The 112,131-nt window shown below is 67.0% G+C and carries 110 protein-coding genes, 1 tRNA gene and 1 pseudogene (1 of these 112 only partly in view); 54 read left to right on the top strand and 58 right to left on the bottom strand.

Annotated features, from left to right (window positions below; all coding sequences use genetic code 11):
* Nucleotides 1-223: the 5' portion of a protein meaA gene (locus ATO3_RS11590; protein ID WP_088650028.1), read on the bottom strand. Its footprint begins 1,745 nt before the window's first position; only the first 223 of its 1,968 coding nucleotides appear in the window; its start codon is at nt 221-223; its stop codon lies beyond the left edge, outside the window.
* A 332-nt stretch (nt 224-555) separates the two neighbouring features.
* Here ATO3_RS11590 and ccrA point away from each other — a divergent pair, with 332 nt between their 5' ends.
* The 6 genes from ccrA to ATO3_RS11565 all read left to right on the top strand — a co-directional run bounded on the left by ccrA (nt 556) and on the right by ATO3_RS11565 (nt 6,017).
* The gene (gene ccrA, locus ATO3_RS11585) at nt 556-1,845 is read left to right on the top strand and encodes a crotonyl-CoA carboxylase/reductase (RefSeq protein WP_088650027.1); all 1,290 of its coding nucleotides are present in this window, start codon (nt 556-558) and stop codon (nt 1,843-1,845) included.
* A gap of 198 nt (nt 1,846-2,043) precedes the next feature.
* Complete coding sequence (locus ATO3_RS28815; RefSeq protein ID WP_158217951.1) at nt 2,044-2,268, top strand: hypothetical protein; 225 nt, start codon at nt 2,044-2,046, stop codon at nt 2,266-2,268.
* The gene (locus tag ATO3_RS11580) at nt 2,186-2,926 is read left to right on the top strand and encodes a helix-turn-helix transcriptional regulator (RefSeq protein WP_198963262.1); all 741 of its coding nucleotides are present in this window, start codon (nt 2,186-2,188) and stop codon (nt 2,924-2,926) included. The genes ATO3_RS28815 and ATO3_RS11580 overlap by 83 nt, the downstream gene beginning before the upstream one ends.
* A gap of 152 nt (nt 2,927-3,078) precedes the next feature.
* Complete coding sequence (locus ATO3_RS11575) at nt 3,079-3,717, top strand: acyl-homoserine-lactone synthase (RefSeq protein ID WP_088650026.1); 639 nt, start codon at nt 3,079-3,081, stop codon at nt 3,715-3,717.
* Between the two features lie 42 nt (nt 3,718-3,759).
* Nucleotides 3,760-5,292 carry an AAA family ATPase gene (locus tag ATO3_RS11570; protein ID WP_088650025.1) on the top strand — a complete coding sequence of 511 codons (1,533 nt, stop codon included), beginning with the start codon at nt 3,760-3,762 and terminating at the stop codon, nt 5,290-5,292.
* A complete protein-coding gene (locus tag ATO3_RS11565) occupies nt 5,289-6,017 on the top strand; it encodes an SDR family oxidoreductase (protein WP_088650024.1) in 729 nt (242 codons plus the stop codon). Before ATO3_RS11570 ends, ATO3_RS11565 begins: the two co-directional genes overlap by 4 nt.
* Before the next feature lie 656 nt (nt 6,018-6,673).
* Here ATO3_RS11565 and ATO3_RS11560 read toward each other — a convergent pair.
* The 12 genes from ATO3_RS11560 to trpS all read right to left on the bottom strand — a co-directional run bounded on the left by ATO3_RS11560 (nt 6,674) and on the right by trpS (nt 17,867).
* Nucleotides 6,674-7,435: a TIGR02186 family protein gene (locus ATO3_RS11560; protein WP_088650023.1), complete on the bottom strand. Its 762-nt coding sequence runs from the start codon at nt 7,433-7,435 to the stop codon at nt 6,674-6,676.
* Nucleotides 7,435-8,355, bottom strand: coding sequence for a sulfite exporter TauE/SafE family protein (locus tag ATO3_RS11555; RefSeq protein ID WP_088650022.1), 921 nt, complete (start codon nt 8,353-8,355; stop codon nt 7,435-7,437). The genes ATO3_RS11560 and ATO3_RS11555 overlap by 1 nt, the downstream gene beginning before the upstream one ends.
* Before the next feature lie 92 nt (nt 8,356-8,447).
* Nucleotides 8,448-9,413: an ABC transporter permease gene (locus ATO3_RS11550; protein WP_088650021.1), complete on the bottom strand. Its 966-nt coding sequence runs from the start codon at nt 9,411-9,413 to the stop codon at nt 8,448-8,450.
* A complete protein-coding gene (locus ATO3_RS11545) occupies nt 9,413-10,507 on the bottom strand; it encodes an ABC transporter permease (protein ID WP_088650020.1) in 1,095 nt (364 codons plus the stop codon). The genes ATO3_RS11550 and ATO3_RS11545 overlap by 1 nt, the downstream gene beginning before the upstream one ends.
* Before the next feature lie 96 nt (nt 10,508-10,603).
* The gene (locus ATO3_RS11540; protein ID WP_088650019.1) at nt 10,604-12,136 is read right to left on the bottom strand and encodes an ABC transporter ATP-binding protein; all 1,533 of its coding nucleotides are present in this window, start codon (nt 12,134-12,136) and stop codon (nt 10,604-10,606) included.
* A gap of 115 nt (nt 12,137-12,251) precedes the next feature.
* On the bottom strand, nt 12,252-13,247 hold the full coding sequence (locus tag ATO3_RS11535; RefSeq protein ID WP_088650018.1) for a BMP family lipoprotein: 996 nt from the start codon (nt 13,245-13,247) through the stop codon (nt 12,252-12,254).
* A 150-nt stretch (nt 13,248-13,397) separates the two neighbouring features.
* Complete coding sequence (locus ATO3_RS11530; protein ID WP_332888695.1) at nt 13,398-13,823, bottom strand: GNAT family N-acetyltransferase; 426 nt, start codon at nt 13,821-13,823, stop codon at nt 13,398-13,400.
* Nucleotides 13,820-14,503 (bottom strand): tRNA (adenosine(37)-N6)-threonylcarbamoyltransferase complex dimerization subunit type 1 TsaB, encoded by a 684-nt coding sequence (gene tsaB, locus ATO3_RS11525; RefSeq protein ID WP_088650017.1) that lies wholly within the window; start codon nt 14,501-14,503, stop codon nt 13,820-13,822. Before tsaB ends, ATO3_RS11530 begins: the two co-directional genes overlap by 4 nt.
* Complete coding sequence (locus tag ATO3_RS11520) at nt 14,496-15,059, bottom strand: NifU family protein (RefSeq protein WP_088650016.1); 564 nt, start codon at nt 15,057-15,059, stop codon at nt 14,496-14,498. Before ATO3_RS11520 ends, tsaB begins: the two co-directional genes overlap by 8 nt.
* Before the next feature lie 160 nt (nt 15,060-15,219).
* Nucleotides 15,220-15,675, bottom strand: coding sequence for a universal stress protein (locus tag ATO3_RS11515; protein ID WP_088650015.1), 456 nt, complete (start codon nt 15,673-15,675; stop codon nt 15,220-15,222).
* 99 nt (nt 15,676-15,774) lie between these two features.
* Nucleotides 15,775-16,635, bottom strand: coding sequence for a branched-chain amino acid aminotransferase (locus ATO3_RS11510; RefSeq protein WP_088650014.1), 861 nt, complete (start codon nt 16,633-16,635; stop codon nt 15,775-15,777).
* Between the two features lie 191 nt (nt 16,636-16,826).
* Nucleotides 16,827-17,867, bottom strand: coding sequence for a tryptophan--tRNA ligase (gene trpS, locus ATO3_RS11505; RefSeq protein ID WP_088650013.1), 1,041 nt, complete (start codon nt 17,865-17,867; stop codon nt 16,827-16,829).
* 98 nt (nt 17,868-17,965) lie between these two features.
* On the opposite strand from trpS, the gene ATO3_RS11500 reads away from it, so the two are divergent.
* Complete coding sequence (locus tag ATO3_RS11500) at nt 17,966-18,652, top strand: rhomboid family intramembrane serine protease (protein ID WP_233152117.1); 687 nt, start codon at nt 17,966-17,968, stop codon at nt 18,650-18,652.
* A gap of 226 nt (nt 18,653-18,878) precedes the next feature.
* Here ATO3_RS11500 and murJ read toward each other — a convergent pair whose 3' ends face one another.
* From murJ to ATO3_RS11485, 3 genes are all read right to left on the bottom strand, one after another.
* The gene (gene murJ / locus ATO3_RS11495; RefSeq protein ID WP_088650012.1) at nt 18,879-20,420 is read right to left on the bottom strand and encodes a murein biosynthesis integral membrane protein MurJ; all 1,542 of its coding nucleotides are present in this window, start codon (nt 20,418-20,420) and stop codon (nt 18,879-18,881) included.
* Nucleotides 20,417-23,251, bottom strand: coding sequence for a [protein-PII] uridylyltransferase (locus ATO3_RS11490; protein ID WP_088650428.1), 2,835 nt, complete (start codon nt 23,249-23,251; stop codon nt 20,417-20,419). Before ATO3_RS11490 ends, murJ begins: the two co-directional genes overlap by 4 nt.
* A 78-nt stretch (nt 23,252-23,329) precedes the next feature.
* Nucleotides 23,330-24,496: a penicillin-binding protein activator gene (locus ATO3_RS11485; protein ID WP_088650427.1), complete on the bottom strand. Its 1,167-nt coding sequence runs from the start codon at nt 24,494-24,496 to the stop codon at nt 23,330-23,332.
* Nucleotides 24,497-24,586: 90 nt separating this feature from the next.
* On the opposite strand from ATO3_RS11485, the gene rsmI reads away from it, so the two are divergent.
* The 3 genes from rsmI to gshB all read left to right on the top strand — a co-directional run bounded on the left by rsmI (nt 24,587) and on the right by gshB (nt 26,834).
* The gene (gene rsmI / locus ATO3_RS11480) at nt 24,587-25,450 is read left to right on the top strand and encodes a 16S rRNA (cytidine(1402)-2'-O)-methyltransferase (protein WP_088650011.1); all 864 of its coding nucleotides are present in this window, start codon (nt 24,587-24,589) and stop codon (nt 25,448-25,450) included.
* Entirely contained in the window at nt 25,450-25,827 is a 378-nt protein-coding gene (locus ATO3_RS11475) for a YraN family protein (RefSeq protein WP_088650010.1), read from the top strand. The genes rsmI and ATO3_RS11475 overlap by 1 nt, the downstream gene beginning before the upstream one ends.
* Before the next feature lie 71 nt (nt 25,828-25,898).
* A complete protein-coding gene (gshB, locus tag ATO3_RS11470) occupies nt 25,899-26,834 on the top strand; it encodes a glutathione synthase (protein WP_088650009.1) in 936 nt (311 codons plus the stop codon).
* A gap of 91 nt (nt 26,835-26,925) precedes the next feature.
* Here gshB and ATO3_RS11465 read toward each other — a convergent pair whose 3' ends face one another.
* From ATO3_RS11465 to cobU, 4 genes are all read right to left on the bottom strand, one after another.
* Complete coding sequence (locus tag ATO3_RS11465; protein WP_088650008.1) at nt 26,926-28,440, bottom strand: YifB family Mg chelatase-like AAA ATPase; 1,515 nt, start codon at nt 28,438-28,440, stop codon at nt 26,926-26,928.
* Between the two features lie 110 nt (nt 28,441-28,550).
* On the bottom strand, nt 28,551-29,234 hold the full coding sequence (locus tag ATO3_RS11460; protein WP_088650007.1) for a glutathione S-transferase: 684 nt from the start codon (nt 29,232-29,234) through the stop codon (nt 28,551-28,553).
* A gap of 215 nt (nt 29,235-29,449) precedes the next feature.
* Nucleotides 29,450-30,028, bottom strand: coding sequence for a histidine phosphatase family protein (locus ATO3_RS11455; protein ID WP_088650006.1), 579 nt, complete (start codon nt 30,026-30,028; stop codon nt 29,450-29,452).
* Entirely contained in the window at nt 30,025-30,540 is a 516-nt protein-coding gene (gene cobU, locus ATO3_RS11450) for a bifunctional adenosylcobinamide kinase/adenosylcobinamide-phosphate guanylyltransferase (RefSeq protein ID WP_088650005.1), read from the bottom strand. Before cobU ends, ATO3_RS11455 begins: the two co-directional genes overlap by 4 nt.
* A 105-nt stretch (nt 30,541-30,645) precedes the next feature.
* Between cobU and ATO3_RS11445 the strand changes: the two genes are divergently transcribed.
* From ATO3_RS11445 to dut, 4 genes are all read left to right on the top strand, one after another.
* Entirely contained in the window at nt 30,646-31,524 is an 879-nt protein-coding gene (locus ATO3_RS11445; protein ID WP_088650004.1) for an RNA polymerase factor sigma-32, read from the top strand.
* Nucleotides 31,525-31,604: 80 nt separating this feature from the next.
* The gene (locus tag ATO3_RS11440) at nt 31,605-32,342 is read left to right on the top strand and encodes a ChaN family lipoprotein (protein WP_233152115.1); all 738 of its coding nucleotides are present in this window, start codon (nt 31,605-31,607) and stop codon (nt 32,340-32,342) included.
* 182 nt (nt 32,343-32,524) lie between these two features.
* Nucleotides 32,525-33,724 (top strand): bifunctional phosphopantothenoylcysteine decarboxylase/phosphopantothenate--cysteine ligase CoaBC, encoded by a 1,200-nt coding sequence (coaBC, locus tag ATO3_RS11435; RefSeq protein WP_088650002.1) that lies wholly within the window; start codon nt 32,525-32,527, stop codon nt 33,722-33,724.
* 215 nt (nt 33,725-33,939) lie between these two features.
* On the top strand, nt 33,940-34,389 hold the full coding sequence (gene dut, locus ATO3_RS11430; protein ID WP_088650001.1) for a dUTP diphosphatase: 450 nt from the start codon (nt 33,940-33,942) through the stop codon (nt 34,387-34,389).
* 157 nt (nt 34,390-34,546) lie between these two features.
* Here dut and ATO3_RS11425 read toward each other — a convergent pair whose 3' ends face one another.
* From ATO3_RS11425 to ATO3_RS11405, 5 genes are all read right to left on the bottom strand, one after another.
* Nucleotides 34,547-35,020: a 6,7-dimethyl-8-ribityllumazine synthase gene (locus ATO3_RS11425; protein WP_088650000.1), complete on the bottom strand. Its 474-nt coding sequence runs from the start codon at nt 35,018-35,020 to the stop codon at nt 34,547-34,549.
* Nucleotides 35,021-35,037: 17 nt separating this feature from the next.
* A complete protein-coding gene (locus tag ATO3_RS11420; RefSeq protein WP_088649999.1) occupies nt 35,038-35,982 on the bottom strand; it encodes a 3-hydroxyacyl-CoA dehydrogenase in 945 nt (314 codons plus the stop codon).
* Nucleotides 35,983-36,138: 156 nt separating this feature from the next.
* Complete coding sequence (locus tag ATO3_RS11415) at nt 36,139-36,450, bottom strand: DUF4387 domain-containing protein (protein WP_088649998.1); 312 nt, start codon at nt 36,448-36,450, stop codon at nt 36,139-36,141.
* Nucleotides 36,451-36,453: 3 nt separating this feature from the next.
* Entirely contained in the window at nt 36,454-37,818 is a 1,365-nt protein-coding gene (locus ATO3_RS11410) for an acyclic terpene utilization AtuA family protein (RefSeq protein WP_198963261.1), read from the bottom strand.
* Between the two features lie 59 nt (nt 37,819-37,877).
* Nucleotides 37,878-39,224 carry an LLM class flavin-dependent oxidoreductase gene (locus ATO3_RS11405; RefSeq protein ID WP_088649996.1) on the bottom strand — a complete coding sequence of 449 codons (1,347 nt, stop codon included), beginning with the start codon at nt 39,222-39,224 and terminating at the stop codon, nt 37,878-37,880.
* A gap of 246 nt (nt 39,225-39,470) precedes the next feature.
* On the opposite strand from ATO3_RS11405, the gene ATO3_RS11400 reads away from it, so the two are divergent.
* Nucleotides 39,471-40,490 carry a LacI family DNA-binding transcriptional regulator gene (locus ATO3_RS11400; protein ID WP_088649995.1) on the top strand — a complete coding sequence of 340 codons (1,020 nt, stop codon included), beginning with the start codon at nt 39,471-39,473 and terminating at the stop codon, nt 40,488-40,490.
* 45 nt (nt 40,491-40,535) lie between these two features.
* Here the strand turns inward: ATO3_RS11400 and ATO3_RS11395 are convergent, their stop codons facing one another.
* The 3 genes from ATO3_RS11395 to ATO3_RS11385 all read right to left on the bottom strand — a co-directional run bounded on the left by ATO3_RS11395 (nt 40,536) and on the right by ATO3_RS11385 (nt 43,475).
* The gene (locus ATO3_RS11395; RefSeq protein WP_088649994.1) at nt 40,536-41,819 is read right to left on the bottom strand and encodes a TRAP transporter large permease; all 1,284 of its coding nucleotides are present in this window, start codon (nt 41,817-41,819) and stop codon (nt 40,536-40,538) included.
* A gap of 1 nt (nt 41,820) precedes the next feature.
* Nucleotides 41,821-42,375 carry a TRAP transporter small permease gene (locus ATO3_RS11390; protein ID WP_088649993.1) on the bottom strand — a complete coding sequence of 185 codons (555 nt, stop codon included), beginning with the start codon at nt 42,373-42,375 and terminating at the stop codon, nt 41,821-41,823.
* Between the two features lie 110 nt (nt 42,376-42,485).
* Nucleotides 42,486-43,475, bottom strand: a complete 990-nt coding sequence (locus ATO3_RS11385) for a TRAP transporter substrate-binding protein (RefSeq protein ID WP_088649992.1) — start codon at nt 43,473-43,475, stop codon at nt 42,486-42,488.
* A gap of 595 nt (nt 43,476-44,070) precedes the next feature.
* On the opposite strand from ATO3_RS11385, the gene ATO3_RS11380 reads away from it, so the two are divergent.
* From ATO3_RS11380 to ATO3_RS11370, 3 genes are all read left to right on the top strand, one after another.
* Entirely contained in the window at nt 44,071-45,129 is a 1,059-nt protein-coding gene (locus tag ATO3_RS11380) for a HesA/MoeB/ThiF family protein (RefSeq protein ID WP_088649991.1), read from the top strand.
* 75 nt (nt 45,130-45,204) lie between these two features.
* The gene (locus tag ATO3_RS11375; protein WP_088649990.1) at nt 45,205-47,223 is read left to right on the top strand and encodes a M3 family metallopeptidase; all 2,019 of its coding nucleotides are present in this window, start codon (nt 45,205-45,207) and stop codon (nt 47,221-47,223) included.
* Nucleotides 47,220-47,576, top strand: coding sequence for an MmcQ/YjbR family DNA-binding protein (locus ATO3_RS11370; protein WP_088649989.1), 357 nt, complete (start codon nt 47,220-47,222; stop codon nt 47,574-47,576). The genes ATO3_RS11375 and ATO3_RS11370 overlap by 4 nt, the downstream gene beginning before the upstream one ends.
* Nucleotides 47,577-47,679: 103 nt before the next feature.
* Here ATO3_RS11370 and ATO3_RS11365 read toward each other — a convergent pair whose 3' ends face one another.
* The 8 genes from ATO3_RS11365 to ATO3_RS11330 form a co-directional block, all read right to left on the bottom strand.
* Nucleotides 47,680-48,606 carry a 2-hydroxyacid dehydrogenase gene (locus ATO3_RS11365; RefSeq protein WP_088649988.1) on the bottom strand — a complete coding sequence of 309 codons (927 nt, stop codon included), beginning with the start codon at nt 48,604-48,606 and terminating at the stop codon, nt 47,680-47,682.
* A complete protein-coding gene (gene rodA / locus ATO3_RS11360) occupies nt 48,606-49,745 on the bottom strand; it encodes a rod shape-determining protein RodA (RefSeq protein ID WP_088649987.1) in 1,140 nt (379 codons plus the stop codon). The genes ATO3_RS11365 and rodA overlap by 1 nt, the downstream gene beginning before the upstream one ends.
* Nucleotides 49,742-51,685, bottom strand: a complete 1,944-nt coding sequence (gene mrdA / locus ATO3_RS11355; RefSeq protein ID WP_088649986.1) for a penicillin-binding protein 2 — start codon at nt 51,683-51,685, stop codon at nt 49,742-49,744. The genes rodA and mrdA overlap by 4 nt, the downstream gene beginning before the upstream one ends.
* Nucleotides 51,682-52,209: a rod shape-determining protein MreD gene (locus ATO3_RS11350; protein WP_088649985.1), complete on the bottom strand. Its 528-nt coding sequence runs from the start codon at nt 52,207-52,209 to the stop codon at nt 51,682-51,684. The genes mrdA and ATO3_RS11350 overlap by 4 nt, the downstream gene beginning before the upstream one ends.
* The gene (gene mreC, locus ATO3_RS11345) at nt 52,209-53,111 is read right to left on the bottom strand and encodes a rod shape-determining protein MreC (protein ID WP_088649984.1); all 903 of its coding nucleotides are present in this window, start codon (nt 53,109-53,111) and stop codon (nt 52,209-52,211) included. Before mreC ends, ATO3_RS11350 begins: the two co-directional genes overlap by 1 nt.
* 53 nt (nt 53,112-53,164) lie before the next feature.
* Nucleotides 53,165-54,211, bottom strand: a complete 1,047-nt coding sequence (locus tag ATO3_RS11340) for a rod shape-determining protein (protein WP_088649983.1) — start codon at nt 54,209-54,211, stop codon at nt 53,165-53,167.
* Nucleotides 54,212-54,481: 270 nt separating this feature from the next.
* Nucleotides 54,482-55,255, bottom strand: coding sequence for a hypothetical protein (locus tag ATO3_RS11335; RefSeq protein WP_088649982.1), 774 nt, complete (start codon nt 55,253-55,255; stop codon nt 54,482-54,484).
* A gap of 238 nt (nt 55,256-55,493) precedes the next feature.
* A complete protein-coding gene (locus tag ATO3_RS11330) occupies nt 55,494-57,068 on the bottom strand; it encodes a 2-isopropylmalate synthase (protein ID WP_088649981.1) in 1,575 nt (524 codons plus the stop codon).
* Between the two features lie 369 nt (nt 57,069-57,437).
* Between ATO3_RS11330 and ATO3_RS11325 the strand changes: the two genes are divergently transcribed.
* Together ATO3_RS11325 and ATO3_RS11320 are read left to right on the top strand one after the other, a co-directional pair.
* Nucleotides 57,438-58,127 carry an SDR family NAD(P)-dependent oxidoreductase gene (locus ATO3_RS11325; protein ID WP_088649980.1) on the top strand — a complete coding sequence of 230 codons (690 nt, stop codon included), beginning with the start codon at nt 57,438-57,440 and terminating at the stop codon, nt 58,125-58,127.
* Nucleotides 58,124-59,659: a cryptochrome/photolyase family protein gene (locus tag ATO3_RS11320; protein WP_088649979.1), complete on the top strand. Its 1,536-nt coding sequence runs from the start codon at nt 58,124-58,126 to the stop codon at nt 59,657-59,659. The genes ATO3_RS11325 and ATO3_RS11320 overlap by 4 nt, the downstream gene beginning before the upstream one ends.
* A 4-nt stretch (nt 59,660-59,663) precedes the next feature.
* On the opposite strand, the gene ATO3_RS11315 is transcribed toward ATO3_RS11320, so the two are convergent.
* Nucleotides 59,664-60,092 (bottom strand): GNAT family N-acetyltransferase, encoded by a 429-nt coding sequence (locus tag ATO3_RS11315; RefSeq protein ID WP_233152114.1) that lies wholly within the window; start codon nt 60,090-60,092, stop codon nt 59,664-59,666.
* Between the two features lie 224 nt (nt 60,093-60,316).
* Complete coding sequence (locus ATO3_RS11310; RefSeq protein WP_233152135.1) at nt 60,317-61,684, bottom strand: MORN repeat-containing protein; 1,368 nt, start codon at nt 61,682-61,684, stop codon at nt 60,317-60,319.
* A 205-nt stretch (nt 61,685-61,889) separates the two neighbouring features.
* Here ATO3_RS11310 and ATO3_RS11305 point away from each other — a divergent pair, with 205 nt between their 5' ends.
* Nucleotides 61,890-63,548 carry an NAD+ synthase gene (locus tag ATO3_RS11305; protein ID WP_088649976.1) on the top strand — a complete coding sequence of 553 codons (1,659 nt, stop codon included), beginning with the start codon at nt 61,890-61,892 and terminating at the stop codon, nt 63,546-63,548.
* Between the two features lie 121 nt (nt 63,549-63,669).
* On the opposite strand, the gene ATO3_RS11300 is transcribed toward ATO3_RS11305, so the two are convergent.
* The gene (locus ATO3_RS11300) at nt 63,670-64,440 is read right to left on the bottom strand and encodes a CPBP family intramembrane glutamic endopeptidase (RefSeq protein WP_088649975.1); all 771 of its coding nucleotides are present in this window, start codon (nt 64,438-64,440) and stop codon (nt 63,670-63,672) included.
* A gap of 463 nt (nt 64,441-64,903) precedes the next feature.
* Here ATO3_RS11300 and ATO3_RS11295 point away from each other — a divergent pair, with 463 nt between their 5' ends.
* Entirely contained in the window at nt 64,904-65,293 is a 390-nt protein-coding gene (locus ATO3_RS11295; protein WP_088649974.1) for a cupin domain-containing protein, read from the top strand.
* A gap of 231 nt (nt 65,294-65,524) precedes the next feature.
* On the opposite strand, the gene ATO3_RS11290 is transcribed toward ATO3_RS11295, so the two are convergent.
* On the bottom strand, nt 65,525-66,487 hold the full coding sequence (locus tag ATO3_RS11290; RefSeq protein ID WP_088649973.1) for a 1-phosphofructokinase family hexose kinase: 963 nt from the start codon (nt 66,485-66,487) through the stop codon (nt 65,525-65,527).
* 273 nt (nt 66,488-66,760) lie between these two features.
* Entirely contained in the window at nt 66,761-67,150 is a 390-nt protein-coding gene (locus ATO3_RS11285) for a metallopeptidase family protein (RefSeq protein ID WP_088649972.1), read from the bottom strand.
* 77 nt (nt 67,151-67,227) lie between these two features.
* Between ATO3_RS11285 and ATO3_RS11280 the strand changes: the two genes are divergently transcribed.
* Nucleotides 67,228-68,559, top strand: coding sequence for an NAD(P)/FAD-dependent oxidoreductase (locus ATO3_RS11280; RefSeq protein ID WP_088649971.1), 1,332 nt, complete (start codon nt 67,228-67,230; stop codon nt 68,557-68,559).
* A gap of 75 nt (nt 68,560-68,634) precedes the next feature.
* Here ATO3_RS11280 and ATO3_RS11275 read toward each other — a convergent pair whose 3' ends face one another.
* Nucleotides 68,635-69,567, bottom strand: a complete 933-nt coding sequence (locus ATO3_RS11275; RefSeq protein ID WP_088649970.1) for an MBL fold metallo-hydrolase — start codon at nt 69,565-69,567, stop codon at nt 68,635-68,637.
* 204 nt (nt 69,568-69,771) lie between these two features.
* On the opposite strand from ATO3_RS11275, the gene gltX reads away from it, so the two are divergent.
* The gene (gltX, locus tag ATO3_RS11270; protein ID WP_088649969.1) at nt 69,772-71,097 is read left to right on the top strand and encodes a glutamate--tRNA ligase; all 1,326 of its coding nucleotides are present in this window, start codon (nt 69,772-69,774) and stop codon (nt 71,095-71,097) included.
* Between the two features lie 164 nt (nt 71,098-71,261).
* Here gltX and ATO3_RS11265 read toward each other — a convergent pair whose 3' ends face one another.
* The 3 genes from ATO3_RS11265 to ATO3_RS11255 are packed head-to-tail and all read right to left on the bottom strand — an operon-like array spanning nt 71,262 to nt 75,074.
* Nucleotides 71,262-71,828, bottom strand: coding sequence for a gamma-glutamylcyclotransferase family protein (locus tag ATO3_RS11265; RefSeq protein WP_088649968.1), 567 nt, complete (start codon nt 71,826-71,828; stop codon nt 71,262-71,264).
* Between the two features lie 34 nt (nt 71,829-71,862).
* Nucleotides 71,863-74,391 (bottom strand): ABC transporter permease, encoded by a 2,529-nt coding sequence (locus tag ATO3_RS11260; RefSeq protein ID WP_088649967.1) that lies wholly within the window; start codon nt 74,389-74,391, stop codon nt 71,863-71,865.
* Entirely contained in the window at nt 74,388-75,074 is a 687-nt protein-coding gene (locus ATO3_RS11255; protein ID WP_088649966.1) for an ABC transporter ATP-binding protein, read from the bottom strand. Before ATO3_RS11255 ends, ATO3_RS11260 begins: the two co-directional genes overlap by 4 nt.
* Before the next feature lie 110 nt (nt 75,075-75,184).
* Here ATO3_RS11255 and ATO3_RS11250 point away from each other — a divergent pair, with 110 nt between their 5' ends.
* Nucleotides 75,185-75,826, top strand: a complete 642-nt coding sequence (locus ATO3_RS11250) for an arylesterase (RefSeq protein WP_233152113.1) — start codon at nt 75,185-75,187, stop codon at nt 75,824-75,826.
* A 3-nt stretch (nt 75,827-75,829) separates the two neighbouring features.
* A complete protein-coding gene (locus tag ATO3_RS11245) occupies nt 75,830-76,459 on the top strand; it encodes an SOS response-associated peptidase (protein WP_088649964.1) in 630 nt (209 codons plus the stop codon).
* A gap of 75 nt (nt 76,460-76,534) precedes the next feature.
* On the opposite strand, the gene ATO3_RS11240 is transcribed toward ATO3_RS11245, so the two are convergent.
* From ATO3_RS11240 to ATO3_RS11225, 4 genes are all read right to left on the bottom strand, one after another.
* Nucleotides 76,535-77,089: a L,D-transpeptidase gene (locus ATO3_RS11240; RefSeq protein ID WP_088649963.1), complete on the bottom strand. Its 555-nt coding sequence runs from the start codon at nt 77,087-77,089 to the stop codon at nt 76,535-76,537.
* A gap of 383 nt (nt 77,090-77,472) precedes the next feature.
* Entirely contained in the window at nt 77,473-77,679 is a 207-nt protein-coding gene (locus ATO3_RS11235) for a cold-shock protein (protein WP_088649962.1), read from the bottom strand.
* 599 nt (nt 77,680-78,278) lie between these two features.
* Nucleotides 78,279-78,485: a cold-shock protein gene (locus tag ATO3_RS11230; RefSeq protein WP_088649961.1), complete on the bottom strand. Its 207-nt coding sequence runs from the start codon at nt 78,483-78,485 to the stop codon at nt 78,279-78,281.
* A 220-nt stretch (nt 78,486-78,705) separates the two neighbouring features.
* Nucleotides 78,706-78,864, bottom strand: a complete 159-nt coding sequence (locus ATO3_RS11225; RefSeq protein WP_088649960.1) for a DUF3309 domain-containing protein — start codon at nt 78,862-78,864, stop codon at nt 78,706-78,708.
* Between the two features lie 303 nt (nt 78,865-79,167).
* Between ATO3_RS11225 and ATO3_RS11220 the strand changes: the two genes are divergently transcribed.
* Complete coding sequence (locus ATO3_RS11220) at nt 79,168-79,755, top strand: REP-associated tyrosine transposase (RefSeq protein WP_088649959.1); 588 nt, start codon at nt 79,168-79,170, stop codon at nt 79,753-79,755.
* Nucleotides 79,756-79,887: 132 nt separating this feature from the next.
* Here ATO3_RS11220 and ettA read toward each other — a convergent pair whose 3' ends face one another.
* A complete protein-coding gene (gene ettA / locus ATO3_RS11215; protein ID WP_088649958.1) occupies nt 79,888-81,543 on the bottom strand; it encodes an energy-dependent translational throttle protein EttA in 1,656 nt (551 codons plus the stop codon).
* Between the two features lie 267 nt (nt 81,544-81,810).
* Between ettA and ATO3_RS11210 the strand changes: the two genes are divergently transcribed.
* Together ATO3_RS11210 and dacB are read left to right on the top strand one after the other, a co-directional pair.
* Complete coding sequence (locus ATO3_RS11210; protein WP_088649957.1) at nt 81,811-82,413, top strand: nicotinate-nucleotide adenylyltransferase; 603 nt, start codon at nt 81,811-81,813, stop codon at nt 82,411-82,413.
* A gap of 218 nt (nt 82,414-82,631) precedes the next feature.
* Entirely contained in the window at nt 82,632-84,128 is a 1,497-nt protein-coding gene (gene dacB / locus ATO3_RS11205) for a D-alanyl-D-alanine carboxypeptidase/D-alanyl-D-alanine endopeptidase (protein WP_088649956.1), read from the top strand.
* 99 nt (nt 84,129-84,227) lie between these two features.
* Here dacB and ATO3_RS11200 read toward each other — a convergent pair whose 3' ends face one another.
* Nucleotides 84,228-84,653 (bottom strand): tellurite resistance TerB family protein, encoded by a 426-nt coding sequence (locus ATO3_RS11200; RefSeq protein WP_088650426.1) that lies wholly within the window; start codon nt 84,651-84,653, stop codon nt 84,228-84,230.
* Between the two features lie 134 nt (nt 84,654-84,787).
* Between ATO3_RS11200 and ATO3_RS11195 the strand changes: the two genes are divergently transcribed.
* The 3 genes from ATO3_RS11195 (at nt 84,788) to ATO3_RS11185 (ending at nt 87,803) form a co-directional block, all read left to right on the top strand.
* Entirely contained in the window at nt 84,788-86,362 is a 1,575-nt protein-coding gene (locus ATO3_RS11195) for a lysine--tRNA ligase (RefSeq protein ID WP_088649955.1), read from the top strand.
* A gap of 156 nt (nt 86,363-86,518) precedes the next feature.
* Nucleotides 86,519-87,247: a DUF4336 domain-containing protein gene (locus tag ATO3_RS11190; protein ID WP_088649954.1), complete on the top strand. Its 729-nt coding sequence runs from the start codon at nt 86,519-86,521 to the stop codon at nt 87,245-87,247.
* Between the two features lie 133 nt (nt 87,248-87,380).
* Nucleotides 87,381-87,803: a DUF4864 domain-containing protein gene (locus ATO3_RS11185; RefSeq protein WP_332888694.1), complete on the top strand. Its 423-nt coding sequence runs from the start codon at nt 87,381-87,383 to the stop codon at nt 87,801-87,803.
* Between the two features lie 195 nt (nt 87,804-87,998).
* On the opposite strand, the gene ATO3_RS11180 is transcribed toward ATO3_RS11185, so the two are convergent.
* Complete coding sequence (locus ATO3_RS11180; protein WP_088649952.1) at nt 87,999-88,496, bottom strand: HugZ family pyridoxamine 5'-phosphate oxidase; 498 nt, start codon at nt 88,494-88,496, stop codon at nt 87,999-88,001.
* 83 nt (nt 88,497-88,579) lie between these two features.
* Entirely contained in the window at nt 88,580-89,260 is a 681-nt protein-coding gene (locus ATO3_RS11175) for a hypothetical protein (protein WP_088649951.1), read from the bottom strand.
* 121 nt (nt 89,261-89,381) lie between these two features.
* Between ATO3_RS11175 and parA the strand changes: the two genes are divergently transcribed.
* From parA to ATO3_RS11160, 3 genes are all read left to right on the top strand, one after another.
* Entirely contained in the window at nt 89,382-90,026 is a 645-nt protein-coding gene (gene parA, locus ATO3_RS11170) for a ParA family partition ATPase (RefSeq protein WP_088649950.1), read from the top strand.
* Between the two features lie 67 nt (nt 90,027-90,093).
* Entirely contained in the window at nt 90,094-90,423 is a 330-nt protein-coding gene (locus tag ATO3_RS11165; protein WP_088649949.1) for a TFIIB-type zinc ribbon-containing protein, read from the top strand.
* A gap of 3 nt (nt 90,424-90,426) precedes the next feature.
* Nucleotides 90,427-90,993 carry a hemerythrin domain-containing protein gene (locus ATO3_RS11160; protein ID WP_088649948.1) on the top strand — a complete coding sequence of 189 codons (567 nt, stop codon included), beginning with the start codon at nt 90,427-90,429 and terminating at the stop codon, nt 90,991-90,993.
* A gap of 115 nt (nt 90,994-91,108) precedes the next feature.
* Here ATO3_RS11160 and ATO3_RS11155 read toward each other — a convergent pair whose 3' ends face one another.
* Nucleotides 91,109-91,636 (bottom strand): hypothetical protein, encoded by a 528-nt coding sequence (locus ATO3_RS11155; RefSeq protein ID WP_088649947.1) that lies wholly within the window; start codon nt 91,634-91,636, stop codon nt 91,109-91,111.
* A gap of 293 nt (nt 91,637-91,929) precedes the next feature.
* The gene (locus ATO3_RS11150) at nt 91,930-92,304 is read right to left on the bottom strand and encodes a glycine zipper family protein (RefSeq protein ID WP_088649946.1); all 375 of its coding nucleotides are present in this window, start codon (nt 92,302-92,304) and stop codon (nt 91,930-91,932) included.
* A 345-nt stretch (nt 92,305-92,649) separates the two neighbouring features.
* On the opposite strand from ATO3_RS11150, the gene ATO3_RS11145 reads away from it, so the two are divergent.
* Together ATO3_RS11145 and ATO3_RS11140 are read left to right on the top strand one after the other, a co-directional pair.
* Nucleotides 92,650-93,201 (top strand): 2OG-Fe(II) oxygenase, encoded by a 552-nt coding sequence (locus ATO3_RS11145; protein ID WP_088649945.1) that lies wholly within the window; start codon nt 92,650-92,652, stop codon nt 93,199-93,201.
* A gap of 124 nt (nt 93,202-93,325) precedes the next feature.
* Nucleotides 93,326-93,697, top strand: a complete 372-nt coding sequence (locus ATO3_RS11140; RefSeq protein ID WP_088649944.1) for a hypothetical protein — start codon at nt 93,326-93,328, stop codon at nt 93,695-93,697.
* 3 nt (nt 93,698-93,700) lie between these two features.
* Here the strand turns inward: ATO3_RS11140 and uvrB are convergent, their stop codons facing one another.
* A complete protein-coding gene (gene uvrB / locus ATO3_RS11135) occupies nt 93,701-95,887 on the bottom strand; it encodes an excinuclease ABC subunit UvrB (protein ID WP_088649943.1) in 2,187 nt (728 codons plus the stop codon).
* A gap of 423 nt (nt 95,888-96,310) precedes the next feature.
* Here uvrB and ATO3_RS11130 point away from each other — a divergent pair, with 423 nt between their 5' ends.
* From ATO3_RS11130 to ATO3_RS11120, 3 genes are all read left to right on the top strand, one after another.
* Entirely contained in the window at nt 96,311-96,622 is a 312-nt protein-coding gene (locus tag ATO3_RS11130) for an ETC complex I subunit (protein ID WP_088649942.1), read from the top strand.
* A gap of 135 nt (nt 96,623-96,757) precedes the next feature.
* Complete coding sequence (locus ATO3_RS11125) at nt 96,758-96,940, top strand: DNA gyrase inhibitor YacG (protein WP_088649941.1); 183 nt, start codon at nt 96,758-96,760, stop codon at nt 96,938-96,940.
* Nucleotides 96,941-97,020: 80 nt separating this feature from the next.
* Nucleotides 97,021-97,095, top strand: a tRNA-Phe gene (locus ATO3_RS11120).
* Between the two features lie 801 nt (nt 97,096-97,896).
* Here ATO3_RS11120 and ATO3_RS28490 read toward each other — a convergent pair.
* On the bottom strand, nt 97,897-98,112 hold the full coding sequence (locus ATO3_RS28490) for a hypothetical protein (RefSeq protein ID WP_143747263.1): 216 nt from the start codon (nt 98,110-98,112) through the stop codon (nt 97,897-97,899).
* Between the two features lie 153 nt (nt 98,113-98,265).
* On the opposite strand from ATO3_RS28490, the gene ATO3_RS11115 reads away from it, so the two are divergent.
* From ATO3_RS11115 to ATO3_RS11085, 7 genes are all read left to right on the top strand, one after another.
* Entirely contained in the window at nt 98,266-98,907 is a 642-nt protein-coding gene (locus ATO3_RS11115) for a response regulator transcription factor (protein ID WP_088649940.1), read from the top strand.
* Between the two features lie 89 nt (nt 98,908-98,996).
* On the top strand, nt 98,997-99,368 hold the full coding sequence (locus ATO3_RS11110) for a response regulator transcription factor (protein WP_088649939.1): 372 nt from the start codon (nt 98,997-98,999) through the stop codon (nt 99,366-99,368).
* A 22-nt stretch (nt 99,369-99,390) separates the two neighbouring features.
* Nucleotides 99,391-100,638 carry a PAS domain-containing sensor histidine kinase gene (locus tag ATO3_RS11105; protein ID WP_088649938.1) on the top strand — a complete coding sequence of 416 codons (1,248 nt, stop codon included), beginning with the start codon at nt 99,391-99,393 and terminating at the stop codon, nt 100,636-100,638.
* A gap of 97 nt (nt 100,639-100,735) precedes the next feature.
* Nucleotides 100,736-101,362, top strand: coding sequence for an isochorismatase family cysteine hydrolase (locus ATO3_RS11100; protein ID WP_088649937.1), 627 nt, complete (start codon nt 100,736-100,738; stop codon nt 101,360-101,362).
* A gap of 15 nt (nt 101,363-101,377) precedes the next feature.
* Nucleotides 101,378-102,247 (top strand): alpha/beta fold hydrolase, encoded by an 870-nt coding sequence (locus ATO3_RS11095; protein ID WP_088649936.1) that lies wholly within the window; start codon nt 101,378-101,380, stop codon nt 102,245-102,247.
* Nucleotides 102,248-102,258: 11 nt separating this feature from the next.
* Nucleotides 102,259-103,101, top strand: a complete 843-nt coding sequence (locus ATO3_RS11090) for an alpha/beta fold hydrolase (protein WP_088649935.1) — start codon at nt 102,259-102,261, stop codon at nt 103,099-103,101.
* A 97-nt stretch (nt 103,102-103,198) separates the two neighbouring features.
* Nucleotides 103,199-104,050, top strand: a complete 852-nt coding sequence (locus ATO3_RS11085; RefSeq protein WP_158217950.1) for an alpha/beta hydrolase — start codon at nt 103,199-103,201, stop codon at nt 104,048-104,050.
* 234 nt (nt 104,051-104,284) lie between these two features.
* On the opposite strand, the gene ATO3_RS11080 is transcribed toward ATO3_RS11085, so the two are convergent.
* The gene (locus ATO3_RS11080) at nt 104,285-105,208 is read right to left on the bottom strand and encodes a LysR family transcriptional regulator (protein ID WP_088649933.1); all 924 of its coding nucleotides are present in this window, start codon (nt 105,206-105,208) and stop codon (nt 104,285-104,287) included.
* Nucleotides 105,209-105,323: 115 nt separating this feature from the next.
* Here ATO3_RS11080 and ATO3_RS11075 point away from each other — a divergent pair, with 115 nt between their 5' ends.
* The 7 genes and pseudogenes from ATO3_RS11075 to ATO3_RS11045 all read left to right on the top strand — a co-directional run.
* Entirely contained in the window at nt 105,324-106,256 is a 933-nt protein-coding gene (locus tag ATO3_RS11075; protein ID WP_088649932.1) for a VOC family protein, read from the top strand.
* 5 nt (nt 106,257-106,261) lie between these two features.
* On the top strand, nt 106,262-106,864 hold the full coding sequence (locus ATO3_RS11070) for an alpha/beta hydrolase (RefSeq protein ID WP_088649931.1): 603 nt from the start codon (nt 106,262-106,264) through the stop codon (nt 106,862-106,864).
* Between the two features lie 116 nt (nt 106,865-106,980).
* Complete coding sequence (locus tag ATO3_RS11065; protein ID WP_088649930.1) at nt 106,981-107,673, top strand: hydrolase; 693 nt, start codon at nt 106,981-106,983, stop codon at nt 107,671-107,673.
* A 57-nt stretch (nt 107,674-107,730) separates the two neighbouring features.
* On the top strand, nt 107,731-109,701 hold the full coding sequence (locus tag ATO3_RS11060; protein WP_233152112.1) for an amidohydrolase: 1,971 nt from the start codon (nt 107,731-107,733) through the stop codon (nt 109,699-109,701).
* Between the two features lie 12 nt (nt 109,702-109,713).
* Entirely contained in the window at nt 109,714-110,013 is a 300-nt protein-coding gene (locus ATO3_RS11055) for a GNAT family N-acetyltransferase (RefSeq protein ID WP_088649929.1), read from the top strand.
* Nucleotides 109,997-111,592: an MFS transporter gene (locus ATO3_RS11050; protein WP_088649928.1), complete on the top strand. Its 1,596-nt coding sequence runs from the start codon at nt 109,997-109,999 to the stop codon at nt 111,590-111,592. The genes ATO3_RS11055 and ATO3_RS11050 overlap by 17 nt, the downstream gene beginning before the upstream one ends.
* Nucleotides 111,593-111,655: 63 nt before the next feature.
* A pseudogene (locus ATO3_RS11045) lies at nt 111,656-112,131 on the top strand (alpha/beta hydrolase); the annotation flags it as partial.

The raw sequence follows: 112,131 nt of genomic DNA, 5'->3' as shown, positions 1-112,131 counted from the left end.
TGTCGCCCAGGTGGCAGACCGGCACGCCGACCTTGCCGACTTCGCCACGGGCCAGCACGTGATCGCTGTCGTATCCCGTCTGGGTCGGCAGATCGAAGGCCACCGACAGGCCGGTCTGCCCCTTGGCCAGGTTGCTTCGGTAAAGCGCGTTCGATGCCTGGGCGGTGGAATGGCCCGCATAGGTGCGGATCAGCCAGGGGCGGTCTTTTGGGGTCTCGGTCATGACAGGGTCCCTCAGGTCAAATGGGGAAATAATCTTGCGTTTCGTCCGTCTAAACCGAAAGTATCAGTCCTTGTCAATTCGCTGCAATGCGGCGTCGGCGGATTGGCGTCGGTGTGGCGTTCACAACCGTCCTCTTGACCCCAATCCGACGCATCTCAGGGCATATCCGGGCGGATGCCGCAGGCGCGAAGGCTTTTTCTGCACCTGCTGGGTCATAAAATTACAAAACAGATAGATTTGGTGTTGCAATATTGCGCGGATATTTCTAGGTCACGTTCTGACCAGCGCCTTCTGCGGCGCGGCACGACATGGCTGAGGATCAGGAGGCTCTAATGGCATTGGATACCGAAAGCGGCATTGCCCAATACGAGGCGCCGGAGAAGGACCTGTACGAGATGGGGGAGATGCCCCCGATGGGCTTCGTGCCCAAGAAGATGTACGCATGGGCGATCCGCAAGGAGCGCCACGGCGAACCGGACACGGCCATGATGGAAGAGGTCGTCGACGTGCCCGAGCTCGACAGCCACGACGTGCTGGTCCTCGTGATGGCGGCCGGGATCAATTACAACGGTGTCTGGGCCGCGCTTGGTCAGCCGATCTCGCCCTTTGACGGACATGGCGCGCCCTATCATGTCGCGGGCTCCGATGCGTCGGGCATCGTCTGGGCCGTCGGTTCAAACGTGAAGACCTGGAAGGTCGGGGATGAGGTCGTCATCCACTGCAACCAGGACGACGGCGATGACGAGGAATGCAACGGCGGCGACCCGATGTATTCACCCAGCCAGCGGATCTGGGGCTATGAAACCCCGGACGGGTCCTTCAGCCAGTTCACCCGCGTCCAGGCGCAGCAGCTCATGCCACGGCCCAAGCACCTGACCTGGGAAGAGGCCGCCTGCTATACGCTGACACTGGCCACCGCCTACCGGATGCTCTTCGGCCACCCGCCGCACGAGCTGAAGCCGGGCATGAATGTGCTGGTCTGGGGCGCCTCGGGGGGCCTTGGCTCCTATGCGATCCAGCTGGTGAACACTGCGGGGGCGAATGCGATCGGCGTGATCTCGGACGAGACAAAGCGCGACTTCGTCATGAGCCTGGGCGCCAAGGGCGTGCTGAACCGCAAGGATTTCGACTGCTGGGGCCAGCTGCCCACCGTGAACACGCCGGAATACGCGACGTGGTTCAAGGAGGCGCGCAGCTTCGGCAAGGCGATCTGGGACATCACCGGCAAGGGCAACAACGTCGACATCGTCTTCGAACACCCCGGTGAATCGACCTTCCCGGTCTCCACCTTCGTGGTGAAGAAGGGCGGCATGGTTGTCATCTGCGCCGGCACCACCGGCTTCAACTGCACCTTCGATGTCCGCTATCTCTGGATGCACCAGAAGAGGGTGCAGGGGTCGCATTTCGCCCATCTCAAGCAGGCGGCCGCGGCCAACAAGCTGATGCTGGAACGCCGGCTGGACCCCTGCATGTCCGAGGTCTTCGAGTGGAAGGAGCTTCCGGCCGCCCACATGAAGATGCGACGCAACGAGCATCTGCCGGGCAACATGTCGGTCCTGGTTCAGGCGCCGCGGACCGGACTGCGCACCTTCGAGGACGCGCTGGAAGCCGGCCGCCGCTGACCCGGCCCTGTGGATAACTGCCCGAATCGCCCGCTCGACAGAGCGGGCGGTTTGCGTTTCAAAGCACGGTCGCCGCATTTCAAGACCTTGGCCCGGCCCCCCCTCACCAGATCTGGGGAGAAAAAACCCGCGAATGTCCTAACACAAGGGCGCATGCTATGGTTGTGTTAAGCACTCATTAACTCTCTAGGAGCGAGCATGACCATGCAGAACGATTGGATACTGGACGTTCTCGCCGACCTGAAATCCTTTGCCACGGCCAACGGAATGACAAACCTGGCCGAGCAACTGGATGATGCCACTCTCATCGCGGCGGCCGAGATTGCGTCCCAGGCGGAGAATGCGCGTGGACGGCTCCAAGATAACGCGACAGGACGACCTGAACAGGATTCTCGAGGCGCTGGACGACACCAGCGAGCTTGAGGGACTTCAACGGGCCACCGAGGAGATCCGCGATCTCTACGGGATCAATCACGTGGTCTATCACTGGGTCGACAGCGCCGGCGAACAATATGGCTGCGGCACCTATGCGAACGCCTGGCGTGAGCGATACCTGCAGCAGAATTACATCCGCATCGATCCGGTGATCATCGGCTGCTACCAGCGGTTTCACCCGGTGGACTGGAAGCGGCTGGACTGGACGGGCAAGGCGGCGCGCGCCTTCCTGCAGGAGGCGCGGGCATACGGGGTCGGCAACCAGGGGTTTTCCGTGCCGATCCGGGGGCCGAACGGGCAATTCGCGCTCTTCACCGTCAGCCACGATTGCGACGATGATGTCTGGTCCGCCTTCACCGCCGCCCACAGCCGCGATCTGATCCTGATCGCCCACTACTTCAACCGGAAGGCTCTGGAATTCGAACCCAACCGGCAGCCCGAGGCGGCCCAGACCCTGTCGCCCCGCGAGGTCGATGCGATGACCCTGCTGGCCATGGGCTACAGCCGCGCGCAGACCGCCGAGACTCTGTCGATCTCGGAACACACGCTGCGGGTCTATATCGAAAGCGCCCGGTTCAAGCTGGGTGCGATGAACACCACCCATGCCGTCGCCCGGGCGCTGGCCCGGGGGCTGATCATGGTCTGACCCGCCCCCTGTCCCCGGGGACCGAGACCGCCTGCCAGGGCGGGCGAGGGGGTGTTGCGCCCGAAACAGTTAACACCAAGACCGCCGGTCCGAGGCGATCTTAACCAAGATCAACGCAGGCTTTCCCCATCGCACGACGAAGGGGACATCCAATGCTGCGCTACATCTATGCTCACGACCTTCACAAGCATCCCGCACTCGCCCGCTCCATGTTCCGCGACCGCACCTGCCAGTTCCGCGATCGCCTGGGCTGGCCTGTCCAGGTGAACGACGCGGGCGAGGAACGCGACGCATATGACGCGCTCGATCCGCTCTACGTTATCTGGCAGAACGACGACGGCAGCCATGGCGGCTCCATGCGTTTCCTGCCCACCACCGGCCCCACCATGGTCAACGATGTCTTCAGCGACATCATGGGCGGGGGCGCCGTCGTCTCGCCATTGATCTGGGAATGCACCCGCTTCTGCCTGTCCAAGGACGCGAAATCCAATGTCGCCGCGGCCCTCATGCTCGGCGGCGGAGAGGTCATGACCGGCTTCGGCATCCGCCATTTCGTCGGTGTCTTCGACGCCCGCATGCGCCGCATCTACCGCGCCATCGGCTCCTGCCCCGAAATCCTCGGCAGCCGGGGCGAAGGCCGGGACGAAATCTCGGTCGGGCTCTGGGAATTCTCCGAAGCGGCGCAATCGAAGGTCGCGGTCCGCGCCCGGGTCTCGCCCACGATGTCGCGCCGCTGGTTCGATCGCGATTTCGGCGGCCCTGTCCGCCCGATGTTCGCCAAAACCGCCTGAGCCCATCTGGCGCCCGTGCAGGCGCGGCCTTATGGTCGCGCCATGACGGTCCCCGCGCTTACCTTTTCCGACGACCAGGCCACGGCTTACGACAGCGTCACCGAGATGCTGCGCAAGGCCGGCGTCAACCTCGACGATGGCCTGCTGATCCCGCCCAGATCCGACGGCGCCGGCGTCGCCGCCGTGATCGGCAAGGCCGGATCGGGCAAGACCCTCCTTCTGGCTGAACTCTACAAGGCCCTGGCCGAGGCGGGGGTCGAGGTCGTCTCCGGCGATTACGAAAGCCGCCGCAAGTCCGACCGCCGCACGCTGGCGATCCTGGCGCCCACCAACAAGGCGGCCTCGGTCCTGCGCCTGCGCGGGGTGCCGGCCACCACGATCCACCGCATCCTCTACACGCCCGTCTATGATCCGGAATACGAAAAGCTCGCCGACTGGCTGGCCGGCAGCGTCGAGGAGCGCCCCGTGATCGAGGACCTCTCGGACGAAACGCTCGACCGCGCCGCCGCGCTTTACAAGGCGAACAAGTCCATCCCCGGCACGCTGGCCGCGATCGGGCTGCGCGGGTCCGATTTCATCACCGGCTGGAAGCGGCGCGAAGGCCCGCTGGACATCGGATTCGTCGATGAAAGTTCGATGCTCGACGACCGCCAGTTCGAGGATCTGAAAGAGATCTTCCCGACCCTCCTCCTGTTCGGCGATCCCGCGCAGCTGGCCCCGGTGAACCAGTCCGGCTCCATGGTCTTTGACGCGCTGCCCGAGCCGCGCAAGCTGATGCTCTCGCGCATTCACCGGCAGGAGGCCGACAACCCGATCCTCGACCTCGCCCATGCGCTGGCCGACCCGGACCTGCGCTTCGAGGATTTCGAACGCATGGTCGAGGAGAAATCCCGCCAGGACGACCGCGTCGTCTGGGGCCAGCGGGTGGAGGTCGACCTGATGGCGCGCTCGCCCGTGCTGGTCTGGCGCAATGTCACCCGGATCCGCCTGATCAACGCCTTCCGCACGGTCTATGGCGCGCCCGAGGATGCGCTCCTGCCCGGCGAGCCGCTGATCTGCGACGGGATCGAACTGCCCCTGAAACACCGCAAGCGCCGGTTGGATCTCGAGGCGCGGGGCCTGATCAAGGGGGCGCAGGTGGTCTATCTTGGTCCCGGGCGCAAGCCGGGGTTTTCGCGGCTGCACGTGATCGGCGCCGAGGATCCGCAGGTCTCTGCCGCGTCGATCGTGAAGATCGAGAAGCCGGAAGAGGAAGAGCCCTTCATCCCCTTCGCCGCCCGCATGGGCGCGACCTTCCTGCACGGCGCGGCGGTGACGATCCACAAGGCGCAGGGCTCGCAATGGGACACCGTTCAGGTCTTCGCCCCCGACCTTTTTGCCGCCGCGCGGACAGGGCGGGTGGAGGCGGGGCAGCCGCTGTGGAAACGGCTGGCCTATGTCGCGATCACCCGCGCACAGGAGCGGCTGATCTGGGTGGTCCGCAACCGGCTGGCAAAACCGACGATGCCACTGAGCACCGAAGACCTGCGCGCCGCGCCTGCAGCGGCACTTGAACTGGAAGGGGAGGAACCATGAGCACCATCATCATCACCGGGGCAAGCTCCGGCATCGGCGAGGCCACCGCGCGCGCCTTTCTCGATGCGGGCTGGACCGTCGGCCTGATCGCCCGCCGTGCCGACCGGCTCGAGGCGGTGGCGCAGGGCCAGGACCGCGCCGTCGTCCTGCCCTGCGACGTGACCGATCCTGACGCGGTGGAACAGGCCTTCGACGGTTTCGTCGAACAGACCGGGCGGCTGGACATGCTGTTCAACAATGCGGGCATGTTCGGCCATGCCGGCCCGATCGACGAGGTGCCGGTGGAGAGCTGGCTGCAGGTGGTGAACGTGAACCTCACCGGCATGTTCCTCTGCGCGCGGCAGGCCTTCAAACACATGCGGCGGCAGGATCCGCAGGGCGGGCGCATCGTGAACAACGGCTCGATCTCGGCCCATGTGCCGCGCGACGGGTCGGTCAGCTATACCGCGACCAAGCATGCCGTCACCGGGCTGACCCGGACGCTGAGCCTTGACGGGCGGCCGTTCGACATCGCCTGCGGGCAGATCGACATCGGCAACGCCCGCACCGACATGGTGGCCGAGCAGCACGAGCGGGCCATTGCCGCGGGGCAGGAGCCGGATCCGTCGATGGACGTGAAGAACGTCACCGACGCGCTTCTTTACATGGCGGGCCTGCCGCTGGAGGCGAATGTCCAGTTCATGACCGTCATGGCGACAAAGATGCCCTATATCGGCCGGGGCTGATCCCGGGGCGCCTTCTTCTGTTCTGACGGCGCCAGGCTGGGGCCGGGGAATGAGGTATTTGGGCAAAGATGAAGCAGGGGACGGCGCGCGAAGGGTCCGGCCGTGGTGCGGCTGCGGGCATGGCGTCCCTGATCGGTTCGTGGCGCCGGGGGAGAGTGCGGACGCCTCCGGCGGGAGGTATTTGGGACCAAGAAGAAGACAGGGCGTGGAGCGTGTCCCACGCGTGGGACACTTGGCCGCCCTTTGGAAATCAAGGGGTTACAGCGGCGTTTTAACGGTGCGTTAGGGATTTGCGCGCCACGCCCCTGGTTTCACCTTTGGAAAAATACTCCGGCGCAGCCTCTCCGCCCGCGCGACTTTCGCAGCAGGGCGACCCCGGCGGGCGCGCCCCATTCCGCCGCCACCGCGAAGAACGGCGAGGGCAGGGCGCAGACCATCGGCGGCCCCGCCTGCGCTACTTTCGCAGCTGAGCGACCCCGGCGGTCGCGCCCCATCCCGCCGCGACCGCGATGAACGGCGAGGGCAGGGCGGAGACCATCGGCCGCCCCGCCCGCGCTACCGTCGCAGCAGGGCGAACCCGGCGGACGCGCCCCATCCCGCCGCGACCGCGATGAACGGCGAGGGCAGGGCGGAGACCATCGGCCGCCCCGCCCGCGTTACCGTCGCAGCAGGGCGAACCCGGCGGACGCGCCCCATCCCGCCGCCACCGCGATGAACAGCGAGAGCAGGCCGTAGACCATCGGCTGTTCGCGCGAGAGCTCGAATATCCAGCGTTCCAGCCCGACCTTCTGCACGTCGATCAGCGTCTCGTATTGCGAGACCACGTTGCCGCTGCGGGTCAGGAAGATCCGCGTGACATAGGACCCTTCGGTCAGGTTCGCGGGCATCGAGATCGAGGTGCGGAACAGCGTGTGTTCGTCCACCGCCACCGCGCCTTCCAGCCGTTGATAGAGGTCCGAGCGGGTGCGGATCCGCACCAGCGCCTCGGTGAAGTTGTAGGCGTCGGTGATGCTGGGCGGGGCGCCGACCAGGCGGATCGCGCGGTTGATCGTCACGTTGTGGCGCAGGTTCTCGGTCGCGCTCAGCACCTCGTCGAGAGGGCCGGAGGAGGCGACGGCGTAGAAGCTGGGCGCGAGATCGACCTCGACCGCGTCGGTGTTGACCCAGATGCCCGCACGCCGGTCCTTGCGCCGGACCATCACCGGCTCGAACGGGCCCGAGACTGTGATCACCACTTCGATCGGCGGATCCTCGACGATGGGGGCCTCGCGCTTGACCGCGCCGAAGATCAGCAGGTCGGAGCCGTCGAAACTGGTGGTGATCGAGACCTTGTCGCTCGACAGGCCCAGCACGACCTCTTCGGCCCGGGTGGACAGGGGCACAAGCAGCAGCAGCGGGATCAGCGCCAGCCAGCGCATCAGTTCAGCACCGGGTTCAGCGAGTAGATCTCCGCCGGTTTCAGAAGCAGGTCCAGCGCGAGCTTGCCGCAGACCGCAAGAACGAGGCTGGCCAGTAGGATGCGCAGTTGTTCGGCCTTGAGCCGCAGGCCGATCTGGGTGCCGAACTGCGCGCCGACCACGCCGCCGACCAGCAGCAGCAGGGCCAGAACCGCATCGACGGTGTAGTTCGTCGTGGCATGCAGCATCGTGGTGAAGGCGGCGACGAAGGTGATCTGGAAGAGCGAGGTGCCCACCACCACCTTGGTCGGCATGTTCAGCAGGTAGATCATCGCCGGCACCATGACAAAGCCGCCGCCGACCCCCATGATCGCCGAGAGCACGCCCACCAGCCCGCCGACCAGCAGCGGCGGGATCACCGAGATGTAGAGCCCGGACGTGCGGAACCGCATCTTGACCGGCATCGCGTAGATCCAGCTTTTGTGCCGGCGGTCGCGGCGCGGCTGGGGCCCGACCTTTTTCGCGCGGCGGATCGCGTTCAGGCTTTCGACGAACATCAGCGCGCCGACGATGCCAAGGAAGACCACATAGGAGAGCTGTACCAGCAGGTCCACCTGGCCCAGGCTTTTCATGTAGTTGAAGATGTAGATGCCGGAGCCGGACCCGACGAGTCCGCCCACCAGCAGCACGGTGCCCATCCGGAAATCCACCGTGCGTCTTCGGAAATGTGCAAGCAGCCCCGAGACGGAGGAGGCGACGATCTGATTCGCCTGTGTCGCCACCGCGACCGCCGGGGGGATGCCGATGAAGAACAGCATCGGCGTGGCGAGAAACCCGCCACCGACCCCGAACATGCCCGAAAGGACGCCCACCAGCCCGCCAAGGCCGAGGATCAGGAACGCGTTGACCGAGACCTCGGCGATGGGGAGATAGACTTGCATGACCCTACAATAAATCCCCCCCGCAAGGAGGGGCAAGCGGGTATGGCGCGCAAGGCGCGCCATCGGGTTTCACATCGGCGGGAAGAGCCTGGTCAGCGTTCCTTGACATAGGGTTCGCCACCCGCGCGCGGCGGGATCGCCTTGCCGACGAAGCCGGCCAGGATCACGACCGTCAGGATGTAGGGCAGGGCATCCATCACCTGCACCGGGATCACGATCCCGCCCAGGTCGATGTTCTGGAAGCGCAGCGCCACCGCCTGGAGCAGGCCGAACAGCAGGCAGGACCAGAGCGCGTGCCAGGGCCGCCACTTGGCGAAGATCAGGGCGGCCAGCGCGATGTAGCCGCGCCCCGCGGTCATGTCCTTGACGAAGCCGGCCTGCAGCGCCGTGGACAGGTAGGCGCCGGCGATGCCGCAGAGCACGCCGCAGATCAGCACGGCGGCATAGCGCAGCCCGGTGACCGAGATCCCGGCGGTGTCGACCGCGGCGGGGTTTTCGCCCACGGCGCGCAGGCGCAGGCCGAAGCGGGTGCGGAACAGGATCCACCAGGTCAGCGGCACCATGGCGAAGGCCAGGTAGACCAGGATCGAATGGCCCGAGATGAGCTCGGCATAGATCGGGCCGATGACCGGGACGGGTTCAAGCGCGTCGGCGAAGGGCAGGGTGATGCCGGTGAAGCGGCCTGCGCCGGTCAGCGAGGGCGTGCGGCCGCCCTGCTGGAACCAGTCCTGGGCGACCAGAACGGTGAAGCCCTGGGCCAGCATGGTGACCGCGAGGCCCGAGATCAGCTGATTGCCCCGGAAGGTGATCGAGGCGAGGCCATGCAGCGCCGAAAGCAGCACCGAGGCGGCGATGCCCGCCAGCAGGCCCAGCCAGACCGAGCCCGAGACATAGGCGATGGCCGCCGACAGGAAGGCCGAGGCCAGCATCTTGCCCTCCAGCCCGATGTCGAAGATGCCGGCGCGTTCGGAATAGAGCCCGGCGAGGCAGGCCAGCAGAAGCGGCGTGGTCAGGCGGATCGTGGAATCCAGGACCTGGATGAGGGTGATAAAATCCATCAGGCCCGTCCCTTGCGCATCGACAGGAAAAGTTTTTCAAGCGGCATCCGCACCATGTTGTCCAGCGCGCCGGTCAGCATGATCACCAGCGCCTGGATCACCACGATCAGCTCACGCGGGATGTTCGTCCAGAGCGCCAGTTCCGCGCCGCCCTGGTAGAGGAAGCCGAAGAGGATCGCGGCGAGGAAGACGCCGAAGGGATGGCTGCGGCCCATGAGCGCCACGGCGATGCCGATGAAACCCGCGCCCTCGGTGGCGTTGAGGACCAGGCGCTCGGCCTCGCCCATGACGTTGTTGATCGCCATCATGCCGGCCAGCCCGCCGGAGATTAGCATGGAGATCATGATGATCTTGAAGGGCGAGATCCCGGCATAGAGCGCGCCGGGTTCCGAATGGCCGTAGGCGCGGATCTCGTAGCCCAGGCGGGTGCGCCAGATCAGGACCCAGACCAGGATGCAGGCGAGAATGGCGATGACGAGGCTGAAGTTGACCGGCGCGGCCTTGGAGAACTGGATGCCGAAGGGCAGCAGCATCTCGTGCAGGGTGGGCAGGTTGACGGCCTCGGGGAAGCGTTCGGTGGCCGGGTCCATGGAGCCGGCGGGGCGCATCACGTTGACCAGCATGTAGTTCAGGAAGGCGGAGGCGATGAAGTTGAACATGATCGTGGTGATCACGATGTGGCTGCCGCGCGCGGCCTGCAGGTAGGCGGGGATCATCGCCCAGAGCGCGCCGAAGGCGGCGGAGGCGGCGATGGCGAAGACCAGCGCGATGGTCCAGTGCGGCCAGGGGACGTAGAGGCAGACCAGCGCGACGCCGAGCCCGCCGAGCATGGCCTGCCCCTCGCCGCCGATGTTGAACATGCGGGCGTGGAAGGCGACGGCCACGGCGAGGCCGGTGAACATGAAATTGGTCGCGTAATAAAGCGTGTAGCCCCAGCCGTAGGTGGAGCCGAGCGAGCCCTGGACCATGAGTTGCAGCGCTTCGACCGGGTTCTCGCCGATGGCCAGGATGACCAGCGCCGACAGGAACGCGGCCAGGATCAGCGAGATCAGCGGAATCAGGATGACGTCGGCCCAGTGGGGCATCTTGTCCATGTCAGGCGGTCTCCAGGTTGGTCGTGCCCGGGTGCGGCACGGGGGCCGCGACGGTCAGGGACAGGCAGGCGGCTCCGGCGCGCGGGCAGAGGCGGGTCATGCCGTGGCCTCGCGGGGCCCGGAGACACCGGCCATCAGCAGGCCCAGCTCTTTCTCGTCGGTCTGGTCGGGCAGGCGTTCGCCCATGACGTGGCCGTCGAACATCACCGCGATCCGGTCGGAGAGCGAAAAGATCTCCTCCAGCTCGACCGAGACCAGCAGCACGGCCTTGCCGGCGTCGCGCAGGGCGACGATCTGCTTGTGGATGAACTCGATCGCGCCGATGTCGACGCCCCGGGTGGGCTGACCGACAAGCAGCAGGTCGGGATTGCGCTCGATCTCGCGGGCGACGACGATCTTCTGCTGGTTCCCGCCCGAGAAGTTCTTGGCCGAGAGCCAGCCATCGGCGGGGCGGATATCGAACTTTTCGATCTTGCGTTCGGTGTCGGCGCGCAGTGCGGCGTTGTCCATCAGCAGGCCGCGGTTGTAGGCGGGGTCGTGATGATAGCCGAAGGCCACGTTTTCCCAGGCGTGGAAATCCATGATCAGCCCTTCGCGCTGGCGGTCCTCGGGCACGTGGGCGATGCCCTTGTCGCGGATCGCGCGGCCGTTGGCGCCGACCAGTTCGACCGGCTGGCCGTTCAGCAGGACCTCTCCGGTGCCGGGGCGCATGCCGCCCAGAACCTCGAGAAGCTCGGATTGGCCGTTGCCGGCGACCCCGGCGATGCCCAGGATTTCCCCGGCGCGGACCGAGAGGTTGATGCCCTTGACCCGTTCCACGCCCTTCTCGTCGCGGACATGCAGGTTGCGGATCTCCAGCACCTTGCCGCCGGGCTGGGCCGGGGCCTTGTCGACGCGCAGCAGCACCTTGCGGCCGACCATCAGCTCGGCCAGCTCCTCGGGCGTGGTCTGCGAGGTCGTGCGGGTCGCCACCATCTCGCCGCGCCGCATGACAGAGACTTCGTCGGTCGCCTCCATGATCTCGCGCAGCTTGTGGGTGATGAGGATGATCGTCTTGCCCTCTTCGCGCAGCCTGTGAAGGATCCGGAAGAGCTGATCGGCCTCGGCGGGCGTGAGCACGCCGGTGGGCTCGTCCAGGATCAGGATCTGCGCCTCGCGGTAGAGCGCCTTGAGGATCTCGACACGCTGCTGCATGCCGACGCCGATCTCGTCGATACGGGCGTCGGGATCGACGTTCAGCCCGTATTCCTGCGCGAGGTTCAGAAGCGACTTGCGGGCGCGGGCCAGCGAGGGCTTCAGCAGCCCGCTGTCCTCGGCGCCGAGGATCACGTTTTCAAGGACGGTGAAATTCTCGACCAGCTTGAAATGCTGGAACACCATGCCGATGCCGGCGGCGATGGCGGCCTGGCTGTCGGGGATCTGGGTTTCATTGCCGTTGATCCAGATCTCGCCCGAGTCGGCCTTGTAGAAGCCGTAGAGGATCGACATCAGGGTGGATTTCCCCGCGCCGTTCTCGCCGATGATACCGTGGATCGTGCCCGGCCGGACGCGGATCGAGATGTCCTTGTTGGCCTGGACGGGGCCGAAGGACTTGGAAATGCCCTTCAGTTCGATGGCGGGGGCGGTCATGCGGGCACTCTTTTGTCGGAGGGGCGCTCGTCGGGCCTGACGGCCCGCCTCGCCGGGGACGGATCCCTGACGAGGCGCGCCTGCAAGGGCGCGACGAGTGCCCCGTCCAGTCTTATCAGAAGGAGACGGCCGGGCAGCTTTCGTCCGACATGTAGTCGTGCACCACCATCTCGCCCGAGGCGATCTTGGCCGAGGCTTCGTCGACGGCGGCCTTCATCTCTTCGGTGATGAGCTCTTCGTTGTACTCGTCCAGCGCATAGCCCACGCCGCCGTTCGCCAGGCCCATCACGTAGATCCCGGTTTCCAGGTCGGTGCCGTCCGAGAACGCCTCGTACACGGCGTTGTCGACGCGTTTCATCATCGAGGTCAGGACCTGGCCCGGGTGCAGGTAGTTCTGGTTGCTGTCCACGCCGATCGACAGGATGCCTTCGTCGGCGGCGGTCTGCAGCACGCCCACGCCGGTGCCGCCGGCCGCGGCATAGACCACGTCGGCGCCCTGGCTGATCTGGGCGTTGGTCAGTTCCGATCCGCGCACCGGGTCGTTCCAGGCGGCCGGGGTGGTGCCGGTCATGTTGGCGATGACGGTGGCGTCGGGCGACACGGCCTTCACGCCCTGGGCATAGCCACAGGCGAATTTCCGGATCAGCGGAATGTCCATGCCGCCGATGAAGCCGACGGTGTCGGTCTCGGAGGCCATCGCGGCCAGCATGCCGACCAGGTAGGACCCTTCATGTTCGTTGAAGACCACCGAGCGCACGTTGGGCTGTTCGACCACCATGTCGACGATGGCGAACTTGGTGTCCGGGTAATCCGGCGCGACTTGGTTCAGCACGTCGCCGAAGGCAAAGCCGGTCATCACGATCGGGTTGGCCCCGGATTCGGCGAAGCGGCGCAGCGCCTGTTCGCGCTGGGCCTCGGATTGCATTTCGGTTTCCAGGAAGGACCCGCCGGTCTCGTCCGCCCAACGCTTGGCGCCGCCGAAGGCCGCCTCGTTGAAGGATTTGTCGAACTTGCCGCCAAGGTCGAAGATCAGCGCGGGCTCTGCCATCGCGGCGCCGGTGCCCAGGGCAACGGCGGCTGCGGCGCCAAGAAGTTTGGTCATCGCGGTCATGTGGAATACTCCCGGTTGGTTCGTCTTTTGGGGCGCGTGACGCGGCACCGCCCGTGTTGTTCGGATCGGGTTTGATCGGACCAATCAAAGACAAGCCCCGTGCAGGGGGTCAACCGCTTTCTGCCGCGGCGGCAGAGGTTTCCGGAACGTCTAGTTGCTCAGGTCCCGGGACATGGTCAGAGCGTCGGCAGACGTTGCGCCGGGGCGCTGGTAATAGTTCTTTCGCCGTCCGACCTCGGTATAGCCGCAGGCGTGATAAAGCCGCAGCGCGGCCAGGTTGTCGGCGGCCACCTCGAGAAAGGCGCGCGTGGCACCGCGGGCGATGGCTTCGCGCTGCCAGACCGTCATCATCGACCGGGCCAGCCCCATACGGCGGCGCGAGGGATGGGTCGCGATGGTCAGAAGCTCGGCCTCGTCGGCGATGACGCGGGCCACCGCGAAGGCCTCGGCATGGCCGACGGCGTAGGTGCCGGTGGTGCCCAGAAGGTCGCGGAATTCGGCCTCGGACCAGGGCCGCGCGGGAGAGCGGGCGAAGGCCAGGGCATGCAGCGCCGCCATGTTCGCGGGAGAGATCAATCCAGCAGCACCGGCGGCACGTCCCGCGACGGCGCGGCGTCGGCGGGGCGGATGTAAAGCGGCGCGGGCCGGGGCAGGGCGGGATCGGTGCAGCGCCGGGCGGCGATGCGGGCGATCGCCTCGACCTGGCCATGGGCGGCGCGGGGTCCGGGCAGGTCGAAGGACGGCAGCGGCATTTCGGGACCGAAGCGGCGGGCGACATGGTCGAGGCCGGTGCCGTCTTCGTCCGCCGGCATCAGGTCGGGTGTGCCGGGCGTGGTGCCGTCGAAAAGCTGGAAGAAGGCGCCGTCGCGGGCCGCGGCCGCCGTGGCCACCACCGGGCGGGGCGCGTCGAGCGCGGCGGCCTCCAGCGTGCTGACGCCCACCGCCGGGATGCCCAGCCCCAGGGCCAGGCCGCGCGCTGTGGCGACGCAGATGCGGATGCCGGTGAAATTGCCGGGCCCGATGCCGACACCGATGGCGTCAAGCTGGTCCCAGCCAATGCCGGCCCCGGCCATAAGCTCTTGAAGCGCGGGAACGAGGCGTTCGGCCTGACCGCGTGTCATGGGCTCGTGGCATTCCGCAACGACATCGCCGCCCCGAAGCAGGGCGGCGCTGACATGCGGTCCGGAGGTATCGAAGGCAAGCAGCAGCGGCCCGTCGGTCGGGGCGCTGCCGCCGGGGGCAGCCGGATCAGACAAGAACCGGGCGCACCTCGGTCACTTCCGGAATGTAGTGACGCAGCAGGTTCTCGATCCCCATCTTCAGCGTCAGCGTGGACGAGGGGCAGCCGGCGCAGGCGCCCTGCATGTGCAGGTAGACGACGCCGCGGTCGAAGCCGTGGAAGGTGATGTCGCCGCCGTCCTGGGCCACCGCCGGACGCACGCGGCTGTCCAGCAACTCCTTGATCTGGCCGACGATTTCGCCGTCTTCGCCGGTATGCTCGGCATGGGCCGGGGCGATTTCCTCGCCGCCGTCCATCACCGGCAGGCCGGATTGGTAATGTTCCATCACCGCGCCGAGGATGGCGGGCTTGATATGGTCCCAATCGGTCGCGTCGGCCTTGGTGACCGTCACGAAGTCACTGCCGAAGAACACGCCGGTCACGCCGTCCACCGCGAAGATGCGGGTGGCGAGCGGCGACTTCGATGCGGCCTCGGCCGAGGGGAAATCGGCGGTGCCGGCTTCCAGCACGGTCTGGCCGGGCAGGAATTTCAACGTTGCGGGATTCGGGGTCGATTCCGTCTGGATGAACATGCGCACCTCCGTTTGCTTGCCAAGGATATGCGGTCTGGGGCCGCTCAAGTCAACGTTTAGAACAGTTTTAAACTGGACGCCAGTGCGTGACATCCCCGTGATCCACCCAGGTGAGCCCGGCCCGTACGGGACAAACCCGACCTGGCCCGGCTGCGCGCGGTCAGGTGATGGCTTCGAGCTTTTCCTTGCTCAGGTCGCCCGGCACGATGGTGATCGGCACCGGCAGCGAGCCGGCCGAGCGCGTCAGCTGGCTGACCAGGGGGCCCGGCCCCTTCTTGTCGGCCCCGGCGCCCAGCACCAGAACGCCGATTTCGGGATCGTCCTCGATCTGCTGGATGATTTCGTCGACGGTGTCGCCCTCGCGGATCACCAGCTCGGGCTCAACCCCCTGACGGTCGCGCATCCACTTGGCGAAGACCTCGAAATGCGCCTCGATCCGCTCGCGGGCTTCTTCACGCATGATGTCGCCCACGCCGATCCAGTGGTTGAACTCATCCGGGGGGATGACCGACAGGATCTGCACGCCGCCACGCGTGTTGGCGGCCCGCATGGCGGCGAACCGCATGGCGTTCAGGCATTCTCGGCTGTCGTCCAAAACGACGAGGAACTTGCGCATCCCAACTCTCCCGTGGCGCGGATCATGGCGCAAGCGACGGGGCGGTGCAACCGATTGCCGGCGGGCGCCGCTCGCCCGCCCTGACAGGCGGTCTCGCGCTCAGGCGGAGGCGGCCCAGTCCCAGTAGAGATCGCGCGCGCGGCGGGTGATCGGACCGATCTGGTAGCGGGTGTCGTCGAAGGCGCTGACCGGGGTGACCTTCTGCAGGTTGCCCGACAGGAAGATCTCGTCCGCGTCGTGGAAATCCTCGAAGCTCAGCACGCCTTCGTGCACCGTCACGCCGTCGGCGCGCAGGTTCTCGATATGCCGCGCCCGGGTGATTCCGGCGAGAAAGGTGCCGTTGGGGATGGGGGTGAACACCTCTCCGTCCTTGGCCATGAAGACATTGGCGGTGGCGGTTTCGGCCACGTTGCCCATGGCATCGGCGACCAGCGCGTTGCCGAAGCCCTTGGATTTCGCCTCGGCCAGCATCCGCGCGTTGTTGGGATACAGCGCGCCGGCCTTGGCATTGACCACCGCGTTTTCCAGCACGGGCCGGCGGAACCGGGTCCGGGTCAGCGTGGTCGCCGCGGTTTCGGGCGCCATCGGGATCTCTTCGAGGCAGATGGCAAAGCCCGTCTCGCCCGGGTCCGGGACGATCGCGCTGGGATCCCCGTCGATCCCCCAGTACATCGGACGGATGTAGATCGGCGTTTCTTTGGCATAGGCCGAAAGGCCCTCGTGCACGATCTCGACCATCTGTTCGGTGGTGACGGTGGGGCGCAGCATCAGCGCCTTGGCCGAGGCATTGACCCGCGCGCAATGCTTGTCGAGATCCGGCACCAGCCCGTTCACGGCCCGCGCCCCGTCAAAGACGGTGGAGCCGAGCCAGGCCCCGTGATCGGCGGCGCGCATGATGGGCGTGTCGCCCTCGTGCCATTTTCCCTCGAAATATGTGCGGATATTGGTGCCAACGGCCATGGTAGTCTCCTTTCGCGCAGACCCTATGCCCGGGGGGCGGGAGGGTCCAGCCGCAGGCGGGGACCTGCGGCGTCCTTTTCGGTCTGGCTGGCCGGGCGCCTGCCGGATGGGCGCCTGCCAGATGGGCGCGGCAGGTGGTGCGGGCCGGTCATATGGCCGGGCGCGGGGCCGGCCGGATGTGTCGGGTCGGATCAGGCCGGCGGGGGCACCATGCCGACGATATCGTAGGTCTTGCGCAGGATCGGCGCGGTGATCTCACGCGCGCGCAGGGCGCCGGCGGCGAGAATGCGGTCGATCTCGGCCGGGTCGTCCATCAGCCGCGCCATCTCGGTCGAGATCGGCGCCAGCTTTTCGACGGCCAGATCCACCAGGGCCGGTTTGAACTGGCCGAACTGCTGGCCGGCATGGTCGGCGATCACCTGCTCGGCGCTCATGTCGGCAAGGGCGGCGTAGATGTTCACCAGGTTGCGCGCCTCGGGGCGGTCGTCGAGCCCCTTGAGCGTGTCGGGCAGCGGCTCGGGGTCGGTCTTGGCCTTGCGGATCTTCTTGGCGATAGCGTCGGCATCGTCGGTCATGTTGATCCGGCTCATGTCCGAGGGATCGGATTTCGACATCTTCTTCGACCCGTCGCGCAGCGACATGACGCGGGTGGCCGCGCCCTCGATCACCGGCTCGGTGATTGGGAAGAAATCGACGCCGTAATCGTGGTTGAACTTGGTCGCGATGTCGCGCGTCAGCTCAAGGTGCTGTTTCTGGTCCTCGCCCACGGGCACATGGGTGGCGTGGTAGATCAGGATGTCGGCGGCCATCAGCGCCGGGTAGGCGAAAAGGCCCAGCGAGGCGGCCTCGGCATTCTTGCCGGCCTTGTCCTTCCACTGGGTCATGCGCCCCATCCAGCCCATCCGTGCGACGCAGTTGAAGATCCAGGCCAGCTGCGCATGTTCGGGCACCTGGGACTGGTTGATCAGGATCGACTGGGTCGGGTCGATGCCCGCGGCGATGAAGCCGGCACACAGCTCGCGCGTGTTGCGGGTCAGGTCCGCGGGATCCTGCCAGACGGTGATGGCGTGCAGGTCGACCATGCAATAGATCGTCTCGAACGCGGCGCCCTGCATGTCGACAAAGCGCTTGATGGCGCCCAGGTAATTGCCGAGCGTCAGCCCACCCGACGGCTGGATGCCGGAAAAGACGCGCGGGGTGAAGCCGGCGATACCGGCCGCTGCCTCTGACATGTGATCTCTCCCGTCTGGAAATTGCTGCGCGTTGCGCTTACCCATGGGGTCCGGTGCCGTCAAGAAGCCCCAACCCGGCCCGCAGCAGGAGAGACCCCTTGTCCAATGGCAAACCAGAACCGGCGGTGAACCCGCTGCCGCCCGTTGTCGTCGCGCTGTTCATCGCGATCGTGGTGCCAGAGGCGATCTTTTCGCTGGGGGCCTCCGGCGTGATCGGCGGGCCCGGGGCGGTGGGCTGGCGCCAGGCCGGGATCCAGACCTACGCGTTTTCGAGTGACATCTTTGACTGGATGATGGCCAATGGCGTCTGGCCAGGCGAGCACCTGATCCGCTTCGTGTCCTACCCGTTCGTGCATTTCTCGCTGACCCATGCGGCGATCGCGGGGGTCTTCGTGCTGGCGCTGGGCAAGATGGTGGCCGAGAAGTTCGGGCAGTGGCAGATGCTGGCGATCTTCGTGCTGTCGGGCGCCTTCGGGGCGCTGGTCTATGGGCTGGTGCTGAACGATCCCTACCCGCTGGGCGGGGCGTTTCCGCCGGATTACGGGCTGGTCGGCGCCTTCACCTACCTGCTCTGGCGCGGCCTTGGCGCGGTGGGCGAAAACCAGGCCCGGGCCTTCACGCTGATCGGCGCGCTGCTGGGGATCCAGCTGCTGTTCGGGCTGATCTTCGGCGGCTCGGGCGACTGGGTGGCCGACCTGGCCGGCTTTGTCGCGGGCTTCGGGCTGAGCTTTTTCCTGGCACCGGGGGGCTGGGCTTCGATCCGGGCGAAGATCCGGCACGATTGAGCCCTTGCCCGCGCGGCGCGCTGTTTGGCGGGCCGGTCGCGGGAGTATTTTCATCCAAGAAGAAGCAGGGGGACGATGCTGTGTCCCACGCGTGGGACATCTTTCCGCCCTTTGAAAATCAAGGGATTGCAGGTGCGTTTTAGGATTTCGTTAACGATCCGGAGTACCACGCCCTGGCTTCTTCTTGGCCCAAATACCTCACTCTAACCTCTCGGTCAGCGCAGCGTCAGGACCTTTTGAACGCGCGTTTGAACTCGGACAGGCGCAGCGCTCCGATCATGTGGGCGATGGCGAAATACGAGACCATGCCGGCGCCGACCAGGCCGGCCAGCGCCAGGTAGCGGATGCCTTGCGTGTAGAGCGCGGCCGCCATCAGCTGCGCGAGGGCCCAGCAGATTACGCCCATTGCCAGAGAGGCGGCGACGATGCGCCAGATGCGCCTGTGGAATCGGGGGTCGAACTGCGCGACCTCTCCCATCGGTCTTGCGCCTCGGACCAGCAGGACCACCATGGCCCAGCCCGCGATCGTCGCGGCCCAGGCCGGTGCCGTCCAGCCGACGACGGGCGCCAGGCCCAGGGCGATCACCGCGTTCACCGCCATTGCCGCAAGGGCGTAGCGGAAGGGCGAGCGGGTGTCCTCGCGCGCGAAGAACAGCGGCTGGTAGATCTTCTGCAGCACGAAGGCCGGCAGGCCGAGGCCGTAGATCGCCACCGCCTGGGCGATGCTGGCGCTGTCAGCGGCGGTGGTGGCGCCGCGCTCGAAGAGCACGGAGACCAGCGGCAGCGGGATCACCACCAGCGCCACGGCGCAGGGGATCGTCAGCCCAAGCGATACCTCGCCGGCGCGGGAGAGCGCATCGCGCGAGCCGGTGTGATCCTCCGCCGCGAGGCGGCGCGAGAGATCGGGCAGCAGGACAACGCCGATGGCGATGCCCACGACCCCCAGCGGCAGCTGGTAGAGCCGGTCGGCGGCGTAGAGCCAGCCGACCGCCGTGTCGAAATGCGAGGCCACCTGCTGGCCAACCAGCAGGTTGATCTGCACCACGCCGCCGGCCATGGCCGCCGGAACCGCGATCCGGACCAGCCGCTTCAGCTCGGGCGTCAGCCGGGGCAGGCGGGGGCGCAGGGCGAAGCCCGCGCGCGACGCCGCGACCCAGACCAGTGCCATCTGCGCGACACCGGCGACCGGGATCGCCCAGATCAGCGCGCGCGCCACGTCGCCGCCCAGAAGATGCGCGCCCACCATGGCGCCCACCAGCAGCACGTTCAGCAGCACCGGCGCGGCAGCGGCGGCCGCGAAGCGGCCCGTTGCGTTCAGCACGCCCGAGAGCAGCGCGGCCAGCGAGATGAACAGGATATAGGGGAAGGCGATGCGGCCGAATTCGACCGAGAGCGCGAATTCCGGCTTGCCCGCGAAGCCGGAGGCGAGCGCCAGGATCAGCCAGGGCATCGCCAGCTGCGCCAGCAGGGTCAGCACGATCAGGATCGAGGCCAGGCCCGACAGGGCGTCTTCGGCGAAGGCGCGGGCATCGTCATCATTTTCAAGCTTCTTCGAGAACATCGGCACGAAGGCCATGTTGAAGGCGCCCTCGGCGAAGAACCGGCGGAACATGTTGGGCAGCCGGAACGCCACGACATAGGCCTGGTACACCGGCCCGGTGCCCAGGAAAGCCAGGATCATCGCGTCGCGGACAAAGCCCAGCACGCGGCTCATCAGCGTCCAGCCCCCTACCGTGAGGAAGCCGGACATCAACCGGATCGGCTTCATCGCGCGGCGCGTTCCGCGCCGTCGGCCACGGCCTTGATCAGCCGCTCCTCCAGGCGTTTCTGTTTCGAGGGCGTCTGGAATTTCAGCCCGAACATGTCCTTGACGTAGAAGGTATCCACCGCCTGTTCCCCGTAGGTCGCGACCACGGCGCTCGCGACGTAGATATTCGCCTCGGCCATGGCGCGGGCCAGGTCATAGAGCAGACCGGGCCGGTCGCGCGTGTCGACCTCGATGATCGTGTAGATGTCGGACCCGTCGTTGTCGAAGATGACCCGCGTCGGCACCTTGAAGGCCTGTTCGCGCGGCTTGATCTTGTCGCGCGACTTCAGCGCCTCGCGGGCGACGACCTCGCCCTTGAGGGTGCGGTGGATCATCTGGGTCAGGCGCGGCAGGCGCGAGACCTCGAACGGGTTGCCGTCGTGGTCCTGGATCCAGAAGGTCGCGGTGACATAGCCGTCCTTGGTCGTGTAGGTGCGCGCATCGCAGATGTTGGCGCCGACCAGGGCCAGCGCGCCGGCGAGCCGGGCGAAGATGCCCGGGTGATCGACCATGGCGAAACAGGCGCGGGTGACGTCCATGTCCTCTTCGGGATGCAGGTCGATGCAGATCTCGGCCGGATCGCCGGTGGCCACCAGGTCGCGCAGCAGCCGGGCAAAGACCATGTGCGCGGTGATGTGCAGCCCCTGCCAGTAGGGCGGGTAATGGCGCGCGATCTCGGATTCGAGCTGGCGTGCGGGCCAGTCGCGCAGGGCGTTGCGCAGGTTGGCGATGGCCTCGGTCTCGCGGGTTTCGCGGGTCAGCTGATCGGTGCCGGTTTCCAGCGCGCGCGCGGTCTGGCGGTAGAGCGCGCGGATCAGCGAGGCCTTCCAGTTGTTCCAGATGTCGGGGCCCACGCCGCGGATGTCGCAGACCGTCAGGATCAGCAGCAGGTCAAGCCGCTTGCGGGTTTCCACGGCGCCGGCGAAATCGGCCACAGTGCGGGGATCGGCGATGTCGCGTTTCTGCGCCATGTCGGACATCAGCAGGTGGTTGCGCACCAGCCATTCGACGGCGTCGCATTCATCCAGCGTCAGGCCGAGGCGGCGGCAGACCACATGCGCGATCTCGGCGCCCAGGATGGAATGATCCTCGGGCCGGCCCTTGCCGATGTCATGCAGGAGCAGCGCGATGTAAAGCACCTTGCGGTTCACGCCGTTGTGGATCGCGCGGGTGGAGACGGGCAGATCGGCCTCCAGCGCTCCGCGTTCGAGGCGGGCCAGCTGGCCGATGCACTGGATCGTGTGTTCGTCCACCGTGTAGGCGTGGTACATGTTGAACTGCATCATCGCGACGATGGGTTCGAATTCCGGCATGAAGGCCGCCAGAACGCCCAGTTCGTTCATCCGGCGCAGGGCGCGTTCGGGGTTGCCGTGGTTCAGCAGCATGCCGATGAAAAGCTGCGCCGCCTCGTCGTCGTTGCGCATCTCGTCGTCGATCAGGTGCAGGTTGGCGGCGACCAGGCGCATGGCGTCGGGATGGATCAGCAGGTCGGTGCGCAGCCCTTCCTCGAACAGGCGCAGAAGGTTCAGCTTGTCGGCCAGGAAGGTTTTCGGGTCTTCGATCGCCAGGCGGTTGTGCTGCAGCACGTAGCCGGGCGACAGACGGGGCTTGCGCCGCAGCAGCCGATCGATCAGGGGGCCCGAGCCGCCGGCATGGGTCGCCTCGAGCTTGGTCAGGAAGATGCGGGTCAGGTCGCCGACGCGGGTGGCGTGGCGGAAGTAATCCTGCATGAAGACCTCGACCGCGCGGCGCCCGGCCTTGTCGGTGTAGCCCAGGCGTTGCGCGACCTCGACCTGCATGTCGAAGGTCAGCCGTTCGTTGGGCCGGCCGGCCAGCAGGTGCAGATGAGAGCGCACGGCCCAGAGGAAGCTTTCGGCATCGGCGAAGCTTTCGAATTCCTCGGGGCGGAAGACGCCCAGCGGCACCAGCTCGGCGGCATTGTCGACATTGTGCAGGTACTTGGCGATCCAGAACAGCGATTGCAGGTCGCGCAGGCCGCCCTTGCCTTCCTTGACGTTGGGCTCGACCATGTAGCGGGCGCCCTGGCGCTTGTGCCGGCGCTCGCGCTCGTCGAGCTTGGCCTCGATGAAATCGCGGTTGCCGCTGGAGAAGAGATCGGCGCGAAGCCGTTCGTCCAGCTCTTCGGCCAGGGGGACATCGCCGGTCAGGAAGCGGTGTTCGAGGAAGGTCGTGCGGATGGTGAAATCCTCGCGCCCGAGGCGGAGGCAATCCTTGATCGTGCGGCTGGCGTGGCCGACCTTCAGCTTCAGGTCCCACAGCATGTAGAGCATCGTTTCAATGACGCTCTCGGCCCAGGCGGTGATCTTGTAGGGGGTCAGGAACAGCAGGTCGACATCCGAGAACGGGGCCATTTCGCCCCGTCCGTAGCCGCCGACGGCGACGGCGGCGATGCGCTCGGACGAGGTCGGGTTGGGCAGCGGATGGATGTAGCGGGTCGCGGTGTGGAAGGCGGCGGCGACCAGCCCGTCGGTCAGATAGGCATAGGACCGCGTGAGCGGCCGCGCGGCAAAGGGATCCTCGGCGAAGGCTGCGGCGATCGCGTCGCGCCCGCGGGTCGTGGCCTCGCGCAGGATGGCGACGACCTCCGATTGCAGCCGGGCCGGTTCGGGCTTGTCCGCGGCCAGCGCGTCGATGCGGGCAAAGATGTCCCCGGCGTCGAAGATCGCTTCGGCCGGGCAGATCAGGGTGCCCAGCGGAACGGGGCGTCCATTGGATCCGGCCGCCGCGCGGGAGGCGGCGGCCAGGTCTTGTCCGGTGTCTCCGGGGGTCATGTCGGTCGTGTCGTCGGGCATGTGCGGTCTCGGATTCCCGGGTTCGTATCGGCGGTCAGGCAGCGATGCGGGACGGCGTCAGAAGCCGATGCCGCCAAAGCTGCGCGGTGCTGCGTCGATCACGGTCACCTGTTGGTTCTGGATCGTGGCGATTGCAAGCGCGCGTTCGTTGCTGCCGTTGGACAGGAAGCGGAAAGCGCCGAAGACGCCCTGAAAGCCCGCGCCCTGGGTCAGCGACTGGGCGTTCAGCGGCCGCCCGGAGGAGGCCAGCGCGCCCACCGCGGCGATCCCGTCATAGCCGAGCCCCGCGATCGGGTGCGGCGGGCCACCGTAGGCGGCGGCGTAGCGCTGCGAGAACTGCTGCGAGGTCGTGGGATCGGGCAGAGCGAACCATCCGCCCTGCACGCCGGGCAGGGCCAGCGTCTGTGTCGGGATGTCCCAGCGGGTCAGGCCGACGTATTGCACAACACCCGGCCCCGCGCCCGCATCGGGCAGCAGCTGCGAGAACAGCGGCAGCGCGCCGGCGGTGGTCGAGGTCAAAAACAGCATGTCGGCATTGTTGCCGGTCACGGCCGAGGCGACCTGCGGCACGGCGGCGATCACGCTTTGCTGCGACAGGTCGTAGGGCACGGAGGCCACGACCGAGGCCGAGGTGCCGGACACCGCCTGCTGGATCGCGTTGCGGCCGAGCTGGCCGGAGACATCGGTGCTGTGCACCACGACGACGCGGCGCTTGCCCTGCTTGGCGGCATAGGAGGCAAGGCGGTTCGCGGTGTTCTCGAAGGTGTTGCCGAGGACGAAGACGTTGCCGCCGGCGATCGAGGCGTTGTTCGAGAAGGACAGGACGTTGACGCCCTGGCCGGCCACGGCGAGGCCCGCGGCGTTGGCGGCATCGGCGCGCAGCGGGCCGAGGATGATCTGGGCCCCCTCGCTCACGGCCTGCTGGGCGGCGGCGGCGGCGGTGGCCGAATTTCCGGCGGTGTCGTAGACGCGCAGGTCGATCTGGGCGCCCTGCAGGTCGGCCATGGCCAGGCGGGCGGCGTTTTCCAGGCTGGCGGCCAGGACACCGTCGCCCTGGGTGGGCGAGCTTTTGGGGACCAGCAGCGCGACGGTCACGGGACCGGAGGAGTTCGCCGACGGCCCGCCACCGATCGGTCCGGGTTCACAGGCGGCCAGCGCGAGGGCGGCCACGACGGCGGCGCCCCGGAGCACCGCCTTGCGGGCAGGGGCGAAAAAGGCAAGCATGGACAAAGGACACTCCAACTGTTGCGGGCGGCGTGCCGCCGCCTTTGTTGTCACCCTAAATCATAAAGATCCGTGAAGGAGGGTCTACCATTGAATTTCCGCACCGAGCCGCTGGCGCCGGGACTTTATTTCGTCGGCACCCCGATCGGGACGGCGCGCGACATCACGCTGAGGGCGCTGGACGTGCTGGCCTCGGCCGACGTGCTGGCCGCCGAGGATACCCGCAGCCTGCGGCGGCTGATGGAAATTCACGGGGTTCCGATGAACGGGCGCACGGTGCTGAGCTATCACGATCACAGCGGCGACGGGGCCCGCGCGCGGCTGATGGCGGCGCTGGCGGATGGGCAATCCGTCGCCTATGCCTCGGAAGCGGGCATGCCGTTGATCGCCGATCCGGGCTATGCGCTCAGCCGTGCGGCGGCCGAGGCGGGGCATCGCGTGACCTCGGCCCCCGGGCCGTCGGCGCTGTTGACGGCGCTGACGCTGGCCGGGCTGCCCACGGATGCCTTTTTCTTCGACGGGTTCCTGCCGTCGGCCAAGGGCGCCCGCCGCAGCCGGCTGGAGGCGCTGCGCGCCATCCCCGGCACGCTGATCTTCTACGAAAGCCCCAAGCGCATCGCCCAGGCCCTGGAAGACGCCGCCGAGGTGCTGGGGCCGGACCGGCCGGCGGTGGTGGCGCGGGAGCTGACCAAGAAATTCGAGGAGCTGCGGCGCGGCTCGCTGCAAGAGCTTGCCGAAAACCTGGCGGAAAATCCCGTGAAGGGCGAGATCGTGCTCCTGGTGGACCGGGGATCTTCAGAGTCTGTTAATCAGGGTGACATAGAGTCGGACCTGCGCGAGGCGTTGACGACGATGACCCTGAGGGATGCGGCGGATCTGGTCTCGCGCGCTCATGGCCTGCCGCGACGGAAGGTCTATCAGACGGCGCTGAAGCTGGAAAAGGACGGGACGTGATGACCGACAGGGACAGGGTTGCGCGAGGACGAAGCGAATATCATGCCGGGCTCGCCGCAGAAGAGCGGATCGCGCAGGATTACGAGCGCCGGGGCATCCCGGTGGCCCGGCGCCGCTGGCGCGGGCAGGGCGGCGAAATCGACCTGATCGCCCGGGACGGCGAGGCGCTGATCTTCATCGAAGTGAAGAAAAGCCGCGATTTCGATCGGGCCGCCGAACGGCTGGGTCGCCGGCAGATGGCCCGGCTGTGCCAGACGGCCGAGGAATTCCTGGCCGGGGAACCGCGCGGATTGCTGACCGAAATGCGCTTTGACGTGGCGCTGGTCGATGCACAGGGGCGGCACATGATCCTGGAAAACGCCTTCGGCGCGGTCTGAGCGCCCCGCCTCCCATTGATCCTGCCGGCGCCCTGCGCCATGAAAGGCGGGCCCAATCGGAGTGACGCGGAATGAAGATCGCCTTTCAGATGGACCCGATCAGCGGGGTCGACATCAACGCGGACAGCAGCTTCCGCCTGGCCGAAGAGGCCCAGGCGAGGGGTCACGAGCTGTTCTACTACGCGCCTGACGACCTGGCCTTCGAGGCCGGCCGCGTGACGGCCATCGGCCACGACATGACGATCCAGCGCGTGGCGGAAAAGCCGGCGATTCTGGGCGAGCGGCGCAAGGTGGACCTGGGCGAATACGACGTGGTCTGGCTGCGCCAGGATCCGCCGTTCGACATGCATTACATCACGACGACGCATCTGCTGGACATGCTGCCCGACAGCACGCTGGTGACGAACGATCCGTTCTGGGTGAGGAACTACCCGGAAAAGCTTTTGGTTCTGAAGTTCCCCGAGCTGACGCCGCCGACGGCGATCGCCCGCAACCTGGACACGATCAAGGCGTTTCGGGATGAACATGGCGACGTGATTCTGAAACCGCTGTACGGCAACGGCGGCGCCGGGGTGTTCAAGCTGGCGCGCGACGACCGGAACCTGACCTCGCTCTTCGAGCTGTTCACCGGCTTCTCGCGGGAGCCGCTGATCGTGCAGAAGTTCCTGCCGGATGTCAGCGCGGGCGACAAGCGGGTGATCCTGGTGGATGGCGAATGCGTGGGCGCGATCAACCGGGTGCCGGCGGCGGGTGAGACGCGGTCGAACATGCATGTCGGCGGGCGGCCCGAGAAGGTCGAGCTGACGGACCGGGATCGCGAGATCTGTGCCGCGATCGGGCCGCTGCTGAAGGAAAAGGGCCAGATCTTTGTCGGGATCGACGTGATCGGCCGTTACCTGACCGAAATCAACGTGACCTCGCCGACGGGCATCCAGGAGCTGGAGCGGTTCGACGGGATCAACGTCGCCGGCAAGATCTGGGAGGCGATCGAGGCGCGGAAGGGCTGACGCCTTTCGGGTCTGAAGGTCCTATTCAAATCAATGGCATGGAAAGCCCCGCCCGGTTGCGGAACCGGCGGGGCTTTTCTTTCGCGCGGGTTCAGGGGGAGACCGTATGGGCCAGGCGAAAGCTGAGGGCCTCGGCGACATGGGGGCGGCGGACCTCGCCGGAGGCGTCGAGATCGGCGATGGTGCGTGCGACGCGCAGGATGCGGTGGTAGCCGCGCGCGGAGAGGCCCGTTCGGTCGGCCATCTTGTGCAAAAGCCTGCGGCCCTCGTCGTCGGGCGTGGCGATGTCTTCGAGCGCGCGTCCCGAGGCGTCGGCGTTCTGGAACAGGCCCGGGGCGTCCTCGAAGCGGGCGGCCTGCAGGGCGCGGGCGTCGGCGACACGGGCCGCGACCGTGGCGGAGCTTTCGCCGGAGGCGGGCAGATCCAGGTCCATGTAGTCGACCGGCGGAACCTCGACCCGCAGGTCGAGGCGGTCCATCAGGGGCCCGGAGATGCGGCCGAGATATTCCTCGCCGCAATCGGGCACGCGGGCGCAGGCGCGGGAGGCGTCGGAGAGGTAGCCGCAGCGGCAGGGGTTGGCCGCGGCGACCAGCATGAACCGGCAGGGGTAGGTGACATGGGCATTGGCGCGGGCGACCATGACCTCTCCGGTTTCCAGGGGCTGGCGCAGGGTGTCGAGCACCTTGCGCGAGAATTCCGGCAATTCGTCGAGGAAGAGCACGCCGTTGTGGGCGAGGCTGATTTCGCCCGGCCGGGCGGTGCGGCCGCCGCCGATGATCGCCGCGGGAGAGGCGGTGTGATGCGGTTCGCGGAAGGGGCGGGTGCGGTTGATGCCGCCCTGGTCGATCAGCCCGTAAAGCGAATGGATCATCGAGGTTTCAAGGGCTTCGGCTGCCGTCAGCGGCGGCAGGATCCCGGGCAGGCAGGAGGCGAGCATGGATTTGCCCGAGCCGGGCGTGCCCACGTAGACCAGGTGGTGCCGCCCGGCAGCGGCGATTTCCATGGCGCGCTTGGCGCGTTCCTGGCCCTTGACCTCGACCAGGTCGCGGCCACCGGGATCGGTGGCGACCTCGCCCGGGCGCGCGGCCTCGATCGGGGCCTGGCCGGTGAAATGGCGCACCACGTCCGACAGCGTGCGCGCGCCCAGCACATGGGCATCGCCGACCCAGGCGGCCTCGGCCCCCGAGGCATGGGGGCAGAGCAGCTGGCGATCTTCCTCGGCCGCCGTCAGGGCGGCGGGCAGGGCGCCGATGACCGGCCGGATCGCGCCGTCGAGCGACAGCTCTCCCAGGGCCATGGTGCGTTCGACCGCCTCGTTGGGGATGATTTCCAGCGCCGAGAGCAGGGCGAGCGCGATGGGCAGATCGAGATGAGAGCCTTCCTTGGGCAGGTCGGCGGGCGAAAGATTGATCGTGATCCGCTTCGAGGGCAGCGCGACGGACATCGCGATCAGGGCGCTGCGGACGCGGTCGCGGGCCTCGGAGACGGCCTTGTCTGGCAGGCCGACGATGGAGAAGGCCGGCAGGCCTGCCGAGATCGCGCATTGCACCTCGACCGGGCGGGCGCGGACGCCTTCGAAGGCCACCGTATAGGTGCGCGCGACCATGCTGCCTCTCCCGTCCGGACTACCCGGACATGGCTAGCCCCGGCATGGTTGAGGAAGGGTTAACGCGCGGAAGGGAACCTTACCACGCGGGGGGCGCCCGGCGCGGAGGATCAGGCGATCGGCCAGGGATCGGAGGGCAGGTCGCGGGGATAGGGTTCGGGGTCGTAGGCGATCCGGGCGGCCTCGCGGCGCCAGTCGCGGACGGGATCGGTGGCCAGCAGCGCCTCGCAATAGGCGCGGGCGCCGGGCGAGACGGGGAGGTCGTAGCCAATGATCCGTGCGGCGACGGGGGTGTAGAACACATCCGCCAGGCTGTAGACGCCGAAGAGCCAGCCGGTGTCGGCCCCGGAGACTGCGCGGGCGTGGGACCAGAGGGTTTCAATCCGGTCGAGATCGGCGCGCAGGGCGCCGGAGACGGGCGTGCCGCGATAGATCCTCTGGAACTGCATCGGGCAGTCGCCGCGCAGGGTGGAGAAGCCGGCGACCATTTCCGCACAGAGCCAGCGGGCGGTGGCGCGGTTGCCTGGGTCCGAGGGCCAGAGGCCGGCGTCGGGGTGACGTTCGGCCAGGGTTTCGGCGATGGCGAGGCTTTCGCCGATCACCGTGCCGTCGGGGGTGCGCAGCACCGGCACCAGGCGGGCCGGGGCGAGCGGGGCGAGGTCGGCCGCCATGGTGCCGGTGTAGAGGCCGACGAAATGGGGGCGGACAGGCAGGCCGAACGCCGCGCAGCAGAGCCAGCCGCGCAGGGACCAGCTGGAATACATGCGGTCGCCGAGGAAGAGGTCATATGTCATGGCAGGCAGTTAATGCCGGGTCGGCGCGCTGGTCCAATGCCGTTTCGTGCGCCGGGTCATCACGGCTGGTGAGGTCGGGCGCAGGGACCGCCCCTGCAGAGCGCCCGCCCACCCACCCCGCTCTGCAGGGGCGGTCCGGGAGAGGGAGGGGCCGGTGCCACGCATCGGGCGGAAGGGCAGGGTTGATCGGTTGGATCGGTATGCCCGCTTGCGGGTCAGGGGCGGTGGTTGACCTGGCCCACGCGCCAGCCGGCGGGATGATGTTCCAGCTCGGTCACCGAGAGGTTGTCGATCTTTTGCGCGAAGACCTCGGTCGTAGGCACGCCGAGCGCGCGTTCGAGCTGCCCCAGGATCATGCCGAAATGGGCGACGATCACCAGGGTCTCACCGGCATGTGCCGCCAGCAGGCGGTCGACGGCGGCATCGGTGCGCGCGCGCATGTCGTGCCAGCTTTCGCCGCCCGGCGGTCGGACCGGACCGGGTTCCCGCCAGAAGGCGGTGATGTGGTCGGGATCCTCGGCCTCGATCTCGTCGAAGCGGCGAAGTTCCCAGTCGCCGAAGTGGATTTCGCGCAGACCGTGGTCGTGGGGCAGGCGCCGACGGTCGCCCTGCAGCGCGTCGGCTGTGGCCACGCAGCGGGTCAGGTCCGAAGAGATCACCAGCGCGTCGTCGGGCAGGTGCGCCGAAAGCCGGTCAAGCGCGGGCGTGTCGGCCAGGTCGGCGGGGAGATCGGTCCAGCCCACCATGCCCTTGGCATGGGTGGGCGCGTGGCGGACAAGGAACAGACGGGTCACAGCTGCCCCTTCAGGATGTTGGGCAGCCCGGCGATGACCTGCGCCACCGTGTCGGCCCGGGCGGCCAGCGCCACGTTCAGCCGGCCCTGCGCCTCGCGGAACCGCCGGCCGAGGACGTTGTCGGGAACCAGGCCCTGCCCGACCTCGTTGCTGACCACGAAGACCGGCAGGGGCGAGGTGGAGATCGCCGCCAGCAGAGCCGCCTGTGCCGCGTCGAGATCCTGTTCGGCCAGGAGGAGGTTCGACAGCCAGAGCGTCACGCAATCCACCAGCACGGTTCCCTCCGTGCAGCCCTTGATCGCCGCGGGCAGGTCCAGCGGGGCCTCGACGGTCTGCCAGCCGGTGCCGCGCCGTCCCCTGTGACGGTCGATTTTCGCTGTCATTTCAGCGTCGAAGGCCTGTGCGGTCGCGATGTAGACCCAGGGCTGCGGCATGGTGCAAACCCGGGCCTCGGCAAGGGCGGATTTCCCTGACGCCGCGCCTCCTAACAGAAAAGTGAACGGTGAAGCCAAGCTTTTTGCGCCTTGCAGATGATCTTTTTGGGCCGCTCGTGCGTAACCCCTGTGAGACCGCGGCACAAGACGACTGCGGCTTGCAAGTTAAGACAGGGGATCGACATGGCACTGGATACACCCCGGGACATGCAGTTGTCCCGTCAGGCAATGAAAGCGGAACTGCTTGATGCGGAGACGGAACTGGAACTGGCATACGCCTGGCGCGACCGACGGGACGAGCAGGCGCTGCACAGGCTGATTACCGCGTATATGCGGCTGGCGATATCCATGGCCTCGAAATTCCGGCGCTACGGGGCGCCGATGAACGACCTGATCCAGGAGGCCGGGCTGGGCCTGATGAAGGCCGCCGACAAGTTCGATCCGGATCGGGGCGTGCGCTTTTCGACCTACGCGGTCTGGTGGATCCGGGCCTCGGTCCAGGATTACGTGATGCGGAACTGGTCGATGGTGCGGACGGGGTCGACCTCGGCTCAGAAATCGCTGTTCTTCAACATGCGCCGGGTCCAGGCGCGGCTGGAACGCGAGGCGGCCTCGGCCGGGGAGCACCTTGACCGGGACCAGCTGCACCAGTTGATCGCGACCGAGATCGGCGTGCCGCTGCATGATGTCGAGATGATGGGCGGCCGGCTGTCGGGTTCGGATTTCTCGCTGAACGCGCCGCAATCGACCGATGAAGAGGGCCGCGAGTGGATCGAGGCGCTTGAAGATGACGGCGTGCAGGCGGCCGAGGTCGTGGAGGACAGTCACGACCGCGCGCATCTGCGCGGCTGGCTGGCCGAGGCGCTGGGCGGGCTGAACGACCGGGAACGGTTCATCGTCAAGGAGCGCAAGCTGCGCGAGGATCCGCGGACGCTGGAAAGCCTCGGGACCGAGCTGGGCCTGTCGAAGGAACGTGTCCGACAGCTGGAGGCGGCGGCGTTCCAGAAGATGCGGAAAGCGCTTGAGACCCGGTCCGGCGAGGTGCAACACTTCCTTGCATGAAACATATGGTCCTTGCCATCGCCCTCTGCGCGTCGCCGGCCCCCGACATTGTCTTGGCCAGTACCGCGACAGAGGATCTGATGCGGGGTCTGGACGGGGCCGATGTGCTGTTCATCGGCGAGATACACGACAATTCCGAACACCATGAACGGCAGGCCGAGGTGACGGCCTCGGTCGCGCCCAGAGCGATCGTTTTCGAGATGCTGACGCCGGAGCAGGCCGAAGCGGCCGTGCCCGAGATCATGGGCGACAAGGCGGCGCTGGAAGAGGCGCTGGGCTGGTCCGGGAGCGGCTGGCCGGATTTCGCCATGTATCATCCGATCTTTGCCGCAGCACCCGGGGCGCGCGTCTTTGGTGCGGGCGTGCCGCGAGAGGCGGCGCGGGCGGCGATGGACGGCGGCGTGGCCGGCTGGTTCGGCGCGGCGGACGCGGCGCGCTTCGGGCTGGACCAGCCGCTGCCCGAGGCACAGCAGGCGGAGCGGGAGGCGATGCAGATGGCCGCCCATTGCGACGCGCTGCCCGAGGAGATGCTGCCGGTGATGGTAGATATCCAGCGGCTTCGCGACGCGGCGCTGGCGCGCGCGGCCGCGCAGGCCCTGGAAGAGACCGGCGGCCCCTTGGTGGTGATCGCCGGCAACGGCCATACGCGGTCAGATATCGGGGCGCCGGTCTACCTGGCCCGGGCGCTGCCCGACATCGAGATCCGAACCCTTGGCCAGTCCGAAGACGGCGCGTTGGGCGGGGCGTTCGACGTGAGGGCCGACAGCCCCGCCGTCGAACGTGAGGATCCCTGCGCGGCCTTCGCCAGCGACGGATAAGGCGGAGCGCGCTGGCGCGCGAGGGGGCCCGCCGCTGACGCGGCGGCCGGGCGCGCCTTCGGCGCGGGGCAGGGCGCTTCGCGCCGGTTTGTCATGCGATTGCGGTGATAGGGCCGAGGGCTCTGGCCCCTGCCGTGCCGCTTGCCTATGGTCGGGGCGATCAGCCCTGCAGGAGCACGACCATGCTGGCCGGAAAGCGCATCCTTCTCATCATCGGCGGCGGGATCGCGGCGTATAAATGCCTCGACCTGATCCGCCGCCTGTCGGAACGCGGCGCGAGCGTCACCCCGGTGATGACCGCCGCGGCGGCGGAATTCGTGACGCCGCTGTCGGTGTCTGCCCTGGCCGGAGAGAAGGTGTTCACCGCGCTTTTTGACCTGACGGCCGAGGCCGAGATGGGCCATATCGAGCTGTCGCGCTCGGCCGATCTGGTGGTGGTGGCACCGGCGACGGCGGACCTGATGGGCAAGATGGCGCATGGTCGGGCGGATGACCTGGCCTCGACCCTGCTGATGGCGACGGACACGCCGGTGCTGATCGCGCCGGCGATGAACGTGCGTATGTGGGAACACGCGGCAACACAGCGGAACCTGAAGACGCTGAAGGAAGACGGCATCCGCGTGGTGGGCCCGAACGAGGGCGGCATGGCCTGCGGCGAATACGGGCCGGGGCGGATGGCCGAACCGATGGAGATCGTCGAGGCGATTGCCGGCGCCCTGGGTGAGGGGCCGCTGAAGGGACGCCGCATCCTCGTGACCTCGGGGCCCACGCATGAGCCGATCGACCCGGTGCGCTACATCGCAAACCGCTCGTCGGGCGCGCAGGGCACGGCAATCGGCGCGGCGCTGGCGGCGCTGGGGGCAGAGGTGATCTTTGTCACCGGTCCCGCGGACGTGCCGCCGCCCGAGGGCGTGCAGGTGGTGCGCGTGGAAAGCGCGCGCGAGATGGAAGCCGCGGTACAGGCGGCGCTGCCGGTGGATGCCGGGGTCTTTGCCGCGGCCGTGGCGGACTGGCGGGTGGCGCAGGCCTCGGACCGGAAGCTGAAGAAGACGCGCGAGGGGCTGCCGGTGTTCGAACTGGCGGAGAACCCGGATATCCTGGCCGGTGTCTCGCAGATGGGCGAGGGGCGGCCGGGGCTTGTGGTGGGCTTTGCCGCCGAGACTGATGACGTGATCCCCCACGCCACGGCGAAGCGCGCGCGCAAGGGCTGCGACTGGATCGTGGCCAATGACGTGTCGCCGGCGACGGGGATCATGGGCGGGACGGAGAATGCCGTCGTTCTGATCACCGGCGAGGGCGCAGAAAGCTGGCCGCGGATGGGCAAGGCGGATGTCGCCCGCGCGCTGGCGGCGCGGATCGCGGCGGAGCTGGAGACGTCGTGAGGGTGGCGGCGGTGCTTTGGAGTATTTGGCCAAGAAGAAGCAGGGGGACGGCACGCGGGTCCGGGCTGTGTTCGGGCTGAGGCGTCGCGCCGGGCTATGTCGGCAAAGGTGCAGACGCGGGATGGCACCTGGGGGCGGTACGGGTGCTTGTGCCGCATGAAGCCGGGATGCCGGCGCGGCGGCGGATGCCATGATGACCAAAGGGAAAAAGGCGGATGACCGAGATCAAGTTCAAGCGCGTCGAAGGCAACCGGGATCTGCCTGTGCCGGCCTATGCCACGGATGGTGCGGCGGGGATGGATCTTCGGGCCTTTCTGCCGGACGGCCCGGTTACCTTCGAGCACGGAGATCTGGAGATCATTTCGACCGGCTTTTGCGTCGAACTGCCGCCGGGCACCGAGATGCAGGTGCGGCCCCGGTCCGGCCTTGCCCTCAAGACCGGGTTCATCATTCCGAACAGTCCGGGAACGGTTGACGAGGATTTCCGGGGCTGCGTGATGGTGGGGCTCTATTACCTTGGGCGAGACCCCTACACGATCCGTCACGGGGACCGGATTGCCCAGGCCGTGATCGCCGAGGTCCGGCGATATCCCACCGTGGTCGTGGAGGAGCTCTCTGGCACCGAGCGCGGGTCAGGTGGGTTCGGGTCGACGGGACGGAATTGATCGTCTGAAGGTCATTTGGGGCGGGTCCTTGTCGGGCGGTCCGGGGGAAAGTCGCTACAGAGGTCTCGGGCTGTCGCTCAGCTGAGCCAAATGTGTGCCCCGGCAGGCTTCGGGGCCGTCTGGCAGGCTGGTCAGCCTGCTTCGCTTAAGTGCGGGCTCAGCCGGTGGCCCGTGCCGGGGCCAGAGCGTGTGCGGCATAGCCTGGGGCTGCAACGGCGAGCGCGGCCTCGGCGGCCTCGCGTCCCTTCGTCAGGAAATGATCGGAGAAGAAGGCGACATGGTCGTCGGTCGGCTGGAAATGATGCGGCGTGAGCGAGATGGAGAGGATCGGAACATCGGTCTCCAACTGCGCCTGCATAAGGCCGGACACGACGCTTTGGGCAACGAAATCATGCCTGTAGATGCCGCCGTCGACGACCAGGGCGGCGGCCGCGATGGCGTCGAACCGGTGGCTGCGGGCCAGGCGCTGCGCGGCGAGAGGCAGTTCGAAGGCGCCGGGCACGTCGAAGACCTCGACCGTGACGGGGCCGGGATGCCGGGCCAGGCGGTCCTGAAAGCCGGTCAGCGCCCGCGTCACGATTTCGCTGTGCCAGTTGGCCTTGATGAAGGCGAAGCATAGGGGTGCAGTCATCTGAAGCTCCTGAAGTGTCACTCCGGTTGCGTTTTCTTGTGTGCGGCGAAGGCCATCAGGCGCTGGTCGCGCCAGACGCAGCGGTCGGCGAGCTTGTCGAGCGGAAGGCTGGCGCGCCGTTCGGCATCGGCACGGGCGATCAGATCGGCGCTCCACGGGGCATGTTCGCTGCGTTCGGCGGCGATATCGCGGTAGAGCGCGCCCAGGCGATGGGCATAATCGGCAATGCCGCCGGGCGCGTTGAGATCGATGGTTTCGAAGGGGCCCATGAAGGCCCACCTGGGGCCCAGGCCCTTCGAGATCGTCGCGTCGATGTCGTCGAGGCTGCAATAGCCTTCCTCGTAGAGCGCCCATGCTTCGCGCGGGAGCACGCCCTGCAGGCGGTTGAGCACGAAGCCGCGCAGCTCGCGCGCGATGCGGATCGGGTGCTGACCGACCGCCTGCATCAGGGCATGAACGCTGTCGACTGCCTCGGGCAGGGTCCATTCGGCGGGCACCAGCTCTACCACCGAAAGCAGGTAGGGCGGGTTCACCGGATGGGCGACAAGGCAGCGCGGGGCAATGGACAGCCCGGCGGTGAATTCCGACGAGGGAATGCCGGAGGAGGACGAGCCAACATGCGCGTCGGGCGCGAGAAGTGGCGCCATTTCGGCATAAAGCGCCCGTTTCACATCGACCCGTTCGAGGATGGATTCCTGCACGTAGACCGCGCCGCGCAGCGCCTCTGCCAGCGAGCCGGCAATGGTGATGCGCGCGGCGATCGGGGCGGGATCCCCGATCAGGCCATGGTCGGCGAGATCGGCGAGCGCGGTCTCCAGCCGGTCGGGCAGGTCGGCCAGCAGGTCGGCGCTGGCGTCGTGGACCTGCACCTTGCGGCCGGCGCGGGCAAAGACGATGGCCCAGCCCATGCCGACCAGTCCGGCGCCGATGATTGCGATAGGCCTGTCGCCGGAATTCTCCATGGCGGGCTCCTTTTGAACGGTTTGGTCTTTGCGCGGCCGGCGCGGCATCCGCCGGCGGCCTGTGCGCCCGTGACGGTCCGGACGACCCGGGCATACCCGCCGCGCCGAGAGATCGGCGGGTATGGCCATGGGCTTGTCTTTGTCTGGCCTGCCGGTTCAGAGCGGGATGTCGACGTCCAGCAGCGGCGCGTGCTGCTGGCAGCCGTAGACATCGGTGTCGCCGAAATCCCCGGCGGGCACGGCGCGGGGAAAGGTGACCTTGAAGGCCGCCGCCGCGTCGTAGGGGGTGAAGAGGATATCCGCCTCGTCCACGCCGTAGAGCGTCGAGAACAGCGCCGGGGTCAGGACGCCGGTCGCCTTGACCGCGCGATAGACCTCGTGATCCTCGAACAGCACGTCGACGGTGACGTTGAAGGGACCGGCATTCTTGCTCTTGCAGATCTGGGCGATGTCTTTGATGCGTGCCATGTCTCAGCCTACCTTTTCATATTCGATCGGGAACATCGCGCAGGGATCCGTGACCGCGACGGTGTGGAACACGCTGAACCGGTACATCGGCCCCATGGGGATGTCGGAGGGGCTGAACGGGAAGGCCATGTTGCCTTCCTTGCAGAGCCGGCCGGCGAAATCCGCGTGCAGCATCGAGGTCCGCGCCATGGCCAGCACCGCGTCGGCGATGTCCTGGGTCTTGCCCACGACCTCGATGACGAAGCCCAGTTCGTGCGCGGCGGTCTCCTTGACGGGTTCCCACGGACCCATGACGCCGTTGCGCCCGTAGGTGCGCACGATCAGGCGGTAATCGTCGCGGGGGACGCCGAAGGATTCCGCCTTCATCGCCACCTTTTCGCGATGGGTTTCGAGGTAGCTATCGATCTGGGAGATCAGGACCGGATCGCGGGTGCCGCAGATGGTGATCGTGCGGTATCCGGCCTTTTCCACGCCTTCCAGCTTGATCGTGTACTGGTCCGCCGGAGTCCAGGTCATGCCGTCGATCTTGACGGCGCGGTCGGACACGGCGGTGAAGGTGCAGGCGCTGGTATCCAGAAGGCCGCCGGGCTCCACGTGGTGGATCGGGCTCGAATTCTCGTGCAGGGCAAAGTTCGACACGGCCAGGGGGGTCGAGCGGCGGATCGGGTTGGGCGGCTCGCAGATCACGTGATCGTCGAAGACGCGAAGGAAGATGCAATCGGGCTCCTTGGGGACCGAGGGTTCGGCCCCGCATTCCAGCATCTTTCCGGCATACCAGGACGGGGCAGGGGCCATGCCGGCCCGGATGGCGGGCGCGGCCCATTGCGCGGGGTCGCTGCTGCGGCCGGTCAGGATCACCTGGGCACCGCCGTCAAGCGCCTTTGCGATGGGCTCGGGCCCCATCATGCCCACGACCCGTTCGGCCCGGCGCGCGGTGTCGGCGTCCAGAGGCGCCATCTTGACCAGCGGCTTGGTCAGCCCGGCGTCGATCCAGCTGATCAGGTCGTCCGCGCCCTGTTCGGAATGGATCAGCGCCATCTTGAAGGACAGGTTGTCTTCCTTCGCGATCTCGCGCACCAGGGCGGCGGTATCCTGCAGATGCGGCTCGCCGCCGGCGCCGCCGGCCGTGCCGACGATGCATGGGATGCCCGCCGCCGTCGCGGCCTGAAGCATCAGCCGCAGGTCCCGCTTGACCGACAGGCGCGAGCAGAAGGATTTGCCGGCGCCAAGGTAATAGGGCCCGGGATCGGTGCTGCCGCCGTCGCAGCCGATGACGTGGGGATCCCAGCTCATCCCGATCTTCAGCGATTCCTCGGCATAGCCGTAGCCGAGGATGCCGCTGGTCGAGAGCATGCGATATTCTTGCAAGATGTCCTCCTCTTCCGGCCGGGCCGGACAATGGTCGAACCCGATGCGCCGGGCCGGTGTCAGGGGTTGGTCAGGGCGGGCAGGCCGAGGTTCTCGCGCAGGGTCGTCCCCGCGTAATCTTCCTGGTAGAGACCGCGCCGCTGGAGTTCGGGCACCACGAAACGCGTGAAATCCTCGAAGGCGCCGGGCGTATGGGTGGCCGCCAGTACAAAGCCGTCGCAGGCGCCCGATGTGAACCAATCTTCCATCTGGTCGGCGACCTGGGTCGGCGTGCCGCAGAAGATGGGGAATTCGCCGATCGTGCCGCGCTTGGAATATTCGACGAAATCGCCCACCGTCGGACGGTCCTTGCCCGAGAGCGCCACGACCCGTTCGCGGAACCCGGTCCACGAGATCTTCTCCAGCTCCTCGTCGGTGAATTCATCGTCGAGAGACTTGCTGCCGAAGTCGAAGTTCAGCGCCTCGGACAGCAGGACAAGCGCGTCGATGGGCTTGGCCAGGTTCATGATGTAATCGCGCTTTTCCTTCGCGATGTCCTCGGTTTCGCCGACGCAGACATAGCAGGCCGGGCAGATTGCCACCTCATCGGGGTTGCGGCCGGAGGCCTTCACCTCGTCCTTGACCGCGGCGTATTGCTTGAGGCCGATTTCCTTGGTCGGGTAGACGACGAAGATCAGGTTGCCCCAGCGTCCCGCGAATTGGCGGCCCCGGCCGCTTTGGCCGGCCTGGATCAGTACCGGCTGTCCCTGGGGCGAACGCGGCACCGGCAGCGGACCCTTGACGTTGAAGTACGTGCCCCTGTGGTCGAGCTTGTGGACCTTTTCGGGGTCGGCAAAGTCGCCGGTGGTCTTGTCGAGGGTGATGGCGTCGTCTTCCCAGCTGTTCCACAGCCCGGTCACGACTTCGAGGAATTCATCCGCCCGGTCGTATCGCTGGGCATGCGGCAGATGACCGTCGCGGCCGAAATTCGCGGCCTCGGAATCGTTCAGCGAGGTGACGACGTTCCAGGCGGCGCGGCCCTTGGTCATCAGGTCGAGCGTGGCGAAGAGCCGGGCGACGTGGAAGGGCTCGTAATAGGTCGTGGAATAGGTGATCCCCAGACCGATCCTGCTGGTCGCCATGCCGATCGCGGTGATGATCGACACCGGGTCCATCTTGACCACGCGCACGCCGTTGGCGACGGCTTCCTTGTGGTCGTCCTGGTAGATGTCCGGCATGGCGAGCCGGTCGTCGAAGAACGCGAGGTGGAACTTGCCGTCTTCGAGGATGCGGCCGATGCGCTGGAAATACTCCGGCCCCAGGAAGTCCGTGGCCCCGGCCGGGTGCCGCCAGGACCCCGGCGCGATGGAACAGTTCTGAGCCTGGAGAAAGCCCACCATTTTGATCTGTCGCTTGCGCGCAGTCATGTTTCACGCCTCCCATTTCATGCTTGCCCGAACGTCTCGGGAGCGGTTCGAAGTAGTGCGCAAACGTGTGCGCAATGATGGTCAATGAAGCGCCGGCGTGTATGAATGTCAAGCGTCGGATCGGCCTGTCGTTCAAAATGGCGGTTGATCGGCCCGGCAGGGCTGATGCAGGAGACCTGGGGATGAAGGGCATGAAACGTTTTCACGCGCGGCGGACCGCTGCGAATCGCAAGGGGAGGGGAGCGGATGACTGACGAACCCGATCAGCCGAAGCCGCGCCGGCCCACCGTGGTCACCTTGTCCCAGCGCGCGGGGGTCGCTCCGTCCACCGTGACGCGGGCGCTGAGGGGAGACACGCGTATCTCCAAGAAGACGCGCGACCGCATCCTCGGCCTGGCGCGTGAACTCGGCTATACGCCCAACATCCTGGCGCGCACATTGTCGTCGGGGCGCAACGGGCTTTATGGCCTGGTTCTGGGGCCGGTTACCAACCCGTTCTACACGCAGCTCATGTACGCGGCGACGGCGCTGGCCGAGGAGCTTGGGTTCCGGCTGCTGATCATCCACGCCGGCGAAGGCCCGATCGAGGAACGGACGGCCCAGGCGCTTCTGAACTACCAGGTGAACGGCTGCATCATTTCCTCGGCGGTGATGTCGTCCCAGGCGGACAAGATCTGCGCGGCGAACCGGGTGCCTCTGGTGATGGTGAACCGGGTCGCCTATTCGCAGGGATGCGCCGTGACCTGTGACAACCGCGCCGGCGGGGCGGAACTGGCGCGTCTTCTGCTGTCCAAAGGGCGCCGCCGGTTCGGCATCATCCGGACGACCAACTTCAGTTCGACCTCCAAGGATCGCGAGGAAGGCTTCGTTGCCGAAATCAATGCCGCAGGCCTGGACGTGGCTCTGCGGGTGGATGGGCAATCCAGCTATGACGGGGGGTTTGCCGCGGCTGCGGAGATCGCCGCATTGCCGGACGACACGCGACCCGACGCGCTGTTCGCGCTCAGTGACATCATGGCGATGGGGGTCATGGACGGGCTGCGGCTGAAGGGGCTGCGCGTGCCGGAGGATACGGCGGTCGTGGGCTTCGACGGGCTGCCGGAGACGGGCCGCGAGATCTATGGCCTGACGACGATCGAGCAACCGTTGACGCTGATGCTCAAGCGGGCCTTCGAGATGGTCGAGGCCCGCGTGGCCAATCACGACATGCCCGACGAGGCGGTGTCGTTGCGCGGTCGCCTGATCCTTCGCGGATCAAGTGGCTGAGGCAATAAGGAGCGTCGGCCGGACGGGCGCCCGGCCGACGCGCGGTCACCCGAAGAACGGGATGTAGAGAACGATCATCGGGAAGGCGTAGATCAATGCGACCATGGCCATCATGATCACCGCGTAGGGAATGACGCCGTAGATCACCTCGCTCAGGTCGGATTTCGCCACGGACTGGATCACGAAGAGGTTCATGCCCACCGGTGGCGTGATCAGGGCCAGTTCGATCATCAGCACGAAGAAGATGCCGAACCACACCGGGTCGATCCCGTGCACGCCCAGCGCCGGCAGCAGCACGGGCAGCACGATCAGGATCATCGCGATCCCTTCGAGGAAGAGCCCAAGCACCACCAGCAGTAGCACGACGACAAGGATGAAGACGCCCGCGCTGGCGATGTTGTCGGTGATCCAGGTCGAGATTTCGAACGGGATCCGGTAGAGCAGGATCGCCTTGCCGAAGACATTGGCCCCGCCGATGATCAGCAGCAGGTTGGCCGTTGTCGCGCCGGACTGGAAAACCGCGCCCCTCAGCTCGGCAAAGCCGAAGCTGTCCCGGAAGGTGAACACGTAGACCAGCGTCATGATCAGGCCCACGGCGGCGGATTCGGTCGGGGTGAAGATCCCGGCATAGATGCCGCCGATCATCGTGATGGCGATCAGCATCGTCGGAAACGCCTTGAGCGAGACCCGAAGAAGCGATTTCCGCTGCTCCGTCTCGTCGCCCGTCTCGGTGACGGGGGCGCCGCCAAGGAAGGACTTCACCACGCAATAGGCCACGAAGGCCGCGATCAGCAGCAGGCCCGGGCCGACACCCGCCAGGAACATCGACGCGGTGGATTGCTCTGTCACCGAGGCATAGACGATCAGCGGGATCGACGGCGGGATCAGGATGCCCAGCGTCGCGCCGGCTGCCAGCGTGCCCATCACGAACCTCTGGTCATAGCCGCGTCGCGTCATCTCGGGGATGGCGACGGTGCCGATCATGGCGGCCACCGCCACGGACGAGCCGGAGATCGCCGCGAAGATCCCGCAGGACAGGATGGTCGAGACGGCGACGCCGCCCCGGATCGAACCGACCCAGCGTTGCACGGCGTCGAACAGGTCCTTGGCCACGCCGGCACGCAGCAGGATGTTCGAGGTCAGCAGGAAGATCGGCACGGCCAGCAGGATGAAGCTGTTGAAAGAGCCCAGGAAGTCTTCGGGAATACCGGCCAGCGGGATGCCCTTGAACAGGAACAGCAGGGTGCCGACGGCCGTCAGCGACAGGCCGACCGGTATTCCGCAGAACAGCAGCAGGAACAGGGCGGACAGGATCAGGACGGAGTCCACGTCAAATCTCCTCTTGTCCGAAGCCACCTCTGGGCCGTGTCCCTGTCACGGCCATCACGATGATGTCCGTCAGCGCCTGAAGCAGGAGCAGGGCAAAGCCGATGATGATGGCGAGGTAGAACACCCAGTAGGGCATGGACATGACAGTATTGGTCCGCCGATTGACGGAAATGGTCTGCATCATGGACTCCAGGGCGTACCAGGCGATGACCGCGGCAAGCACGGCGACCAGCGTGAAGGTGATGACTTCCTGGACAAAGCGGGCCCGCGGGCCGAGCCTGTCGAGCAGCACGGTGATCGTGATCATCTGACGCCGGTTCAGGCAGGTTGCCAGGGCCAGGAACGTGCCCCACACCATGCCAAGCCGCGACACTTCCTCGACCCAGTGGGTCGGATTGTTGAAGCCGTAGCGGACGACGACCTCGTATGCGACGCAGCCGCCGACGACAAAAAAGATCCATGAACCGATATGGCCGGACGTCAGGACGATCCGGTCCGTGACGGACAGCAGCCAGTGCCGCTGGCGCGGACCGGCCGGTGGGGTCTCAGCAGACATTGTTCACCTTTGGGTAGGAAGATGGGAAAGGCATTTCGGGGGGCATTCGGGGCCGGCAGGGATGCGGCGCATCATCCTGCCGGCCCCGGAGGCCGGACGGGACGGGGAGCTTACTGGATCTTCTCCGCTTCGTCGAAGACGGTCCTGGCGACGTCATTGGCATTGGCCAGGAAGTCTTCGGCAACCGGCCTGGTCGCGTCCTTCCAGGCAAGCTTTTCGTCCTCGGTCAGTTCGATGATCTCCATCTTGCCTTCAAGCTCGTCCTTGGCGTCCTGAGCAAGCTGGATCACGCCGTCCAGAAGCTCGGCCTCGAGTTCCTTGCCGACTGACTGGAACACCTCCTGCACCTCGGGCGACAGGCTTTCCCACATGGTCTGGCTCATCAGGGCGAAGTGGGTTTCGTACATATGGTCCGTCGCCACGACGTAGTCGGCCACGTCGTAAAGCCTGCGCCCGGTGACCGAACTCCAGCCGGTCATGCCGCCGTCGACGATACCGCGCTGCAGGGCCAGGAACTGTTCGCCGCCACTTGTCACGACCGGCGCCGCGCCGACCGTCTCGATGAACTGGCTGACCGTCGCGCCGAAGCTGCGGATCTTGAGGCCTTCCATTTCGGACGGCAGGCGCACCGGCTTGTCCCGCATCACCATCGTGATGGAGCCGAACGGGATCCAGAAGGCGGCGTTGAGGCCGGTCTTGCGGATCTCGGCATCCAGCGTGTCGCGGATCGGGGTGCCGACGGTGACCGAATTGTCGAGCTTCTCGCGCGTGTCGAAATAGAAGGGCACGGCGAAGATGTTCAGCGCCGGAATGGTCCCCGCGAGGATCGACGCCGACCCGACGCCGATATCAACGACGCCGCTTGCGACGGCCTGGTCCATCTGTTGGTCGGTCACGAGCGACTGGGCCGGGTAGATGTCGAAGGTGACCTGTCCATCGGTGCGTTCGGTCACGCGATCCGCGAATTCGGCAATGCTGAGGGTCAGGTAATGGTCCTGTGGCACGCTGGTGGCGATCCGAAGGCTGCGATCCTGCGCCGCGGCTGCACCGGCCGAGAGTGTGACGGCAGCGGCCAGCACGCTGCTGAGCAGATGTTTCATGGATGGTCCTCCTCTATCTCTTGCCGCCCGATCCGTCGGGCTGGGCGAAGATCTCTGTCCTTTGGCGCGCCGCCCTCAGTCCCTGCGGTGCGCAAATTTGAATGCGCAACCGTTTGCGCAACATTTGGGGATCAGATGAAAGTTTCGGCCATCCGTCAACCGAAAATCCCTGGCCGGGCGAAGAAGGCTTAGTCCATGATAAGGAGGCTGAAAAAATTTCACGGATGACATTTGCCATGGCTGCAACCAGGTCCCGGCACCGCACCGTTTTCCGTGAATCGTGTTCCTGTGCTGAAATCACCGGGGCCTGTCCCCAGCTCATGACGGAAAGACCAATCGCGTTAAGGTCGCCCTTCAAACGGCAGCAAGCATGCCTTCCAAACGGTTCGGCCTGCGCTTAGAAGAGAAAAATGACGAAATTGCATATAGACAAAGGGTCGCCGGACGCATGTGGCACGGGCCCAGTCCGAGGGATCGGCAGTGGGTCTTTCGTAGCCGGCCGTGACGACCCGATCGCGCAGACGGTGCTCGCGCCAGAGTTTCAGGCCCGCCTTGCCCCGGCCCGGGGCGGCGTCGGCCCGGACGGGGCAAGCTGATGCTGCTGGTCCTGGTCTTCGCGGGCGCGCTCTGGGCATTGGGCGCGGCGATGGGCGTGCCGGCGCGGGCGCGCTGGCAGGCGATCGGGCTTGTCTGGCTGGGGGCGCTTGCGATCAACGTGGTGCTGCCGGCGGGCCATCCGCTGCGCCAGGTCACGGGGCGCGAGCCGGAGCTGTGGCTGCTGATCGGGGCCTTCGCGGCGATGGTGATGCTGTACCGGACAGGGCTGAAGTGGCTGAAGGCGCGGGCGCCGCAGGCCGAGGAGACGCCCGAGGTGAAACCGGGGCGGTTTTCCCAGACCGAGCTGGAGCGCTACGCGCGGCATATCGTGCTGCGCGAGCTGGGCGGGCCGGGGCAGAAACGGCTGAAAGACGCAAAGGTGCTGGCGATCGGCGCCGGGGGGCTGGGCGCGCCGGCGCTGCAATACCTGGCCGCCGCCGGGGTCGGCACGATCGGGGTGATCGACGACGACGTGGTCGAGAACGCGAACCTGCAGCGCCAGGTGATCCATACCGACGACCGCATCGGCATGCCCAAGGTGTTCTCGGCCGAGATGGCGATGCGCGCGCAGAACCCCTTTGTCACCGTACGGCCCTATCACCGGCGGCTGGAGCCCGACATGGCCGAGGCGCTGTTCGCCGATTATGACCTGATCCTCGACGGGACCGACAATTTCGACACCCGCTATCTGGCCAACCGCACCGCGGTGGATCTGGGCAAGCCGCTGATCTCGGGCGCGTTGTCGCAATGGGAGGGGCAGCTGTCGGTCTTCGATCCGTCCTGGGGCGGGCCCTGCTACCAGTGCATCTTCCCCGAGCCGCCGGCGCCGGGGCTGGCGCCCTCCTGCGCCGAGGCGGGGGTGGTCGGCCCGCTGCCCGGCGTGGTGGGCGCGATGATGGCGGTCGAGGCGGTGAAGCTGATCTCGGACGCGGGCATGCCGCTTCGGGGGCAGATGCTGATCTACGACGCGCTTTACGGCGAGACGCGCACGATCACGCTGAAGCCACGGGCGGATTGCCCGGTCTGCCATGGCAAGGGCGCGCACAAGGCCGCCTGAGGTCCGACGTCATGCAGCGCCTCTCTGGACCTTGGCCGTGGTCGTGCCTAGCTTCTGGGTCAAAGGAGATACCACATGTCAAACCCCATCCTGGCCACCTGGACGACCCCGTTCGAGCTGGCCCCTTTCGACGCGATCTCCGACGAGGATTTCGCCCCGGCGCTGGACGAGGCGCTGGCCTTGCATAATGCCGAGATCGCGGCCATCGCCGATGACCCGGCCGCGCCCGATTTCGACAACACGATCGGCGCGCTGGAAGCGGCCGGCGCGGCGCTGGACAAGGTGCTGTCGGTCTTCTTCACCGTGGCCGGCGCCGACAGCAACCCCAAGCGCGAAGAGCTGCAGCGGGCGTTTTCGCCCAAGCTCTCGGCGCATTTCTCGGCCATCACATCGAATGCTAAGCTTTTCAGTCGGATCGACGCCGTTTGGCAGGGCCGTCATGGCGCGGGCCTGACAGAGGAGCAGGAGCGGGTGCTGATGCTGACCCACCGCAACTTCGTGCGCGCCGGCGCCGCGCTGCAAGGGGCCGAGGCCGAGCGGCTCACGCAGGTGAAATCGCGGCTGGCCGAGCTGGGCACGCAGTTCACCCAGAACCTGCTGGCCGATGAACGCAGCTGGTACATGGAGCTGTCGGAGGACGACCTCGAGGGGCTGCCCGCATTTGTCGTCGCCTCGGCCCGTGCGGCGGGCGAGGAAAACGGCGCGGGCGGCCCGGTGGTGACGACCTCACGCTCGCTGATCACCCCGTTCCTGCAGTTTTCGCCCCGCCGCGACCTGCGGAAACAGGCCTATGCCGCCTGGGCCGCGCGCGGCGCCAAGGGGGGCGAGACCGACAACCGCGCCATCGCCGCCGAGATCCTGAAGCTGCGCGAGGAGCGCGCCAAGCTGCTGGGCTACGACAATTTCGCGCAATACAAGCTGGAAACCGAGATGGCGCGCAGCCCCGACAAGGTGCGCGAGCTGCTGACGAACGTCTGGACCCCGGCGCGCGCGGCGGCCGAGCGCGATGCCCAGGTGCTGGAGCGGATGCTGGCCGAGGATGGCGTGAACGGCCCGCTCGAACCCTGGGACTGGCATTACTACACCGAAAAACGGCGCAAGGCGGAGCATGACCTGGATGAGACGGCCCTGAAGCCGTATTTCCAGCTGGAGAACATGATCGCGGCCAGTTTCGATTGCGCCAACCGGCTGTTCGGACTGGAGTTCAAGCCTCTGGACGTGCAGCTTTACCACCCCGATTGCCGGGCGTGGGAAGTGACGCGCAACGGCAAGCATGTGGCGGTCTTCATCGGCGACTATTTCGCGCGCGGCTCGAAACGCTCGGGCGCCTGGTGTTCGGCGATGCGCAGCCAGGCGAAGTTCCCGAAAGAGCAGGCGCCGGTGGTGATCAACGTCTGCAACTTCGCCAAGGGCGATCCGGCGCTGCTGTCCTTCGACGACGCGCGCACGCTGTTCCACGAATTCGGCCATGCTTTGCACCAGATGCTGTCGGACGTGACCTATGAAAGCATCTCGGGCACGTCCGTTGCGCGCGACTTCGTGGAACTGCCCAGCCAGCTCTACGAACACTGGCTGACCGTGCCGGAAGTGCTGGAAACCTTCGCCACCCATGCCGAGACCGGCGCGCCGATGCCGAAGGCCATGCTGGAACGCCTGCTGGCGGCGGAAACCTTCGACATGGGCTTCCAGACGGTGGAGTACGTGGCCTCGGCGCTGGTTGACCTGGAATTCCACGACGGCCCGGCCCCGGCCGACCCGATGGTGAAACAATCCGAGGTGCTCGAGGCGCTTGGCATGCCCCACGCCATCGGCATGCGCCACGCGACGCCGCATTTCGCCCATATATTCTCCGGCGACGGCTATTCCTCGGGCTACTACAGCTACATGTGGTCCGAGGTCATGGACGCCGACGCCTTCGCCGCCTTCGAAGAAACCGGCGACCCCTTCGATCCGCACAGGGCCGAGGCGCTGGAGGACAACATCCTGTCGACCGGCGGGTCGGTCGAGGCAGAAGAGCTCTATATCGCGTTCCGTGGCCGCCTGCCGGGGGTCGAGGCCCTGCTGGCCGGGCGGGGCCTGATCGCAGCGGAATGACACGGGAGGAGTTCAACAGCTTCTGCGCCGGGCTGCCCGGCACAACCCACGTTGTGCAATGGGGCAACGCGGATGTCTGGAAAGTCGGTGGCAAGGTCTTTGCCATCGGCGGCTGGGCCGAGGGACGCGATGCCTTCACCTTCAAGGTGTCCGACCTGGGGTTCGAGATCCTCTCCGAGATGCCCGGCCTGCGCCCCGCGCCCTACATGGCCTCGCGCGGGCTGAAATGGGTGCAGCAGTTCGAAGCCCCGGGCCTGCCGGACGCCGAGCTGCGCGACCACCTCACGGCGTCGTACGAGATGATCCTGGCCGGCCTGTCCCGCAAGAAAAGGCAGGAACTCGGCCTGGGCTGAGAGCGCGTCTGCTGCTTCTTCTTGGATCCAAATACTCCAGACCGACCGTGCCGCCAGCGGAACGGTGGGATTGAGGTATTTTTGCCAAGAAGAAGACAGGACGTCAGTATCCCGCGGAGCGGTCGACGAGATGGACGAATGGTTCGCCCGCCTCGCCCCGGCGGACGTTCTCCGCGATCACGCGCGAGGCCGAGGCGGGGCGCGTTTCGCTGGCGATATGCGGCGTGACCGTGACCTTCGGGTGCAGCCAGAAGGGGTGATCGGCGGGCAGGGGCTCGACCCGGAAGACATCAAGCGTGGCATGACCGACCTGGCCGCTGTCGAGCGCGGAGAGCAGGGCGGTGTCGTCGATCAGGGGACCCCGGCCGGGGTTCACGATCATCGCGCCCTTGGGCAGCCGGGCGAGGCGGTCGGCGTTCAGCAGATCCTCGGTGCCCGGGGTGAGGGGCAGGAGCAAAACGAGGATCTCGGCGCGGCGAAGGGCCTCTGCCAGCCCGTCGTCGCCGGTGAAGGTCTCGATCCCGTCGAGGGTCTTGGGGCTGCGGCTCCAGCCCGCGACGTCGAAGTTCAGGGCTTTCAGCGCGCGGGCCGCATCCGCGCCAAGTGCGCCGAGGCCGAGGATGGTGACCTTGCGATCGCGCGCCAGCGGCGGCACGTCCTTGCGCCACTTGCCCTTCAGCCCGCGGATATGAGCATCCATCCCGAGGTGATGGCGCAGCACGTGGCCCGTCACCCATTCGGTCATGCCCTCGGTCAGGCCGGGATCGACCATGCGGGCCAGCGGCACCTGCAGCGTCTCGTTGCCGACGATCTTCTCGACCCCGGCCCATAGGCTGAGCACAGCCTTCAGCGACGTGAAGGGCGTGAAATCCAGCAGGCCCGAGCTGGGCGCGTAGACGACGTAATCCACCGTCTCTGGCGCGGCGTCGGAGACCAGGTCGTAGGCGACGCCGGTCTCGTCGAGGGCGGTGCGCAGGGGCGCCTCCCAAGTGGACCAGTTTTCAGCGGAGAAGAGGATCTTGCAGGGCATCAGCGGGGCCTGTGTATATGGGCGCTTTGCACGAGGCCGAAAGCGCCGAGGAGAACGAGCATCGCGGTGCCGCCATAGGAGACCATGGGCAGCGGCACGCCGACGACGGGGGCAAGCCCCATGACCATCGACATGTTGACCGCGAAGAAGAGGAAGAAGGTCACCGCGATCCCCATCGTGAGAAGCGAGGAATAGCGGTCCTTCGAGGAGAGCGCAGTGACCAGGCAGAAGGCGATGATCAGCACGTAAATCACCAGAAGCGAGACTGCGCCGACAAAGCCGAATTCCTCGGCCAGGGTGGTGAAGATGAAATCGGTGTGTTTCTCGGGCAGGAAGTTCAGCCGCGATTGCGTGCCCTGCATGAAACCGCGCCCCGTCAGCCCGCCGGAGCCGAGCGCGATCTTCGACTGGGTGATGTGGTAACCCGCGCCCAGCGGATCGGTCGAGGGATCGAGGAAGGTGTCGATCCGGCGGTACTGGTAATCCTTCAGCAGCTGCCAGTCGGTGCCCCGGCTTTTGAACACGGCCACCACCAGGCCCACGCCCGCGCCGATCACCACCGCGAAGTAAAGCCAGTGCACGCCCGCCAGGAACAGGATCGCGCCACCGGCGGCGACCAGCAGGATCGCGGTGCCAAGGTCGGGCTGGGTCAGCACCAGGAAGGTCGGCAGAAGGATGATCACCAGCGGCAGCAGCACGTAGAACGGATGCGAGGTGCGTTTCGCGGGCAGCCAGTCGTAATAGGCGGCCAGCAGCATCACCATGGTGATCTTCATCAGCTCCGAGGGTTGCAGCCGCATGAAGCCCAGATCGATCCAGCGCTGCGCGCCCATGCCCACCGTGCCGAAGAATTCCACCGAGATCAGCAGGACGATCGACACCACATAGGCCACCACCGACATGTTCCGCCAGAACCAGATCGGCACCATGGCCACCCCGATCATCAGCACGAAGCCCAGCGCGAAGCGTTCCATCTGCGGCTCCGCCCAGGGGGTAAAGGACCCGCCCGCCACCGAGTAGAGCATCAGGAACCCGGCGCCCGCCACCGTGCAGACCAGCAGCAGCAGCGGCCAGTTCAGGTAGAGCAGCTTGCGCGGCCCCGAGGGGACGGATTTGACCGCGTATTCAAGGTAGCTCATACGCGGTCGCTCCGCTGCTCCTCGGCCTGCTGCAGTTCGCGGCTCAGGCGTTCCTGCTGGGCCTTGACCTTGTCACGGTCGGACGAGGGATAGGCCTCGAGCGGGGGGAAGCCGCCGTAAAGCGCCTGCAGTATCACGTCGCGGGCGATCGGCGCCGCGACGGCTGACCCGCCGCCGCCGTGTTCGACCACGACCGACACCGCGTATTTCGGCGCCACGTAGGGCGCGAAACAGACAAAGAGCGCGTGGTCACGGCGCTCCCAGGGCAGGTCCTCGTTGCGGATCACGCCGCGGGCGCGTTCGTCGGCGGTGATGTTGCGGACCTGGCTGGTGCCGGTCTTGCCGGCCATGCGGAAGGCGTCCTCGTTGATGCGCGCCCGCCAGGCGGTGCCGCGGCGGTCGTTGGATACGGCGTACATCGCCTTGCGCATCTTGCGCAGGTTGTTCTCGTTCAGGCCCATGCTTTCGCCCGCGCCCGAGGGCTGTTCGATCCCGTCGACGGACTTGATCAGCCGCGGCGTGACCTCGCGCCCGGTGGCGATACGCGCCGACATCACCGCCAGCTGCAGCGGCGAAGCCAGCATGAAGCCCTGCCCGATGGAGGCGTTGGCGGTGTCGCCCACCAGCCAGTCCTGTCCGTGGACCCGGGATTTCCAGGCACGATCGGGCGCCAGCCCCTCGGCCACCGCCGACATCGGCAGGTCGTGGCGCTGGCCCAGTCCGAAACGCTGCGCCATGGCCGAGATCTTGTCGATCCCGACCTTCAGCGCGAGATCGTAGTAATAGACGTCGCAGCTGTGCTTCAGCGAATTCTCCAGGTTCACGTGGCCGTGGCCGCCACGCTTCCAGCAATGGAACCGCCGGCCGGCGACCTGCAGGTAACCGGGGCACCAGACCGTGTCGTCCGGCCCGACCAGCCCGGCCTCCAGGGCCGCCATCGCGGTCATCATCTTGAAGGTCGAGCCGGGCGGATAGACGCCTTGCACCGACTTGGAGGCGAGCGGGCGATACGGATCCTCGGTCAGGCCCCGGTAATCCGCGACCGAGATGCCGCGCACGAAGAGGTTGGGGTCGTAGCTGGGCGCCGAGGCGCAGGCCACGAGATCGCCGGTCTCGCAATCGATCACCACGGCGCTGGCGCTTTCGCGGCCCAGGCGCGCCTGCACGTAGCTTTGCAGCTGGGAATCGACGGTCAGCTGGATATCCGCGCCGGGCTGGCCCTCCTGCCGGTCCAGTTCACGCATCACGCGGCCGGCGGCATTGACCTCGACCCGCTTGGACCCGGCCTTTCCGCGCAGCTGCTCTTCCTGCCGGGCCTCAAGCCCGACCTTGCCGATCTGGAACCGGGGGATGCGCAGGACCTGGTCCGGGTCCTCGATCTTGGACAGGTCGTAATCGCTGACCGGGCCGACATAGCCCACCACGTGGGCAAAGGCGTCGCCCTGCGGGTAGACACGTGTCAGGCCGACCTCGGGCGTGATGCCGGGCAGGGCCGGGGCGTTGACCGCCACGCGAGAGATATCGTCCCAGGTCACCTGGTCGGCCAGGGCCACCGGCAGGAACGGGGCCGAGCGGCGCACCGAGACCAGCGCGCGCTCCAGGTCCTCTTCGGGGATATCGACCAGCTTGGTCAGCCGCGCGACCACCTCGTCCACGTCGCCGGCATCCTCGCGAACGATGACGATCCGGTAGGATTGCGAGTTGCGCGCGATGATGACGCCGTTGCGATCATAGATCTCGCCCCGCTTGGGGGGGATCAGGCGGATGTTGATCCGGTTTTCCTCGGCCAACAGGCGGAACTGGTCTGCCTGGTCAACCTGCAGGTGGCGCATCCGCATGGCCAGGGCTCCGGCAAAGCCGGTCATCACGCTGCCAAGCAGGATAGCCCGGCGCGTGGTCCGGGTCTGCAGGCCGGCCAGTTCGCGGGGGTTGCGTCTCATTTGCGGGCTCCCATGGCATTGCTGTCGGCGGGCGTCGGCTTTCGCACCCGCATCGCCGATTGCGAGATGACCACCGCCAGCGGGTAGATGGCGATGGTCAGCAAGAGCTGCGTCAGCGTCAGCGTCAGGGGCGGATCCTGCAGGACAACAAGGCCCAGGGCCGTCCGATACAGCAGCATGACCCCGCTCAGCACGATGGCGACCGTAGCCCATTCGCCGAGAAAGCTCGCCTCGCTCATACCGTTCGCGCGGGATTTGAGGAAGTCGCAGCCCAGCACGACCAGCGCGGCATAAAGCCCCGGTGGCCGCTGCAGCAGCAGATCGACCAGCAGGAAGACCCCGGCCACCAGAACCACGGGCACGTAATCGGGCCGGCGCAGGACCCAGGCGAAGGTGAAGGCCAGCAGCACGTCGGGCGGGGCCCATTGGCGCGGCACCGTCTCAAGCGGGAGCAGGTGAAAGAAGACCACCACCAGGCCCAGGGCGACGAAGGCCAGGCGCATGGGCCAGGTGCGGCGCTGCATCAGCCGTCCTCCGCCCGCCGGGTAAGCTCGTCCAGAGAGGTGATCGCGGGCTGCACGAGATCGCCGTGATCGTGCGGCGCCTCGATCCCGTAGTGGCGCAGCACGCGCAGGAATTCGAGCCGTTCGTATTCCGCCGCCAGCCGCACGCGCAGCCGGCCCTGCGGATCGGCCGCGACCTGCCCGATCAGCAGCCCGGCGGGAAAAACCCCGCCATCGCCGGATGTGATCACGCGGTCACCCGGGCGCACCAGCTCGGGGTTCTCGATGAAACTGACCAGCGGCGCGGCTGAATTGTCCCCGGTGACCAGCGCCCCCTCGCGTGAGGGCTGGATCACCGCCGGAACCGAACTGGTCGCGTCGGTCAGCAGCAGCACCCGCGACGTGTTGCGCCCCACGCCCGAGATTCGGCCCACCAGCCCGATCCCGTCCATCGCGGCCCAGCCGTCGACGATCCCGTCGCGCGCGCCCACGTTGATCAGCACCGATTGCCGGAAGGGCGAGCCGCTGTCGGCCATCACCACGCCGGTCACATAGGTCAGCCGGGGATCGAGCCGCACATTGTTGAGATCCTTGAGCCGCGCGTTCTCCTGCTCAAGCTGGAGCGCGGCCTCTTTCCAGGCCTGCATCTGCCGCAGCTCGCTGCGCAGCTCGCGGTTCTGGTCGGCCAGGGCGCTGTAGCTCTGGAAATCGCGGAACAGCTTGATCGTCGCGGTGACGGGGGCCATCGCCCAGTCCATCGAGGGCACGACGCGGTCGACCACCTGCGCGCGGAAGCGTTCCACGCGCGGGCTGTCTATGCGCCAGAACAGGAAGATCCCCATCAGGCACAGGACAAGGATCCCCACCAGAAGGCGACGCAGCGGGGTCGCGTAATCCTCGCGCTGTTGTCGGTCCCGGGCCATCGGACTCCCTTATGGCGTCGTTGCCTCAAACCGGAGAGGTCAGCGTGCGCCCCTCAGCTGTCGTAGTCAATCGCGTGACGCAGCTGCTTTTCGTATTCCAGAGCTTTTCCAGTGCCAAGCGCGACGCAATTCAAGCTTTCGTCAGCGATCGACACGGCCAGGCCGGTCTGCTCGCGCAGCGCCAGGTCCAGGTCGCCCAGCAGGGCGCCGCCACCGGTCAGCATGACGCCCCGGTCGACGATATCGGCGGCCAGGTCCGGCGGGGTGGTTTCCAGCGCCGTCATCACCGCTTCGCAGATCTGCTGGACCGGTTCGGCCAGAGCCTCGGCCACCTGGGCCTGGCTGACCTCGATTTCCTTCGGCACGCCGTTCAGCAGGTCGCGGCCGCGGATCTGCATCGAGGCGCCGCGCCCGTCGTCGGGCATCCGTGCCGTCCCGATCGAGGTCTTGACCCGCTCGGCCGTCGATTCCCCAATCAGCAGGTTCTGCTGGCGGCGCAGGTAGGAAATGATCGCCTCGTCCATGCGGTCGCCACCGACGCGGACCGACCGCGCATAGACGATATCGCCCAGCGACAGCACGGCGACCTCGGTGGTGCCGCCGCCGATGTCGACGACCATCGAGCCGGTCGGATCGGTGATCGGCATGCCGGCGCCAATGGCGGCGGCGATGGGTTCGGCGATCAGCCCCGCGCGGCGGGCGCCGGCGCTAAGCACCGATTGCCGGATCGCGCGCTTTTCAACCGGCGTCGCACCATGGGGCACGCAGACGATGATCTTCGGCTTGGAGAAGGTCGAGCGTTTGTGCACCTTGCGAATGAAATGCTTGATCATTTCTTCCGCTGTATCGAAATCCGCGATGACGCCTTCGCGCATCGGGCGGATCGCCTCGATCGAGCCGGGCGTCCGGCCCAGCATCAGCTTGGCGTCCTCGCCCACGGCGAGCACCTTCTTCACGCCGTCCTTCACGTGGTACGCAACCACCGAAGGTTCGCTGAGGATCACGCCGCGACCCTTGACGTAGACAAGCGTGTTGGCTGTCCCAAGGTCGATCGCCATGTCCGCCGTGAAAAGGCCACCGAATACGTCGAAAATGCCCATGAAGGTCCTGTCCCGTCCTGCCCCGTGCTGAGTTGCCGCGTGCCTCGCGATTCAGTGGCCGCGGGGTCACTGCCTTATATGCCTCGGCCCCGTGCGGTGAAAGGGGCTATTCCGAGGCTTCTCGCGGCTTTCCGCCATGTCGGATCCGACTGATGAAGTAAACCGCGTTTCCTGCACGGGGCCGCAAAGCGGCAGGGCCCGGCCGGCGGTTCGGGCGCGGCGATGTTTGACCTGCCGAGGTTTTCATCATGACAGATGGCGCACCCCGGGTCAGGCCGTGGGCGCCTCGGCCGGGCGTGGCCGCGTTGAGGTCCAGGCCTGCAGCCAGAGCTGGTCCAGCCGGTCGATCTCGGCCGGGTCGAAGCGGTCGCTTTCTTCCCAGTAACGGCCGTGGCTTACGACGTAGCCAAGCTCGGCCTCGCGCCGGTGCGCAGGCTGCAGGGCGTCGGTGGCGCGGCGGGGCGGGCGGGCTGCCAGCTGGGGCAGCACCTCCGGCAGGCGGTCCGGCGCCAGCCGGGGCATGACCAGCCGGCTGTGCGGCTCTTCGGAAAGGTTGACCGCGTGGCAGCCGGCCTCGGCGGCCAGCAGCGTCAGGCGGGCGCTCTTGGCTTCGAGGTTGCGCAGCGAGATGTCGTCGCGCAGCGGATCGGCCGCGCCGGTGCCGTAGAAATGCGTGCGCCCGGCGCCGGGATAGACCATGTCGCAGCCGAAGAAGGCCAGCACGTCCGGCCGCAGCGCGCCAAGCGCCCAGTAGCCGGCGGTGAAGGCCATGGTGCCGCCGGCATAAAGCACGCCGCCAAAGCGGTTCTGCTCGGGCACGTAATCGTCGGATGTCACCCGCAGCTGACCGGGCGCAAGGCCGGGGGGCAGGCGGTCGGGCGGGAAATCGTCCGGGTATATCAGGTGGGTAAAGTCGTCGCGCAGGGCCCAGGCGTTGTTGATCGCCACGATCGCATCGAATCGCTCACGCGGCCAGGCGCGGCAGGCCGGTGCCGAAGGGGCGCTGCCGAGGATCAGCACGCAGCGCACGTCGGATCGCGTCATGGTCGAACCCTCCCGGGTCAGGAACAGAAATCATCCCGGCCGGTTGTAGCGTATTTCCGCCGTGCCGCCAGCGGGTTGCCGCCCATGCGGACACGGAGTGACATCGCAGTCGAAAGGCTGGGCGAAGGGGCGCGCCTTGACGGGGGCGCGCGGCCTGTCTGTGGGTAGGCCAAAGCATCGGGGGCGCCGCCGATCCCGGCCGCGCCCCCGTCGCAAGGTCGTTGATGGCTAAGGCCGGTCAGCTGACGTCCTTGTAGCTGATCTCGCGCGCGTCGCTGCCCGGGCCGGCCTTGTCGCGCCGCGTCAGAAGACGGTTGAGCGCGTTCACATAGGCCTTGGCCGAGGCGACCACCGTGTCGGTGCTGGCCGACTGGCCGGTCGCGATCATGCCATCCTCTTCCAGCCGCACCGAAACGGTCGCCTGGGCATCGGTTCCTTCCGTCACCGCGTGCACCTGATAAAGCTGCAGATGCGCGTTGTTCGGATGGATCTCGCGGATCGCCTTGAACGAGGCATCCACCGGCCCGTCGCCATGCGCCGTTGCCGTCACCTCCTTGCCGTCGATCTCCATCTCGACCGTGGCTTCGGCCGGGCCGCCGGTGCCGCAGACCACCTTCATGGTCAGGATCTGAAGGCGATCGTTCTCGGAATCCTCGCCCACGCGCATCAGCGCGATGAGGTCCTCGTCATAGACCTCCTTCTTGCGGTCGGCGAGCTCCTTGAAGCGGACGAAGATGTCCTTGAGCTGGTTGTCCCCGACCTCGTAGCCGAGCTGGTTCAGCTTGTCCCGAAGCGCGGCGCGGCCGGAGTGCTTGCCCATCACGAGGTTCGATTCGGTCAGGCCCACGTCCTCGGGGCGCATGATCTCGAAGGTCTCGGCGTTCTTGAGCATGCCGTCCTGGTGGATGCCGCTTTCATGGGCGAAGGCGTTCTTGCCGACGATCGCCTTGTTGAACTGCACCGGGAAGCCCGACACCGTCGCGACGCGGCGCGAAATGTTCATGATCTTCGTGGTGTCCACCCCGGTCGACCAGGGCATGATGTCGTGCCGCACCTTAAGCGCCATGACGATCTCTTCGAGCGCGGTGTTCCCGGCGCGTTCGCCCAGCCCGTTGATCGTGCATTCGATCTGCCGCGCGCCGCCGGCGACAGCGGCCAGCGAGTTCGCCGTCGCCATGCCAAGGTCGTTGTGGCAGTGGGTCGAGAAGATCACGTCCTCGGCGCCCGGCACCTCGGCGATGAGCCGCCGGATCAGGTCCGCGCTTTCCACGGGCGCGGTATAGCCCACGGTATCGGGGATGTTGATCGTGGTGGCGCCGGCCTTGATCGCGATCTCGACCACGCGGGCAAGGTAATCCCATTCGGTCCGCGTCGCGTCCATCGGCGACCATTGCACGTTGTCGCAAAGGTTGCGGGCGTGGGTCACGGTTTCATGGATCCGCGTGGCCATCTCGTCCATGGTAAGGTTCGGAATGGCGCGGTGCAGCGGCGAGGTGCCGATGAAGGTGTGGATCCGGGGCTGCGCGGCGTGGCGCACGGCCTCCCAGCAGCGGTCGATATCGGCGAAATGGGCGCGGGCGAGGCCGCAGATCACCGAGTTGCGGGAATTCTTGGCGATCTCGGCGACCGCGTTGAAATCGCCCTCCGAGGCGATCGGAAAACCCGCCTCGATGATGTCCACGCCCATCTCGTCCAGAAGGCCCGCGATCTCGAGCTTCTCTTCATGGGTCATGGTCGCGCCTGGGCTCTGCTCGCCATCGCGAAGGGTCGTGTCGAAGATCAACACGCGATCGGTATCGGTTGTCTGGGTCATGTCTGTCGTCTTTCGATGTCTAATCCGGTGTGCCGTTTTCCCGTTCCGGCCTGTCGTTGCTGTGACAATGTCCGGTCGGGTATGAAGTCAGGCGCGCACGTTGTCTCCTCTGAGCGGGCGCGCCGAATGGCACGCTCAGAGGCGGATTAGCAGAAGCAGCAGGCCACGCAGGGACGCGCCGGTGGCGGCGGACGTCTCGATGATATGCGCGGTCGTTTTCATGGCGCGAACCATAAACCAGCCTTCGGGGAAAAGGAAAGGGCGAATTGTGTCGCCTTGAAGCGGTCCCGCCCTCCCCTAGGTCAACGCCCATCTGAAAGGCAGGCGCCCGGGATACCCGGGGGACCAACCGTGGCAGAAGGGCAGGGCATGACAACAGGCGAGGCATCGGACGGCGGCCGTGCGCTCATCATCGGTGACAGCGGCGGCATCGGATCGGCCCTGCGCGCGGCGCTGGAGGCGCGGGGCACGCAGGTCACCGGCCTGTCGCGCCGCCGCGACGGCTTTGACATCACCGACGATGCCGGGGTGAAGGCGGCGCTCGACCGGCTCGATCCGCCCTATGACATGGTGCTCGTCACCACCGGCGCGCTGGAAATCGACGGCGCCGGGCCGGAAAAGACCATCCGCGCGATCACCGCCAGGGCCATGCTCGACCAGTTCGCGCTGAACACGGTCGGCCCGGCCCTGATCCTGCGCGAGGCCGGTCGTCTTCTGCCGCGCGAAGGGCGCTCGGTCTTCGCCGTGCTCTCGGCGCGTGTCGGATCCATCGGCGACAATGGCTTGGGCGGCTGGATCTCCTACCGCTCGGCCAAGGCGGCGGTGAACCAGGTGGTGCACACGGGCGCCATCGAACTGGCCCGCAGCCACCGCGAGGCGATCTGCGTGGCCCTGCACCCGGGCACCGTCGCCACGCCCTTCACCGAGGATTACCTTGGCCGCCACCCCGCAGTTCCGCCGGAAGAAGCCGCGCAGAACCTGCTGTCCGTCCTCGCCGGCCTGACCCCGACTGATACCGGCGGTTTCTACGACTGGGCCGGCAAGGAGATCCCCTGGTGAGCGGGGAGGCGCGCCTGATCCTTGTTCTGGGCGACCAGCTGTGGACGGACATCGCCGCGCTGAAGGCCGCAGACAAGGATCGCGACGTGGTGGTCATGGCCGAGGTCGCGGACGAGGCCACCTATGTCGGCCACCACCCGAAAAAGATCGCCTTCTGCTTCGCTGCGATGCGCAAGTTCGCGCAAGCCCTGCGCAAGGCGGGCTGGGAGGTCGCCTATACCGAGCTTGACGACACCGACACCACCGGCTCGATTCCCGGAGAGCTCGCGCGGCGCGCCGAGGACCTCGGCGCGACACGCATCATTGCCACCGAGCCCGGCGAATGGCGCCTGATCCAGGCCCTGCGCGACATGTCGCCCAAGGTCGAGCTGCTGGAAGACGACCGCTTCCTCGCCTCCCATGCCGAATTCGACGACTGGGCCGAGGGCCGCAAATCCCTGCGGATGGAGTATTTCTACCGCGAGATGCGCCGCAAGACCGGCCTGCTGATGCAGGGCGACAAACCCGCCGGCGGCGACTGGAACTACGACAGCGAGAACCGCAAGCCCGCGCCCGACAAGATCACTTTCGACGGTCCCCTGCGCGTGACCCCGGACGACACCACGCAGGAGGTGCTCGATCTCGTCGCCACCCGCTTCAAATCGAACTTCGGCACCCTCGACGACTTCTGGTTCGCCACCGACCGCGACGGCGCGCTCAAGGCGCTCGACCGCTTCATCGCCGATGCCCTGCCGAAGTTCGGTGACTACCAGGACGCGATGCTGGACGACAACCGCTTCCTCTACCACGCGGTCATCTCGATCTACCTCAACGCCGGACTTCTGAACCCGATGGAGGTCTGCCGCGCCGCCGAACGCTCGTATCACGACGGCGCCGCGCCGCTGAACGCCGTCGAAGGCTTCATCCGCCAGATCATCGGCTGGCGCGAATACATCCGCGGCATCTACTACCGCGAAGGCCCCAACTACGTGAAGAGGAACGAACTGGGCCACACCCGCAAGCTGCCCGACGCCTATTGGGGCGGCCCGACCGACATGCGCTGCCTGTCGAAAGCCGTCGAGCAGACCCGGGACGAGGCCTATGCCCACCACATCCAGCGCCTGATGATCACCGGCAACTTCGCCCTGCTGGTGGGGGCCGATCCGCAGCAGGTCCACGAATGGTACCTGGAGGTCTATGCCGATGCCTATGAATGGGTGGAGGCCCCCAACACGATCGGCATGAGCCAGTTCGCCGACGGCGGCATCATCGCGTCAAAGCCCTATGTCTCGTCGGGCGCCTACATCAATCGCATGTCGGATTACTGCAAATCCTGCGCCTACAAGGTGACGAAGAAGACGGGCGAGGGCGCCTGCCCGTTCAACCTGCTCTACTGGCATTTCCTCGACCGGCACCGTCCGCGGTTCAGGGACAACCACCGCATGGGCAACATGTACCGCACCTGGGACCGGATGGACGAAGGCAAGCGCAAGACGATCCTCGACGAGGCGCAGCACCTTCTGAACAAGCTCGACGCCGGCTCCAGTTTCTGAGGCGTCAGCCGCCGGCCTGCCATTCGTATTGCGTATCCAGCGCATCGCGCGCCACCGCCCGGAACCCGAGGCTCTGATAGAACCTGCCCGCCGGGCTCCCGTTCAGCGCCAGCAGCCGCACCGGTATCCCGCGCCGTCGCGCCTCCTCCTGCAACGCGCGCACCACGCGCCCGCCGATCCCTTGGCCCTGGAAGGCCGCGGCCAGGTAGAGATGATCGAGATAAAGGTGATCCCCCCGGTCCCGGACGACAAAGAACCCGGCCAGCTCGCCCTCGGACCGGATCACCTGTGTGTCCCGCGCCACGAAACCGCTCAGGAACCGCTCCCGCGCCCGCACCGGATCGAACCGTCCCGCCGCCTCCAGGCTGGGCCGCATCGCCTCCACCCTCAATGCCGCCAGTCGCCCTGCATCCGCCGGGGTGGCCGGCGTCATGTCAAGACGTCCCGGATGCCCGCCCCCTGCCACAAGCGCCGCCCAAAGCCCCGGCGACCCACGCCCTGCTTCTTCTTGGCCCAAATACCTCACTCCAACGTGCGCATCCCGCGCGACGCCCGCCGACAAGGCGCTGCCCATCTGTTTCACCTTTGGCAAAATACTCCGACGCAACGCCGCCCACCCAGGCGCGCCGCATCAGAAAAGGGCACCGGACCTGGGGATCAGCTGCCGTCCGACAGCGCCCCGTTCTCCCAGTCGCCGGTGGCTTCCTGCCCCGAGGCGTAGGTCATTGTCCCGGCCCCCTGGCGCTTGCCGGACTTGAACTCGCCCTCGTAGATGTCGCCATTGGCGTAATAGGCCGTGCCGGTCCCGGAAATCTCGCCCCGGTTCCATTCGCCGACATAGCGGAACCCGTCCGGCATCACGATCTCGCCCTGGCCGTGGCGCTGGCCGTCCTGGAAGCCGCCGGTATAGACCGTACCGTCCGCGTAGGTCGCCGTGCCCTCGCCGTTGCGCAGCCCGTTCTCCCAGCCGCCTTCGTACCGGTAGCCGTCGGGGTAGGTCATCACGCCCTGGCCGTGGTTCAGCGCGTTCAGGAACTCGCCCTCGTAGACGATCCCGTTGGCAAAGACGGCCCGGCCCTCGCCCTCGATCACCCCGGCGACCCAGTCGCCCTCGTAGCTCGACCCGTCGGGATAGGTGATCTTGCCCTCGCCATCCGACAGATCCGCGCGGAACTGGCCCTCGTAGACGGACCCGTCGGGATAGGCGACCTGGCCCTCGCCCTCGATCTGGCCGGCCACCCAGGAGCCGGTGTAGACATAGCCGTCCGCCCCGGTGAAGGAGCCCTGGCCGTGGCGCCGGTCGTCGAGGAACTGGCCCTCGTAGATGTCGCCGTTGGCATAGGTGACCTTGCCCTCGCCTTCGCGCCGGCCGCCAACCAGCTCGCCTTCGTAGACGTCGCCGTTGGGCTGGGTCAGCGTGCCTGTCCCGTCGATCTGGCCGTCCTTCCAGGTGCCGACATATTCCAGCCCGTCCGGCAGGGTCAGCGTGCCTTCGCCCTCGCGCTTGCCGGCCAGGATCTGGCCCTCGTAGACCGCGCCGTCGGGATAGGTGATGGTGCCCATCCCCTCCTTGCGGCCCTCGACCCAGTCGCCCTTGTATTCATATCCGCCGGGGCTTTGCATCGTGCCGGTGCCATGGTGTTTGGCGTTCAGGAACTGCCCCTCATAGCGCACGCCGTTGGCATAGATCGCAATGCCCTGGCCGTTGATCACACCGTCGACCCATTCGCCTTCGTAGGTGCCGCCGTCGGAAAAGGTGATCCGGCCCACGCCGTTCGGCTTGCCCTTGGAAAACTCGCCCTCGTAGACGGACCCGTTGGGAAAACGCGCCGTGCCGATGCCCTTGATCTCGCCGTCTTCCCACTGACCGGTATATTCGTAGCCGTTGGGCAGCGTATACGTGCCCTCGCCATGCTGAAGCCCGCCGCGGAAGCTGCCGATATAGACCCCGCCGTCATCGTATTGCTTGGTCTGGACCTGGCTGTCCTGTGCCATCAGGGGCACGGCAGCGATCCCCGCGGCCATCGCGATCGCCAGGGCGGGAAGAAGTGCATTCCGTCGATAAGCCATTGGGAAGTGTCAGGCCTTTCATAGCTGCACAGCAAATGCGTGGGTGCGCCAAATCTAGGCGAGAGGACCCAGCGGAGCAACGTCTTTTGCGCCGCCCCGCCTTTCACCCCGCTGCGCATCCCGCTATGGAGCGGAGAGGAGCACAAGGGACCCTGACCGCATGGCCGACCGTTTTCGCGTGACACTGGCGCAGCTCAACCCGGTTGTCGGAGATATCCCCGGCAATGCCGCCAAGGCCCGCGCCGCCTGGGAGCAGGGCCGCGAGGCCGGCGCCGACATGGTGGCGCTGCCCGAGATGTTCATCACCGGCTACAATTGCCGCGATCTCATCATGAAACCGGCCTTTCACACCGCCGCGATGGAGGCGGTGAAGGAGCTGGCCGCGCAATGCGCCGACGGCCCGACGCTGGCCATCGGGGCGCCGTGGACGGAAGGCACCGGGCTCTACAATGCCTACCTGATCTGCCGGGGCGGCAAGATCGCGACCGCCGTGCTGAAGCACAACCTGCCCAACGAACTGGTCTTCGACGAGGTCCGCATCTTCGACAGCGGCCCGCTTGGCGGGCCCTATTCGGTCGGCAACACCCGCGTCGGCTCGCCCATTTGTGAAGATGCCTGGCACCCCGAAGTGCCCGAAACCCTGGCCGAGACCGGGGCCGAGTTCCTGATCGTGCCCAACGGCTCGCCCTATTACCGCAACAAGTTCGAGGTGCGGCTGAACATGATGGTCGCCCGTGTGGTCGAGACCGGGCTGCCTCTGATCTACCTCAACATGGTGGGCGGCCAGGACGACCAAGTCTTCGACGGGGGCAGTTTCGGGCTGAACCCCGGGGGCGCGCTGGCCTTCCAGATGCCGGTCTTCGACGAGGGCATCGCCCATGTCGACCTGACGCGCACCGACGACGGCTGGCGGATCGAGACCGGAGAGATCGTGGCCCATCCCGATCCGTGGGAGCAGGATTACCGCGTCATGGTCGACGCCCTGCGCGACTACATGGGCAAGAGCGGGTTCAGGAAGGTTCTTCTTGGCATGTCCGGCGGTGTCGACAGCGCGCTGGTCGCCACCATCGCCACCGACGCGCTGGGACCCGAGAACGTGCGCTGCGTGATGCTGCCCTCGGAATACACCTCGGCCGACAGCCTCGAGGATGCCGAGGCCGCCGCCAAGCTGCTGGGCGTGCATTACGATTACGTGCCGATCACCAAAGGTCGGGACGCGATCACCGAAACGCTGGCGCCGCATTTCGACGGGATGGAGCCGGGCCTGGCCGAGGAAAACATCCAGTCCCGCCTGCGCGGCCTGCTGCTGATGGCGATGTCCAACAAGTTCGGAGAAATGCTTCTGACCACCGGCAACAAGTCCGAGGTCGCGGTGGGCTATGCCACGATCTACGGCGACATGGCCGGCGGCTACAACCCGATCAAGGATCTCTACAAGACCCGCGTGTTCGAAACCTGCCGCTGGCGCAATGCCAATCACCGGCCGTGGATGATGGGCCCGGAGGGCGCGGTGATCCCCGAGCGGATCATCTCGAAGCCGCCCTCGGCAGAGCTGCGCCCGGATCAGAAGGACAGCGACAGCCTGCCGGATTACCCCGAACTCGACGCGCTGCTGGACATCCTCGTGGATCAGGACGGATCCATCGCCGATTGCGTGGCCGCGGGGTTTGACCGCGAGGTGGCGCAGAAGGTCGAGAAGCTGATCTACATCAGCGAATACAAGCGGTTCCAGTCCGCCCCCGGCGCGCGGCTGACCAAACGGGCCTTCTGGCTGGATCGCCGTTATCCCATCGTGAACCGCTGGCGCGACCCGTCCTGACGCCGGGCGCCCGGCGCCCCCCGGGCTCTTGCAGAGCCGGGGCCCATCCCCTGCGAAAGCTTTTCAACCGGCGCTTGAGACCTGTGGCACCGGTCAGCCGCCACAGACGCCGGGCCGTCGGCTAGGATCTTCTCGAAAGACGGTCGCGTCGCGTCCGGTGATCCTGCACCAGCACGATGGCGACCATGCCCATGGATACCCCGTAGACCATGTTCTGCAGCACCGTGGTCCCCGGCAGCCTGTTCCCGCCCGAGGCGGCCTGCGCCACGGGGAACAGATCCCAGCCCGCGTGGACCAGAATGGGCGCGATCAGCCCCCCGTTCAGCCGGCGCACGAGGTACAGGCCCGTGCCCATCATGAATGCCACGACCGCCTGCACCAACACCGAGCGCATCTCGTATACAAAGGCCCTGGTGGGCAGCTGCACCAGCACGAAGAGCAAGGTCGAGATTGGCCAGACCCAGGTTTCGGCCAGCCGCGAGCCGCGCAGGCCCACGATGATGACACCGCGCGTCAGGACCTCCTCGCTGACTCCCATCAGCAAAGCGGCGAATGCCAGCAGCCCCAGGTGCAGGGGCGCCAGCGCCGACCACTGGACTCCGATCGCGTTCAGCAGCATCGCCGCAATCATCAGGGCCAGCAGAATCGGAAGCATCCAGCGCGGATGGCCGCGTCGGCGCTCGGTCAGGATCGGTGCCCACCAGACCAGCTGAGTGACGGCCGAGGCCAGGAACAGCGCGCCGATCAGCTGCGGCAGCACGATCTGGTCGTAGGCCATCCCCACGTCGGCGGGCTTGCCGTTATCGAGGTCGATCGCAAGCCGTATGCTTAAAATCAGCCCGGCGTAGGCACAATAAATGCCCAGCGCGGTCTTCCAGTTCGGTGGTGTCACGCCTGACTTCCCGGTCGTCCGCTCGGCTTGAACTTGTTATTCGTACACATTCTAACACAAAACCAGCGCCATGCCGGACAATATTCACGCATGGGTTGCGCAGCCGGCCAAACCCCAACCAGGGGGCGCAGTCGGCGACATGCCTGGGCGCTTAGCCTGATCAAGACTCTGGCAAGACTGCGGCGGCCAGTGGGTAAAAAATGGGCAGTGGTGGGAGGCTTCGGGGCCGCGGCTGGCGGACAGCGGCCGGTCGTGGCCGCTGGCTGTCGCCTCGGGGGGCATCGGAAAAGCGTCGGCTTGGCGCCTGGAGCACGAATGGCTGGAGCGACGCTGATCCGGTCGGCGTCATGCGCTGGCGGACGGCGGGGAGATGATCGGGGACGATGGACAGGGACGGGCGGGTCGGCCACTCTGCCGTCCGTGGCCCGGCCACGCGGATCCGGTCCCGCAAGGAGGCAAAGACATGACCCGCAAGGATTTTGATCCCGGAAGCGTACAACCTGACGGGCGTGCCCCGGCGAAACGGACGCTCTTTACCGCCGACGGCACCACGCCCTGGCGCGGCAACGTGCCGGGCGCGGAGCTGGGCGGCGAGGTGACGGTGCTGACCTATGGCACCGACGAGATCGGTGCGGGGCCGCGGCTGCACGTGCATCCCTATGACGAGACCTTTGTCGTGGTGGCCGGGCGGGCCCGGTTCTTCGTGGGCGACGCGGTGATCGAGGCCACGGAGGGCGAGGTGGTCTTTGGGCCCAAGGGCCTGCCGCACCGGTTCGAGAACATCGGCCCGGGGCGGTTGCAGACGGTCGACATCCACCATTCGCCGCGCTGGATCCAGACGGACCTGGACTAGCGTCGGCAGCCCCGACCGCTCCCGCCCACCCACCCCGCGCTCGGGGGCTGCCCTGCGGCGGAGACGGGCGGTGGGCGTCTGGTGACGGCCTGTGGTTGGGCTGGGGTGCTGTTCGGGTCGCCGCCGGTGCGGTAGGCCGCTGCGTTGTGGGACAGGCATGTGGTGGATGAGGCCGTGGTGAGCGGCTCGGACGCCAGAGCCGGGGCCGCTCGTGACCTTCGCGGGGGTAAATCAGAGCCGGGTGATGGCGCAGGCGGACAGCAGGGCTTCGGTCGCTTCGCGGTCGCAGAGCCGCGTCGCTTCGGTCGCACAGGCGGCGGAGGCGGCGGCGACGCCGTAGCGGAGGGCGTCGTCGAGCGTGGCGTCGCGGGCGCGGGCCAGGGCGTAGCCGCCGACAAAGCTGTCGCCCGCGCCGACCTTGCTGATCACCTCGACCTCGGCGCCCGCGCAGTGCCAGCTGGCCTCGTGCGTCGACAGGACCGATCCGTCGGGGCCGCGCGCCACGATGACCTGCCGGGCCACGCCCCTGGCCGCCAGGGCGCGGGCGAAGGCGGCGCTGTCCTCGCGCAGGGGCAGCGGGCGGCCGGCGAGCTCCTCGGCCTCGGCGTCGTCCATCCGGAGCGTGTCGATCGCCGCACGGGGCGCGCGGGCCAGGGCGTGCAGGGCCGGGCCGGAGGTGTCGACGATCAGCTTCGCGCCGCGATCCGTCACATGCTCGGCCAGAAGCGAGCGGAATTCCTTGGCCACGCCCGGCGGCTGGCTGCCCGACAGGATCACCAGCGTGCCGTCCGTGGCCGACCGGTCGACCGAGCGGAGCGCCTGGGCGACATCGGCGGCGGTCCAGTCGGGGCCGGGCATGACGAAGCGGTACTGGAGGCCCGAGGCGGTCTCGGTCACCGAGAGGCTCTGGCGGGTCTCGCCGGGGCCCTGGAAAGCGACGGTGGGCACGCCTTCGAGCGTCAGGAGCTCCAGCAGCCGCGCGCCGGTGGTGCCGCCGATGGCGAGCAGGGCGGTGGCCTGTCCGCCCAGCAGGCGCACCGCCCGGGCCACGTTGATTCCGCCGCCGCCGGGGTCGACCTGGGGATGGGTGCAGCGCAGCTTGAGCTCGGGCAGGACCTCGGCCGCCGAGGTGGCGAGGTCCACGGCCGGGTTCAGGGTGATGGTCAGGATATCGGTGCGCAGGGGGCTGCTCATGGGGCTGCTCCGGTGAGGTTCATCCACGCTAGAGGCCGGGGCGGAGCGGGTCAAACGGGATGCCGCGGCCCGGGGTGTCCCACGCGTGGGACAGGGGACGGGTCACGCGGAATCAAGGGGTTACAGAGGCGGATTTACCAAGCCTTAAGAAATTGACTCCGCGTCAGCGCGGCCTGGGCGGGCTGGCCCGAAGGGCCGTTTCCGCGGCCCCGAAGGGGCCGCCCCGCCAAACGGTCGGCCGCGCTCCGCAGGGCCGCAGGCCCGCAGGGCGCGTCATTCCCACCAGCGGTCGATGCGGGCGATGTCGTCGTCGGACCAGCCGAAGTGATGGGCGAATTCGTGGATCAGCACATGGCTCACCAGGTCCGCCAGTTCCACATCGCCACGGTCGCGCCATTCCTCGAGGATCGGCTCGCGGAAAAGCCAGATCACGTCCGGCCCGAAAGGCTGGTCGAAGCCGCTTTTCTCGGTCAGCGGAATGCCGTCGTAAAGGCCGGTGAGATCCAGTGGATCCTCGATCTCAAGCTCGCGCAGCATGTCGGCGGGCGGCCAGTCCACCACCTGCACGACCACCTCGCGCGCGGCCGCGCGCAGGGGCGCGGGCAGGGCGGCGCGGGCGGCTTCGGCCAGGGCCTCGAAATCGGGCAGGGTCGGGTCGGTCATGGGCCGGATGTAAGCGCTTCGGCGCGGGCCGGCAATTCCCCCCGTGACACCGCCGGGCCGATGGATATGGTGCCGCCATGCCAGGACCATCCCCCACCCCCGTCGCCTCCGATCCCACCCTGCCGTCCCGCGTCGATGTCGTCGTCATCGGCGGCGGGATCATCGGCACCTCCACCGCGCTTGAGCTGGCCGAACGCGGCCACAGCGTCCTGCTGGCCGAGAAGGGCGAGATCGGCGCCGAGCAGAGCTCGCGCAACTGGGGCTGGGTGCGGCTGTCGCTGCGCGATCCGCGGGAAATCCCCCTGATGATCGAGGCGATCCGCCTGTGGGAGGGGCTGGAAGAGCGCACCGGGCGCAAGCTGGGCTACACGAAATGCGGCATCCTCTTTGCCGCCGCCGGAGAGCGGTCGCGCGCGGGCTACGAGGATTGGGCCAGGCACCTTGAGCCGCACCAGATCGCCTGCAGGGTGGTCGACGGCGACGCGTTCGACGACCTGCTGCCGGGCCACCGGATCAAGACCAGCGGCGCGCTTTACACCCCCGTCGACGGGCGGGCAGAGCCGCAATGGGCCGCCCCCGCCATCGCCGAGGCGGCGCGCGAGAGCGGCGCCCATGTCATGACAAATTGCGCGGTGCGCTCGCTGGATGTCGAGGCCGGCCGCGTCACGGGTGTCTTTACCGAGAAGGGGGGCGTGGCCTGCGACAGCGTCGTGCTGGCCGGTGGGGCGTGGTCACGGCTTTTTGCCGGGAACGCGGGGATCGAGCTGCCGCAGCTGAAGGTGATGAACACGGTGCTGCGCACCGCTCCGGTCGAGGGCGGGCCCGAGACCTCGGCCTGGACCGACGATTTCGCGATCCGCAAGCGCGCCGACGGCGGCTATACGATCGCCACGGGCGAGGGCAACGTGGTCGATATCGTGCCCGACAGCTTCCGGCTGATGCGCCAGTTCCTTCCGGCGCTGCGGGCGGAATGGAGCGCGCTGCAATTCCGCCTGTCGGACCGCTGGTGGACCGAGGCGCGGATGAAGCGGCGTTGGCGCCATGACGAGGTCACGCCCTTCGAGGAGACGCGGATCCTGGACCCGGACCCGCACGAACGCCTGCGCAACCGCAGCTGGGCGGCGGCGCAGAAGGCCTTTCCGGCGCTGAAGGGCGCACAGGTGGAGCAAAGCTGGGCCGGGATGATCGACGTGACACCGGACGCGGTGCCGGTGATCTCGGCCGTGGACGAGGTGCCGGGCTTTTACATCGCCACCGGGTTTTCCGGCCATGGTTTCGGCATCGGGCCTGGGGCCGGCAAGCTGATGGCGGACCTGGTCACCGGGGCCAGCCCGGTGGTGGACCCGCATGCGCTGCGCCTCTCGCGCTTCTCGGACGGCACGCCGATCACGCTGATGGAAGGGTTCTGAGGCCCACCTTTGGGACGGGGCGCCCGCCGGGGCGGGCGCCGCAGCCTGTGTCGGGGCGGAGGCCCCGGGGCGGGCTCAGCCCATCATCTGGTAGCTGACCGGCACGAAACGGAAGCCGTCGCCGCGCGGTTCCACGAAGCCCGCGGCCGGGAACGGCATGTGGTAGCCGATCATCGGCACCTTCTCGGCGGCCAGCATATCGAGCACGCGGCGGCGCGAGGCCGAGGCCATCTCCTTGTCGCTGTCGAAGGAGGTGTGCCAGTCCGGGTTCTGGAACGGCCAGACGTAGTGGTTGGCCAGGTCCGCCGTCAGCACCAGCTGCCGTCCGTTGCTGTCCAGCATATAGGTCATGTGGCCCGGCGTATGGCCGAAGGCGGCCATGGCGGTGATGCCGGACACTACGCTGTCGCCGTCTTCGACAAAGGCCATCTTTTCGGCCAGCGGGTCGACATGGGTGGCCATCTGCTTGGCCGGGCCGCTGTCGGGCAGGGCCTTCCAGCCATCGTATTCCGCGCGTCCGGTGACATAACGGGCATTGGCGAAGGTGGGCGCGCCGTCGGTCATCAGCCCGCCGATATGGTCGCCGTGCATGTGGGTGATCACGACGATGTCGATGTCGTCCGTGGTCTTGCCCGCGTCACCCAGCGCCTTGGCGATGCCGCCCTGGCCCAGCCCGGTGTCGAAGAGCACCAGTTCGGACCCGGTGTCGACGAGGGTGGGGGTGAAGAAGAATTGCGCCATGTCGGCGGGGATGAAATTGGCCTCGGACACCTCTTCGAAGGTCTCCTGGTCGACATTGACGCCGAAGATGTCCTTCACGCCGTCGCGCGGGAAGGTCCCGTCGAGCAGGGTGGTGACGGTCAGATCGCCAAGCGCGAAGCTGCGGGCGTTGGGCATCGGGGTCGCGGTCTCGTGTGCCTCGGCGCGGGCCGGGCTGGCGAGCGCTGCGGCCATCGGAAGCGCCGCGCCCCCCGCGAGGGCGGCACGCCGGGTCAGGGACAGTGTCATGGTACATCCTCCGTGTTGATAGGGCGAAGATAGACCCGGACGGCGGATCGGCAGCGTGACGGGCGGCTCAACTTTCCGTGTGCCGGGAACCTGCGGCATTCCGGGGCGCGGGCCGCGCAGGGCGTCAGGGCCGGTGAAAAGCGCCCCGAACTGGACATTTCACGCGCTCCGTGACAAAGCCCGCACCGGATCCAGGAGACAGACATGACCACCACTCGCTTCGCGCCGTCGCCCACCGGCTATATCCATGTGGGCAACCTGCGAACCGCGCTGATGAACTTTCTCATCGCGCGCAAGGCCGGGGGCACCTTCATCCTGCGCATCGACGACACCGACCCGGAGCGGTCGAAGGAGGAATACGTCGACGCGATCAAGGAAGACCTGGAGTGGCTCGGCCTGCACTGGGACCGGCTGGAGCGGCAGTCCGAGCGGCTGGACCGCTATGCCGAGGCCGCCGACCGCCTGCGCGAGATGGGGCGGTTCTACGAGGCGTGGGAGACCCCGACCGAGCTGGACCTGAAGCGGAAGAAGCAGCTGAACATGGGCCGCCCGCCGGTCTATGACCGGGCGGCGCTGGCGCTGAGCGAAGAGCAGAAAGAGGCGCTGAGGGCCGAGCGCGGGCAGGGCGTCTGGCGGTTCAAGCTGGACCAGGAGCGGATCGAATGGGCCGACGGGATCCTCGGCGACGTGTCGATCGACGCGGCCAGTGTCTCGGACCCGGTGCTGATCCGGGGCGACGGGCAGGTCTTGTATACGATCGCCTCGGTGGTGGACGACACCGAGATGGGCGTGACGGATGTGGTGCGCGGGTCGGATCACGTGACCAACACCGCGACGCAGATCCAGATCATCGAGGCGCTGGGCGGCACCGCGCCGCGGTTCGCGCACCATAGCCTGCTGACCGGGCCGCAGGGCGAGGCGCTGTCGAAGCGGCTGGGCACGCTGGCGCTGCGGGATCTGCGCGAGGCGGGCGTGCAGCCGATGGCGCTGCTGTCGCTGATGGCGCGGCTGGGCTCGGCCGATCCGGTGGAGCTGCGCGGCAGCGTGGACGAGCTGGTCGAGGGGTTCGACATCACGCGCTTCGGCGCGGCGCCGACGAAGTTCGACGTCGACGACCTGTACCCGCTGACCGCGCGCTACCTGCACACGCTGCCGCTGGAGGCGGTGGCCGATGACGTGAAGGCGGCCGGCGTGCCGGACGAGATGGCCGCGCCGTTCTGGGCGGTGATGAAGGACAACATCACCACGCTGAAGGATCTTGGCCCCTGGTGGGACATGCTGCGCGACGGCGCGACGCCGGTGGTCGAGGACGAGGACCGCGATTTCATCGCCTTCGCCTTCGGCCTGCTGCCCGAGCCGCCCTATGACGAGACCACCTGGAGCGCCTGGACCACCGCGGTTAAGGAGCAGTCGGGCCGCAAGGGCAAGGGCCTGTTCATGCCGCTCAGGAAGGCGCTGACCGGGCAGGCGCGGGGGCCTGAGATGGCCGCGCTGATGCCGCTGATGCAGAAGGTCACGCGGACGTTTTGACGAGATGCCCCCGCCGCTGGCGGGGGTTTTCTCTTGCGGGGCCGGGCAGCGGGCTTACCTCCCGCCCGCCCATCCCCGGTGCGCCCGCTACCCTTCGCGCAGGGCGGCAAAATGGGCGCGCAACGGTCAGCGAAACCGGCTGTCAGGCCGGGTGAGCGGGCCGCTCAGCGGGTGACGATGGGCACGTTCAGAGCGGCGAGCTTGTCGTCCACGAAGGCGCGCTCGGCGGTCGAGAGGGTCTGGTGGCGCGGGTAGTGCGGCTTGGCCCGGTCGTTCAGGATCGGGCTGTCCCAGCCTTCGGTCGTCTCGAAGAAGCGATGCGCGCCGGCCTCGCCGAAGACCCGCAGGTAGCCCTGCACCACCACGTCGAGATAGCTCATCAGGATCGGATGCGGCACGTCCGGCACGTGCTGGTCTTCCTCCGCCACAGCGTAGATCGCGATCGACAGGGGGCGGGTTACCGAGTGGCGCACCTGGTCGGTCACCCGGTGCCGGCCATAGGCCCATTCGCGTTCGTCCAGAGCGGCCCAGTCGTCGCCCGGCACATGGGCGATCATCCCCTCGATCTCGGCGTCGGGGTCCGGCACGGCGGTCAGAAAGGCGACCTCGCGCAATGGCGTGTAGCGCCAGGCCCGCCGCCAGCCCCGGATCGAGGCCGGATGGGCATCGGAGAAATCATGGGTGGCCAGGTTCACCAGGCTGCCATAGCCGAAGAAAAACGGGTCGGACATGAGGCGGTCGGGCTCCTCGGGCTGAAGGATGGGGTCAGTCGTTCGCGCGCAGGATGCGCGCCGGACGGGCGGCCAGCGGAGCCCAGGCATAGGCGAGCCCGGCCAGCAGCGTGGCGCCGATCCCCCCTGTAACGATGATCAGGGCCGAAGGCCAGATCACCGCGAAATCCGTATCCAGGATGAACCGGCTGACGGCCCAGCCGCCGGCGATGCCGGAGGCCAGCGCCACGACCCCGGCCGCCAGCCCCAGGATGGCCGCCCGCAGCGCGAAGCTGGCCAGGATCCGGCGACGGGGCGCGCCCAGCGTCTTCAGCACAGCCGCCTCGAAGGTGCGCGCGCCGACGCCCGAGGCCGCCGCCCCGATCAGCACCAGGAACCCGGTGAGCAGCGTCGCCAGCGCCCCGTAGGAGGTCGCCGCCGCGAGGCCAGAGAGCAGGTCGGCCACCCGCTCGATCGCGTCGCGCACGCGGATCAGGGTCACGTTCGGAAAGGCCGTGCCGATATCGCGCAGGATCGCGGCCTCGGCCTCGGGTTCGGCATAGACCGTGGCGAGGAAGGAATGCGGCGCGGCCGAGACGGCGCCGGGGTTCATGGCCAGGGTAAAGCCCATCCCGGCGGTGGAAAAATCGACCTCGCGGAACGAGGCGATCGTGGCTTCGATGTCGCGGCCGAGGATGTTGATCGTCATCGTGTCGCCGATCTGCAGCCCGATCTCGCGCGCCTCCTCGTCGGCGACAGAGATCAGCGGCGGGCCGTCGTAATCCTCGCCCCACCAGGTGCCCTCGGTCAGGCGGCTGCGCTCGGGCAGGGGGCCGGAATAGGTGATGCCGCGGTCGCCCTGGATCAGCCAGTGATCGCCCGCGACCTCGCGCGCGGGGCGGCCATTGATCCGGGTGATGATGCCGCGCAGCATCGGCGCGCTGTCGATGCGGGAGACCTCGTGCCCGGTTTCCAGGCGGTCGGCGACGGCCTGCATCTGATCTTTCTGGATGTCGACAAGAAAGTAGGACGGCGCCACGTCGGGCAGGTTGCCGGCGATGGCATTGCGCAGGTTGCCATCGATCTGCCCGACGGCGGCCAGCACCGACAGGCCAAGGCCCAGCGACAGCACGACCGAGGCGGCGCCCTCGCGCGGGCCGGAGATCGCCGAGAGCGCCCAGCGAAGCGCCGGGCGGCCGCGCGCCCAGGGTGTCAGCGCCCGGGCCAGCCAGCGGATCGCCAATGCCGCCAGGGCCAGCAGCAGCAGTGCGCCGCAGATCCCGCCGGCGGTCCACAGGGTAAGCCAGAGGTTGCCGCTGAACCACGCGGCGGAGCCGAGCAGCAGCGCGAGCCCCGCGCCCAGGGCTGCGAGGTAGCGCGGGCGCGGCAGCAGGCGGCCGGCCGACAGCGCATCGCGGAAGAGGGTCGCGGCGCGGATGTCCTCGGCCCGGGCCAGCGGCAGCAGGGTGAAGAGGAACGCGGTCAGCGCACCGTAAAGCGCCGCCTCGGACAGCGGGCCGGGGTAGATGGTGAAGCGCGCGGGCACGGGCAGCTGCGCCTCGATCAGGGGCGACAGCAGCAGCGGCACGAGCGCGCCGATGACAAGGCCAAGCGCGATACCCAGAAGCGACAGCGCGCCGATCTGCAGGAAATAGGTCTGGAAGATCGTGCGCCGGTCGGCACCCAGCGTGCGCAGGGTGGCGATGGTCGATGTCTTGGTCGCGAGATAGGCGCGCACGGCGGCCGAGACGCCGACACCGCCGACGGCAAGGCCCGAGAGGCCGACCAGGATCAGGAAGGCGCCCAGCCGCTCGACGAATTCGCTGACGCCGGGGGCGCCGTTGCGGGCATCGGTCCAGCGCAGGCCCGAGGTCGCGAAGGTCGCCTCGGCCTCGTCCTCCAGCGCGGCGAGATCGGCGTCGGGCGGCAGATCCAGCCGGTATTTCGAGGAAAAGAGCGTGCCGGGTTCAAGCAGGCCGGAGCCTTCGAGATCGGCGCGCAGCACGATGGTGCGGGGGCCAAGGCCGAAGCCGCCGGAGGCATTGTCGGGCTCGCGGACCAGGGCGGCCATCAGGATGAACTCCTGCTCGCCCATGCGGAAGGTGTCGCCGGGGGAGAGCGCCAGCCGGTCGGTCAGGATCGGGTCCATCACGGCGCCGGGGCGGGTGCCGTCTCCGGCAAGCGCCTGTGCCAGCGGCATGGCCGGGTCCAGTTCCGGCGTGCCGAGAAGGGGATAGGCGCCGTCGACCGCCTTGACCTGCGTCAGCCCGCGTTCGGTGGTGCCGTCGCGGTCGACCACGGCCATCGACCGGAAATCGGCGATCTCGGAGACGCGGGAGGCGGTGTCCTCCATCCAGGCGCGTTCCTCGGGCGTGGCGAAGCGATAGGTGAATTCCATCTCGGCATCGCCGCCGAGCAGCGCCGCGCCCTCGCGTTCCAGCCCGCCTTCTATCGCGGCGCGGACGGTGCCGACGGCGGAGATGGCGGCGACGCCAAGGGCGAGGCAGGCGAGGAAGATGCGGAAGGCGCGCAGGCCGCCGCGCAATTCCCGCCGGGCGAAGCGGGCCGAGAGGGCAAGGCTCATGCGGCGGCCTCGGACGCGGATCCGTCGATGCGGCCGTCGCGCAGGCGGATCACCCGGTCACAGCGGGCGGCGAGCTCGGCGCTGTGGGTGACCAGGACCAGCGTCGCGCCATGGGCGTCGCGCAACTCGAACAGCATGTCCATGATGGCGGTGCCGTTGGCGGCGTCGAGGTTGCCGGTGGGCTCGTCGGCCAGCAGGATCTTCGGCCGGGGGGCGGAGGCGCGGGCGAGCGCCACGCGTTGCTGTTCGCCGCCCGACAGCTGCGTCGGGTAGTGATCGGCCCGGTGCGAGAGGCCCACGCGCTTCAGCTCGGCCTCGGCGCGGTCGAAGGCATCCGCCGCACCGGCCAGTTCCAGCGGGGTGGCGACGTTTTCGAGCGCCGTCATCGTCGGGATCAGGTGGAAGGACTGGAACACCACGCCCATCGCATCGCGGCGAAAGCGGGCCAGCGCATCCTCGTCCATGGCGGTCAGGTCATGGTCCAGCGCGTGGATCGTGCCGCCCGTGGCGCGCTCCAGCCCGCCCATCAGCATCAGCAGCGAGGATTTGCCGGACCCGGACGGGCCGACAAGGCCAAGGGTCTCTCCGGGCTCTACATCAAGCGTGATCCCGTGCAGGATGTCGATGCGCCCGGCATTGCTTTCCAGCGAGAGCGCAGCATCTTTCAGTGAGAGAACGGGCATGGAATTTCCTTCGTGGGTGTGCCCTTGGATATGGAGCGAGGCAGCGTATGCGCAAGATTGGCAGGATCGGTATGGCAAATGGGTCGCATCGTGGCCGGGCCGCGACGGCGATGGCGTGGACGGTCGCAGCGGCCCTGTGCCTTGGGTTTTGCGGGGCCGGCGAGGCCCGGGCCGAAACGGTGATCGCCGCCCTGGGCGACAGCCTGACGCAGGGCTACGGGTTGCCGGAAGAGCAGGGATTCGTCCCGCAGATGGAAGACTGGCTGCAGGCGCAGGGCGCCGATGTGCGGATGATCAACGCGGGCGTGTCGGGCGACACCACCGCCGGCGGCGCCGCGCGGGTCGACTGGACGCTTGCCGAGGATGTCGACGGGATGATCGTGGCGCTGGGGGGCAATGACCTGCTGCGGGGGCTCGACCCGGGGCAGGCCCGGGCCAACCTGGAAAAGATCGTGATCGCCGCGCGCGATGCCGGGGTGCCGGTGCTGCTGGTGGGCTTCGAGGCGCCGCAGAATTACGGGGCCGAGTACAAGGAGGCCTTTGACGCGATCTATCCCGAACTATCGGTCACTTATGGCACGCTTTATGCCGAAAGCTTCTTCATCGGGCTCGAGGAGGTCGCCGGAGAGGCAGGGGAGCTGCGTGGCTATCTGCAATCCGACGGGCTGCATCCGAATGCCGAGGCGGTGAAGCTGATCGTCGCGGGGCTGGGGCCGGAGGTTCTGGACCTGGTCGCGGCGGCAGAGGACTAGGCGATGCCGGGGCGGGTGTTCCAGGCGCGGCCGCTGGCCGATCTGGCGCGCGCGCTGGAGGGCGCTGGCCCGGGTGACATCGCCGCGCTGGGGGAGGAGCCCGCGCGGTACAACATCGCCCCGGGGCAGATGGTCGTCGCGCTGACGCCGGACGGGCTGCGGCGGATGCGCTGGGGAATGATCCCGGTGGGCCGCCGGAACGCGCGCGGGCGGCCGGTGATGGAAACCATCGTGAACGCGCGCTCCGAGACGGTCTTTGACAAGTCGGCCTTCGAGGGCGTGGGCCGCGCGGTTCTGCCCGTGGAGGGCTGGTACGAATGGACCGGGGAGAGGCGGAAGAAGACCGCCTGGCGCATCCGGCCGCGCGACGGCGGCTTTCTGTGTTTCGCGGCGATCACGGATATTTGGGCCGCGCCGGGCGGGCAGGAGGTCGCACAGATCGCCACGGTGACCTGTGAACCCAACGCGGATGTGGCGCCGGTGCATCACCGGATGGCGGTGATTCTCGACCCCCGGGACATCGGCACATGGCTGACCGGCCCTCCGGAGATGGCCACTCCGCTCATGGTGCCATGGCCGGACGGACGGCTGGAGGTGACCCCGGCGGAGGGTGTGGACTGGTCCGCCCCGTAGGTCCGTGAGGGGGGCTCGAAACGCGAACGGCCCGGCGCAAGGGCCGGGCCGCGACATCATGTGAGAGGCCGCGCCTCAGAGCACGGTGACGACGGTGCCGATCTCGGTCCGTTCATAAAGGTCGGCCACGTGTTCGTTCCGCAGGCGGATGCAGCCGTTCGAGATCGAGCTGCCGATCGTGCTGGGCGCGGTGGTGCCATGGATGCGGAAATAGGTGTCGCGCCCGTTCTGGAACAGGTAAAGCGCCCGCGCTCCCAATGGGTTATCCGGTCCGCCGGGCTGGACGTAATCGTTGTCCTTGAACCTGCCATAGGCGACGGGATCGCGTTCGATCATCTCGTTCGTGGGGCGCCAGGTGGGCCATTCCTTCTTGGCGCCGATCACGGCGGAGCCGGTGAATTCCAGCCCGGCCTTGCCGACACCGACGCCATAGCGGATCGCCTGGCCCGGTTCGGTCACGTAGTAAAGGTAGTAGGACCGCGGCAGGACGAGGATCTGGCCGGGCGCGTAATCCTTCTTGATCCGCACGGCTTGCGGCGTGGGGTCGAATCCCAGGGTCTGCGCCCCTGCGGCGAGCGGAAGGGCTGCGGTAGCTGCGGTTGCGGCCATGAACGTGCGGCGTGTCAGCATGCACGGACCTCCTTCTGTGTTTTGTGACAAGTATCGCGAATCGGTGACCAACTGGTCAAGATCCGAGCCGCCTGGGGCGGCTGTTCGGGAAAGGGTGTTGTTATCGGGACGGGTTGTGCCGGAGGGCGGGACCCCGAGGGCGCGCGGCTGTTGGCGCGCAGGGGCGGCGGATCCGGAAAAGTCGACGTCATGACTGCGTAACAGGACATGGCGCGGGTTTGTTCCCGATCGGCCCGAAACGGGGACTGGGTGGCGCGCGCCTGCGGGCTTCGGTGGGCGTCTTTCGGGCCGCAGGTTTCTGGGCGCAGGGCCGAACGGAAAGGGGCAGGCCCGCAGGCCTGCCCCGAAATGTCGCGTGGATCCGTCTGGATCCGGGCCTGGCCTCAGGCCAGTTGCAGGTCGTCGGCGCTTTCGCGGCCGTCCCGGCCCGAACGCAGCTCGTAGGACACCTTCTGGTTGTCCTTGAGGCCGGTCAGGCCCGAACGTTCGACGGCCGAGATGTGAACGAAGATATCCTTGCCGCCATCGTCGGGTGCGATGAAGCCATAACCCTTGGTGGCGTTGAACCATTTCACGGTGCCGGTGGGCATGTCCGTGGTCTCCTATTTGGTGCCGCCCGAAGAAGTCGGCGGCCTGGCGTCAGTCGTAGCAATCGAGACTGAAGCCGGGGCACGGAGACAGTGGGTCGAGATGCGGTAACGGTCGCGTGGTTAATATGACGGCCGAAGGTGTGAAAATCAAGGCTGTCGCAGCTGGAGGTCCGGGGGCGACCGGGGGCAGGACCCTGTGGAACGTTCCGCGGCCGTGCGGGATTTCAAGGGCTTAGGGGGCGCCGGGCGCGGTGGTGTTCGGGGCGGCTCAGGGCCGCGTGCGGCGGGGTGGGGGAATCACCCGGCGGCACGAGGCCGCGTCAGGGGCGCGCGTTGTGGGGCACGGCGGGGTATCGGCCTGCTGTCCGGGTCGGACCGTTAGGGGAGGTCGTCCGGAATTGGTATCTTCGATGCCGGGGGCGAGAGGGTCCTGGCCGGGACGCGCAGGCCAGGGCCACGAGCGGGGGCGCCTGGACCTGGGTTGGCCGGGCCCATGTCGCGCCGGCGACGCATATCCGCGGCCTGACGCGCGGCGACCGGGGCCTTGCCCGGTCGCCGCCATTCCTGTCTTGCGCCGGCTTTCGCGGCGCTGGCGCGGGTTACGCCAGTTCGATGTTCGACGCGCTTTCGCGGCCATCACGGCCGGATTCGATGTCGAAGGTCACTTTCTGGTTGTCTTCCAGGGTGGTGAGGCCTGCGCGCTCGACGGCCGAGATGTGGACGAAAACGTCCTTGGACGCGCCGTCGGGGCGGATGAAGCCGAAGCCCTTGGTGGTGTTGAACCACTTCACGGTACCAGTTGCCATGATGATGTTCCCTAATGGAATGCTGCCCGCACTATGCGGCAGCCCGGCGTCGTCGTCTAATCGAGACTGAGGCCGGAAGGGAAACAGTGGTCGAGGATAGAGAGTAGCGCCGCTGCAATGACATCGTTGCCCGTCAAAAGCAAGTGATTCCTGCAGCGGCGCCCTGGTGTCCCGGCGTCAGGGGGGGATGCGCCGGGGCCGGGCGGGGCCTCCGGGAGGGTCAGGCGCCGCCGTTCATGAGCACGATGATCAGCACCACGAGCAGCGCGAGCCCGACGCCGCCGGCAGGCCCGTAGCCCCATCCGTTGGAATAGCGCCAGGTCGGCAGGGTGCCGATGACGGCCAGGATCAGAAGGACAATGAGGATGGTGTAGAGCATCTGGGCGTGTCTCCATGTGACATCTGGCAGGGGAACGCCGCCTGCAGTGCGCCGGTTCCGCGCGCGTCAGGGGGCACAGGCGCCTCGGGCGGAAACCTGCCATGAGGGTGGTATTGGCAGGTGTTTGGGGTTGGCCATGCGGGAGCCATCGGGTGCTGGCCGGCCGGGGCGGAGACCTGCCAACCGATGGAACCGGGATACCCGGTGCGGCCTGGGCCATCCCCGATGCGGGCTGGTGGGGGGCTCCTGTCCGGAGATTGGCGATTCACCGGGTGTTAACCAAGTGGGCGCAGTTTGCCGGTCATGCCGAATTACATTCGCCCCAGACGTGCCGGCGCGACGGTCTTTTTCACGGTCTGCCTGGCCCGGCAGGGCAGCGCGCTGCTGATCGATCACGTGGACCTGCTGCGTGAGGCGGTGGCGCATACGCGGGATCTGCGGCCCTTCGGGATCGATGCCTGGGTGGTCCTGCCGGATCACATGCACACGGTCTGGACGCTGCCCTGCGACGACGCGAACTATTCCCAGCGTTGGGGGATGATCAAGGCGCGGTTTTCGCGGCACCTGCGCATCCTGGCGCGGGCCGGGAAGGCGCGCGAGGTGGCGGTGGGTTGGAAACCCACCCTACGGCAGGAGGCCGGGGCGGGGACGGAGCTGCTGGAGGTGGAGCGGCTGCGGGCCGAGCGGTCGCCGAGCAAGGTTGCCAAGAAGGATGCGGGCATCTGGCAGAGGCGGTTCTGGGAGCATCACGTGCGCGGGCCGGCCGAGCATGCGGAGATCCTGCGCTATTGCCACGTGGACCCGGTGACACACGGGCTAGTGGCGCGGCCGGAAGACTGGGTCTGTTCCTCGATCCACCGGGAAATCCGGGAAGGCCGATGGGTGGCGTAGGGTGGGTTTTCAACCCACCGCCCGGGGTGCCCGGGGCGGGCTTTTCGCACCGGCCGGAAGAGGGAGGGACGGTGCGATTGCGTGACGGAGGCGGTGCAAGGTGGGTTGGAAACCCACCCTACATGACGCGGCTCAGCGGGCGAACTTCTTGTATTTCAGCCGCTTGGGTTCCAGTGCGTCCGGGCCCAGCCGGCGCTTCTTGTCCTCTTCGTAATCCTCGAAGTTGCCTTCGAACCACTCCACGTGCCCCTCGCCTTCGAAGGCCAGGATATGGGTGCAGATCCGGTCGAGGAAGAAGCGGTCGTGCGAGATCACCACCACGCAGCCGGCGAATTCCGTCAGCGCGTCTTCGAGCGCGCGCAGGGTTTCCACGTCCAGGTCGTTGGTCGGTTCGTCGAGCAGCAGCACGTTGCCGCCGGCCTTCAGAAGCCGCGCCATGTGGACCCGGTTGCGTTCCCCGCCCGACAGCAGGCCGACCTTCTTCTGCTGGTCGCCGCCCTTGAAGTTGAACGACGAGCAATAGGCGCGGGAATTCACCTGGGCGTCGCCCAGTTCGATGATTTCCGCCCCGCCCGAGATCGCTTCCCACACGGTCTCATTCGCGTTCAGGTCATCGCGCGACTGGTCGACATAGGACAGGTCGACCGTGTCACCGAATTCGACGGTGCCCGCGTCGGGCTGTTCCTGTCCGGTCAGCATCCGGAACAGCGTCGATTTGCCGGCGCCGTTTGGGCCGATCACGCCGACGATGCCACCGGGCGGCAACGAGAAGGTCAGATCCTCGATCAGCAGCTTGTCACCATAGGCCTTGGTCAGGTGGTCGACCTCGATCACCTTGCCGCCCAGACGCTGCGAGGCCGGGATGACGATCTGCGCGCGCGCGATCCTCTCGCGCTCGGACTGGTTGGCCAGGTCGTTGTAGGCCGCAATCCGCGCCTTGGACTTGGCCTGCCGCGCCTTCTGGCCCTGCCGCATCCAGTCCAGCTCGCGTTCCAGCGTCTTCTGCCGCGACTTGTCCTCGCGCGCTTCCTGCTCCAGACGCTTGGCCTTCTGCTCCAGCCAGGCCGAGTAATTGCCTTCGTAGGGGATGCCCCGGCCGCGATCCAGTTCGAGGATCCAGCCGGTGATGTCGTCGAGGAAATAGCGGTCGTGGGTCACGATCAGGATCGTGCCCTTGTAGTCGATCAGGTGCTGCTGCAGCCAGGCGATGGTTTCCGCGTCCAGATGGTTCGTCGGTTCGTCGAGCAGCAGCATGTCGGGCTGTTCAAGCAGCAGCTTGCACAGCGCCACGCGGCGTTTCTCGCCACCAGACAGCGTCGTCACGTCGGCATCGTCCGGCGGGCAGCGCAGCGCTTCGAGCGAGACGTCGATCTGTGAATCGAGATCCCACAGGTTCTCGCTGTCGATCTTGTCCTGCAGTTCCGCCATCTCCTCGGCGGTTTCCTCGGAATAGTTCATCGCCACTTCGTTGTAGCGGTCGAGGATGGCCTTCTTCTCGGCCACGCCGAGCATGACGTTCTCGCGCACCGTCAGGGTCGGGTCCAGTTCCGGCTCCTGCGGGAGGTATCCGACCTTGGCGCCCTCGGCGGACCAGGCCTCGCCCGAGAAATCCTTGTCGATGCCGGCCATGATCCGCATCAGGGTGGATTTACCCGACCCGTTGACCCCCACGACGCCGATCTTCACGCCGGGCAGGAAGTTCAGTCGGATGTTCTCGAAGCACTTCTTGCCCCCGGGATAGGTCTTGGAGACACCGTCCATGTGATAGACGTATTGATAGGCTGCCATCGATCCCTCCGTCGTTGGGTTACGTGCTTGGGTTTCACGGGGATGTAGCTTTCGTGCGGGGCAAGCGCAATCGGCGCATGCGCAATGTCAGGCGGAAAACGCCGATCGTGCCGGTGTTACCGGGGTCACAGGCCGCCGGCGGCGCCCGTGGGCGGTGCCGGGGCAGTCCGCGAGATACGCAGGGGACGCGGGCCGCGGCGGAAAAGGGCAGGCGCAGGGGCCGGGAAAGATTGACTTGGCCGCGGTTCTTGCCACAGGTGAGGCGCGATGAAAGCTGGATATCCCTTTCTGCGCCCGGGGTTGGCCGTCGGTCTGCTGGGCGGATCGTTCGATCCGCCGCACGCGGGCCACGTCCATATCACCCGCGAGGCGTTGCGCGCCTTCGGGCTGGACCGCGCCTGGTGGCTGGTCTCGCCCGGCAATCCGCTGAAGGCGCGCGGCCCGGCACCGATCGCCGCCCGGCTGGAGGCCTGTCGCGAGATCATGCAGCATCCGCGCGTCACCATCACCGATATCGAGGCGCGGCTGGGCACGCGGGTCACGGCCGAGACGATCGCGGCCCTGCAGGAGCTGTACCCGGGCGTGCACTTCGTCTGGCTGATGGGCGCGGACAACCTGGCGTCGTTCCACAAGTGGCGGGACTGGCGGGTCATCATGGACACCGTGCCGGTCGGCGTGCTGGCCCGGCCGGGAGACCGGATTTCGGCCCGGATGTCGCCGGCGGCGCGGCTCTATGCCCGGCGCAGGCTGGCGGCGCAGGACAGCCATCTGCTGGCCCGCTCGGTGCCGCCGGCCTGGTGTTTCGTGAACGTGCCGATGATGGACCTGTCGTCCTCGGCGATCCGGGCGCGCGGCGATTGGAGGGCGTGAGGGCCGGCACCGCGTGGCGGAAGCCGTCGCGGGCCGCCGGGACGTTGCGCATGCGGCGCGTGAAAGCAGCGGTATCCGGGGCGGTAAACGCGCGGGGGGCACGCCGAACGGCCGCCCTGGCAGGGTTGTGACACGGTGGCCGCAATCGGGGTGGGGACCGTTCGAATGTCACGGGTTTTTCGGTTGTTCGCCCCGGGAAGCTCCTGTTTAGTGGCGCCATGAAACGGCTTGTTTCCCGACGGTTTGCCCTGACAGGCGGGGCGGCACTCGCGCTGTGCGGGCCGGCCTTTGCAAACGCGCCTTCGCGCTCGCTCAGACCCGTGGCGCGGGGCGATGACCTGCTGGCCATCACCCTGGGCGGGGTCGAATCCCTGGTCGCCGGATACCGGCTGAGCGGGGATGTCTCGCTTTCGGTTGCCGATGTGAAGACCGGGCTGGTGCTGGAGGATCTGAACCCGGCCCGCGGGCTGCCCCCGGCGAGCGTCACCAAGTCCCTGACCGCGCTTTATGCGCTGGATGCGCTGGGGCCCGATTACCGGTTCGACACGCGGCTGATGGCGACGGGCCCGGTGCAGGACGGGGTGCTGCGGGGCGATCTGGTGCTGCTGGGCGGCGGCGATCCGACGCTGGACACCGATGCGCTGGCGACCATGGCCGCGAACCTCAAGCAGGCCGGGATCCGCGAGGTGAGGGGCGATTTCATCGTGGACGAGGGCCTGTTTCCCTATGTCCCCACCATCGACCCCGAACAGCTGGATCATGTGGGTTACAGCCCGGCGGTGTCGGGCATCGCGCTGAACTACAACCGGGTGCATTTCGAATGGCGCCTGGGCGGGTCGGGCTATGCGATCTCGATGGATGCCCGGTCCGACCGCTACAGGCCGGACGTGACCATGGCGCGGATGCGCGTGGCCGACCGGTCGCTGCCGGTCTACACCTATGCCGATCGCGACGGTATCGACGACTGGACGGTGGCGCGCGGGGCGCTTGGCAACGGCGGTGCGCGCTGGCTGCCGGTGCGGCGCCCGGGGGCCTATGCCGGCGACGTGTTCCGCACCCTGGCGCGCAGCCATGGCATCGTGCTTGGGCCCGCGCAGATGCGGCCGGGCGCCGGGCAGGGCGCGACCGAGCTGGTCGTTCACCGCTCGGACCCGCTGACCCGGATCCTGCGCGACATGCTGAAATGGTCCACCAACCTGACCGCCGAGATGGTCGGCCTGTCGGCCACCGTGGCGCGGGGCGGGCGGCCGGGATCGCTGGCCGACTCGGCGCGCGCGATGAGCGACTGGGCCGCCGCGCAACTGGGCATGACCGGCTCGCTGCTGGTCGATCATTCGGGCCTGGGCGTCGACAGCCGGATGACGGCGCGCGACCTGACCTCGGCGCTGGTGACGGTGCGCAAGGCGGGGAAGCTGCGGCCGCTGCTGAAGCGGATCGACCTGCGCGACAGCCAGGGCCGGACGGTGCAGAATCATCCGATCAAGGTGGATGCGAAGACCGGGACGCTGTTCTTCGTCTCGGCGCTGGCCGGGTTCATGACGGCGCAGGACGGGACCGAACTGGCCTTTGCCATCCTGACCGCCGATACCGACCGCAGGGCGCAGGCCGTGGCCGCCGGATCGGAACGGCCCGAAGGCGCGCGCGGCTGGAACGGCACGTCGAAACGGATGCAAAGCGCGCTGATCGAACGCTGGGGGCTGCTGTACGGCAGCTGATCCCCGCGCGGCGCGCCGCGGCCCGGTTGCTCCCGCCCGCCCACCCCGCGCCCGGACCACGGCCCGCCGCGCGGAGGCTCGCGGTCTTCTGGAGGCGGATCAGGTCAGGTGACGGGCCCGGGCGCCGCGTTCGATGGCGGCGGCATGCAGCCGGTCAAGCTCCAGCTCATAGCGCATTTCTTCCAGCAGCCGCAGCTCTGTCTCGGCCAGGTTGCCGTCGGCCGCGGCCACGTCGCAGGCCAGCGCATAGGCCGTTTCGTTCAGGCGCTCCGGCAGGTTTTCCCGGATCAGGCCGAACAGCGCGTCCAGCCCGTCTTCCTGTTCGAACAGGTCGAAGACGATCTGGCTGACCGTGTTCAGCCGGTCGATATCGTAATCCGCGAAGACCGGAAGCATGTTCACGGCCGACTGGATCTTGACCAGCTCGGCGGTCCGGATGTTTTCGTCCGAAGCGGAAATGGCCACCATGAGGGCCACGAGGCAATCCTGCGCGCTCATCAGGCTGTCGGGGTTCTGGGCTTCCATGCTCATCCTTGGGCTCATCCTTCGGGCCTGGTCATTGGGTGCGCAAAATATTGACGCCCGCCCGGGCTTACAATAGGCAAGCCGCGCTGTCAGCGGGGGATCCCCCGCCGGCCCCTTTTTCCGTGGAGATGAATATGTCCGACCTGCGCGATGCCGCACTTGCTTCCAAAGCCTGGCCTTTCGAAGAAGCGCGCCGGTTGCTCAAACGCTACGAGAAGGCGCCGCCGGAGAAGGGGCACGTGCTGTTCGAGACCGGGTATGGCCCGAGCGGTCTGCCGCATATCGGCACCTTCGGCGAGGTCCTGCGGACCACGATGATCCGCCGCGCGTTCGAGGTGATCTCGGACATTCCCACGCGCTTGATCTGCTTTTCCGACGACATGGACGGCATGCGCAAGGTGCCGGGCAACGTGCCGAATCAGGAGCTGCTGAAGGAGAACCTGCAGCGGCCGCTGACCGCCGTGCCGGACCCGTTCGAGGAATTCGAGAGCTTCGGCCACCACAACAACGCCATGCTGCGGCGGTTCCTCGACACCTTCGGGTTCGAATACGAATTCTACTCCGCGACCGAATTCTACAAGACCGGCCAGTTCGACGAGGTCCTGAAGCGGGCGGTCGAGAAATACGACGACGTGATGAAGGTCATGCTGAAATCGCTGCGCGAGGAGCGTCAGCAGACCTATTCGATCTTCCTGCCGATCCACCCCGAGACGGGGCGCGTGCTATATGTGCCGATGAAGTCGGTCAACAAGGATGATTACACGATCACCTTCGACGACGAAGAGGGCCGCGAATGGACCCTGCCGGTCACGGGCGGCAACGTGAAGCTGCAGTGGAAGCCCGATTTCGGCGCCCGCTGGGCGGCGCTGGACGTCGATTTCGAGATGTACGGCAAGGACCATTCGACCAACACGCCGATCTACGACCGGATCTGCGAGATCCTGGGCGGCCGCAAGCCCGAGCATTTCACCTATGAGCTGTTCCTTGACGACAAGGGGCAGAAGATCTCGAAGAGCTCGGGCAACGGCATCTCGATCGACGAATGGCTGACCTATGCCTCGACCGAATCGCTGTCCTATTTCATGTACCTGAAGCCCAAGACCGCGAAGCGGCTGCATTTTGATGTCATCCCGAAGGCGATGGACGAATATCACCAGCAGCTGCGCGCCTATGCCGACCAGGATGCCAAGGGGCGGATGGCCAACCCGGTGTTCCACATCCACGGCCACAACGTGCCGGTGTCGGACATGGTGGTGCCGTTCTCGATGCTGCTGAACCTGGCCTCGGTGTCGGGCGCCGAGGACAAGGAGACGCTTTGGGGCTTCATCCGCCGTTACGCGCCGGATGCCTCGCCCGAGGGCAATCCGCAGTTGGACCAGGCCGCCGGCTTCGCGGTGCGCTACTACAACGATTTCGTGAAGCCCAAGAAGGTCTTCCGCGCGCCGACCGAAGCCGAGCGCGCGGCCCTGGAAGAGCTGCGCGATGCGCTGAAGGCCTATGACGGGCCGCTCGACGACGAGGCGTTGCAATCGGTGGTCTATGCCGTGGGCCGCGACAAGTTCGACCCGCTGCGCGCCTGGTTCACCGCGCTCTACGAGGTGCTCTTGGGCGCGTCGCAGGGTCCGCGCTTTGGCGGGTTCATCGCGCTTTACGGCGTGGACGAGACCGTGGCGCTGATCGATCAGGCGCTGTCGGGCGAATTCGCCTGAGCCCGCGCGCCGCTTCGGGCCGGATCTTCCGGTCCGGGGCGGGGCCGTGGGCTGCGGGAAAGCGGCACGCACGTATCGAATTGTCCGGAGCCTGTCATGAGTCGGTTCACGCGAATCTGGTAATCTGGGGCTGATCCCGAAGGGCAGCAGGCAGCGATGACAACCGGATACGAGCCCCTCAACACGCTGAAACCGGTGGTCTTCGGGGTCTGGCTGATCGACGGGCCCGCGATCCGGTTCTACGGGGTGCCGTTTTCGACCCGCGCCACGGTGATCCGTCTGAGGTCCGGCAATATCTGGGTCCATTCGCCGACGCGTCTGACCGAAAGCCTGCGCGCCGAGGTGGCCGAGCTGGGGCCGGTGCGGCACCTGGTGGCGCCGAACTGGATCCATTACGCCTATCTGACGGAGTGGCAGGCGGCTTTTCCCGGGGTCACGACCTGGGCCGCGCCGGGCGTCGCGCGGCGGGCGCAGGCAAAGGGGATGGAGCTGCATATCGACCACCGGCTGGGCCAGGATGCGCCGGACGACTGGGCCGGCGAGATCGACCAGATGATCGTCGAGGGCAGTTCCACCCACCGCGAGGCGGTGTTCTTCCACCACGCCACGCGGACCCTGATCCTGACCGACCTGATCGAGAATTTCGAACGGGAAAACATGCCCTTGCTGATGTGGCCGCTGCTGCGGATGGTGGGGATCCTGGATCCGCACGGCTCCATGCCGAAGGACATGCGGGCGACCTTTCGCGATGGCCATGAGCAGCTGGAAGCCGCAGTGCGGCAGATGATCGACTGGGGGCCGGAACGGGTGATCCTCGCCCATGGTCGCTGGTTCGAGACGGGCGGGACGGAAGAGCTGAAGCGCGCCTTCGGCTGGATCCTCTGACGGGAGGCCGCGCGCCCCGGTTTTGACGAGCGCGCGCGCAGGGCTAGGTTCCCTTGGGTCAATCGAACGGGCCTGGGTCGGCTGCCGGGCGGGGTGCCCGGGGCTGCAGCGGCCTGCAGGAGGAGATTGCCCGATGACATCCATGCGCGCGTTGCTGATGCCGCTGCTCATTTGCCTGACGTTGATCCTGGCGCTTCCCACCGGGGCAAGGGCCCAGTCCGCCGATATCGAGGCCACGATCGGCGCGCAGCTTGAGGCCTTCAAGGCGGATGCGTTCGACGAGGCCTTCACCTTCGCCAGCCCGACGATCAAGGGCCTGTTCCGCACGCCCGAGATATTCGGCCAGATGGTCCGCAACGGCTACCCGATGGTCTGGCGCCCCGGCGCGGTGCGCTACCTCGACCTGCGGGACGAGGGCGGGCGGCTGCTGCAACGGGTGGAGATCACCGACGCGCGGGGCGCCCGGCACCTGCTGGAATACGAGATGATCGAGCTGGAAGAGGGCTGGAAGATCAACGGGGTACGCCTGCTGAAGGCCGAGGGGTTCTCGGCCTGAGCCGGGCCGCCGTTGCGCGGTCACCGTCACGGTGGCGGCAGGTGGCATTCATCGCCGGCTGCTAGATCCTTCCCCGTGTTCGGGATGGTCCCGGGCCGGGAAAGGGACGGAATGCGCGACACCTATCACATCACAGCTATGGCGATGTCGGACCAGGCCGGAACCGCCTGGTCCGGGATGCGCCCGGGGCATGCGTCAACTGGGCTCTGACAGGCCCAGATCGACAGGCGTGAGGATGAAGGCCTTGCCGAAGCCGCCATTGAGAAAGGCGCCGGTGACAGAGAACAAGGCGAAGTGAAAATCGCCGAAACCGATATAAAGCTTGGCCTTGGGATGGTCGCGCAGCCAATGCGCGGCCATCTCTTCGTATTCGGGGGTGCCATGGTCGATGAATCGCGCCTGCGCCTGGATTGTCAGGCGCGGATGGGTCAGCGGATCGCCCTTGTCGCCCGGCTCTCCCACCAGAAGCGAGGCGGCAGGATCGGCGCGCAGGGCCCGGGTGTGCTGTGCAAGGTCGGAGACCAGCGACAGGGGTGTCCCGTTCGGGGCGCGGCCGAAGGCGACACGCGCCACCATGGGCGCGCCGTCCTGCAGGGTGCCGAGCGCGCAGAAGCGCGCCTCGGCCATCAGGCGGCGGGCGAGGTCTCGGGCCTCGTCATCGGTGGGGCGGATCGGGCTGTCGGTCTTGCTCATCGGGGCGACACTAGGTCCGGGCCTGTGCGGGGGCAAGCGCTGCCGTGGCGCGGTGAAGGGGCGCGCCGCAGCCGCGCACCTGTTCAGAAATCGATCCAGTAGCCGATGCGCAGGCCGGTCGTCATCTCGGACGGGCCGCCTTTCTGTTCCAGCCCGAACAGCCAGGTCCGGCCCTCGGTCTTGCCGCGCACCAAGGCGCCGGGGATGACCGACCAATAGAGATCCTTGCCCGGCGACAGGTAGGTTTCGACCGACAGGATCGGGTTCACCGCGCGGTCCGCGCTGAAGCCGATCACCCCGTCGGCCTTCCAGGCCGCGCCGCCGTTGCCCTGCCGCCATTCCGGCCCGACGTTCAGCGCGGCCCAGCCAGGCATGTCCCAGACCTCGATGTTGCGGCCGATCCCGAAAAGCACGCGCGCCATCGATCCGGTGTCGTCCTTGTAGCGGTGCCCGCCAAGCGCCAGGTCGAACGACGCGACCCAGTCGTTGCGGCTGACCGGGAGGCGCGCGAAGGCCAGGGCGTGGCCGGATGTGCCGTTGTCGTTCAGGTCCAGCCCCAGCGTCAGCCAGGGCGTCATCCCGCGTTCTCCGAAAAAGCCGTATTCGACCTGGCCGTCGCTGCGCGGGGTCGCCTGGAAGGACAGGAAGGACACGCGGGGATCGCGCAGCCAGGGCCCCGCCGACGCCGGCAGAGCCAGCGCCACGAGCACCAAAAGGGTCACCAGGACAAGGTCCGGCCGGCAAAGCGCCGCGATCCTGCGCATCTTCGCTCCTGTCCCTGCGCCATCCCCGACCCTGATGGCGCAAGCGGTCCCACTCCTCCCTATTACCCGTTGCGCGCCCATAACTCACGGGTATTCTTCCCTTCAGCACGTCGGAGGGACAATGGGCCACGTCATCACCGTTGCACAGCAGAAGGGCGGAGCGGGAAAGACCACGCTGGCCATCAACCTCGCCGTCGCCTTCACCCGCGCGGGCAAGTCCGTCGCGCTGGTCGATATCGATCCGCAGGGTTCGGCCGGACGCTGGTTCATGACCCGGTTGGAGGCCATGGGCGAAGACGGGGGCGAGCCGGATATCGAGTTCTCGACCGCCTCGGCCTGGGGCGCCTCCTACGAGGTGAAGAAACTGGCCGCGCGCCACGACATCGTCATCATCGACACGCCGCCCAAGGCCGACGGCGACCTGCGCCCTGCCATGCGCACCGCCGATCTGGTGCTGATCCCGGTGGCCACCAGCCACGTGGATCTCTGGGCGGTCGAGGTGGTGCTGTACATGGCCGAGCGCGAGAAGAAGCCGACGATGATGGTGCTGACCCGCGCCCGCCCGGGCACCCGGCTCGCCGCCGAGATCGCGGAGAAGATCGCCGAGATGGACGCGACGGTGGCCGAGGCGACGATGGCCAACCGCGTGGTCTATGCCGATACGATGGGCCACGGGAAGGCCGCGCTGGAGGCGCCGAAGGGCCCGGCCCACGCCGAGATGACCGCGCTGAGGGCCGAGATCCAGGAGGTGCTGGACCGGCTCTGAGAGCGGTCCGGTTGACAGGCCGGCGCGGGGGCCCATATCGGGATCGAGGAAGAGGAAGGATATCCCGATGAAATGTCCGATCGACGGAACCCAGCTTGTCATGACCGATCGCAGCGGCGTCGAGATCGACTATTGCCCGCAATGCCGGGGCGTCTGGCTGGACCGCGGCGAGCTGGACAAGATCATCGAGCGCAGCGCGACCGAGGCCGCGCCGTCCCACGCCTATGGCGATCCGCGCCGGCATGACGGGCGCGACAGCCGCGATGACCGCCGGGATCACGACGATCGCCGCTATGAAGCGCCGCGCCGCTACGACGACGATTACCGCTACAAGTACAAGGGCAAGCGCAAGAAACGCGGCGTGTCCGATTTCCTTGATGACATCTTCGATTTCTGATCCATGAGCCGTCACCGCGATCCCTTCGGCCCCGAGCTTGCTCTGGGCACCCGGACCGGTCTGCCGGACGCGCTGCGCGTGCTGGTGGAGAGTTACCCGCGCGAGGGCTGGCAGGGGCACGAGAATTTCGGGGAACTGGTGCGGTTCTGGATGGACCGCCACCTGATGTTCCGCAAGATCACCCAGGCGCTGCATGACGATGCGCTGGCGGTGCAGGCCGGGGACCTGGACCCGCGCAGCCACGGCAACCGGCTGGTGCGTTACGGCGGCATGCTGGTCAACGAGCTGCACAATCACCACCAGATCGAGGATCATCATTATTTCCCCCAGCTGATCGGCCTGGTGCCCGAGATCGACCGCGCCTTCGACCTGCTGGAAACCGACCACGAGGCGATCGACCCGATGCTGCACACCCTGGCTGGGGAGATGAACGCGGTCCTGCGCGAAGGCGGCTCGGTCGGGCAGCTGGACGAGGCCCTGTTGCGGTTCGAGACGCTGCTGGACCGGCACCTGACCGACGAGGAAGAGGTGGTCGTGCCGGTAATCCTGAAATCGGGGTTCGTGGGCTAAGCTGAGGCCGGCCTCTCCATGATCCGGGGGCCGCGCGCGTGGCGGGCTGCCCGATGAGGTATTTTTGCAAAGATGAAGACAGGGGCCGCGCCCCGGACCCGGCCTTTGCGCCGGTTCAGAGGGGCGTTTGGCGGCCTGTGAGGATGGCCTGGGTGATGGGGTCGAAGGCGGTTGCCTGCGGGGTGGCCGCGATGGCGGCGGCGGTCTGGTCGAGCGTGGCGGCGGTGTGCTGGCGGAGCGCGGGCGTCGCGGAGGGCTGGACCGGGCGATAGTATTGCAGGCCGTTGAGCCGCGGGAGCCGGGCGCGGTCGATCTCGGCCTTCACGGTGGCGCGGATGGTGCGGGCGGCGGATCTGAGGATGGATTCGGGGGCCGTGTAGGCCGGGTTGCCCTTGAGATCGGTCGCGGCGCGGCTGAGCGCGTAGGCGGTGCAATCGAAGCTGTAGACCGCGGTGATCCTGTCGCAATAGGCAAGGTCGATGCGAAGCTGGTCGGACACGGATGTCGTCACCAGCGCCGAGAGGCCGAGCCCGCTGGTGCGGTCGCGGTGGTCGCCGCTGCGGGTGCTGTCGGCGGCCTGAAGCGGGGCGCCGTGGCTGCATGCGAGCGCCAGGGCGCTGGCGAGGAAGAGAGTTCGAGTCATCGGCGTGCTCCTGTCGCGGGCAGGCTAACATGCGGCGCCAGGTGGGGCCATGGGGCCTGTGTCGCCGGGTGGGGGCCTTGTCAGGCGAGGCGCAGGAGTGTGCCGGGCTGCCGGCGTGCCGGGCAGGGCGGGGCCTTGTTCGAGCCCCGCGCCGAGGTGATGCGGGCGGGCGAAATTGCCGCCTTTGACCTCGGGCCGTGCGGAGCAGGACGGTCTGGCCCTGATTGATCGCGGTGGCGGCCCGGGCCCTGGAGGTGGGCGCGGCGGCTGGCGCCGCGCCCCCGGTGGCCGGCTTAGCCGACGACGTTGTATCCGCGGCCGCGCATGCAGTTGCGGATGATCTGTTCCTTGGACTGCTGCTGCTGGATGGCGCTGCCGGCGAGGCCGGCGATGGCGCCGATGGCGGCGGCGTCACGGACATTGTTGCCGCGGTTGTTCACCAGGGCGGTCGCGCCGGCGGCGGCGCCGGTGGTGATGGCGGTGTTCTGCGCGGCGTCCGAGCCCAGCACGCCCTGCGAGGAGGCGAGCTGCTGGCAGGAGTAGAGATCGGCGCTGTAGTTGGCGCTGACCGGGCCATCGACGACGGGCTGGTAATTGGCACCCGTGTTCGTGCAGGCCGCGGCGAGCAGGAGACTTGGAATGGTGGCGATCGTGGCTATACGGCGCATTGGAAAGTCCTTGATAGACAAGTGGGTCACTCACTGGAGACAGGCCCCGTCCGCGTCGGGCGGGCGGGGCCTTCCATTGCTGACCACGATGCTGCGATCTTGCCGGGGTTGCAAGTATCAGGGTGGAGCAGGGGCGGAGAAAACCGCGGTGGGGCGGGGCGGTGTCCCACGCGTGGGACAGGGCTGCGCCTGAGTGATTTCAGTGGGTTGCAGCGGCGGATTAACCATTCGGTAACGATGGCGGTCTCCCGCCTGCTCAGGCAGAAAACGACATTTGCGTCGCGGACGGGGGCGCGGAGCAGAGCGCGGCATGGCAGGAGAGGCCGATTATCGGGCGGGGCGCGGATGCTGGAAAGTCATGGAATAGCGGGGGCTTTCACGGCCGCCGAATGCGACGCGATCCTGGTGCTGGTGCGCGAGCGGCAGGCCGAGGACGCGCGGCTGGTGGGCCGGGCCTCGGATCACAACCTGCGACGGGCGGAGCTGGTCTGGCTCGACGAGGTCGAGGGGACGGGTTGGATCATGGAACGGATCATCGATCTGGTCCGGGTGGCGAACCGGGATGTCTATGGCTTTGACCTCACGGAATTTGCCGAAAGCCCGCAGGTGGCGCGCTATGGCGCGGAACGCGAGGGGCATTTTTCGTGGCATGCCGATATCGGCGACGGGCGGCTGGCGGCGCGGCGCAAGCTGACGATGGTGGTGCAATTGTCCGACAGCGCGGATTACGCGGGCGGGGCGCTGGAGATCATGCCTTCGGCCCAGGCGGTTTCGGCCGCGCGGGAGCGGGGGAGCGCGACGCTGTTCCCGAGCTTTCTGCTGCACCGGGTGACGCCGGTGACGGAGGGCGAGCGGTATTCGCTGACGACCTGGGCGCATGGGCCGCGGTTTCGGTGATTTGAGGGCGGTGGCGGTGGTTTGAAAACCCACCCTACGCTTCGGGCAGGCGGGGCGCCGGTTACCTTTGTTTAACCATTTAATCCCATTTTGTTCTCAATATTGAGAGCGCAAGGGGAATCTGATGCATCCTGCAGATGAGTTTGCCGAGATCCGGTCGCAGATTGCGCGGTTGGAAGCTCGGAGCAAGGCGCTGAGGGCGGCGTTCTTATCCGGAGCGGTGCCGCTGACAGGCAAACAGGCTGAAATCGTCGTGGCACGCCGATCACAAAGAACGTTCCAGCGGAGCAGGCTGCCCGAGCACATTCTGGCTTCTCCGGACCTATGGGGGAAACGTGAGGTTGTGTATGTCACTGCCCGAAGCCTGACCGAAAAGCCGACCGGCGAGGTAACCTCTCGCGTCAAGGCGGGTCCGGTCAGCGCCGTATCGAAGTCGGTCCGCCCAATAACGCGACAGATGGAGGACGACGAATGCGTCGTTATCGAGCCATTCTGAGGGCTACCGCTTCCGCCGCTTCACATTCCCCCCACGCTGCCCCGGGCGCCCGGCCGTGCTGCGCCCCTTGCTCTTCACCGCGGCCTCGGAGGCCTTCTCCACCGCCTGCTGGCGCGCCAGCGGATCGTCGTGCACCGCGAGGTCCACCGCTTCCAGGCGCTTGACCTCGTCGCGCAGGCGGGCGGCTTCCTCGAATTCCAGGTTCTCGGCCGCTTTGCGCATGTCGTTGCGCAACCCGTCCAACACCGCCTGCATGTTGGAGCCCTGCAGCTTGGGGTCGATCGTCGCGGTGACGCGGGACATGTCGGTGTCGCCCTCGTAGAGCCCGGCCAGCACGTCGTCGATGTTCTTGCGGACCGTTTCGGGCGTGATCCCGTGTTCCTCGTTATAGGTCATCTGCTTGGCGCGGCGGCGGTCGGTTTCGCCCAGGGCGCGCTCCATCGAGCCGGTGATGCGGTCGGCATACATGATCACGCGGCCGTCGGCGTTCCGCGCGGCGCGGCCGATGGTCTGGATCAGCGAGGTTTCCGAGCGCAGGAAGCCTTCCTTGTCGGCGTCGAGGATCGCGACCAGCCCGCATTCGGGGATGTCGAGCCCCTCGCGCAAAAGGTTGATGCCGACCAGCACGTCGAAGGCGCCAAGGCGCAGATCGCGCAGGATCTCGATCCGTTCCAGCGTGTCGATGTCGGAATGCATGTAGCGGACCTTGATCCCCTGTTCATGCATGTATTCCGTCAGATCCTCGGCCATGCGCTTGGTTAGCACGGTGGCGAGCGTGCGATAGCCGGCCTGGGACACGCGGCGGACCTCGTCCAGCAGGTCGTCGACCTGCATCTCCACGGGCCGGATTTCGACCTGAGGATCCAGCAGCCCGGTGGGGCGGATGACCTGTTCGGTGAAGACGCCGCCGGCCTGCTCCAGCTCCCATGCCGCCGGGGTGGCGGAGACGAAGACGGATTGCGGGCGCATGGCATCCCATTCCTCGAACTTGAGGGGGCGGTTGTCCATGCAGGACGGCAGGCGGAAGCCGTGTTCGGCCAGCGTGAACTTGCGCCGGTAGTCGCCCCGGTACATGCCGCCGATCTGGGGCACGGAGACGTGGGATTCATCCGCGAAAACAATGGCATTGTCGGGGATGAACTCGAACAGGGTGGGGGGCGGTTCGCCGGGGGCGCGGCCCGTGAGGTAGCGGGAATAGTTCTCGATCCCGTTGCAGACGCCGGTGGCTTCCAGCATCTCGATGTCGAAATTGGTGCGCTGTTCCAGCCGCTGGGCTTCCAGCAGCTTGCCTTCGCCGACCAGCTGGTCGAGGCGCTGGCGCAGCTCTTTCTTGATGTTGATGACGGCCTGATTCATCGTGGGCTTCGGCGTCACGTAGTGGGAATTGGCGTAGACGCGGATGCGGTCGAAGGTGTCGGTCTTTTCGCCCGTCAGAGGGTCGAATTCGGTGATGGTTTCCAGCTCTTCGCCGAAGAAGGAGAGTTTCCAGGCGCGGTCTTCGAGGTGGGCGGGCCAGATTTCGAGGGAATCGCCACGCACCCGGAAGGAGCCGCGCGAAAAGCCGGCGTCGTTGCGGCGGTATTGCTGGGCGACGAGGTCGCGCATGACCTCGCGCTGGTCGTAAAGTCCGCCGGCCTTCAGGTCCTGGGTCATGGCGCCGTAGGTCTCGACCGAGCCGATGCCGTAGATGCAGGAGACGGAGGCGACGATGATCACGTCGTCGCGTTCAAGCAGGGCGCGGGTGGCCGAGTGGCGCATCCGGTCGATCTGCTCGTTGATCTGGCTTTCCTTCTCGATATAGGTGTCCGAGCGCGGGACGTAGGCCTCGGGCTGGTAATAATCGTAGTAGCTGACAAAGTATTCGACCGCGTTGTCGGGGAAGAAGCCCTTGAATTCGCCGTACAATTGCGCGGCCAGCGTCTTGTTCGGGGCAAGGATGATCGCCGGGCGCTGGGTCTCTTCGATGACCTTGGCCATGGTGAAGGTCTTGCCGGTGCCGGTCGCGCCCAGCAGGACCTGGTCGCGTTCGCCGGCATTCACGCCCGCGGTCAGCTCGGCAATGGCGGTGGGCTGGTCACCGGCGGGGGCGAAATCGGTCTGCATGCGGAATCGGATCCCGCCTTCAAGCTTGAGGCGGGCGCGCACGTCGTCGGCGGCGGCGTGCAGGATGGGGGCGTCGGTGTCGGGCATGGGGGCGACTCCTTTTGCCATAAGAATGGTCTGTTTTTGTTCCGGTGCAAGACCCTGACGGATGCTGACAGATGGGATGCCGATGCTGCTTTGCAGCGCAGCTCACACCAACGTGATACAAGGGGGTGCCCGGGGAGCTGTTGAAATAACGGGCATTTGCGACTTTCGTCCTGGCCAGAATGACACGCCACCTTTGCGGGATGCTGCGGAGTGCGGTAATCTTTCTGCACGTGCAAAGTCATGGATGCCGGTGGGGCGTGTCTCCTCTCCTCCCTCCTCCCGGTAAGCGTCTCACCGGCAGCCATGCATGTTCTCCCGTCTTCACAGGACTTTACCAGCGACGAAATCGTCCCTTGCCCGCGCCGGGCCGGTGGGACATATATCGCAGGACGCTTTCTTATGCCTCATCCAGGGAGCAAGCCCATGCGCGCACGCATCTTTCAGCCCGCCCGCACCGCCATGTCGTCCGGCACGGCCAAGACACGCGACTGGATTCTGGATTACGAACCGGCTTCGGCGCGCGAGATCGACCCGCTGATGGGCTGGACCTCGTCGACCGACACCCAGAAGCAGGTGCGCCTGCGGTTCTCGACCAAGGAAGAGGCGCTGGAATACGCGCGCGACAACGGCATCGACGCCGAGGTGTTCGAACCGCACAAGCGCAAGCCCAACATCCGTCCGCGCGGCTATGGCGAGAACTTTGCCACCGACCGGCGCGGTGCCTGGACCCACTGACAAGTCCACGACAGACGGTGATTGCGGCGCCGGGGCGGATGCTCCGGCGTTTTTGCATTTGGACGGGCGTTTGCCCGCTCTGGCAGGGCCTCGAGACCTCTGGCCAAGCCGGTGGTGAACTGGCAATCTTGGCCCATGACCTGTCCTATCTGCCAATCCGAAACCGACCGAAAGTACCGCCCGTTCTGTTCGCGCCGCTGCGCGGACCTGGACCTGGGGCGCTGGATGACGGGCAGCTACAGCCTGCCGATGGTCGAACAGGACGACGACCTGGAAGAGCTCCTGGAGGAGCCGACGCGGCGTTCTGATCTGCACTGAAAAAAGGTTCGAAATGCCTCTGGACACCCCCGTCCGATGCGCCTAGAACACCGCGACCCAGAGGCGAGCGCCTCTCCCGTGCCCGGGTAGCTCAGGGGTAGAGCAGTGGATTGAAAATCCTCGTGTCGGTGGTTCGATTCCGCCCCCGGGCACCATTTTAAGCAACTGAGATGTATAAGTTTTCTCGGAATGGGTTTCCGATGTGATAACTGGGAAAGTTCCTGGGGACGTGCTGGGGGCGCTCTTTCGCTTGCGTGGCCATCGGGATCGCCTTTGCCTTCCAATTCCTATCAAGGCGTCAGTGAGAGAAGAGAAACGACCGGCGCGGTAGAAGCCCGCGCTGAGCGATCCGGGCGGCAGTCGCCGGCACGAGGGAGTACAGGCGGTCCTGGGCCGGATCCGTTTCTGGGGCCGCACATGACCGCTCCCAGTCGATGCTGTTGAAAAGCTCCGGTCGACGATCGCGTTGACCCCCGCCCAAGACTGCGGCTTCGGTTGCCTGTCTTCTCTCAGCCGGCTGCCTGGGGGTGTATTGTCAAATTCCTTTAAGGCAATCTGACGGCCTAAACCAATCGATTGCGCAATTGCTCTTGGAATGGCCGGGCCGGATGCGGCTTATTTCAGAGTCTTCTATCGAATTCGCATCTGGATCATGACGGTAGGCAGGCAAATGCGACGCCGGCAATCTCAGATAGCCAGGGCTTCAAGTCCTCTTCCTTGGCCTCACGTTCCTGCACGAGATGCTTTGCCAGCCTCCAGCTCCCGAACGAGCTCTCGATGATCGGTACGCTGGCCGAGAGGGCGATTCCGCGTGCCAGAGCGCTCTTTGAATGGCCCCGTGTATCGTGGACGCCTTCTTCGCCATTTTGAGACAAGGAAGCCATGATGAGTAGCAGGTTCAGCGATGAGTTCAAGCAGGACGCGGTCGCGCAGATCACCGAGCGGGGGCTACACGGTCAGGTAAGTGACGGCGCGCCTGGGATGACCTCGCCTATGCCGTTGTTGCGCCGCCTCATGGGCGGTTGCAGTCCGAAACGTCTTGATGCTGCGATCATCACGAATGTCCGCTTCTCAAGCCGCGGCCAAAATCCGTCGAAACAAAAGTCAGCCAGTTTGAGAACAAACTTTGCCAAATCGACACTGATATTCTTTTCTTTCAGCATGGCGTCCATTCAGGGTCGTGGTCTTCAACGACAGCCATGCTGGCAAGGCGAGATGCTGTCTGGGGAGGGCGGCAACCATCCCATCCGCAACTCTCGGCCAACCCTGGATTTCCTCTCGTTATTTCTGTTGCCGCGAATCCGGAATTGTCAAAAGACTGGCCCATGACATCCTTGCCGCTGGTTCACGTTCTGGACGACGATGCCTCGATGCGCCTTGCCGTATCGACCCTTTTGCGGTCCGTCGGGCTCGGGGTGGCGACCCATGGCTCGGTGCAGGACTTCCTCGACAGCGACCGTCCGGATGTCGAAGGCTGCCTCGTGCTCGACGTCCGGTTGCCGGGCATCAGTGGGCTCGACTTTCAAGGCCAGCTCGCCTCACACGGGCTTCACTTGCCTGTCGTCCTGATGACCGGGCATGGCGACATCCCCATGACGGTACAAGGCATGAAGGCGGGTGCCGTGGATTTCCTGTCCAAGCCCTTCCGCGACCAGGACATGATCGACGCCGTTTCGACAGCGATCGAGCGCGACAAGGCACAACGGGCACAGCGCCAGCAGTCGAATGATACCTTCGCCCGCTATGCCACGCTTTCGCCACGCGAACAGCAGGTGATGGCACTGGTCACGACGGGACTGCTGAACAAGCAGGTCGCGGGCGAACTGGGCATCAGCGAGATCACGGTCAAAATCCACCGCGGCGCGGCCATGCGCAAGATGGGGGCCCGCACGCTGCCCGAACTGGTGCGGATGGCCGATGCGCTGGGTCTCGCGTGGCGCGACCAGGGGCCTGGCGTGAACCGATGAGTAACACCCATGTATGATATTCAACCGGCCCGATATGTCGGATAAGCCTTGCAACAGGTCCAAGCGGCCCGCCCGCTGGAAAAGGAACCATGGTGTCTGCAACTTCTCTGATCGCCATCGTGGACGACGACACCTCGTTCCGCACCGCCCTGGAAAGCTTTGCCCGGTCGCTTGGCTACCGGGCGCGGGGCTTTGCCTCGGCCGAGGATTTCCTGGGCTCGGATGCGGTGCGGGATGCGGATTGTATCGTCTCGGACATCCACATGTCGGGCATGAGCGGGATAGACCTGAAGCACAGGCTCGACGCCCAGGGCAGCACCACGGCGGTCATCCTGGTGACCGGCCATACCGAGCCCGGCACCTGGAAACAGGCGCGCGCCTGCCACCCGCATTGCTTTCTGCTCAAGCCCTTCGATCCGCAGCAGATGACCGAATGCCTGGCCGCCGCCACCGGCGCCTGACCGCGCCCGCCGGAGCGGTGGCATGAGCCTTGCGGAGAACCCCGAAGAGGCGCTGCGCAAGAGCGAACACCGCTACCGCAACCTGTTCCAGGCCATGGCCGCCTCGTTCTGGGAGCTCGATTTCTTTCCCGTAGGCGACATGCTCTACCGGTTGAAGAAGTCCGGGCTGGCCGGGGATTTCGGCGCCTATTTCGCCGAACATCCGGAATTCGTCCGCGACATGATGCGCGCGACCCGGGTGATCGACGTCAACGACCAGACCGTGGCGTTGTTCGGGCGGGGCGACAAACAGGAGCTGCTGAGCAGCGTCGAACCGTTCTGGCCCGAATCCAGCACCCATGTCTTTGCTGCCTCGGTGGTGGCCGGTGTCGGCGGCGCGCCGAACTTTTCGACCGAAACCGTCCTGCGGCGGATCGACGGGCGAGAATTCCCCGCGCTTTTCACCGTCTGCTTCCCCGAGGACACGATGAACAAGGGCACTCAGCTTATCGGCGTGATTGACCTCTCTGACCGGGTTGCCGCGCAGGAGGCGCTGGCCCGGATGCAGGCCGAGATGGCCCATGCCGCCCGCGTGTCGCTGCTGGGCGAGCTGGCCGCCACCATCGCGCACGAGGTCAACCAGCCGCTTGGTGCCATCGCCGCCAATGCCGCCGCCGGCCAGCGCTGGCTGGCGCGCGACGTGCCCGACCTGGACGAGGTCCGCGCCATCACCGGCCGGATCGCCGAAGATGCCCAACGCGCCGCAGGCATCATCGCGCGGGTGCGCGCCATGGCCTCGGGGGCGGCGCCCGAGGCCGTGCTGGTCCCGGTCAACGAGGTGGTCGAGGACGCCGCCACCTTCCTGCGCCACGAGATCCGCCAGTCGGGCACGCGGCTGAAACTGGCGCTGGCGCCAGACCTGCCAACCGTCCGCGCCGACCGGATCCAGCTGCAGCAGGTGCTGGTGAACCTTGCACTGAATGCGCTGCAGGCCATGGCCGGGCGCGAGGCGCCGGTGCTGACCCTGCGCACCTCTGGTGATGGGGACAAGGTGGTGCTGACCGTCGAGGACAACGGCCCCGGCATCGCCGCGGATCACCTGCCGAAACTTTTCGAGAGCTTCTTCACCACCCGCGCCAATGGCATGGGACTTGGCCTGGCAATTGCGCGCAGCATCATCGCCCAGCTCGACGGCACGATCGCGGCCACCAACCGTACTTCGGGCGGCGCGCGCTTCACCATCGTGCTGCCGGTGCATGTCTCCGGCACCCCGGATCATACCAAGGTGTGAACGCAGCACCCGCCCGTACAATTTCGCAAATGCTGACCCTGGGTCATCCTGATCTCCAGAAGCGCCGCTCCGAGGCGCCGGACAGGGAGACGACAGGATGGACACCACCCCCCGGATCTACAGGCCCGAACGCACTGCGTTGGTGTTTCTCGATCCCTACAACGACTTCCTGGCCGAAGACGGCAAGCTCTGGCCGCGGTTGGCCGAGGTGGCCGAAGCCACCGACCTGCGCGCCAACCTGAAGGCGGTTCTGGCCGCGGTCCGCGCCACAGGCATCCCGGTGGTCATCGCGCCGCACCACCGCAGCCGGCCCGGCGACTTCGAGGGCTGGGACCATCCGACCCCCTACCAGCTTGGCGCCGCGCAGATGAAGATCTTCGAGCAGGGCTCGCATGGCGGGGAATGGCATCCGGATTTCGCGCCCCGCGCCGGCGACATCGTGGCGTCCGAACACTGGACCGCCAGCGGCTTTGCCGGCACCGATCTCGACTACCGGCTCAAGCAGATCGGCGCCACGCATCTGATCTTTGTCGGCCTCATCGCCAATACCTGCGTCGAGGGCACCGCCCGCGCCGCCACCGATCTGGGCTACCACGTCACGTTGGTGCGCGACGCCACCGCCGCCTTTTCGCCCGAGGCGATGCACGCGGCCCACGAGATCAACGCCCCGAGTTACGCCCACGCGGTGCTGACCAGTACCGACCTCATCACCCAACTCGCCTGATCCAAGGAGGACAGAATGGACCAGATCGTCACTCACACCGCCGCGACCGTGCCGACGCAATTCGTCGAGACGGGCGGCCGACGCCTTGCCTATCGCCGCATCGGCTCCGGCCCCGAGCTGGTGCTTGCCCTGCGGTTCCGCGGCGTGCTCGACAGCTGGGATCCGGCATTTCTCGACGCACTTGCCCGCGATTTCACCGTGACCACGTTCGAGTATTCCGGGCTCGGCCAGTCGACCGGCACGCCGTCTTACATCCGGACCGACATGGCCCGCGATATCCTCGATCTTGCCGATGCGCTGGGGCTGGAACGGTTCGCCCTGGGCGGCTGGTCGATCGGCGGGTTCGGCGTGCAGGTCTTTACCGCCCAGCACCCGGAGCGGGTCAGCCACCTGATCCTGATCGGCACCGCCCCTCCGGGCCCGCAGCAACACGGGATCCACCAGGTCTTCTTCGATCACGCGCTGAAACCCGACTACGATCTCGCCGACGAGGCGGTGCTGTTCTTCGAACCGGACTCGCCCGCCAGCACCGCCGCCGCGAAGGCCTCGCACGACCGCATCGCCGCACGCACCGCCGATGTGAGTCCCCCGATCCCGCCCGAGACCTTCCTCGCGATGCTGGAGGCCTCGAGCACGCCCGACGCCGCATTCTCCGACCCCGAGGACCGCTACGGCGCCTTCTTCCGCAAGGGCGGTCTGCCGGTGCTCGTCATCTCCGGGGATCACGAGATCGTCTTCCCGGTCGAGAACTGGCACGCGCTTAACCGCGTCTGGCCCGACCTGCACATCCTCACGATCCCGCAGGCCGGACACGGTCCCCAGCACCAGCAGCCCGAACTGATCGCCGGGCTGATCGCGGGCTTCACCCGTACCACCCCCCTCTGAGGAGAGATCCCATGCCCTTCATCACCACCGCCGACGGAACGCAGATCTTCTACAAGGACCAGGGCTCTGGCCAGCCGGTCCTCTTCTCCCACGGCTGGCCGCTCTCGGCCGATGCCTGGGACGCGCAGATGGTGTTCCTCGGCCGCCAAGGCTACCGCGTGATCGCCCATGACCGGCGCAGCCACGGACGGTCCTCCCAGACCTGGGAGGGCAACCACATGGATCAATACGCCGACGACCTGGCCGAGCTGATCGAGACGCTGGACCTGCACGACCTGATCCTGGTCGGCCATTCCACGGGCGGCGGCGAGATCACCCATTACATGGGCCGCCACGGCACCGCCCGCGTCGCCAAGGCGGTACTGCTCGGCGCCGTGCCGCCGCTGATGCTGAAGACCGAGGCCAATCCCGGTGGCCTGCCGATCGAGGTCTTCGACGGCATCCGCAAGGGCACCTACGACGACCGCTCGCAGTTCTACATGGACCTGACGATGCCGTTCTACGGCTACAACCGCCCCGGTGTCGCGATCTCCGAAGGCGTGCGCCACGGGTTCTGGCTGCAGGGGATGATGGGCGGTCTCAAGGGTCAGCTCGACTGCATCGCCGAGTTCTCCGAGGTCGATTACACCGAGGATCTGAAGAAGATCCACATCCCCGTGCTCGTCGCCCATGGCGATGACGACCAGATCGTGCCGATCGGCGCCTCGGCCCTGAAATCGGCCGAGATCCTGAGCAATGCCACGCTCAAGATCTATCCCGGCGGTGACCACGGCTATGCCCAGACCCACCAGGACGCGTTCAACGCCGACCTACTGGCCTTCATCCGGGATCAGGCGGCCGAAGCGGCGGCCTGATACCCGGCGGCCGCCTTCCCCCGGCCGCCCGGGCGGCGCGCATGTCCCGGTGCGCCGCCCCACCTCTCCGAAACCTCCAACAGGAAAGGCCCCTCCGATGACCCATCATCTGCCCCATACCTACCTCGAGGACCGTCACCGCCAGCCAGACGGGACCCGCATCTTCTATCGCGCCTGGCGCCCCACTGCCGCTCTGCGCGCGACGGTCGTGATCTGCCCCGGCTTCAACTCCCACGGCGGCCAGTACATCGAGACCGCCGAGAGCCTCGTGGCCCAGGGCTTCCAGGTCTATGCGCTCGACCTGCGCGGGCGCGGACGCTCCGACGGGCCGCGCTTCCGGGTCGGTGACATCGCGGCCTATGTCGAGGACGTCGACGCGGTGGTCGGGATCGCCCGGGCCCGCGATCCCGGCCTGCCGGTCTTCTTGCTTGGCCACAGTGCCGGCGGCGTGGTGTCCGCCACCTATGCGCTCGACCATGGTGAGAAGCTCGCCGGGCTGATCTGTGAAAGCTTCGCCTTTCGCGTGCCCGCACCGAAGGTCGCGCTGGCTGTCATCAAGGGCATCGCCCGGATCTTCCCTGGCCTACCGGCGGTGAAGCTGAAGAACCGCGATTTCACCCGCGATCCCGAACGGCTCGATCGCCTGAACGCGGACATGATGATCCTGAACGAAACCCAGCCCGCGATCACCGTTGCCGCCATGGTCCGCGCCAACGAACGGCTCGAACGGGACTTCGTCCGGTTCACCCTCCCGGTGCTGATCCTGCACGGCACCGCCGACAGGGCGACCCTGCCAGCGGGCAGTGAATTCTTCGCCCGGAATGCCGGTGCCTCCGACACGACGCTGAAGCTCTACGACGGCCACTACCACGACCTGCTGGCCGATCTCGGCCGCGAGATCGTCCTGCAGGACATTTTCACCTGGATCGACAGCCGCCTTCCACGTTGATCGCCCTCCAAAGGAGACCTGCCAATGCGACGGACACAGCGACTGCACTTCGCGTCCGCCCGCCTTCTCGGCGCCACCATACTGATCGCCTTGCTGGTCCAGCCCCCTTCGGCTCGGACCGGGGCGACAAAGCCCAGCGTCCTGTCCACCGGCGGCCACCATAGCGGCAACGGCCGCTTAAAGCCTCGGGATCTTCTTCAAACATGCGACGATCCCCGATCGCCCGCCTTGGGCCTATTGGCCGGGGACCGCGCCGAAATCGAAGCCGTCGAGATCCCGGATATAGGCTTCGAAGAAATCGGTGAAGGTCTCCACCAGCGGCGGCAGCTTTTCGTAGGGCGGATAATAGAGCATCAGGTTCAGCGGCGCGATCTGCCAGTCCGGCAGCACCACCTCCAGCGTCCCCGCCTCCAGCCCGTTGCGCACCAGAAGATCCGGCAGGTTCACGATCCCGTTGCCCGAAAGGGCCAGGGCGTAAAGGAATTCACCGTTGTTCGATGCCACCTCGGTGCCGGCCCGCACGGTGCGCCCAAGCCCGCCCCTGGTGAAGGCCCAGTTTTCCGCCGCGCCCTTCGACCCGTACGACAGGCAATATTCGGGCAACAGGTCGTCGGGGGTGTTGGGGCGCGCCATGCGCTCGAACAGGGAAGGCGCGGCCACGACACGCCGGGGCATATGGCAGATCCGGCGCCAGATCGTCGACTTGTCCTGCGGCGGATCGGAAATGCGGATCGCCAGGTCGCAGGTGCCTTCCAGGATGTCGACCAGCGTGTCCGTCAGCTGCAGATTGATCGCGATATGCGGGTAGGCAAGGCGGAAGCTTGCCACCAGCCCCGGCATCAGCCGCATCCCGAAGGACATCGGGGCATTGATCGTCAGGCGGCCCCTGTCTGGCCGCGTGGTGCGTGTGACCTCTTCGGTGACGCGGTCGAAGTCTTCCAGAACCGGGCGGTAGCGGGCGGCGACCATCGCCCCCACGCCGGTCAGCGACACATGCCGGGTCGTGCGCAGCAGCAGCTGCTGGCCAAGATCCTCTTCAAGCTGGGCGATGATGCGGGTGATCGAAGCGGGGGTCATCCGCAGGCTACGGGCGGCGCCGGCAAAGCTGCCCTGTTCGACGACGGCAAGGAAGACGCGGATGGGTTTGATGCTTTGCATCGCCAATCATTGTTATCATCATTCGCAATAGTAAATGAAAAACAGTTTCTATTTATGAAACTTATTGACGGGCCTACCTTGACTTCAACACGGACACACTGAGTGAGGACAAGAAATGATCAAGGACATCAAGGGCCTGCACCATGTCACCTCGATGGCGGCGGACGCGGCCGAGAACAACCAGTTCTTCACCCGGACGCTCGGCCTGCGCCGGGTCAAGAAGACCGTCAACTTCGACGCTCCCGAGGTCTATCACCTCTATTACGGGGACGAGATCGGCACCCCCGGTTCGGTGATGACCTATTTCCCCTTCGGCCGGATGCCGCAGGGCAAGCGGGGCACCGGCGAGGTCGGCGTGACCGAATTCGCCGTGCCCGAGGGCGCCCTGGACTTCTGGAAGGAACGGCTGGCGGACAGCGGCGTATCCGGCCTCACGGAAAACAGTTTCCTGGGCGAGAAACGCCTGGAATTCGACGGCCCGGACGGGGACGGGTTTGCCCTGGTCGAAAGCGCAGATCGCGGCCGCACCGCCTGGACGGGCGCCGACGTCCCCGAGGAGGCCGGCATCCTGGGCTTTCACGGCGCACGGATGCGGCTGCGCGACAGTGCCGCCACCGCCGAGCTGCTGACCTTCATGGGCTACAGCAAGGATGAGACCGACGGCGATGTGACCCGCTACCGGATCGAGGGCGGCAACGCGGCCGATACCATCGACCTCGAAACCGTCGCGGGCGGCAAGGCCGCTTCACAGGGCGCCGGTTCGGTCCACCACATCGCCTTCGCGGTCGAGGATCGCGCGGCCCAGCTTCGGGTCCGCGAGGCGCTTGTCGATACGGGCTACCAGGTCACGCCGGTGATCGACCGCGACTACTTCTGGGCGATCTATTTCCGGACTCCGGGCGGCGTGCTGTTCGAGATTGCCACGAACGAGCCGGGCTTCGACCGGGACGAAGACACGGCGCACCTTGGTCAGGCCCTGAAACTGCCGACCCGCTACGAACCCTATCGCGACCAGATCGAACCCCTTCTTCCCGCCATCGAAGCGTGAGAGCCATGGCCACCAATGCAACCTATCACGCCCGAATACGGGCTCCCGAAGCAGGGGCCCCTCTCATCTTTGCTTTTCACGGCACGGGCGGGGACGAGAACCAGTTCTTCGACCTGGCAAGGCAGCTCCATCCCGGAGCGGGCATCGTCTCGCCCCGGGGGGATGTAAGCGAAGGCGGCGCGGCGCGGTTCTTCCGCCGCACCGGGGAAGGCGTCTACGACATGGACGACCTTGCCCTGCGGACGCAGCGGATGGCCACCTTCATCGCAGAGGAGGCCGCCAGGCATGCCGGCGCCCCGGTCTACGGCTTCGGCTATTCCAACGGCGCCAACATCCTCGCCTCGGTGATGATGGCGAAGCCGCAGCTCTTCGAGAGGGTCGGCCTGCTGCACCCGCTGATCCCATGGGAGCCTGCGCCGGTCGACCTGACCGGGCGGCGGGTTCTGATCACCGCCGGGCGCCGTGATCCGATCTGCCCCTGGCCGCTGAGCGACCGGCTGATCCGCTGGGCGGCAGCGCAGGGCGCAGAGCTGAACACGGAGATCCACGACGGCGGTCACGAGCTGCGGCAAGGCGAGCTGCAGGCGCTGCAGGCACTGCTGACCTGACCGACGAGGGGGCGCTGGCCTTTATCGAGGGCTGACCCCCGCTTGCGGAGCGGCTGGTCCGCCCCGTGTTTCCCTGACTGTCGCCTAACCCCTCTCTCAATCCAAGGACTCTTCCCATGTCGAAACTTGACCTGCTCACCCCGCTCAACAGCCAGTTGATTTTCGTTGACCATCAGCCCCAGATGGCCTTCGGCGTCCAGTCGATCGACCGCCAGACGCTGAAGAACAACGTCGTTGCCCTCGCCAAGTCGGCGAAGATCTTCGACGTGCCGACCACGATCACCACCGTGGAAACAGATGCCTTCTCGGGCCACACTTTCCCCGAACTTCTGGATGTCTTTCCCGAGGCGCCGCTGCTGGAGCGCAGCTCCATGAACTCGTGGGACGACCAGAAGGTGCGCGATGCCCTGCTTGCCAACGCGGCGAATGGCGCCACCAAGGTCGTGGTATCGGGGCTTTGGACAGAGGTCTGCAACTGCACCTTCGCGCTGTCGTGCATGAATGACACGGACCTTGAGATCTACATGGTGTCCGACGCCTCGGGCGGCACCACGAAGGAAGCGCATGACCAGGCCATGGCCCGCATGGTGCAGGTGGGCGTGGTGCCGGTGACCTGGCAGCAGGTGCTGCTGGAATGGCAGCGCGACTGGGCCCGCCGCGACACCTATGACGCGGTGATGGACCTGGTGCGCGAACATTCCGGCGCCTACGGCATGGGCGTCGATTACGCCTACACGATGGTCCACAAGGCGCCGCACCGGTCGAACCACAAGGGTGAACGTCACGCGCCTGTGCCGGCTGCCGTCTGATGCCCTGCGCCCGGCCGGGTCGAGCCGGCCGGGCGCAGTCCTTCAGGGAGAGTATCCATGTCCACCGACCGCCGCACCTTGCTGGCCGGGCTCGGGTCCACCACGGCCCTTGGCCTTGGCCTTGTCCTTCCGCGCCTGACCCGGGCGCAACAGGAGACCGACGTCATGAGCAATACCACGACCATTCTCAGGAACGGCAGGATCACCACCCTTGATCCCGACACGCCCGAGGCAGAGGCCCTCGCGATCCGCGACGGCCTGATCGTCGCCGTCGGATCCGAGGCCGACGTCATGCGCCTGTCCGAGGGCGCGCAGATCATCGACCTTGGCGGCCGCCGGGTGATCCCGGGGCTGAACGACAGCCATACCCACGTGATTCGCGGCGGGCTCAACTACAATATGGAGCTGCGCTGGGAGAACGTGCCCTCGGTCGCCGACGCGCTGGCCATGCTGCGGCGGCAGGCGGCAAACACGCCCGCGCCGCAATGGGTCCGGGTGATCGGCGGCTGGTCGGAATTTCAGTTCGCCGAACGCCGGATGCCCACGCTGGACGAAATCAACGAGGCCGCGCCCGACACGCCGGTCTTCGTCCTGCACCTCTATGCGCGGGCGATGCTGAACCGGGCCGCCCTGCGGGTCATGGGCATCGGGCGCGACACGCCCAACCCGCCCGGCGGCGAGATAGAGCGGGACGCGCGCGGCAATCCGACGGGCATGCTGATCGCGCGCCCCTCGGCTTTGATCCTCTATTCCACGCTGGGTCAGGGGCCGAAGCTGCCGCGTGAGGACCAGGTGAATTCCACCCGCCACTTCATGCGAGAGCTGAACCGCCTTGGCGTCACCTCGGTGATCGACGCGGGCGGCGGCGGCCAGAACTATCCGGAGGATTACGATGTCGTGCAGGAGCTGCACGAAAAGGACCAGCTGAGCTTGCGCATCGCCTACAACCTCTTTGCCCAGACACCGGGCGAAGAGTTAAATGACTATGAACGCTGGATCGCCATGACCGAACCGGGCGCGGGCGATGGCTGGCTGCGAATGAACGGCGCAGGCGAGAATCTGGCCTGGTCCGCGGCAGATTTCGAGAACTTCCTCGAACCGCGCCCCGAGCCCGGCCCCGTCATGGAGGCGGAGCTGGAGCGCATCGTCGCGCTGCTGGCCGACAACGACTGGCCATTCCGCATCCACGCCACCTATGACGAGACGATCGACCGGTTCCTGACGGTGTTCGAACGGGTGACCGGCGGCGCGCCTTTCCGTACACGCTTCATCATCGACCACGCCGAAACCGTCAGCCCCCGCAACATCGAGCGGATCAAGGCGCTTGGCGGCGGCATTGCCACACAGCACCGGATGGCCTTCCAGGGCGAGTATTTCGTTGCGCGCTACGGCGCGGATGCCGCACAGGCAACCCCGCCGATCCGCGAGATGCTGAAGACCGGCCTGCCGGTCGGCGGTGGCACCGATGCGACGCGGGTGGCCAGCTACGACCCCTGGGTGGCCATGCACTGGCTGACCACCGGGCGCACCGTCGGCGGCCTGCCGCTTTACGGGGACGACGCCCTGCTGACCCGTGAAGAGGCTTTGGCGATCTGGACCACCGGGTCGGCCTGGTTTTCAGGCGAGCAGGAGGTCAAGGGGCGGCTTTCACCCGGCATGTACGCAGACCTTGCGGTGCTGTCCGATGATTTCATGACCGTGCCGGACGACCGCATCCGCGGCATCCGCGCGGTGATGACCATCGTCGGCGGACGGATCGTGCATGGCAGCGACACGTTTGCCGGGCACGCTCCGCCGCTGCCACCGGCAAGCCCCTCCTGGTCGCCGGTTGCGGCCTTTGCCAGCCCCGCCGACCGCGCCGCACCGCTGGCCCCCGCCGCCCTGGACATGCGTGCCTGCCATGACGGCTGCGCCTCGGGCTGCGACCTGCATGGACACGCCCATGGCATCGCCTGGGCCTCCCCGATCCCCGTGCAGGACAAGGGGGCGTTCTGGGGCGCTCTCGGCTGTTCCTGCTTTGCGCTCTGAAGGAGACGCCAGATGACCGAACCGCACATCTCCTACACCGAGACCGACACCAAGGCGCGCTATGTCGCCACCGTGCCCGGCGTCGAGGGCGAGGGAGAGCTGACGATCTCCAAGGTCTCGCCAGAGCTGATCATCGCCGATCACACCGCCGTGCCTGACAGCATGCGCGGCATGGGCATCGCAAAGGCCCTTGCCCTGAAGCTCATGGCGGATGTCAGGGCACGCGGACAGCGCATCGTTCCGCTGTGCCCCTTCGTGCGCGGCTATGCCATGCGCCACCCCGAGGAGACGGCCGATGTCATCCAGTGGTAGCCAGCCCGAGGCAAGCGCGTGGTCCCCGTTCACTCAGCGCGCTTTCGCACTTCTCTGGACGGCGACGCTGATCTCGAACATCGGCACGTGGATGCATGACGTTGGGGCGGGCTGGCTGATGACCACGCTCGACCCCAGCCCGGCGGTGGTGACACTGGTGCAGGCGGCAACGACGCTGCCGGTCTTCTGCTTCGCGCTTCTGGCCGGGGCGCTGGCGGACCGTCTGGACAAGCGGCGGATGCTGCTTGCGATCAACATCTGTCTTCTGGGGGTGGTCAGCGTCCTGACCCTGCTGGTCTGGGCCGGGGCGATGACGCCGGTGCTGCTGATCCTCTTCACACTGACGATCGGTACGGGCGCGGCTTTCGTTGCGCCCGCCTGGCAGGCGATCGTCCCGCTGCTGGTGCCGCGCGCGCAGCTGAAACCGGCGATCGCGCTGAATTCCATGGGCATCAACATCGCCCGCGCGATCGGCCCGGCCGTGGCGGGCGCACTGATCGCCACCGTGGGTCTTGCCGCGCCCTTCGCGCTCAATGCCGCCAGCTTCCTCGTGATCATCGGTGCGCTGCTGCTCTGGCGCCCCGAACCTGTCACCCGACCGCGTCACACAGGCTCGCTCCTTTCCGAGATGCGCACCGGCCTGCGCCATGTGCGCCACAATCAGCCGATGCGGGCAACGGCGGTGCGGGCGATGGCCTTCTTTGTCTTTGCCTCTGCCTACTGGTCGCTGCTGCCGCTGATCGCGCGCAGTGTCGAGGGTGGCGGTTCCACGCTCTACGGCCTGCTCATGGGTCTGATCGGGGCGGGGGCCGTCACGGGGGCGCTGCTGTTGCCGCGCCTGCAGGCGGTGGCCTCGCTGGATGCCACGGTACGGATCGGCACGGGCGGCACGGCGCTGGCGCTGCTCCTGATGGCGGTGGCGCAGGGACCCCTGGCATTGCTGCCGGCGGCTTTCCTGGGGGGCATGGCCTGGATCGCGGTGCTGACCTCCTTCAACGTCTCAGCGCAGACGGCGCTGCCGAACTGGATCCGGGCGCGGGGGCTGTCGGTCTTCCTGATGGTCTTCTTCGGATCGATGGCTCTCGGGTCGATCCTCTGGGGGCAGATTGCCTCTTACACATCGGTTCCGGTGGCTCTGCTGATCGCAACGGGCGGGCTCGGGCTGGGCCTTCTTGTGACCAGGGGCCTGACGGTCGGGCTTGCCGAGGGGCTTGATCTTGCCCCTGCTGCCCTCTGGCCCGAAGCGCCGGTGCCCGCCGAGGGGCAGGCCGATGATCAGCCGGCGATGGTCATGGTGGAATACCGCATTTCTCACGAAGATCGCGCGGCCTTCGTCAAGCGTATGCGGGCCGTGTCGAAGGAGCGGATGCGGAACGGTGCCACCCGATGGTACGTGCATCAGAGCGTCGAGGACCCCGGCCTGTGGCTCGAGACGTTCCACCTGCCCAGCTGGGCCGAGCACCTGGAACAGCACGCGCGCGTCAGCGTATCCGACATGGACCTGCACCGGGGCCTGCGGGAGCTGCACGAGGGGCCGGACGCGCCTGTCGTCCGACACTTCATCGGACCACGGCGGTAGCCGACATGCAGACAGCCGAGAATGCCGCATCGCCGACTACAACACCACCCAGAGGCGCTGCTTATGCAGTCCGAGCAAATGCGGAGCCTTCAGGGGTCCGCCGGGAAGCTGCTGAACAGACTGCCGGACGATTTGTCGGCGACCGGTGCCGCAGATACCGAGGAACTGCTGGACGAAGCCCTTGGCGAGGTGGCCAAGGGGATGGAGGAGCCAGCAATCCTCGCGATGATCCAGTCCTATGCCGCATCGGTCGGCCAAGCCCAGAACAAGGAGGATATCGAAGCCTTCGTGTCGGCGAACTTTCCGCAGACCGAGTTGCCGCGACTGCTTGCGCTGGTATCGGCCATGTCCGACGCCGATGTTGCAGCCTTCTACGAGCGCGCGGTCATCGACGCGGCGCGCCTGACGTCCATCGCCCGGATGCAGATGTCACTGGGGATCATCGCCTGCCAGGAAGACTTCCCGTTCAACTCGCCAGAAGGATTCGATGCGGTCTCTGAGCTACTCCCCATCTCTTGGACAAGATCTGGCGTAAATTA

It is taken from the genome of Marinibacterium profundimaris, from assembly GCF_002210095.1.
Classification (GTDB): domain Bacteria; phylum Pseudomonadota; class Alphaproteobacteria; order Rhodobacterales; family Rhodobacteraceae; genus Marinibacterium; species Marinibacterium profundimaris.
Note: the sequence above shows the minus strand (reverse complement) of the source record. Positions and strands in the feature narration are given on the sequence as shown.

Coding starts and splice junctions, on each gene's coding strand:
- ccrA (WP_088650027.1), top strand. CDS start 556: ATGGCATTGGATACCGAAAGCGGCATTGCCCAATACGAGGCGCCGGAG.
- ATO3_RS28815 (WP_158217951.1), top strand. CDS start 2,044: ATGACCATGCAGAACGATTGGATACTGGACGTTCTCGCCGACCTGAAA.
- ATO3_RS11580 (WP_198963262.1), top strand. CDS start 2,186: ATGCGCGTGGACGGCTCCAAGATAACGCGACAGGACGACCTGAACAGG.
- ATO3_RS11575 (WP_088650026.1), top strand. CDS start 3,079: ATGCTGCGCTACATCTATGCTCACGACCTTCACAAGCATCCCGCACTC.
- ATO3_RS11570 (WP_088650025.1), top strand. CDS start 3,760: ATGACGGTCCCCGCGCTTACCTTTTCCGACGACCAGGCCACGGCTTAC.
- ATO3_RS11565 (WP_088650024.1), top strand. CDS start 5,289: ATGAGCACCATCATCATCACCGGGGCAAGCTCCGGCATCGGCGAGGCC.
- ATO3_RS11560 (WP_088650023.1), bottom strand. CDS start 7,435: ATGCGCTGGCTGGCGCTGATCCCGCTGCTGCTGCTTGTGCCCCTGTCC.
- ATO3_RS11555 (WP_088650022.1), bottom strand. CDS start 8,355: ATGCAAGTCTATCTCCCCATCGCCGAGGTCTCGGTCAACGCGTTCCTG.
- ATO3_RS11550 (WP_088650021.1), bottom strand. CDS start 9,413: ATGGATTTTATCACCCTCATCCAGGTCCTGGATTCCACGATCCGCCTG.
- ATO3_RS11545 (WP_088650020.1), bottom strand. CDS start 10,507: ATGGACAAGATGCCCCACTGGGCCGACGTCATCCTGATTCCGCTGATC.
- ATO3_RS11540 (WP_088650019.1), bottom strand. CDS start 12,136: ATGACCGCCCCCGCCATCGAACTGAAGGGCATTTCCAAGTCCTTCGGC.
- ATO3_RS11535 (WP_088650018.1), bottom strand. CDS start 13,247: ATGACCGCGATGACCAAACTTCTTGGCGCCGCAGCCGCCGTTGCCCTG.
- ATO3_RS11520 (WP_088650016.1), bottom strand. CDS start 15,059: ATGTTCATCCAGACGGAATCGACCCCGAATCCCGCAACGTTGAAATTC.
- ATO3_RS11515 (WP_088650015.1), bottom strand. CDS start 15,675: ATGCGCAAGTTCCTCGTCGTTTTGGACGACAGCCGAGAATGCCTGAAC.
- ATO3_RS11510 (WP_088650014.1), bottom strand. CDS start 16,635: ATGGCCGTTGGCACCAATATCCGCACATATTTCGAGGGAAAATGGCAC.
- trpS (WP_088650013.1), bottom strand. CDS start 17,867: ATGTCAGAGGCAGCGGCCGGTATCGCCGGCTTCACCCCGCGCGTCTTT.
- murJ (WP_088650012.1), bottom strand. CDS start 20,420: ATGAAGCCGATCCGGTTGATGTCCGGCTTCCTCACGGTAGGGGGCTGG.
- ATO3_RS11490 (WP_088650428.1), bottom strand. CDS start 23,251: ATGACCCCCGGAGACACCGGACAAGACCTGGCCGCCGCCTCCCGCGCG.
- ATO3_RS11485 (WP_088650427.1), bottom strand. CDS start 24,496: ATGCTTGCCTTTTTCGCCCCTGCCCGCAAGGCGGTGCTCCGGGGCGCC.
- ATO3_RS11475 (WP_088650010.1), top strand. CDS start 25,450: ATGACCGACAGGGACAGGGTTGCGCGAGGACGAAGCGAATATCATGCC.
- gshB (WP_088650009.1), top strand. CDS start 25,899: ATGAAGATCGCCTTTCAGATGGACCCGATCAGCGGGGTCGACATCAAC.
- ATO3_RS11465 (WP_088650008.1), bottom strand. CDS start 28,440: ATGGTCGCGCGCACCTATACGGTGGCCTTCGAAGGCGTCCGCGCCCGC.
- ATO3_RS11460 (WP_088650007.1), bottom strand. CDS start 29,234: ATGACATATGACCTCTTCCTCGGCGACCGCATGTATTCCAGCTGGTCC.
- ATO3_RS11445 (WP_088650004.1), top strand. CDS start 30,646: ATGGCACTGGATACACCCCGGGACATGCAGTTGTCCCGTCAGGCAATG.
- ATO3_RS11440 (WP_233152115.1), top strand. CDS start 31,605: ATGCGGGGTCTGGACGGGGCCGATGTGCTGTTCATCGGCGAGATACAC.
- coaBC (WP_088650002.1), top strand. CDS start 32,525: ATGCTGGCCGGAAAGCGCATCCTTCTCATCATCGGCGGCGGGATCGCG.
- dut (WP_088650001.1), top strand. CDS start 33,940: ATGACCGAGATCAAGTTCAAGCGCGTCGAAGGCAACCGGGATCTGCCT.
- ATO3_RS11425 (WP_088650000.1), bottom strand. CDS start 35,020: ATGACTGCACCCCTATGCTTCGCCTTCATCAAGGCCAACTGGCACAGC.
- ATO3_RS11420 (WP_088649999.1), bottom strand. CDS start 35,982: ATGGAGAATTCCGGCGACAGGCCTATCGCAATCATCGGCGCCGGACTG.
- ATO3_RS11415 (WP_088649998.1), bottom strand. CDS start 36,450: ATGGCACGCATCAAAGACATCGCCCAGATCTGCAAGAGCAAGAATGCC.
- ATO3_RS11405 (WP_088649996.1), bottom strand. CDS start 39,224: ATGACTGCGCGCAAGCGACAGATCAAAATGGTGGGCTTTCTCCAGGCT.
- ATO3_RS11400 (WP_088649995.1), top strand. CDS start 39,471: ATGACTGACGAACCCGATCAGCCGAAGCCGCGCCGGCCCACCGTGGTC.
- ATO3_RS11390 (WP_088649993.1), bottom strand. CDS start 42,375: ATGTCTGCTGAGACCCCACCGGCCGGTCCGCGCCAGCGGCACTGGCTG.
- ATO3_RS11385 (WP_088649992.1), bottom strand. CDS start 43,475: ATGAAACATCTGCTCAGCAGCGTGCTGGCCGCTGCCGTCACACTCTCG.
- ATO3_RS11380 (WP_088649991.1), top strand. CDS start 44,071: ATGCTGCTGGTCCTGGTCTTCGCGGGCGCGCTCTGGGCATTGGGCGCG.
- ATO3_RS11375 (WP_088649990.1), top strand. CDS start 45,205: ATGTCAAACCCCATCCTGGCCACCTGGACGACCCCGTTCGAGCTGGCC.
- ATO3_RS11370 (WP_088649989.1), top strand. CDS start 47,220: ATGACACGGGAGGAGTTCAACAGCTTCTGCGCCGGGCTGCCCGGCACA.
- ATO3_RS11365 (WP_088649988.1), bottom strand. CDS start 48,606: ATGCCCTGCAAGATCCTCTTCTCCGCTGAAAACTGGTCCACTTGGGAG.
- rodA (WP_088649987.1), bottom strand. CDS start 49,745: ATGAGCTACCTTGAATACGCGGTCAAATCCGTCCCCTCGGGGCCGCGC.
- mrdA (WP_088649986.1), bottom strand. CDS start 51,685: ATGAGACGCAACCCCCGCGAACTGGCCGGCCTGCAGACCCGGACCACG.
- ATO3_RS11350 (WP_088649985.1), bottom strand. CDS start 52,209: ATGCAGCGCCGCACCTGGCCCATGCGCCTGGCCTTCGTCGCCCTGGGC.
- mreC (WP_088649984.1), bottom strand. CDS start 53,111: ATGGCCCGGGACCGACAACAGCGCGAGGATTACGCGACCCCGCTGCGT.
- ATO3_RS11340 (WP_088649983.1), bottom strand. CDS start 54,211: ATGGGCATTTTCGACGTATTCGGTGGCCTTTTCACGGCGGACATGGCG.
- ATO3_RS11335 (WP_088649982.1), bottom strand. CDS start 55,255: ATGACGCGATCCGACGTGCGCTGCGTGCTGATCCTCGGCAGCGCCCCT.
- ATO3_RS11330 (WP_088649981.1), bottom strand. CDS start 57,068: ATGACCCAGACAACCGATACCGATCGCGTGTTGATCTTCGACACGACC.
- ATO3_RS11325 (WP_088649980.1), top strand. CDS start 57,438: ATGACAACAGGCGAGGCATCGGACGGCGGCCGTGCGCTCATCATCGGT.
- ATO3_RS11315 (WP_233152114.1), bottom strand. CDS start 60,092: ATGACGCCGGCCACCCCGGCGGATGCAGGGCGACTGGCGGCATTGAGG.
- ATO3_RS11310 (WP_233152135.1), bottom strand. CDS start 61,684: ATGGCCGCGGGGATCGCTGCCGTGCCCCTGATGGCACAGGACAGCCAG.
- ATO3_RS11305 (WP_088649976.1), top strand. CDS start 61,890: ATGGCCGACCGTTTTCGCGTGACACTGGCGCAGCTCAACCCGGTTGTC.
- ATO3_RS11295 (WP_088649974.1), top strand. CDS start 64,904: ATGACCCGCAAGGATTTTGATCCCGGAAGCGTACAACCTGACGGGCGT.
- ATO3_RS11290 (WP_088649973.1), bottom strand. CDS start 66,487: ATGAGCAGCCCCCTGCGCACCGATATCCTGACCATCACCCTGAACCCG.
- ATO3_RS11285 (WP_088649972.1), bottom strand. CDS start 67,150: ATGACCGACCCGACCCTGCCCGATTTCGAGGCCCTGGCCGAAGCCGCC.
- ATO3_RS11280 (WP_088649971.1), top strand. CDS start 67,228: ATGCCAGGACCATCCCCCACCCCCGTCGCCTCCGATCCCACCCTGCCG.
- ATO3_RS11275 (WP_088649970.1), bottom strand. CDS start 69,567: ATGACACTGTCCCTGACCCGGCGTGCCGCCCTCGCGGGGGGCGCGGCG.
- gltX (WP_088649969.1), top strand. CDS start 69,772: ATGACCACCACTCGCTTCGCGCCGTCGCCCACCGGCTATATCCATGTG.
- ATO3_RS11265 (WP_088649968.1), bottom strand. CDS start 71,828: ATGTCCGACCCGTTTTTCTTCGGCTATGGCAGCCTGGTGAACCTGGCC.
- ATO3_RS11260 (WP_088649967.1), bottom strand. CDS start 74,391: ATGAGCCTTGCCCTCTCGGCCCGCTTCGCCCGGCGGGAATTGCGCGGC.
- ATO3_RS11255 (WP_088649966.1), bottom strand. CDS start 75,074: ATGCCCGTTCTCTCACTGAAAGATGCTGCGCTCTCGCTGGAAAGCAAT.
- ATO3_RS11250 (WP_233152113.1), top strand. CDS start 75,185: ATGGCGTGGACGGTCGCAGCGGCCCTGTGCCTTGGGTTTTGCGGGGCC.
- ATO3_RS11245 (WP_088649964.1), top strand. CDS start 75,830: ATGCCGGGGCGGGTGTTCCAGGCGCGGCCGCTGGCCGATCTGGCGCGC.
- ATO3_RS11240 (WP_088649963.1), bottom strand. CDS start 77,089: ATGCTGACACGCCGCACGTTCATGGCCGCAACCGCAGCTACCGCAGCC.
- ATO3_RS11235 (WP_088649962.1), bottom strand. CDS start 77,679: ATGCCCACCGGCACCGTGAAATGGTTCAACGCCACCAAGGGTTATGGC.
- ATO3_RS11230 (WP_088649961.1), bottom strand. CDS start 78,485: ATGGCAACTGGTACCGTGAAGTGGTTCAACACCACCAAGGGCTTCGGC.
- ATO3_RS11225 (WP_088649960.1), bottom strand. CDS start 78,864: ATGCTCTACACCATCCTCATTGTCCTTCTGATCCTGGCCGTCATCGGC.
- ATO3_RS11220 (WP_088649959.1), top strand. CDS start 79,168: ATGCCGAATTACATTCGCCCCAGACGTGCCGGCGCGACGGTCTTTTTC.
- ettA (WP_088649958.1), bottom strand. CDS start 81,543: ATGGCAGCCTATCAATACGTCTATCACATGGACGGTGTCTCCAAGACC.
- ATO3_RS11210 (WP_088649957.1), top strand. CDS start 81,811: ATGAAAGCTGGATATCCCTTTCTGCGCCCGGGGTTGGCCGTCGGTCTG.
- dacB (WP_088649956.1), top strand. CDS start 82,632: ATGAAACGGCTTGTTTCCCGACGGTTTGCCCTGACAGGCGGGGCGGCA.
- ATO3_RS11200 (WP_088650426.1), bottom strand. CDS start 84,653: ATGGAAGCCCAGAACCCCGACAGCCTGATGAGCGCGCAGGATTGCCTC.
- ATO3_RS11195 (WP_088649955.1), top strand. CDS start 84,788: ATGTCCGACCTGCGCGATGCCGCACTTGCTTCCAAAGCCTGGCCTTTC.
- ATO3_RS11190 (WP_088649954.1), top strand. CDS start 86,519: ATGACAACCGGATACGAGCCCCTCAACACGCTGAAACCGGTGGTCTTC.
- ATO3_RS11185 (WP_332888694.1), top strand. CDS start 87,381: ATGACATCCATGCGCGCGTTGCTGATGCCGCTGCTCATTTGCCTGACG.
- ATO3_RS11180 (WP_088649952.1), bottom strand. CDS start 88,496: ATGAGCAAGACCGACAGCCCGATCCGCCCCACCGATGACGAGGCCCGA.
- ATO3_RS11175 (WP_088649951.1), bottom strand. CDS start 89,260: ATGCGCAGGATCGCGGCGCTTTGCCGGCCGGACCTTGTCCTGGTGACC.
- parA (WP_088649950.1), top strand. CDS start 89,382: ATGGGCCACGTCATCACCGTTGCACAGCAGAAGGGCGGAGCGGGAAAG.
- ATO3_RS11165 (WP_088649949.1), top strand. CDS start 90,094: ATGAAATGTCCGATCGACGGAACCCAGCTTGTCATGACCGATCGCAGC.
- ATO3_RS11160 (WP_088649948.1), top strand. CDS start 90,427: ATGAGCCGTCACCGCGATCCCTTCGGCCCCGAGCTTGCTCTGGGCACC.
- ATO3_RS11155 (WP_088649947.1), bottom strand. CDS start 91,636: ATGACTCGAACTCTCTTCCTCGCCAGCGCCCTGGCGCTCGCATGCAGC.
- ATO3_RS11150 (WP_088649946.1), bottom strand. CDS start 92,304: ATGCGCCGTATAGCCACGATCGCCACCATTCCAAGTCTCCTGCTCGCC.
- ATO3_RS11145 (WP_088649945.1), top strand. CDS start 92,650: ATGCTGGAAAGTCATGGAATAGCGGGGGCTTTCACGGCCGCCGAATGC.
- ATO3_RS11140 (WP_088649944.1), top strand. CDS start 93,326: ATGCATCCTGCAGATGAGTTTGCCGAGATCCGGTCGCAGATTGCGCGG.
- uvrB (WP_088649943.1), bottom strand. CDS start 95,887: ATGCCCGACACCGACGCCCCCATCCTGCACGCCGCCGCCGACGACGTG.
- ATO3_RS11130 (WP_088649942.1), top strand. CDS start 96,311: ATGCGCGCACGCATCTTTCAGCCCGCCCGCACCGCCATGTCGTCCGGC.
- ATO3_RS11125 (WP_088649941.1), top strand. CDS start 96,758: ATGACCTGTCCTATCTGCCAATCCGAAACCGACCGAAAGTACCGCCCG.
- ATO3_RS28490 (WP_143747263.1), bottom strand. CDS start 98,112: ATGGACGCCATGCTGAAAGAAAAGAATATCAGTGTCGATTTGGCAAAG.
- ATO3_RS11115 (WP_088649940.1), top strand. CDS start 98,266: ATGACATCCTTGCCGCTGGTTCACGTTCTGGACGACGATGCCTCGATG.
- ATO3_RS11110 (WP_088649939.1), top strand. CDS start 98,997: ATGGTGTCTGCAACTTCTCTGATCGCCATCGTGGACGACGACACCTCG.
- ATO3_RS11105 (WP_088649938.1), top strand. CDS start 99,391: ATGAGCCTTGCGGAGAACCCCGAAGAGGCGCTGCGCAAGAGCGAACAC.
- ATO3_RS11100 (WP_088649937.1), top strand. CDS start 100,736: ATGGACACCACCCCCCGGATCTACAGGCCCGAACGCACTGCGTTGGTG.
- ATO3_RS11095 (WP_088649936.1), top strand. CDS start 101,378: ATGGACCAGATCGTCACTCACACCGCCGCGACCGTGCCGACGCAATTC.
- ATO3_RS11090 (WP_088649935.1), top strand. CDS start 102,259: ATGCCCTTCATCACCACCGCCGACGGAACGCAGATCTTCTACAAGGAC.
- ATO3_RS11085 (WP_158217950.1), top strand. CDS start 103,199: ATGACCCATCATCTGCCCCATACCTACCTCGAGGACCGTCACCGCCAG.
- ATO3_RS11080 (WP_088649933.1), bottom strand. CDS start 105,208: ATGCAAAGCATCAAACCCATCCGCGTCTTCCTTGCCGTCGTCGAACAG.
- ATO3_RS11075 (WP_088649932.1), top strand. CDS start 105,324: ATGATCAAGGACATCAAGGGCCTGCACCATGTCACCTCGATGGCGGCG.
- ATO3_RS11070 (WP_088649931.1), top strand. CDS start 106,262: ATGGCCACCAATGCAACCTATCACGCCCGAATACGGGCTCCCGAAGCA.
- ATO3_RS11065 (WP_088649930.1), top strand. CDS start 106,981: ATGTCGAAACTTGACCTGCTCACCCCGCTCAACAGCCAGTTGATTTTC.
- ATO3_RS11060 (WP_233152112.1), top strand. CDS start 107,731: ATGTCCACCGACCGCCGCACCTTGCTGGCCGGGCTCGGGTCCACCACG.
- ATO3_RS11055 (WP_088649929.1), top strand. CDS start 109,714: ATGACCGAACCGCACATCTCCTACACCGAGACCGACACCAAGGCGCGC.
- ATO3_RS11050 (WP_088649928.1), top strand. CDS start 109,997: ATGTCATCCAGTGGTAGCCAGCCCGAGGCAAGCGCGTGGTCCCCGTTC.